Consider the following 107,547-nt stretch of genomic DNA (forward strand, 5'->3'; position numbering starts at 1 on the left):
TTCCAGAGGACAAAAGACCTGGTGGAAACTGGGGTACTTCTAATCATCACAAGCCTGGCAGACCCGGTGACAGACCGTTAGGAGGCGAGCAGCATGAACCGGTGATGTCACCATCTGCCTTCGAACAGTTTATGGGGCTGATGGAAAAACAGAGTTTCGATTCAGACCGTAAGGAAGTGCTCGACCATGCCTTGCTGACCTCTTGGTTCACTACTGACCAGTGTATCCGTCTGATGGATTTTTATCGTTTCGACAGTGAAAAGAAACAGTTGATGAAGAAGATTTATCCTAAAATAGCCGATAAACCGAATTTCTATTATGCGATAGACAAGCTGACCTTCTCGTCGGACAAGAACGAGATAAATGCCTTCATCAAACAATATCATGAGAAGAATAACTAAAAAAAGGAGGGATTATGAAACGGATTATATTTATATTTCTTGCCGCTATGATGAGTACAGCTGTTTGTAGTGCGGCAATGAGCAACAGCAAAGTGCGTAAAGAGACCCGCTTTCTTACGGACAAGATGGCCTATGAATTGAACCTGAGTACAGAACAGTATAATGACGTGTACGAAATAAACTATGATTTCATTTCCGGTATACGTTATCTGATGGATGACGTTCTTCGGGGGGAGGAATGGGCCTTGAATCGCTATTACGATTATCTGGATGTGCGCAATGACGACCTTCGATGGGTGCTGAATAACCGGCAGTACGGCCGTTTCATGCAGGCCGCCTATTTTTACCGTCCGGTTTATGTAAGTGGTGGTCGTTGGTCTTTTAGGGTTTACATCACTTACACCAACCATAATCATTTCTATTTCCCGCGGCCGTATCATTACCGTACATATTGCGGTGGGCATTATCGTACGCACTATCACAACAGCTATTATCGCGGTCGTTACCATCATCCGCACTATACCGGTTCGTGGAGTATTCGGAATGATAAGTCGTACCACACCAGCCGCCGTTCAGATTTCGGTTCGGTGAACATCCGCCCTAATTCGCATAAGCGTCCGGCAGGCAGGGATGATGTATATACCACGCGACGTAGTAACGGTAGTAATAATCGCATTAGCACAGGTACACGTAACAGCAGTACGCGACGTAGTAGTGTGGATAGTGGCAGAAAGTCGAGTAAAGAGAAAATAGAAACCACAAGAATTAAAAATAATGATAAGAGCCCCAGCCGTAGCAGGGTAAAGACGGCAAGCAAGGAAAGAAGAAATGCTTCCGGCGTACGGAGTTCCGAAAGCCGTCGCAGCAGCTCTTCAAGCACTACCCGCAGTTCTACCGGCAGTAGCTCTTCCCGCTCTTCGGAAAGGAGATAGAAGAACAAAAAACTCCCCTCTTGTCAGCCTGGAGGCAGGGAGAGGGGAGAATCAAACACAACAACTAAAATTATACTTCTTTTTTTATTCAATCGGTTCTCCCTTATAGAAATCCAGAATCTTGGTACGGAACAGATAGTCATACTTGGCTTGCAATTCGTCTGATTGGGATTTCATAAGGTTCTGTTTTGCTTCATTGTATTCTACGGCATTTGCTTTTCCGTTCTCATACTTTTCGCTCATCAGCTTGAAAGACTCTTCGCTGGCAACGGTGGCTGTATGGCTACTGGTATATTTGCTTTCGGCAGCAGCGGCGTTGTACCATGCTTGTTGGATTTCTTTATAAAGTGTCTTCTTGGCATTATCCAATTGCAAGGCATAGTTTTCACGTTGCAGGCGTGCCGTGCGTACCCGGTTACGGGTAGAGAGACGGTTGAAAATAGGTACGCTGAGGTTGAATCCTACATATTTGTTGAAGTTATCGTTCATCTGCTGGCTGAAAGTACGGTCGATGGTAGAATAGTAATTCGTACCGAGACTACCGTTCAGGCTCAGTTGCGGGTAGTAGTTGCTCTGGGCAATACGGATATTGTGTTTACTGCCTTCCAAGCGGAACTGTGCAGCTTGTATGGAAGCCTTACTCACCATGGCTGTTTGGAATATCTCATCCGGAGGAGTGAGAGGGACTAAATCCAGATTGACTGCCGGAGATTCCAGATTGAACCCTTCCGGTGTTTCCAGTTCGATAAGCTGGCTAAGGTCGAGCAGGGCTAACTTATAGTTGTTGTTTGTCTGCACTACATTCATCTCGTCTTGTGCCACACGTGCTTTGGCTTCTGCCAGTTCTGCCGGAGAGGCTTTTCCCAAGTCGGCAAGCCGGCTGATGCGGACATATTGCTCTTTGCTCAATTGCACTTGTCCCAACGCCACCTGGTGGAGCTCTTCATTGAACAGCACCTGAAGGTAGGCCGAAGCTATATTGATGGCAATGTCTTCCTTGGCTTTGTCCAGGTCGGCAATGGCAGCTTTGAGGTTTAGTTTGGCCAATGCATACTGGTGGGGAATTTCCAGACCGGTAAAGATAGGTATGCTGGTATTGACAGACATATTAGTGCCGTGGCTGCTGGTGTTGACGTATACAGTGGAATAGTCTCCCGTATCCTCATTTTTGATGGCTGTTTGCGTACGTCCCCAGTTCCAGCTCTGGCCGGCACTGGCATTCAGGTTCGGCAGTCGTGCCCATTTGGCTGTATTTACTTCGACAGCACTCTGTTCGGCAGCGTTGGCTGTCTGGCGGATACTGATGTTATGCTCGATGGCATAGTCTATGCATTGGCGTAAAGACCATCGTTCCTGCGCCTGCACTGAGATACTGCCGAATATTGCGAGGTATAAGAATATCTTTTTATTCATATCGTATATCTTTTTAAGCTATTCCGTTTGTTAATCCTTTTTCTCTGTACCGCGAATCTTATCCTGGGCACTGATACCGCTTTTGATGGCAATCTTTATGCCGTCACTCATGCCGACCTGGATGGGGCGGCGTTCGAACTTCTGTACCGGTACGCTGTCCGTCATTACGTATACAAAGGTGCTGTCACCATTGAATTCAATGGTACTTTCCGGTACGGCAAGCGTTTTCTGGGCACGGTCCAATACGATTTCTGCGTTGGCAGAATAGCCGGAACGTATCTGTACGCTGTCCGGTGCGGCAATGGCAGCTTTGATTTCAAACTGGTTGGCACCGTTTTCTTCCACACCCTTCGGAGATATGTATTCCAGTGTGGCATCGAACGAAAGATTCTGCAGGGCGCCGATTGTCAGTTTCACCGGCATGCCTTCGTGCACACGGCCCACTTCCGTTTCGTCAATGTTGCCGCGGAAAATCAAATCGTTCATGTTGGCAACGGTAGCGATGGTGGTTCCGTCATTGAAAGTGTTACTCATGATAACCGAGTTACCGACTTTGATGGGTACATCCAGAATCAGACCGGTAATGGTGGAACGGATCAGGGTACTACTGAAAGAGGCGCTGTTCTTGGTGATGCCTTCCTTTACAATTTCCAGGTTATCTTTTGCTGTCTGCAGTTCCTCGCGTGCCTGCTTCACGCTTACTTCCCCTTTTTCGTACTCTTCAGCGCTGATAAGCTTGTCGTTGTACAGTTTCTGGGTACGGGCGAAATCCGTTTCGGCTTGGGCAGCGTTGATTTCCGCCAATCGTACGCGGCTTTCGGCAGAGTTCAATTGTCCCAGTTCGGGTATCACTTTTACTTTGGCAAGCACTTCCCCTTGCTTCACACTTTGTCCTGCTTCCTTGTATACTTCGGCAATAATACCGGAAATCTGCGGCTTGATAAGGACTTCATCTCTCGGTTCCACTTTGCCGGTGGCTACGGTAGTCTTTTCAAGGTCTGTCACTTCCGGAACTATCGTTTCGTATACTGTTACTTTAGGTTGGGACTTCTGGTACAGAAAAACGAATGTCCAAATGAATAAGGCAGCAATTACTACCAATAATGCGATTTTCAGAAACTTCTTTGTTTTCATCTTATATTTACGATTTAATTATTTACGATTGATATAGCCATTATTTCATGGCTTACGGTTAGTGGTCTCTCTATAAGTTTATTCATCCCTGATGGCTTCAATTGGCTTGATTGCCATGGCGCGATAGGCAGGTGCCAGTCCGGCAAGCACTCCTAATGCGATGAGGAGGATACAGGTTCCGATAGCCAGTCCGAATGAAACCTGGTAGTGGGTTTTGATAACTCCAGGGTCATTGGCGGCCTTTTCAAGTATTTGCAGTACAAATACGGCAAAAGAAATACCTGCCATACCCGCTATAGTGGTCAGCACCATGCTTTCCGAAAGAATTTGTTGCAGAATGTCTTTAGGACGGGCACCTATGGCACGGCGTATGCCTATTTCCGTTGTGCGCTCCTTGACGGTTACCATCATGATATTCGATACGCCGATAGCTCCGGCAAACAGCGTCCCCAAACCTACCATCCAGATTAGAAAGCGCACTCCAATCATCAGGTTGTCCATCATGGAGAACATAGCTTCCGCATTCAGAAGCATGACGGCTTGTTTGTCATCGGGAGCAATGTAGTGCGCCGCTTTTACAAGACGTTCCACTTCGGGCTGCACGTCTTTCACTTTTACTCCCGGTTTCATGATGAAACATACTACATGCAGTTTCTTTCCGAGGTTGTAGGTCTGTTGCATGGTGGAAAAAGGCAATGTAATGGCTTCAGAGGCCTGCCCTTGTATATTGACATTGCCTTCGGATGAACACATTCCGATAACCCGGTAATAGATACCATTTACCCGGACATATTTGCCGCAGGGGTCTTCACCGGGTTTGAAGAGGCTTTCATAAACACGTTTGCCGATTACACACACTTTACGCGACTCTTTAATGTCGACATCATTGATGAAACGTCCATAGGTCATCTCTTGATGTTCTATCTGTTCATATTCGGGATACAAGCCTTTCACACTACAGTCGTACTTGTTGTCTCCGTAGACAGCCACTTGTCCCCATAAGGCAATGGAAGGCGTGGCAAGCGCCACACCGTCCACATTGCGTACACGGTCCACATCTTCCATCTCCAAATCCCACCATCGTCCTTTGCGAAAACCTTTATAAGCCTCGCTTGTCTTTTGTGCAGCGATAAAGCCCGAGTTGGTTGCAAATCCTTCGAACTGGGATTTTAGTTCTTCCTGCATGCCCTGGCCGCCACCGATAAGCGCCACCAGCATAAAGATACCCCAGAATACGCCGAACGCCGTAAGCAGGCTTCTCGTTTTGTTCCTTGTTATTGTGATGAGGATTTCCTCACACGTATCTATGTCTATTCTCATAATCTTTAATCTGCTCTAAGTGCTTCAATAGGACTGATACTTACCGCTTTCTTAGCCGGGAAGAACCCAGCCAACGTACCCGCTATGATAAGGGTCAAGGTAGCTTGGATAGCAATACTGAGGTCTACGGTGGGATCGGAGAACATGGTCTGCTGGAACATGCCGGCATCCATCGTCTGGCTACCGAAAGCAGAGTTCATCCATTCCGTCACCCCGATGCCTGCCACCATACCGATATAACCGAATAGCGTAGTGATAGTCACGCTTTCCACAATAATCAGCCAAAGGATGGAGAAAGGTTTTGCTCCCAATGCCTTACGGATACCAAATTCCCGGGTACGTTCTTTCACGGTAATCAGCATTATGTTCGACACGCCGACAATCCCACTCAACAGTGTGAAGATACCGATAACCCAGATTGCAGTCCGGAGGATACCCATTGCATTCTGTGTCTGCAGATAGTTGGTGAAACGATTCCATATCCATATGGCGCTCTCATCCGTGGGGTCAAAGCGGTGATTGGTGGCAATAGCCTTGCGGTATTCTTTTTCAAAGGCTTCGTTACTTTCTATGCTGTGCAGGTTCTTGGTTGTAAAGATGATGTTATTCAGCTTGTCTCCTTTATTATAGATGGTTTGCAAGGTGGAGAAGGGGATATACGCTTCGTTTGCCTCGCGGTCTCCCTGGTCATTGTAGAGGCCTACTACTTGATAGGCCACTCCACTGGCATTGACAAATTGTCCGATGGGTTCAGTATGCGTTTTTCCGAAAAGGATATCTGCAGATTTCTTATGGAGGATGATGACTTTACGTCGGTCTTTCAGGTCGTTGTAGTTGATGAAACGTCCGTCCGCTGTTTTCACGGTTTCCACTTCGGTGTAGTTGGGATATACGCCCAGCAGAGAGATATTGATATATTCTTGTCCGAAGCTGACGTTTACATTACTTTGACGCACGGTGGCACCGGCACTGATGACATTTTCAGTGAATTGCTTCTCCGTGTCATCCATGTCCCGGTTGTCCAGTTGGACGCGGCGTCCTTCTTTCAGACCGTCGTATGACTTGGTGGTCCAGCCGGGGAAGATGCGGATAGAGTTCAAGGCACGCTCCGACGCATTTTGCTCGAAGGCATGTATGATACCGTTTCCGGCTCCGAGCAGCACGATGAGCATGAAGATTCCCCATGCCACGGCAAAGCCCGTCAGGAATGTACGCAGTTTGTTGCGTTTGATGGTTCCGTATATTTCTTGCCAAAGGTCTATCATTGATAATTAAAAATTAAGAATTAAAAATTAAAGGGGGAGGGGGCTCTTCCTTTATTATTTCATGAATCCGTTTTTTCCGAACGGGCTTGCATCGTGGTTCAGATTCGTCTCGATGCTACCTATGATACCGTCTTTGATATGGATAATCTTGTCCGTCTGGTTGGCAACACCGCTTTCGTGGGTCACGACTACGATGGTCATACCCGTATCGTGCAGTTCCTTTAGAATCTGCATCACCTCTACGGAAGTCTTGCTGTCGAGCGCGCCGGTAGGTTCATCGGCAAGGATAATCTGCGGTTGGGTAATGAGGGCACGGGCGATGGCTACACGTTGTTTCTGTCCACCGGACATCTCATTTGGCATGTGGTGTGCCCACTCTTTCAGCCCCAGGCGGTCCAGATATTCCAGTGCCAGCGCATTACGTTTGCGGCGGCTCACTCCTTGATAAAAGAGAGGAAGCGCCACATTCTCCACTGCATTCTTGAAGGAAATGAGATTGAAGGACTGGAAGATGAAACCAATCATACGGTTGCGGTACTCGGCTGCCTTCGTTTCGCTGAGGTTCTTGATGAGGGTACCGTTCAGATAATATTCCCCCGTGTCGTAACTATCCAGAATACCCAGTATATTGAGTAAAGTGGACTTTCCCGAACCCGATGAGCCCATGATGGAAACAAATTCGCCTTTCTGAATGTCGAGGTTGATACCTTTGAGCACATGCAGCGGTGCTCCGTTGTTGTAGGTCTTGTTAATGTCTTTTAGTTGTATCACTGTTTTCCCTGTTTATTGCTTTACTCTTATTAATTTTCACTATTAGACGCAGCAATGCTACGAAAAGTTGCAAAAGTTGCAAACTTTTTTAAAAAAAGATTTTGCAGTGTCGTTTTTCTTTGTGATTTTTGTAACCATGAATGTGATTAACTAACCCTTTAAACAAAAGTAATATCATGAATTCAAACATGGAAAAGCCCTATGTAGTGGGCATTGACATAGGCGGAACAAACACCGTCTTTGGTATTGTAGACGCACGCGGAACTATTATTGCAAGCAGTTCCATCAAAACCGGAGCTTATGAGGACGTCAATGATTACGTAGACGAAGTTTGCAAGAATCTGTTGCCGCTCATTATTGCCAACGGTGGCGTAGACAAGATAAAAGGTATCGGTATCGGTGCTCCTAACGGAAACTATTACAGCGGTACTATTGAGTTTGCCCCGAACCTTCCCTGGAAGGGTGTAATTCCTTTGGCTGCCATGTTTGAAGAGCGCTTGGGTATCCCTACCGCTTTGACAAACGACGCCAATGCTGCCGGTATCGGTGAAATGACTTACGGTGCGGCTCGTGGTATGAAAGACTTTATCATGATAACTCTTGGCACCGGTGTAGGTAGCGGTATCGTTATTAACGGTCAGATGGTATATGGCCATGACGGTTTTGCCGGAGAGTTGGGACATACTATTATCCGTCGTGAAAACGGACGTCTCTGCGGATGCGGACGTCACGGCTGTCTGGAAACTTATTGTTCGGCTACGGGTGTGGCGCGTTCTGCACGTGAGTTCTTGACCAAGAGTACCGAACCGAGTTTGTTGCGCGACATTCCGGCAGAAAACATTACTTCCAAGGATGTGTATGATGCAGCGGTGAAGGGTGACAAGATTGCTCAAGACATCTTTGAGTTTACCGGAACTATCTTGGGTGAGGCTTTGGCCGATTTCATCGCTTTCTCCAGCCCGGAAGCTATCGTACTGTTCGGCGGTCTGGCAAAGGCGGGCGACTATATCTTCAAGCCTATCCAGAAAGCCATCGACGACAATGTATTGAATATCTACAAAGGTAAGACCAAGTTGCTGGCTTCCGAGTTGAAGGACTCTGATGCTGCAGTGCTGGGTGCCAGTGCGTTGGGCTGGGAGCTGAGAGATATCAAGTAATCAATATTAGGGAAACTGATAAAGGAGGGGATATGTCAAAACTCCCCTTCTATCGAAGTCACCCTCGCTACACCTATCTGTGGCGAGGGTGATTTTTAGTTTATGAGAGTTTCGACACACCTTTTTTTCTTTGGTGGCACATATTCCTCAGCAATAAAGTTATGTCACAAGTTGCTTCCACACTTCCACCCATTCTCTGTATCCCTTTATTCATCGGGGTTGCGGATGCTGTGGAAGCAACTTGAAAAGGTGGAAGCAACTTTTGCTTCCACCTTAAATTTACGCCAAATAATCTATTAATATCTTGTAGTACAATAAATTAATAGGATATGGAGCAATTTGCCAATATCGTGTAAACAAGCTATTGGTTTCCTGCAAACACGGTATTAACTTCGTAAAAGCCCGTGCGATAATAGGTGGAAGTCAGGCTTTTGGTATGGATAAGATAGGTATTCAGTATAGGCAAGCTATGCATATGAGAGCTGTTTAACGGCCGTGAGGCGTTCGCCTAACGGCCATAAAGCACCTTGTTGACGGTCGTTAGCAGAGCGCCTCACGGCCGTTGGGCGCTGATAAACTAACATATCAGCAAGAAGGAAGGCTTATGTGAAAGGAAAGGAGCGCAGGCTTACAATGTTTTGAATGAGGGAGTAGCAGTAGAGTATTGCATGGTGTGTATGCCTACTGTGTATATCACTAAAAAAGGGAAACCGACATTGTCAGTTTCCCTTTTTTATTTCGAAATAGGAGTCTGGAATTAACCGTTAACTCTTTTTTCTTTGATTCTTGCTTTCTTACCGGTAAGAGCGCGCAGGTAGTACAGTTTAGCGCGACGAACTTTACCCACTTTGTTCACTTCGATACTGTCGATAGCCGGTGATTCAATCGGGAAAATACGTTCTACGCCTATGGTTCCTGACATCTTACGTACTGTAAAACGTTTCTTGTCTCCATGTCCGGCAATCTTGATAACAACACCACGGTACAGCTGTACACGTTCCTTGTTACCCTCGACAATACGATATGCTACTGTTACAGTGTCACCTGCCTTGAAGCTCGGGTGCTGTTTTCCGGTAGCAAATGCTTCTTCTGCAATTTTAATTAAATCCATTGTTTTTATTATTAAATTGTTTCATCGTTACAACGCAACATACCAGGCTTCTCTCTTGGTGTCCTGACAGCGATTGCGCGAAAGCGGTGCAAAGGAACGAATTATTTGCCAGATACACAAGTGCTTCAAGCTTTTTTTCGCCAGTTGGGATGATTTTTGAGCGTTTCATTCTGCTAAACGCAAGTCTAAATAATCGGTTAATTGTGTGGCTCAGTCGCAAAAGAAAAGTATATTTGTAGCAATTTAAAACTAAATGAATATGAAGAAACAAACTTTCAGTCTCCTTGCGGGGGCAGTGTTGGCGGTTGCGCTTCTATTGGTTTCCTGCCATTCTTCCTACGAAGTGACCAAGGTAGAGGGAGGCAGAATTCCCATGAACTCTGTCTGGGACGCCGAGCCGGATGCCGAAGCTGTGGCTCTGCTGGCGCCTTACAAGGCCCGGATGGACAGCGTTATGTATCATGTGGTGGGAACCGCAGAAATGTCGATGGACAGATTCCGGCCCGAAAGCCTTTTATCCAATCTGATTGCAGATGTACTGCGTGAGGCTGCGGTGGAAGTGCTGGGCAAACCGGCCGATATGGGGCTAATCAATATCGGTGGAATCCGGAACTCCCTGACGGAAGGAGACATCACTACCGAAAACATCTATGAGATATTGCCTTTTGAGAATTCGCTCTGTGTGCTGACGATGAAAGGCTCTGCCATGAAGCACTTGTTTGAAAACATTGCGGTGAGACTTGGTGAAGGGGTGAGTGGTATACAGTTGGAAATCAGCAAGGATGGCAAGCTGCTCCAGGCTTCCATTGCCGGCAAGCCGGTGGAGGATGACCGTGACTATACGGTTGCCACGATTGATTATCTGGCTGATGGAAACGATGGAATGACGGCTTTCCTGCAGGCGGATAAAAGGGAGTGCCCGGATGGGGCTACACTGCGCGGTCTGTTCATGAAGTATGTGGAAAAGCAGACGGCAGCCGGCAAGAAGGTGACTTCGCGCATGGAGGGAAGAGTGGTCGTTAAAGAGTAAGCATTAAAAAAACAGAAGTTCTATGAAACATATATATTCCTTGGCAGCCCTGCTGCTTTTCATGCTCCCCGCATCGGCACAACAAGAGGAGCGTGTCATTACTGAAGAACCCCTTTGCCTGGTGTCCACCGATTCTGTATCGTCCGGCCAATCCGGAAAACAACTGTTTATCCTGCACACCAGCGATACGCACAGCCGTATAGAACCCATCAGCGCCGAGGCTGCCGACGAGTATGCCGGGATGGGCGGTGTGGTGCGCCGTGCCGGTTTTGTAAAGCAGTTTCGCGGCAAGCATCCGGATATGTTGCTGCTGGATTGCGGAGACATCTCGCAAGGTACCCCTTATTATAACTTTTTCAAAGGCGAGCTGGAGGTCAAGATGATGAACCTCATGGGCTATGATGCCATGACGATAGGTAATCATGAATTTGATTTCGGACTTGAGAATATGGCGGAATTGTTCCGTATGGCGGATTTTCCCGTGGTCTGTTCCAATTATGACGTGACGGGTACGGTACTCGAAGGACTGGTGAAGCCTTATATCACCTTGGTGCGCGAAGGGGTGAAAATCGGAATCTTCGGCCTGGCCCCCAAGATGGAAGGGCTGGTGCAGGCGGATAAATGCATAGGCATTGTCTACAACGATCCGATAAAGGTGGCCCAAGAAATGACAGACCTTCTCAGGGAGAAGGAGAATTGCGAGGTTGTGATTTGCATGTCTCATTTGGGTATCCGCAGTGCAAATCCCGAAGGCGCTTCCGACGAGAACCTGGTAGGCAAGACGCGTGGCATTGATGTCATTTTGGGAGGACATTCGCATACTTTTATGGAAAAGCCTGCCGTTTATCTGAATGCGGACGGCAAGAGCGTTCCCGTGCTGCACACCGGAAAGAGTGGCATCTACGTAGGAGAAATGGTACTTACTTTAACTGAAAAATAGCATGATGAAAAGACTCACCCTCCTTTTATGGGTTGCAGGATTGTTTATATTGGGATTATCTTCACTTCACGCCCAGACGGGAGGCCCGTTTCTTCCTTCGGCTGCAGACAACCGGTGCCGGCAATGGGTGGACTCCGTGTTGTCAGGCCTGAATGTACACGAAAAAGTGGGGCAGCTCATCGTTGCCACCATTCCGGCCAGAGCAGACAAGGCCACGAAAAAGCAGATGCGCGAGCTGGTAAAGAAATACAAGGTCGGTGGCTTGCTGTTTTCCGAAGGTACTCCGGAAGAGCAGGCTATCTTGACCAATATGGCCCGGAAGGATGCCAAGATTCCCGTTATGGTTACTTTCGATGGAGAGTGGGGACTGTCAATGAGGCTGAAAGGCGCTCCGGACTATCCCCGTAATGCCGCCTTGGGATGTATCGAGGACAATGGCCTGATTGAAGAATATGGACGTGAGGTGGCCCGCCAGTTCCGCGAATTGGGGGTACACGTCAATTTTGCACCCGATGCGGATGTCAATACGAATCCGCTGAACCCGGTGATACACGTACGCTCCTTTGGCGAGAACCCGCAGCGGGTGGCGGAAAAGGTGGTGGCATACAGCCGTGGGCTCGAAAGCGGGGGCATACTTTCCGTTTGCAAGCATTTCCCCGGGCATGGCGATACGGATGTGGATTCTCATAAGGCGCTTCCTGCCTTGCACTACGACCGTGCACGCCTGGACAGTGTGGAACTTTATCCCTTCAAGGAAATGGTACGTGCCGGATTGGGGGGTGTCATGGTAGGCCATCTGCAAGTGCAGGCGCTGGACCCGGACGGGGTGACTCCTTCTTCCTTGTCGCGGAATGTGGTGACCGGGTTGTTGAAGGATGAACTCGGCTTTAAAGGGCTGGTGTTTACCGATGCCTTGGACATGAAGGGTGTGTCTGCCATTCCGCAGGTAACTACCAAAGCGCTGCTGGCGGGAAATGATATGGTGCTGGTACAGTTCAATACGAAGAATGCGGTGCAGGAGCTGGTAGATGCAGTGGAGTCGGGACAACTGAGTAAGGACGAACTTGATGCCAAGTGCCGCAAGGTATTGATGTACAAGTATATGCTTGGTTTGAGAAACCGCCAGCCGCAACTTCGGGTCAGCGGAATGAGCTATCGCATCAATACGGAGGAAGCGCAGGCGTTGGCTGCCAAGTTGCGCCGTTCGGCAGTGACTGTATTGAACAATTATTTCGATGTCCTCCCGCTGGCACCGGTGGAAGGTGATATTGCCGTGCTCAGCATCGGAGAGAAGGAGGCGGATGCTCCCTTTGTGGAAGCTATGAAAAAGAATGCAGGCATCAGCCATTTCCACTTGCCTTGGAATGCCGATGAGGCTCTCTGGCAGGAAGTGCAGGGGCAGTTGGCTGCTTTCCGTCGCGTGGTTATCAGCATCACCGGTTCGGCTTATGTCAGCGACCGTGATGTGGCCTTTCTGGAAGGCTTGAACCTGCGTGCTCCGCTGGTCTATACTTTTTTTACCTCTTACCGTACATTGCAACCTCTGATGCCCGCACTTGCCAAATCTAGCGCTGTGGTGCTGGCACATTCGGCAGAGACGGATTTGCAGCAATACGTGGCTGATGTTCTTTTTGCCAAAAAGCCGGCCAGTGGCAGAATGTCGATGAGTATCGGTAAACTGTTTCCGGCGGGAACGGGCTGTATGATTGAGCCGGGCATGAAACCGGGGAAGACTGTTCCGGAAGATTACGGCATGAAATCGTATGTGCTGCAAAGTATCGATGCCGTTGCCCGGAAGGGACTGGAAGCGGGAGCTTATCCCGGTTGCCGCGTGCTGGTGTGGAAAGACGGACTGCCGGTATATGACAAAGGCTTCGGAACCCACTCTGATAAGGATACCACTACTGTCCGTTCTTCGGACCTTTTTGATTTGGCTTCGCTGACCAAGACTACGGCTACGTTGCTTGCCGTCATGAAACTGTATGATGAGGGCAAGATAAAACTGGATGACAAGGTTTCCGCTTATCTGCCCTTCTTGCGCAATGGCAACAAGCGGAACATTACCATCCGCGAACTTTTGTTCCACGAATCGGGGCTTCCTCCCTATATCCGCTTCTACCTGGACATCATAGACCCGAATTCGGTACACGGTCCGTACTCCCAGAGTTGGGTGGACGAGTGGCATCGTACGCAGGTAAGCGAGCATAGCTATTATTGTTCCGATTTTAAGTTCCGGAAAGGGATGGTGTCCGACAAGAATACACCGGCCTATACTCTGCACATGGCAGATGGCATGTGGCTGAACAAGAGTTTCAAGAATTCTATCCTTCAGCGAATAGCCAAGTGCGAGTTGGATGGCAAACGTTATGTTTACAGCGACCTCGGCTTCGTGCTGTTGCAGCAGGTAGTGGAGAAGGTGACGGAGCTGCCGATGGATTTGTACCTTGCCCGTGAGTTCTATGCCCCGATGGGATTGCAACGTACTATGTTTCTGCCTTTGACGAAGTTCACCAAAGCGGAAATCATGCCCACGGCATCCAATGACTTCCTGCGTCGCCAGGATATATGCGGATATGTGCATGACGAGACTGCTGCCTGCATGGGTGGGGTGTCCGGTAATGCAGGACTTTTCTCTACGGCCGAAGAGGTGGCAAAGGTTTATCAAATGTTGCTGAACGGCGGTGAATTCAATGGCAAGCGTTTCTTGAGTGAGGCAACCTGCCGTTTGTTTACGACGGAGAAATCTGCCATCAGCCGTCGCGGTCTGGGATTCGACAAGCCGGATGTATCCATTGTGAAGCGCAGCCCTTGTGCTCCTTCCGCTCCGGAAGCGGTATATGGACATACCGGATTTACCGGTACTTGTGCTTGGGTGGACCCGGAAAACAAGACAGTGTATGTATTCCTCAGCAACCGCTTGTGCCCCAATGTATGGAACACGAAACTGGGTGACATGAATATAAGAAGAGATATCCAGGAATTGATTTATAAAAGTATTATTCCGCAAATCCCCTAAAAACAATCTATCTATAAGGAATGAAGAGAATATACCTGCTTGCCTATATCACTATATTGTGTTGTCTTTGTCCGCTTCTGAAAGCGCAGCTTGGCCCGATGCCGTTTACTCCGGTGCCGCCGAACGACCCTTCGCTTGTACGTCTCTTGAACAGTGACGTGCGGTGCAGGCAGTGGGTGGATTCCGTCATGCAGCGTCTGACTCTGAAAGAACGCATCGGACAACTGTTCATCTATACGATTGCCCCCCAGCAGGACAAGGCCAACAAGGAACTGCTACGTAAGGTGGTGGAGGACTATAAGGTAGGCGGTCTGTTATTCTCCGGCGGATTGATGCAGAACCAGGTGATGTTGACCAATGAGGCGCAGCGGATGGCGGAAGTTCCGCTGATGATTACCTTTGACGGTGAATGGGGGCTGGCTATGCGCCTCCGCGGTACTCCGAACTTTCCGCGAAACATGGTGCTGGGCTGCATACAGAACGATACACTGATTTATGAATATGGGCGCGAGGTGGCCCGCCAATGCCGTGAACTGGGGGTGCAAGTGAATTTTGCTCCTGTAGCGGATGTGAATATCAATCCCAAGAATCCGGTTATCAATACCCGTTCCTTCGGTGAAAGTCCGTTCAATGTGGCGAACAAGGTTGTTGCCTACTCCAAAGGGTTGGAGGATGGTGGTGTGCTTTCTGTCAGCAAGCACTTTCCGGGGCATGGGGATACGGATGTGGATTCTCATAAGGCGTTGCCCGTGCTGCCTTTTACCCGTGCCCGTCTGGACAGTATAGAGCTTTATCCTTTCAGAAAAGCCATTCGTGCCGGATTGGGAGGAATGATGGTGGGGCACTTGGAGGTGCCTACCATAGAGCCGCAAAAGGGGCTCCCGTCTTCGCTTTCGCGTAAGGTAGTTTCCGGTCTGTTGGTGAATGACCTCGGCTTTCAGGGGCTTGTCTTTACAGATGCCCTTGCCATGAAAGGGGTATCGGGCAATGAAAGCATCTGTTTGCAGGCGCTGAAAGCCGGCAATGATTTGCTGCTTGTCCCCCGGCGTATTAAGGAAGAAGTGGAGGCTGTGCTTGCCGCTGTGAAAAAAGGGGAGCTGACAGAGAAAGAGATAGAGGCGAAATGCCGTAAAGTACTGAAATATAAATATGCCCTTGGGTTGGAAAAGAAACCCCATGTGCAGCTTTCAGGTTTGGGGACCCGCATCAATACTCCGAAAACGCGTGATTTGATGCGCCGGCTGAACTTGGCGGCCATCACTGTGCTGGATAACCGGGACGAGGTACTTCCGCTGGACCCTTCCATCGGTGAAGTTGCCGTGCTCAATGTGGGAGAAGCGCAGGAAATCCAGCCGTTCCTCAAGGAACTGTCGCAGTATACCCGTCCTGTGGAGTTCCGTTTGGGCAAGAATCTGCCGGAGGCTGACGGGAACCGTTTGAGAAATGCGCTGGCCAAGTACAAACGTATTCTGGTCTGTGTCACCGAACACCGTTTGACGCCCTATCAGAATTTCTTTGCAAAGTTCGCTCCTGACGTACCGGTGGTTTATCTGTTCTTTATTCCTGGCAAGCAGGTATTGCAGATAAAACAAGGGGACGCTGCTGCTGAAGCGGTGATTTTGGCACACTCTTCCAACGAGGAGGTACAGCGGCAGGTTGCCCGGATTGTTTATGGCAGCGCTTGTTCAGAGGGACGCTTGTCTGCCAGTATCGGTAGTCGGTTTGCTGCCGGTGCGGGAGTGACGCTGACTCCTCAAAGCGCCCCCCGCTTTGTACCCGAAGAGCATGGTATGAATTCCCGTCTGCTGGCTGAAATAGACAAGATAGCTGAAGAAGGCATTCGTGAAGGGGCTTACCCCGGCTGCCAGGTGGTGGTGCTGAAGGATGGTAGGGAGATGTATAATAAAGCTTTCGGTACCCACGTCTGGAACGAGGCCGGAAGCAAGGCGCTTCCCGTAAAGAAGACGGATGTATACGACATCGCTTCGCTGACAAAGACCACAGCCACGCTGCTTGCTGTGATGAAGTTGTACGATGGCGGACGCCTCAATCTTACAGACCGGGTGTCGGATTATCTGCCTTTCCTACAGGATACGGACAAGAAGAATATTACGGTACGCGAACTGCTGATGCATGAATCCGGTCTACCTTCTACCTTGCTATTCTATCAGGAAGCGATTGATGAAGAGAGCTACACCGGCACTTTGTTCAAGGCACGTCCCGATGCCCGGCATTCCGCACGCATCGGACGGCAGACTTGGGCGAACCCTAAGTTCCGCTTCCGTCAGGGACTGACGTCGAAGGTGCAGACACCGGAATATACGATGCAAGTGTCCGACAGCCTTTGGCTGAACCGTTCTTTCAAGCAGGAGTACTTGCAGAAGATTGTGGATACTCCGCTTAGAGATAAACGTTACCGTTATAGTTGTGTGGGCTTTATCTTGTTGCAGCAGTTGGTCGAGGCGCGCACCGGCATGTCTATGGACGAATATCTGGCCAAGGAATTCTATACTCCGATGGGATTGGAGCGTACGGGGTATCTTCCTCTGCGCTTCTTGAAGAAGGAAGATATTGTACCTTCATCAACAGATCCTTTCTTGCGTAAGACTACCTTGCAAGGATTTGTACATGATGAATCCGCAGCTTTTCAGGGTGGCGTTTCCGGTAATGCCGGGCTGTTCTCCACTGCCGAAGAAGTAGCAAAAGTCTATCAGATGTTGCTGAATGGGGGTGAACTGGACGGTAAGCGCTATTTGAGCAAGGAGACCTGCAGGGTATTTACTACCACCGTCTCAAGGATAAGCCGCCGGGGGCTGGGATTTGATAAGCCCGACCGGCGTAATCCCCAGAAGAGTCCCTGCGCAGAGTCTGCCCCTGCTTCTGTCTACGGTCATACCGGTTTCACGGGTACTTGCGCCTGGACAGACCCGGAGAACGGCTTGGTTTATGTCTTTTTGAGCAACCGCACCTATCCGGATGTGTGGAATAACAAGTTGATGAGGCTGGATATAAGGACGAGGATTCAGGAAGCTGTATATAAGGCGATGCTGGGAGGAAAAAAATAACTGGTAGAATTAAAAAGAGCCTCCCTTGCTCACGCAGGAAAGGCTCTTTTCTTCTTCAATTTTGAAACAATTAAATTCTATCTGTTAAGCTTTAAGTGTGTGTCTTATCAGAACGCAATACCTACGCGCAGACCGAAATTGCTCAAACCGTCTACGCTGTACGTAAAGAGGTCACCTTTGTTCGTGCCGTAGCTGTAATAGGCTGCGAAATGCAAGCCCGGTCCATAAGCCCAAGGATACACATTGAAACCAATTTCAGGAGATACATAGAAACCCCATGTATCTTTGTTGGCTTCGAATACGTTGAAAGTTGACTTCAACTGTGCATATTCAGCACCCAGTTTTACACCGGCATACGGCTGGAATGCACCTCCACGGTTCCATACATAGCGGGAGGCCAGACCGAAAGGCAACTGGAATGCAGTGTGCTGCTGGTCGGTATTCAGACTGCCGCCTTCGCCTACGGGAAGTGTCTGGCGACCGAAATACTCATGGTTGCTATGGTAGTTCAAGAAAGCTCCCAATGCAAAATTGTCTGTCAGGAAGTAACCGCCTTCAAAATTCATACCCCAGCCGCTTGATTTGTCGGCGAAGTTGTTGCTGAGAGGAAAGTTATATTGCCAGTCGATATTGGCATAACCGTTATCGGTCATCTGTGCCTTCGTCGGTAGGGCGAAGACGAGAGCAAGAGCGGCAACCGCAAATACTCTCAAGGAAAGATATTTTATTGTTTTCATACTTTGTTCTTGTTTTTTGGTTCAATGGCAACTTCCCAGTCCGGAAAGGATGCTGCCGTATTATTCTTGTTACCTTAATATTGGGTAACCCGTCATTTGTCACTTATAGCTCGTAGCTTGTCACTACTTGTTAGTCAGGTAAGTTGATTGAGTGAAAGCTTGGTTCACACCTTGCACGGCAAGTTTGGTATTGACAGAAGTAGAACCACTCAGCAAGCCGCTCATATAGCTGGTCCACAGAACAGGAAGTTTCTCGCTCTGGCCTTGCGGTGCCTCCAGATTCAACAATTCGCTGATAAAGGAACCGGTGCTGTAGGAATAGTTCACGGCATAGGGATAATACCATCCGCCCCAGTTGCCCCAGTAAGGAGCATCCCAGTAGCCAGGATAGTTCCACCACCATTCGGGACGTCCGTAGTCGGTGAAGTAATAGGTACTTCTGACATAGCTTACCTGCAAGCCAAGGTCGGCTTCTTCCCGGTCATCCACACGGATGTAGCCGCGGCTGTTCATGTTAGCAACATAAGCGCTGAGAATTTCCTGGGCATTCTCATCTTTCCAGTATTCGGCGTTTTCCTTATCACCGATGACCAGAATGCTGTCCGGCAAGTAATAAGTTTCGAAGGTTTTGAAATCCGCCTTCTTGTCATAGTTGGTATAAACCAGATAATTATTGTCCAGCTTATCCATGTCAGGGTCTTTTTCGCAAGATGCAAGCGTCACTGCAAAGACCGCTAATAATAGGGGAATAAATTTCTTCATACTTTTATAATTGTTTAGGTTTAATATAAATTCCTGCCCTATGGTACCTTAGGCTTTTGTGAGAAAAAACAAGATAGGATATAAAAGGTTCACGTAGAGGTATGTTAAAAGTGATAAAGGAATAGGGTGACAGCACTTTTAACGTAACTGTCACCCTATTGCACTTATCATGTCATTACTTTATCACCCTATCATCTTTTCCATATCCGTGCTGTCCATCCTCCTCCGGGTGCCATGTGTATGTTCAGCTTGTCCCCCGAGGTCACGGTGCGTACTTCTTTCTTGTAGTCGGTTGCTTCCCGGTCGGCATTGATGCCGTCGGAAAAGATTTCGGCTTCGTAACTTCCTTCTCCGAGGAAGGAAAGGTCGATGGTACAGTCGCGTGGTGTCCAGTCGGTCATAGAGGCGATGTACCAGACGTCTCCCTTGCGGCGTGCCAGTGTAAGGTATTCGCCTACTTCACCGTCCAGTGCCACGGTCTCGTCGAAAACGGTAGGCACTTTGGCAATGAAGTCCGTGCATTCCTGCTCCTTCATATATTTGCTGGGGCTGTCGGCAAGCATTTGCAGCGGGGCTTCGAAGAGGGTGTACATCGCCATCTGGTGGACGCGCGTACCCTGGCTCATCGGATGGTCGTTGACGGCACGGAAGGTTTCGCGGGTTGCGTTCATTGTGGCTCCCGGTGTGTAGTCCATCGGGCCTATAAGCATACGCAGGTAGGGAGCAGTCACGTCATAGCGTGGGAAGTTGTGGAGGGGGGCTCCGTTCACTATCGGTTCCCATTTGGCGTTCTCCAATCCCTTTACACCTTCAAAGTTCAGGACGTTGGGATAGGTGCGCTGTATACCGTATGGCTTGAGGCCATGCAGGTCCAATACCAGGCGGTGCTCGGCGGCGCAGGCTACAATACGTTCTACAGACTGTACCAGTGGCTGGTCGTCACGGTCGAAGAAGTCTATCTTGAAGCCTTTGATACCCATCTGTGCATAGTGGCTGAATGCAGCTTCCGTATCTTTGGCAGAGTTTCGCCAGCTTGCCCAGAGAATGATGCCGACGCCCTTCTGGTTTCCGTAGGCTACCAGTTCCTTTAAGTCGATATCCGGATTCAGGTCTTTCAATAAGGATTCGTTTCCGCTCCAGCCGTCATCGATGATGATATATTCCAGGTTGTTGTCGGCGGCAAAGTCGATGAATGCCTTATAAGTCGGGGTGTTCATGCCGGCTTTGAAGTCTACGCCAGTCAAGTTGCAGGTGTTCCACCAGTCCCAAGCCACTTTGCCGGGTTTAATCCAGGAAATGTCTTTGATGCGGCAGGCGGGGGCAAGACGCTGTGCCATGTCATTGTCGGCAAGCTGCGTGTCCTTTTCGGTGACGAGCACCACACGCCAGGGGAGCTCCTGCTTGGCACAACGGGCGATGTAGTCTGCACGCTTGGTCGGTATCAGGTTCAGCCGGTTGTGTCCGCCGATTGTTTCTTCCAGCGGATAGGGGGCAAATGCTGCCTGCACTCCTTGACGTGTCTGGGGATTTGCAGTGAGGAACATGCCGGGATAGTTTTCCAATCCGGCTTCCATGATAACGGCTTTCTTTCCTCCGTCCAGGCAAACCATCAGTGGGGTGATGGAGAGTGAGTCGGTGTGCATTTTGGACAACGGGGCTTCGTCGTAGTAAGACTCGAAAGAGAAGCAATAGCGCTCACCGTTGCGGTTGTCGTTTATGTAAGGTACAAATGCCTGGTAATCCTTGTCGAAATTGAAGTCCGCAGTTTCGTTGAGGACGATAAACGGCTTGTTCTGTTCGGAAATGAAGCGGTAGGCAGCGCCGTCATCGTATGCGCGGAACTGTACGCTGTAGCCTCCGCGGCATTTCAGTGTCAGCTGGTTGTAGACATCCTCCACACTTGCCTTTTTGTAGAGGGGAGTGGGGAAGGAGGACTCCACGGACTTGCGTTCTGCACGGATTACTTTTACATTTTTACCGAAAGTTATTGCTTTCTTGGCTGATTTTTCATCTCTGCCTTGCAGGGCGATGGCAGAGGGTTGCAGCACCGTGGTTCCGTCGTGTGCTATCTGCCAGGTGAGGGCTTCTCCGGCATCTACCGTAACGGATAGTTTTCCGTTGGGTGATGCAAGTTGGTATTGCTGTGCACGGACCGTGCCCAAGCAAAGGAATAATAAACAAAAGGTTTGAATAAGGAGGCTTTTCATGTTGATTTATTTTTGAATGATTTTCTTTATCTTCTCCAGTTCCTCGGCAGAGAAGTCTGTATTTTCAGTCGCTTTCAAGTTATCTGCCAGTTGGGCAACGGAGCTCGCTCCGATGATGACGCTTGTCACCAGGTCGTCCTTCAACAGCCAGGCAAGTGACATCTCGGCAAGGGTTTGCCCGCGTGAGGCAGCAACTTCGTTGAGTGCCTTGATTTTTTGCAGCGTCTCGTCGGTCAGTGCTTCTTTCTTCAGGAAAGCCCCCTTTGCCATGCGCGAATCTTCGGGAATACCATTCAGGTAGCGGTTGGTCAGCAGGCCCTGCGCCAGCGGGGAGAAGGCGATGAAGCCGGTTCCGTTCCCTTTGGCTTGCTGCAGGATACCTTCTTCTTCCGGTTCGCGGTTGAAGAGATTGTATCTGCCTTGATAGAGCAGGCAGTGTACATCCCGTTCTTCCAGGTATTTGTAGGCAAACTCGGCCGCCTCTTTGGGATATTTGGAGATTCCTACATAGAGTGCTTTGCCTTGCCGTACGATATCAACCAGTGCTTGCAGGGTCTCTTCAAGCGGAGTATCCGGGTCGTAGCGGTGGGAGTAGAAGATGTCCACATACTCCAGGTTCATCCGTTTCAGACTTTGGTTGAGGCTGCTCATCAGGTACTTGCGTGAGCCCCACTCCCCGTAGGGGCCGGGCCACATGTCGTGTCCGGCCTTGGTGGAGATGAATAGTTCGTCCCGATAGGGCATGAAGGATTTCTTCATAATCATTCCGAAAGTCTCTTCGGCGGAACCGTAGGAAGGACCGTAATTGTTGGCGAGGTCGAAATGCGTGATTCCACGGTCGAAGGCATAGTGCGCCATGACCTGGGAATTGGCAAATGTGTTCACGTCGCCGAAGTTGTGCCACAATCCGAGTGATATTTCCGGCAGCAAGATGCCGCTTTGCCCGCAACGGCGGAATTTCATGCCGTTGTCATAGCGTTCGGGCGCTGGAGAATAAATAGGGTTTATCATGATATTGTATTTTGTGGGTTACCCCATTATTACTTCTACTGTATGCGTGCCCGGCAGATGGTTCACCACATTGCCTTCTATCGGCTGGCCGTCTACTGTGACGGACTTGATGCCTTTGCACACACCATCGGGATTCTTCACGGTAATATGATATTCTGCCCCGCGGAACCTACGCTTCACGTTGAAGCCTTTCCAGCCTGCCGGGATACAAGGATTGATTTCCAGACCTTCATACGAAGGCTTGATGCCGAGTATGAATTGCGTGATGGCATACCACATCCAGGCAGCCGTTCCCGTCAGCCAGCTGTTCTTGCCTTCACCGGGGCGGGCGGCGTCCTTGCCGGCCACCATCTGGCAGCATACGTAAGGTTCTACTTTATGCAGGGCACTGTGCTCTTCGGTGTACGACGGGCATATCTTGCGGAAATACTCCCAGGAACGGTCACCCCGTCCCAGTACGGTTTCTCCGATGATGACCCACGGGTTGTTGTGGCAGAAGATACCTGCGTTCTCCTTGTAGCCGGCGGGATAGGTGGAGATTTCTCCATACTCCACAACATAGCGGGTGAAGGGTGGATTGTTGAGTACAATACCGTGCTCGCAGTCCAGGCGTTCCTTTACGGAGTCCAGCGCTTTTTTTACCATGCCTTCTTCCAGTCCGATGCCTGCCATGGTGCACCAGCCTTGCGATTCGATGAAGATTTGTCCTTCTTCGTTCTCTTTGGAGCCTACCTTGTGGCCGAAGTAATCGTAGGCGCGCAGATACCAGTCTCCGTCCCAGCCGTGTTTTTTCACGGCTTCCACCATATTGTCTATGTAGGTTTGCGCTCTGTTTGCTTCGTCGTCTTTACCCAGGCGGCGGCACAGCTCCACGTAGTCGCGTCCGCATACCACGAACAAGCCGGCAATCATCAGCGATTCTGCCTGGCTGCCTTCCGTCTGGTTTTCCGTGGTCTGGAAGGATTCATTCGGATCCCAGGAGAAGCAGTTCAGGTTCAGGCAGTCGTTCCAGTCGGCACGGCCGATGAGGGGCAACATGTGGGGGCCGAGGTTCTCGATGACGTGGTTGAAGGAGACGCGCAGGTGCTCGAACAGAGACACTTCCGAACCTTCTTTGTTGTCGAAGGGGACGGGCTCATCCAGGATACTGAAGTCTCCCGATTCCTTGATGTATGCCACCGTACCGAAGATAAGCCACATGGGGTCATCGTTGAAGCCGCCGCCGATGTCGTTGTTGCCGCGTTTGGTCAGCGGTTGGTATTGGTGGTAGCATCCTCCGTCGGGGAATTGGGTAGAAGCTATGTCGATGATTCGTTCGCGGGCTCGTTCCGGTATCTGATGCACGAAGCCCACGAGGTCCTGGTTGGAGTCGCGGAAACCCATTCCACGACCGATGCCGCTCTCGAAGAGAGAGGCGGAACGGGACATGTTGAAGGTAATCATACACTGATACTGGTTCCAGATGTTCACCATGCGGTCCAACTTTTCTTCGTCGGTCTTCACGACGTAGATGTCCAGCAGGCGGTCCCAGTAGGCTTTCAGTTCGGCAAAGGCAGCATCTACTTTGGCGGTAGTGTCGAAGGCCGAAATCATCGCCTTAGCCTTTACCTTATTTATAATAGGTGAAGAGGGTACACTCTGCTTGAACGCTTCATGCAGAGATTCTTCACGTTCCTCGAACTTTGCCTCCTGCTTGTTTTCCACATAGCCCAGCAGGAAGATGAAGTCGCGGCTTTCGCCGGGTTGCAGTTCTACTTCCAGATAGTGCGAGGCGATGGGACTCCAACCGTGGGCAATGCTGTTGCCCGGTCTGCCTTCTACTACCCGTTCCGGGTCGGCAAACTCGTTGTAGAGTCCCACGAATGTTTCGCGGTCGGTATCGAAACCGTCTACGGGTGTATTGACACTGTAGAAGGCGTAGTGATTGCGGCGTTCCTTGTATTCCGTCTTGTGGTAGATGACAGACCCGTCCACTTCCACCTCTCCCGTGGAGAAGTTACGCTGGAAGTTCTCCATGTCCGTAGCGGCATTCCACAAGCACCATTCGGCAAAGGAGAATAGTTTGAGTTTTCTCACTTTGGCAGAAGTATTCCGCAAGGTCAGCTTCTGCACCTCTCCCCAGGTCTTCAGTGGGACGAAGAAGAGCAGGCTGGCTTCGATGCCGTCTTTGGATCCGGTGATGCGGGTGTAGCTCATGCCGTGGCGACACTCGTAACTGTCGAGTGCAGTCTTGCAGGGCTTCCAGGTGGGAGACCATACGTTGCCGCCTTCATTGATGTAGAAGTAGCGTCCCCCGTTGTCCATCGGCACGTTGTTGTAGCGGTAGCGGGTGATGCGGCGGAACTTGGCGTCCTTGTAGAAGGAATAGCCTCCGGCAGTATTGGAGATGAGTGAGAAGAAATCTTCATTGCCCAGGTAGTTAATCCATGGCCAAGGTGTCTTGGGGTCGGTAATGACGTATTCGCGGTTGTCGTCATCGAAATATCCGAATCTTTTGTCTTGCATATTATTTCTTGTATTTAGTTTGATACATTCTTCATTAGTTGTGCCATCCGGCCATTTTCCCGGAAGCACGCTTCAAATTTAAAAACTTTTCTCCTATCACCCTTGTTTGCCCGGCGTGTTTTTTCCCCTCGGAAACATGAAGTACCGGAAAATGATACAAAAGTATCACCGCACGAATCTTTTTCGCTCTATCTTTGTAAACACATTTTATGATTAACCGATATGAAACACTTATTCGCATTTCTGTTCCTTCTTGGAATTACCTTTTCTCTTTCTGCCCAATCCGTCCGCGAACGTATTTTGCTGGACGACGGCTGGCAGTTTGCTTTTGGCAATGCTTCCTCACCGGAGAAAGACTTCGGCTGCGGAACGGAGTACTTCAACTATCTGACCAAGGCAGCCTCTATCCATAACGAGGGTCCTTACTCCCCCAAGTTCAATCCGGAGAAGTGGGGCGTGGACTGGAAGACGGTCAACCTTCCGCATGACTGGGTGGTTGATTTGCCTTATGCCAAAGAGGCGAGCCACAGTCATGGTTATAAAGCCGTCGGCTATAAATTCCCCGAAAACTCTGTGGGATGGTATCGGAAAAGTATCACTGTTCCGCAAGAGGACCTCGGCAAGCATCTTTATCTTCAGTTCGACGGTATCTTCCGTGATGCCCGTATCTGGATAAACGGTTTCTACCTGGGACACGAACCCAGCGGCTATGCCACGCAGGTATACGACATTACGGAATACCTGAATTACGGAGAAGAGAATCTTATCTGCGTCCGTGCGGATGCCACGCTCGAGGAGGGCTGGTTTTACGAGGGTGCGGGCATCTACCGCCATGTATGGCTGAACAAGACGGCGCCGTTGCATGTAGCTCCTTTCGGCGTATTTGTATCTTCCACGCTGGAAGCTCCTTTCGACAAGGCTGTGCTGGTGACCGAAGTGCAGATGAAGAATTCGGGAAAAGACCCCGTTTCCGGCAAAGTATGGTGCCGTCTGCTTGATGCCGACGGACAAGTGCAGATGGAGGACGAGGCGGAAGAGATAACCCTGCTGCCGCAAGAAACGCGTAGCGTAAAGGTGCGTACCAAAGTGCTGAATCCCCAGCTATGGAGTACAGAACATCCTTACCTTTATAAAATGGAAACCAGCGTCTGGCAAAACGGTAGGCAGGTGGACGTGGTGGCCCCCCCGATTGGTATTCGCGACATCCGCTTCGATGCCGACAAGGGCTTCCTCCTGAACGGACAGCCTCTGAAACTGAAAGGTGTGAACATGCACCAAGACCACTCCGGAGTAGGTGCCGGCATTCCCGATGCCCTGCAAGTGTACCGACTGAAGGAACTGAAGAAGTTCGGCTGCAATGCCTGCCGTTCTTCCCATAACCCGATGACTCCCGAAATGCTCGATGCCTGCGACAGCCTCGGCATTCTTGTGATAGAGGAAAACCGTCTGACGGGCGTCAACGAGGAACATACCCGCCTGCTGAAACGTATGATAGACCGCGACCGCAACCATCCGTGCATCATCCTTTGGAGCGTAGGCAACGAGGAGTGGGGCATCGAGTGGAAAGAAAGCGGTACACGCATTGCTGCCACGATGCGCGAATATTGCCACCGTTTCGACCCTACGCGCCTCATGACCGTTGCTTCGAGCAGTGGCCCTGCCATCTTGATTCCCGCAGACGTGGCCGGTTATAACTACATCCTTCAGAACCCTGTGGAGCAGCACCGCAAGGATTATCCCGGCCGCCGTGCGCTCGGTTCGGAAGAGACTACGGGCTGTGGTACGCGCGGCATCTACTTCGATGCCCACGACAAAGGCCACATGGTGGCGCACAACCGCAAGCCGAACGGACCTGACAGCCTGCTGAACTGCATCGAGCGTGGCTGGAAATTCTATGACGAACGCCCCTACCTGGCAGGTCTTTTCTATTGGACGGGTTTCGACTACCGCGGCGAGCCCAACCCCATGAAGTTCCCGGCTACGGGTTCACAATTCGGCATTCTGGACTACTGCGGTTTTCCCAAGGACGAAGCCTGGTATCTGAAGTCCTGGTGGACGGATGAGCCGGTGCTGCACATCCTTCCTCACTGGAATCTGCAAGGTCACGAAGGTGATAGCATCGATATTTGGGTATACAGCAACTGCGATGAAGTGGAACTGACTGTGAACGGCAAGAAACTGGAGCGCAAACCGATGCCCCGAAACGGCCATCTTTCCTGGAAAGCCGTTTTCCAGCCCGGTGCAGTGAAGGCTGTAGGCTATAAGAACGGCAAAAAAATATTGGCCCGTACTGTGGAGACTACCGGTGCTCCTGCCCGTATCTCCCTGACGGCAGACCGTCCCGTCATTCAGGCAGACAATCGGGATGTGGCAGTGTGTAATATTGAGTTGCAGGACAAAAAGAAACGTTTTGTCCCTACTGCCTGCAACGACTTGACAATAACCGTCTCCGGTCCGGTACGCATCCTTGGGGTGGGGAATGGAGACCCCGCTTATCGAGCTACGGAACGTCCGGCCGACGCTGATGCACGCACCTATCAGGTAAAGGCATTCAATGGACTTGCACAGGTGCTGTTGCAAAGTACCGGCGAAGTGGGAGAAGCCACAATGACGGTCGTTTCGGAAAACCTGCCGGAAACTTCCTGCGTCTTGAAGCTGCAGAAGTAAGCGACTTATCATTCATATCATCCGGCGAAGCGGAGACCTTTCTTTTGTTTATGGGGCAGGAGAGGGATCTCCGCTTCTTTCTTCCTCAAACTATAGTGTGTAAGTGTACGAGATGCGCATCTCATACATCCTTACATTAGAGCCTGAGGGGGAGAAGAACGGAAGTTTTGCTTTTCCGGGCGGGACTTTCCCGGGTATCTGCTCATATATAACAATTATTACCTCTAAATGTAACAAATGGTACTGTTGTGGGATTAAAAAGAATGAGTATATTTGTGGCATGATATTTTTTTAACCAATGCCTATGGAAAACCAGAACTATATCATGAGGGAGATAACCCCTCTGTCGGAACGTGACTGTTTCTATATTGCCGATCGTCGCAAAACAGAATTTACCTACCCCATCCATTGTCACGCAGAGTATGAACTGAACTTCACGGAACATGCTTCCGGCGTACGCCGTGTGGTGGGCGATTCTGCCGAGATTATCGGTGATTATGACCTGGTGCTGATAACCGGTAAGGAGTTGGAGCATGTATGGGAGCAACATGAATGTACCTCCGGGGATATTCGGGAGATTACCATCCAGTTCTCTCCCGACTTGTTCTTCGGGAACGTTGTCAACAAGAACCAGTTCGACAGTATCCGCCGGATGCTGGAGCGTGCACAGTGCGGACTTAGTTTCCCCATGCAGGCCATCATGAAGGTGTACAACTGGCTGGATAAGCTGGCTTCCGAGGAGCAGGGCTTTTATGCCGTGATGAACTTTCTCCGTATCCTTTACGAACTTTCCCTCTATGACAATGCTCGGGTGTTGTCCAGTTCTTCGTTTGCCAAGATAGAGACTTTCTCTGACAGCCGCCGGGTACAGAAGGTGCAGAAATACATTTCCACCCATTATCAGGAGGATATCCGGTTGGCTTCATTGGCCGATATGGTGGGCATGACCCCGGTCTCTTTCAGCCGTTTCTTTCGCCTGCGCACCGGCAAGACGCTTTCCGACTACATTATTGATATCCGTCTGGGCTTTGCCACGCGTATGTTGGTAGATTCCACGCGTACCATTGCAGAGGTGTGCTATGACTGCGGCTTCAACAATCTGTCCAATTTCAATCGTATGTTCAAGCGGAAGAAGGGATGCTCGCCGAAGGAATTCCGTGAGAATTATCGGAAAAAGAAGCTGGTGATATGATAAAAAAGTATTGGTATTCTTCATTGGAAGTGCCTATTTTTGCACCAATGATTAATACTAATATCTGATATCATGAAAAGAGTTTTTTCCTTATTTTTATGTCTGCTGTGTGTATGTGCTGTGACGGCGCAGATACGTGGCAATGAAATCCGTGTAGTCGTTTCACCCGACCATAGCGATTGGGTGTATCGTCTGAATGAGAAGTGTACGTTTACCGTCCGGGTGCTGAAGGCACAGAACCTCTTGCCCGATGTCAAGATTGACTATGAACTGGGCCCCGAGATGTATCCTACTGAAGTAAAGAAAGACATGGTGCTGAAAGATGGTACCTTGAAGTTGCAAGGCACGATGAAGACTGCAGGCTTCTTGCGTTGCAAGGTCAAGGCGCATGTGGACGGCCGGACTTATGAAGGGCTGGCTACATCGGCCTATGCTCCTGAGCAGCTGCAACCCGTGACGAAACTTCCTGCCGATTTTCAGGATTATTGGGCCAAGACCTTGGAAGAGGCGCGCAAGACTCCGTTGAATCCCCTTATGACGCTGCTTCCCGAACGCTGTACGGAAACGGATAATGTATATCAGGTCAGCTTCCAGACAAAAGCCTGGGGAGGACGTTTTTACGGTATTCTCAGTATTCCCAAGAAAGAAGGGAAGTATCCGGCTTTGCTGCGTGTGCCCGGTGCGGGTGTCCGCCCTTATGCGGGAGATACGTATACGGCTCCTGGAAAGGTAATTACATTGGAGGTGGGTATCCACGGCATTCCCGTCACGATGCAGCAGTCTGTATATGATGCGCTGGCAGGTGGGGCGCTGAGCAATTACTGGACGTTCGGCCGCGACAGCCGGGATGCTTCTTACTATAACCGTGTGGTGGTAGGCGCTTTGCGTGCTGTGGATTTTATCTGTTCGCTGCCGCAGTACAACGGGAAGGCGCTGGGCGTTACGGGCTCCAGCCAGGGCGGTGCCTTGTCTGTGATTACGGCGGCTCTTGATTCGCGCGTTACTTTCCTGGCGGCTGTTCATCCTGCCTTATGCGACCACGAAGCGTTCTTCAAGAAGCGCGCTTGCGGCTGGCCCCATTATTTCTATTATTACGGTGCTCCCGATGAAAAGCAGCTTGAAACGGTGCGCTATTATGATACGGCAAACTTTGCCCGCCTGCTGAATGTGCCCGGTTGGTTCAGTTGGGGGTATAACGATGAGGTCTGTCCTCCCACTTCCATGTATGCAGCCTACAATGTGATTTCTTCTCCGAAGGAACTGCATCCTTATCTGGAAACCGGGCATTACTGGTATCAGGAACAGTGGGATGAATGGCTGGACTGGATACGGAGACAACTTAATGTGCCAATGTGATTAATCACATTGGCACATTAATCTGATAATATAGTATCATTTTTTATGATATGAGCCGCGTATCTTTGTGTATCGCTTAAAAACTGATAATATGAAGAAACAATTCCTTTTGCTGACAGTACTTTTATTCCTTTTGGGGGCATGTGCCCCTAAGCCTGCGGAGCATTCGTTTATTAAGGTCAATGCCGATGGACAGTTCGTTCGCGACGGAAAACACTATTATTTTGTAGGTGCCAATTTCTGGTACGGTGCCATTCTTGGTTCCGAAGGTGAAGGCGGCAATCGTGAACGGTTGCATAAGGAGCTGGACTTTCTGAAAAGTATTGGCATCAACAACCTGCGCGTATTGGTGGGTGCTGACGGTGAAAATGGCATAAAGACGCGGGTAGAGCCCTCTTTACAAGTGGCACCGGGCGTCTATAATGATACTATTTTAGCCGGATTGGATTATTTTATGAATGAACTGCGTGAACGTGATATGACAGCTGTCCTCTATTTGAACAATTCCTGGGAATGGAGCGGTGGCTATTCCGTTTACCTGCAATGGTCCGGACACGGTGATGCCGTGGTACCTGCCGTAGACGGATGGCCCGCCTATATGGAGTATGTCAAGCAGTTCCCCCAATCGGACAGCGCGAAGGCCTTGTTTGCCAATCATGTCAATTATATTGTTTCACGCACCAATAGGTATAATCAGATAAAATATGTGGATGACCCCACTATTATGTCTTGGCAGATTGGTAACGAGCCTCGCGCTTTCTCTGACGAGAACAAGGAACCGTTTGCCCGCTGGATGGCCGATGTGGCTGCACAAATCAAGTCACTTGACCCGAACCACATGGTGTCTTCCGGCAGTGAGGGCTCGTGGGGATGCGAAATGGATATGAATCTTTTCGAGAAGATTCATGCCGACCCCAACATCAATTATCTGAATATCCACATCTGGCCTTACAACTGGAGTTGGGTGAAGGCGGACAGCCTGAAGGAACTTCTTCCGCGTGCCAAGGAAAATACTAAGAAGTATATAGATGACCACATGGTCATTGCTCGGAAGTACAGCAAGCCGATTGTTTTGGAGGAGTTCGGTTTTCCCCGTGACGGTTTCAGCTTTTCCAAAGAGGCACCGACCACTGCCCGCGATGAATATTACCGTTATGTATTCGACCTCATCCGCCAGGACCGTGAGAGCGGCGGACTCTTTGCCGGATGCAACTTCTGGGCATGGGGTGGTTTTGCCGGACAAAATCCCGACCATGTATTCTGGGAAAAGGGAGATGACTATACCGGTGACCCGGCTCAAGAACAACAAGGACTGAACTCTGTCTTTGCCACAGACAGCACTATTGAAATAATTAAAGCGGAAAACCGGAAGCTGCAAAATTGAACCTATCCGTGCTTTTCCGTGTAATCCCTGCCTGAAAATTAGAATGTAAGCGTGTACAAAGCGTTTGTACCGTTATATAAGAAAGATTATTACTCTAAATACTAAGTATGATATGAAAAGCATATGGAAAGTTATGTTGGCGGTTTGTTGCCTAGGTATGACCATTGGTTGTGGAACAAACCCGTCGAAGAATGAAAATGTAAAGGAAACGCTACCGGCATTGGTGGTCAATGGTACGCAGTTGATGAATACCGAAGGAGACACGGTGGTATTGCACGGTGTCAGCTATGGCTGGCATCAGTTCTGGCCCCGTTTCTACAATGCCTCTTCGGTTGCTTATCTGGTCAATGACTGGGGCGCACAAGTGCTTCGGGCCTCTATGGGAGTGGATTTGGATAGCGCCTGCTATGTGAACAAGCCCGAGTTCGGTATTGAGTGTGTTACGAAAGTGGTGGATGCTGCTATCGAGAACGGCGTTTACGTCATCATCGACTGGCATAGCCACAATCTGCGGCAGGAAGAAGCAAAGGAGTTCTTCACCCAAATGGCTACCCGTTACAAAGGGGTTCCTAATGTCATCTATGAGGTTTTCAACGAACCGGTGGAAGACAGTTGGGAGCAGGTGAAGTCATACTCTGTGGAGGTTATCAAGACGATTCGTGCCATAGAACCGGATGCCGTTATCCTCGTTGGTTGTCCGCATTGGGACCAGGACATCCATTTGGCAGCGGACGATCCTATTACCGGATATAGCAATATAATGTATACACTCCACTTTTATGCCAACACCCACGGACAGTGGCTGCGCGACCGCGCCGACTATGCTCTGGGCAAGGGCTTGCCGATTTTCGTTTCCGAATGCGCCGGTATGGAAGCAAGTGGGGACGGCCCCATCAGTAAAGAAGAGTGGGGGAATTGGCTGGACTGGATGCAGCGGCATTCCATCAGCTGGGTGGCCTGGTCTTTGTCTGACAAGGATGAGACTTGCTCCATGTTCTATCCGTCGGCTTCTTCCGAGGGAAACTGGAAAGATGCAGATATGAAGGAATGGGGAAGAATGGTACGGGACGAACTGAAGAAATGACCCTTTCGGGAAAAAGCAATATGATTTAACCATTAATAATTTAAGAAAAAAAGAATTGTGCCTATGGGAAAAAAGGAAAAACGGAACTATGAAGACATGGACTGTTTGGAAGTAAACCTAAATGTCAAGGCTGTGATAGTATATCAGGGCTTTTTGACTCAGTCTCATTTTTGTTAACTAAAAAAATCTTCTTTTGGGAGGTTTTGTGTTTGTTTTAAATCTAAGAAATACAGTATGAATTTGAATTTTAGAAAGACAGCGCTGCTTGCGGGGATATGCTCGGTGTTCAGTCTGGGTTATGCTCCTCAGCTTTTCGCAGTATCATCGACGGATACCGTTGAGGCAGTGCAGCAAACAAAGAAAATTACGGGTGTCGTCAGTGATGCTATGGGCCCTATTATCGGTGCCAATGTATTGGAAAAAGGTACAACGAATGGTGTAATTACCGACATTGACGGTAACTTTGCCTTGAATGTGAAACCGGGAGCTACCATTGTAGTCTCCTTTATAGGCTATGTCAGCCAGGAAATAAAGATAACGAACCAGACAACAGTGAACATCACGCTGAAGGAAGACTCCGAGATGTTGGACGAAGTGGTGGTTGTGGGGTACGGTACGATGAAGAAAAGCGACCTTTCCGGTGCTTCCGTTTCCATGAGTGAAGACAAGATTAAGGGTTCTATTATCACCAATCTCGACCAGTCCCTTCAAGGGCGTGCTGCCGGTGTGACGGCAGTCAGCACTTCCGGTGCTCCGGGTTCTTCCTCCTCTATCCGCGTACGTGGTCAGGCCACTATCAATGCTAATGCCGAGCCGTTGTATGTAATTGACGGTGTGATTGTACAGAGTCAGGGACAAAGCGGTTCATCTTATGGTTTGGGCGATGCACTGGGTAATGGCTCGGTTTCCACCATTTCTCCGCTTTCCACCATCAACCCTGCTGATATCGTCAGTATGGAAATTCTGAAAGATGCTTCGGCAACCGCCATTTACGGTGCGCAAGGTTCCAATGGTGTGGTTTTGATTACGACCAAACGTGGTAAGGCGGGTGAGGCTAAGTTTACTTATGACGGTATGTTTGCCGTTCAACGCCAGACAAAGCGTCTGGATATGATGAATCTGCGTGAGTATGCCACTTATTATAATGATTTGGCAAACATGGGTGAAATCTCTGACCCTAGTAATTATTATGCCGATCCTTCTCTGCTGGGAGTAGGTACAAACTGGCAGGACGCCATCTTCCAGACTGCTTTGCAGCATCAGCACCAGATTTCGGCACAAGGTGGTACAGAGAAGATACAATACTACGTATCAGCTTCCTATATGGATCAGGACGGTACCATCATCGGTTCAAACTTTAACCGTTACAGCTTCCGTGCCAACTTGGATGCCCAACTGAAGAAGTGGTTGAAACTCGGTTTGACCGCCACCTATACAGCAACGGGTGATGACCTGAAACTGGCAGACAGTGATGAAGGTTTGATTAACTACTCGTTGACCACTCTTCCTGATATACCTATCTATAATCTGGATGGCAGCTATGCCACCGTTGTTCGCGAAGGCTACACGAATCCTAACCCGATTGCCCTTGCCATGATGGATGACATTCTGCTGGACCGTCAGAAACTGACGGGTAATATTTTCTTTGAGGTTACTCCGATTAAAAATCTGGTATGGCATGCCGAATTGGGTTATGACATCAGTTCCAGCAAAGGTGAGCGCTACAAGCCGATGGTTGATTTGGGTGGATGGGTACGTTCCAGTAATGAAAGCAATATCCAGAAGAACAGCAGTACATTCTGGCAATTGAAGAACTATGTGACCTATTCCGGAAACATAGGCGACAAGCATCATTATACAGCCATGGTGGGCCAGGAGTGCTGGGAGTCCAGCTATGACTTCACGAGTGTGTTCAATAGCGGTCTGCCTTCGGATGAAGTGCACAATCCTGCCTTGGGTACGGGAACCCCGACTATCAATGCAGGTTTTGGAAGCTCGTCTATGGCATCTTTCTTTACACGTCTGACTTATAACTATGCCGACCGTTATCTGGGTACTTATACCTATCGTTATGACGGCTCTTCAAACTTCGGTCCCGAGAACCGTTGGGCAGGCTTCCATTCATTGGCTACTTCCTGGCGCTTTTCCAACGAAACGTTCTTTGAACCGTTGAAGAAGGTCATCAGTAACGGTAAGTTGCGTCTGGGATGGGGACAAACTGGTAATGCCAACATCGGTGGTTATGCTTGGGGTACATCTATGAGTCGTATGCCTTCCGGTCTGGGTATGGGGTATCGCCCCTCCAATATACCGAATACTTCCATCAAATGGGAGTCCCAGGAGCAATGGAACGTCGGTGTGGATTTGGGATTCCTGCACGACCGTATCAACCTGACGGTAGAGTGGTACAAGAAAACTTCCAGTGATATGTTGATGCCGTTGCAGTTGCCTTCTTATATGGGTACTTCCGGTAATGCCTCTTCTGCATTGGCTGCTCCGAAAGGTAACTATGGTGACATAGAGAATACCGGTTTTGAAATCTCTCTGAACACACATCCTATTACGGGTAAGTTTGAATGGGATTCTGACTTCCAGATTTCTTTCAACAAGAACAAACTGAAAGGATTGGCTGGTACAGCCAATGCGCAGATTGTGGGTTACGGACAGTGGACCGATGTAGTCAGTGTATCCAGTGTAGGCGAATCACTTTATAACTTCTATGGATTTGTTTGTGATGGTGTTTACAAGGACCTGGAGGACCTTCAGACTTCTCCGAAACCTGCCAAGTACCCGGCAAACGGTGTATTCGACCGTACCAATACCGTATGGGTGGGTGATGTGAAATATAAGGATATCAGTGGTCCTGACGGTGTGCCCGATGGCGTTATTGACGACTATGACAAGACCAATATCGGTTCTCCGATGCCTAAGTTTACTTTTGGCTGGACCAATACTTTCCGTTACAAGAACTTCGACTTGTCTGTTTTCATCAACGGTTCCTATGGCAACAAGGTGTACAACTACCTTTCCATGAAGCTGACACATATGAACTCTCCCTGGACTAACCAGCTGAATGCTGTAAACGGACGTGCACAGCTTGTTCCTATCAATCCGAACAAGGTCTACGAAGATGGAACGATGTGGTATAATGATGTGTCTAACGTCATGGTGGCAAACCCGGGAGCTTCCATTCCACGCGCCACTATCAATGACCCGAATGACAACGACCGTATCAGTGACCGTTATATTGAAGATGGTTCTTATATCCGTCTGAAGAACATCTCTTTGGGATATACTTTCCCGAAAAAGACGATTGATAAACTGGGACTGAGCAACTTGCGTATCTATGCCAATATCCAGAACCTGCTGACCATTACCGGTTATGACGGCTATGACCCTGAAATTGGTGCCAGCACTTCAAGCGTCAATGTCTATGGTTTGGACAACGGACGTTATCCGTCTCCTACAGTTTATTCATTCGGCTTGAACGTTTCATTCTAACACTTTAAATTGAAGAAAACATGAAAATCAGATATATTAAATATTGGGCGTTTGCAGCTGTACTCGGTATGGGAACAGTTTCATGCGAGGATTTCCTGAACCGTCCTACCGAAGACAATTATAACGAATCGAACTTCTATCAGAATGACGAACAATGTGTGCAGGGGGTTAATTATCTTTATAACTCACCTTGGTATGACTTTCAGCGCGGTTTTATTAAAGTCGGTGAAATCTTGTCTGGAAACGTATACGAGGGAAACAGCCCTTACTTGAATTTTACGGTGAATGGTACGGATGAAAACCTTGTGAACATGTCCTATTCTCTATGGGCAGTGATTGGCCATGCCAATACTGTATATACTCGTTTGAAGACGGCAAATGCGTCAGAAGCAGTGAAAAATCAGTGTATGGGCGAGTGTCTGGCATGGAAAGCCATGGCTTACTTCTATTTGGTACGTAGTTTTGGCGCAGTACCCATTATCCATGATAATACGGACGAATTGAATTCCGGTAATTATAACTCCAAATTCAAAGTGGAGGCAGCAGATGTGTACGAATATATCATTATGACTCTGGAGAAAGCTATGGAGTTGCTTCCGGCCAGAGGTGAAACGGGACGTATTGACCGCTATTGTGCCGAAGGTCTTTTGGCTAAGGTGTATCTGACTAAGAGTGGCCTTTCCGGTACCCGCAATGCGGATGATTTGGCGAAAGCGGCAGAATATTCCAAGGATGTAATTAATAATTCCGGCCGTAACTTGCTGGCTAACTATTCCGATGTTTTCCGTTTGGCAAACAACAAGAATGAAGAGTGTCTCTTCTCCTGGCACTGGTCGGCAGGACGTGACCCCTGGACACAGCAGAATACGTTGCAGTCGGACTTGGCAATGGTGGGATTCGATGAATTTGGTGATTGCTGGGGTGGCTATGCAGGTCCGTCGGTTGATTTGCAGGATGCATTTGGAATTTCCGCTTTGGAAAGTCCTGAGACGCGTTCGGATACGGATACCCGTCGTAAGGCTACTATGATGATGGCAGGTGATGTATACGATTATTTCTGGCAGGACAAGGGCGGATTTGATTATCTGCGGTTTATTTATGATGCCGAATATGGTAAGGGAGGACCTAATGGCGATTACCAGTCTCCTACCGGTGCCAATCACGTGAAGCATCTCTATGGTAACAATAATGACCATGTATTGGGCTTGGGCGTATCGGCTGGTAATATGTACAGCGGCCTGGCAACCCATATCCTGCGCCTGTCCGATATCTATCTGGTATATGCCGAGGCGAAAATGGGACTGGCTACCTCTACTACAGACCAGAGTGCACTGGATGCTTTCAATGCAGTACGTGGCCGTGCCATTCCGGGAGTTACTCCGAAAACCTCCATTACTTGGGAGGACGTCTGGAAGGAACGCCGGCTGGAACTGGCTTGCGAAGGCGACCGTTGGTATGATTATGTACGTTTGGCATATTATGATTCCCAGCGTGCTATCAATGAGCTGAAGGCACAGCGCCGTGATGTTTATTATAGTCTGGGTACTACTTATAAGGCTTATTATGAAAACGGCAGTTGGACGGTGAATCCGGACGAGACCCGTTACAATCCGGATGCAAAGGCGCCGAATGTAACAGTCTCCAGCTTTACATTGCCGTTCCCGACAGAAGACGTGGTGTTCAATCCTAATTTGATGAAAGACCCGGTACACGTAGATGTACGTTCTGAATTCAGTTATTAATTTAATGCTTGAAAAGATGAAAAATAATAGATATACGAATTGGTTCTTCGCGGCAGCTGTTGTCGCAGCAGGCTTTTCCATGGCAGCTTGTGAGGATGAACCGGATAAATATGAAGTGGCAGGAGGAAAGCCTACCTTGAAATATGTTCGTGTCCCTGATCCGGCAGCGGCAGACTCTTTGCTGACGGGGGCTTATATGGCGAATACGATTTGTCTGGTCGGTGAGAATTTGCGGAGTGTTTACGAACTCTATTTCAATGACCAGAAGGCGATACTTAATACCAGTTACATCACTGACCATACACTTATGGTAGATGTTCCGAAAGAGATTCCTTCGGTAGTGACCGATAAGATTTATATGGTGACCAGAGCAAAGGATACCATAGATTATGACTTCAAGGTGTTGGTTCCGGCTCCTACCGTGAACTCCATTTCTTGTGAGTTTGCAAAGCCGGGTAGTGAGGTGACACTGATTGGTGACTATTTCATTGATGACCCGAATGTGCCGTTGACCATTACGATGGCCGGTAATGTGGAAGTGACTAATATTACGAACATAACCAAGACTGCGGTCAGCTTTATTCTTCCGGACAATGCTCCTGCAGGCTATATCAACGTGAAGTCTATTTACGGTACCGGACGTTCCAAGTTCCGCTATTATGATACCCGTAACATTCTCTTTGACTGGGACGGTTCTCATGGCGGTATGGCTATTGCCCACGGTTGGCGTGATGGTAGCAAGGTATTGAAAGAAGCTGATGAAAACAGTATTGACGGTGCTTATATCTGTCTCGCCGGAGCACTTGACGGTGCTATCGGAGCTACTTGGGCAGAAGATGAGTTCTCGTTCAACTATTGGCCGGAACCGTCTGCCGGTTATCCCGAACTTTCTGCACGTCCTGAGTTTGCAGAACTGCTCGAGGAGTATGGTGTCAATGGTTTGCAACTGAAATTCGAGGTGAATATTCCTTCTTCCAATCCGTGGCAGTCTTGTGCTCTGCAAGTGATGTTTACGGGAAATGATGTGGTGACTTATGCAACTGGAACGAATGCTTACTTTAGTGATACGAATGTGCCGCGCGGTTTATGGTTGCCCTGGAAGAATACGGGTTCTTATGACACGGGTGGTAAATGGACAACCGTTTCCATGAATCTGTCCGAGTTCAACAAGACGCATGAAGGTAATAAGTGTGACAGGACTTTTGACAAGACTATGCTGACCGGATTGACATTCTTTGTCTGGGCAGGTGGTGTGGAAGGTAAGGATTGCAATCCGGTGATTATGATTGACAACATCCGTGTGGTACCTATTGAATAACCTTTTAAATAGAATACTGATATGAATAAAACATATAAATTTCCGGCACTGTGGATGATGTGCCTGATGCTCTTCAGTTGCTTGACGTTTACGGCCTGCGACAATGGGGATGATGAAGATACCAACCAATATAAAGGGGGAATCAGTCTGAATGTATTCGGACCGAGTCCCGTATCCCGCGGCGGTGTACTCCGTTTCCTGGGAAGTGGCATGGATAAGGTGACTGCGGTCGTTATTCCCGGTTGCGACGATATAACAGACATCGAAGTAGTCAGTGATACGGAAATCCGTGTCACTGTACCCCAGACAGCCCAGCCGGGGTTGGTTGTCTTGAAGACTCCGAAAGGGGATATTACAACAAAAACCGAGTTGACATTTACGGAGCCGATTGCTTTGGAGGCTTTTGCACCGGCAGAAGTAAAGCCTGGTAGTGAATTGACCATTACTGGTGAATATTTGAATTTGATTAAAGAAGTGATATTTGCTGACGAGGTAACAGTGCCTGCTGATGAGTTTGTCAGTCAAAGCCGTCAGGAGATTAAAGTTATTGTTCCTGATTCTGCTCAGACCGGTAAGTTCATCTTGTCTGATGGAGCTGAAATCCCCAATTGGATTTATTCTGAAGGGGAACTGGAGGTTACTTTGCCATCGGTAGAGGCTCCACTCGACCTGGTAGATAAGAAGCCGGGGGATGTCATTCGAGTTTCTGGTAAAAACTTTGATTTGGTGAAGAAAGTACAGATGCCGAATGGGGATGAAGTTGAATTTACGATGACTGCCTCTTCCGAAGGAGATGAACTTACTTTTACATTGCCGGATAATGTCTCGGACGGAGAAGTTACGGTACTTCCTGCTTCGGATGTAAAAGTTGTGGTTGCTACTGTTGTAGTAGCTACGCCTTCGAACGTAGTGGCTGTTCCTGCTGTGAACTTGCGTGGTGGAGATATGATTACCTTGAAAGGTACCAATATGGATTTGGTGACTGATGTAACGTTCCCTGGTGTAGAAGAAGCAGTAGGATTGGAATCACAAAACTCGACTGAAATAAAGGTCTTGATGCCGGCTGCGGCTATTAGTGGTGATTTGCAATTGAATACAAATAGTGGAAAAGCAACTGCCGTATCTATTGCAACGGCAAAGCCGGAAAACATTTCTTATAGTGCGGCGACGGTCCCGGCAGGAGAGGCTTTGACTGTCAAAGGAATAAATATGGATGTAGTTTCGGCTGTTGTATTCAGTGGTAATGTGGAAGTTACCGTATCCGATGCCACTGCTACTGCCATTTCTTTGACTGTACCTACAACTGCCGAAACTGGGGCCTTACTTTTGAAAATGGCCAATGGTGAATCTGTGGAAGCACCGTCTCTGACAATAGAGAAACCGGTATGCGCCTATTTGCCGGCATTGCCTGACAAATTGGTTCGGGGACGAATTGTGGAACTTGAGATTGTTAATGCTGATAAACTGACAAATGTATTGCTGAATGAGGCTTCAGTCCAGTATATCAATGATGCGGCTAAAGGGGTATTGATGTTGAATGTACCGGCTGAACTGGATGGAACTTATAGCCTGAAACTGATTTCTTCAAATGGTGAAATTGCTTATGATGTTCTTGTGGTTGCTAATGAAGAAACAGTTTGGGCTGGTCCGCTCGATATTAGTTGGGGTGATGGAGGACGTGTGTTGGTACCGGCTGTATCTTTTGCCAAGGTAACGGCAGGCACTGTCATGAAAGTCTATTTCGATCAGAAAGACCAGACTTGGGCACAGGCTCAGTTTAACTATGGCGATTGGAGTGGCATAACTTTCTCTTTGTTTGATACGACTATGGTACCGACAGACATTTACGGCTGGAGTTTCGAGAGCCGTGTGATGGAGTTGACGTTGACTCAGGAGATACTTGATAATATTCAAGCTAAACAAGGAGATTGTGAAGACCAGACAAATGTAGGTATCATTATTCAGGGCAGTGATTTGACGTTTACAAAAATAACGATTGTAAATTGATGAATTGTGGCTTGAAGAATGTGACTATGGATGCCTTGATTAAGAATGAAATAAAATCATAATTAAGATGAAGAAACTGAATATAAAATGGATGCTTTCGTTGATAGCAGCTTTTACTTTTGCCTCCTGCGATACTGATGTCGATCATGATATCCCTGCAGTGGATGCACCGGTATTGGTGTCTACTACTCCTGAAAGTGGAGCAGCCAAAGTGAAAACGGGAGAAATCACTATTGAGGTGAAATATGACAAGAATATATTCTTTGCAACAGACAATCTGAGCGAAATCAAGTTTACCGGTGGTGAACTGATAAGTGCCGATGTACTTGGCGCAAGCAATATACTGACTGTAAAAGTGAATGTTCCCGGGAGAGAGACGGCTTGTTCTCTCTCTATCCCCGAGGGAATAGTAACCGGACCAAACCAGATGCCTGCTCCGGCTGTATCGGTTCAGTTCTCTACTGTTGCTTTGGACAAGACGCTGGTTGCTGCCACTTCGGCCAAAGCTGTGAAACTGTACAATTATCTACTGGATAATTTTGAGACGAAGACACTTTCAGCTATGATGGCCAATGTTGCCTGGAATACGGAAATGTCCGAAAAGGTGTATGGATGGACTGGAAAATATCCGGCTATCAACTGTTTCGACTATGTTCATCTGCCGGCATCTGTAGCTGGAGCAGACTGGATTAATTACGGTGACATTACTCCTGTTAAGGATTGGTCTGACAAAGGTGGCATCGTAGCTGCCATGTGGCATTGGAATGTACCCAAGAAAGCTGTAGGCGAAGCTTCTTCTACCCGGATATGGGAAGGAGAGACGGTAATGCCGGGTGATTGGAGTGGAAATGTACAGATGACGGATGATGCTGCAAAAGCTGTCTTTGCTGATGCGCAAGTGGGTCAGGTGATACGCGTGGCTGTGAAGGATGTGGCAGCGGGTGCGCAAGGTTCGTTCAAAAACAGTGGTTGGAGCGAGATTGCTTCAGGAACTGATTATTTTGACATATCCGGGGACTATACATTGGTGATTACCGAAGATGTTTTGAAATCCCTGCAAGAAGGTGGTCTCATCATTGGTGGACATGATTATACAGCAGTTGCTGTTTATCTTGAAAATAACGGTACAGCTCTCGACCCGAATAAGGATTATGCCTTTTATAAGGCAGATACGGAGTTTGATGCTGCCAATGCCACAGTGGAAGGCACTTGGGAAAACAAGGTGTTTACCGAAGATTTGAAAAATGCTGCCGCTTACTTGAAGCTGTTGAGAGATGCGGATATTCCGGTATTGTGGCGCCCATTCCATGAGGCAGCCGGTGGCTGGTTCTGGTGGGGTAAGGATGCTGCCAGCTTTAAATCTCTGTGGATTGCTATGTTCAACTACTTCAAGACTGAAGGATTGGATAATCTTATCTGGGTTTGGACTACCGAGGGCAATGATTCCGATTGGTATCCGGGAGACCAATATGTAGACATCGTGGGACGTGATATTTATAATAAGGAAACTGCAGATTGTGTTTCAGAATATACTTCCATTGCCGGAAATTATGGAAACAAGATTGTTTCGCTGAGTGAATGTGGCACAGTCGGACTTATTTCCGAACAATGGGCATCTGGTGCACGTTGGAGTTGGTTCATGCCGTGGTATGATGGCACAAATGAGGATGGTAGTCCGGCAGTCCATGCTGATGAGGCGTGGTGGAAGGATGCTATGAGCCAGGAATTTGTTGTTTCCCGTGAAGAGCTTCCTTCTATGGAATAGCAATTTTTAATAATAAAATGGAAAGGGTTGTCTCTGGTTAGTATCGGGGCAACCCTTTCTGTCTTTTATAGCTTTTAGTTGTTGGTTATAGAATTCATGCTTTATACTTTTTAGGAAAAATAGTAATGGATGTTAAATGAGTGTCGTTATTTGATAAAATAGTATTATAAGGTTTGCTGCTAAAAGTCTACTTTTGTCAAGCCTAATTAAAATTTGATAATAATCATATAATGTTTAACCGCTAATGAAATGAAAAATGCCTATGAGAAAGGAGTGATATGTATACCAACCACTTTATAGAATAAGGTATATTTAATTTTTCCTCAAAAAGAGAAGTTTAACCTTATATTAAACGGTAGATGCCGCCAGGCAATACCAATTCATTAATCTAAGAAAAATACAAGTATGAATTTAAATTTCAGAAGAACCGCGCTGCTCGTGGGTATCTGTTCGGCTGTCAGCCTGACTTATACTCCGCAACTTTTCGCCGCATCGGTCGATGCAATAGATGCTGTGCAGCAAGCAAAAAAAATCACAGGTACTGTAACAGATGCAATGGGACCGGTCATCGGTGCCAATGTATTGGAGAAAGGAACCACAAATGGTGTCATTACCGACATTGACGGTAATTTCACATTGAATGTTCAGCCGGGAGCAACGATTGTTGTGTCTTTTATCGGTTATCAGCCGCAAGAAATAGTGGTAGGTAACCAGACTAGTTTCAAGATTCAGCTAAAGGAAGATACGGAATTGTTGGATGAAGTAGTCGTAGTGGGTTACGGTGTACAGAAGAAGAAACTGGTGACAGGTGCTACGGTTGAGGTAAAAGGCGAAGACATCGCAAAATTAAATACTACGCAGGCATTGGGCGCTTTACAAAGCCAGTCTCCGGGTGTAAATATTCAGGCCGTTTCCGGTCAGCCGGGTGATGGGTTTAAAATTAATATTCGTGGTGCTGGTACTAACGGAAATACAGCTCCAGTTTACGTTATTGATGGTGTAGCCGGTGGCGATATTAACGCCTTGAATCCTGCCGATATTGAACGTATTGACGTGTTGAAAGATGCTGCATCTTGTGCAATTTACGGTTCGAGCGGTGCCAACGGTGTTATCCTTATTACTACGAAGCAGGGTAAGGTAGGAAAGGTTTCTGTATCTTATGATGGAAACATAGGTTGGGCAAATATATATAAGATGCCTGATATGTTGAATGCCAAAGAATATATGGCGGTAATGGATCAAGTGGCCTATAATAATGGAGGCCAACCGTATGATTGGTCAAAATTCGTAGATGCTGATTTGCTGACTGCTTATCAGAATGGTACCAATCCTGGTACAGATTGGGTAAAAGAATTCCGGAATAAAAATGCTGTGGTTACTAATCATGCGTTGAATGTAACAGGTGGTTCTGAATTCTCCAAATTTTCGACAGGTATAGGCTATCAGTATCAGGATGGTGCATTCGGTGGTCCGGTGAAGACTGACTATCGTCGTTTTACTTTCCGCATTAATTCTGAGCATGTGATATATCGTAAGGGAGATGTGGATGTGATAAAGTTTGGTGAGAATATATATTATCAGCACAAACAGAATCAAGGTGTGCAGTTAGGTAATCAATATTCGAATGACCTTTCTAATGCTTTGCGTGCTATTCCTCTGATTCCTGTATATAATGAAAATGGTGATTTCTTCATGTATGATGATTTGAAGAATTTTGGAACGAGTGCTAATGGTATACTTGATTATACTGCATATGCTTCTAATCCGATGGCTCACATGGTATATAATCAGGCTGGGAATAATAAGAATAAGAATTTTAATCTGAACACAGCGGCATATCTGGAAGTACAACCACTTAAGAATCTTATTTATAAAGGTCAGGTTAGTTACAAACAATGGTCAAGTTCATGGCGTTCATATCTTCCCGTTTACCAAATTAATAATCAGGGAGATAGCCGTGATAAAGACCAAACGATAAATAACGTGTCTTTGGGTTGGAACTGGAGTTTGACTAATACGTTGAGTTATCGGTTTGATATTACAGACTTACATCATTTTGATGTTTTGGCTGGTACAGAGTATTCTAAATCAAGACCAACTTATGGCGAATCAGTAGAGGCAACCGGTTATAATAGTGCTTTTGGTGACTTTACACATGCTTATTTGCATAATACAGAACGTAAAGCTACTGCTACAGTAAATGGTTATCCCTCGGATTATGGTTCTAAGATGTCTTATTTTGGACGTTTGAATTATGACTTTAAGGAAACTTATATGTTTTCTGCTATCATTCGTGCCGATGGCTCGTCTAAGTTTGCGAAAGGCAATCAATGGGGATATTTCCCATCATTCTCTGCTGGTTGGGTTATTTCAAACGAGGCTTTTATGAAGAATACTGCTTCTTGGCTTGGTTTCTTGAAAGTCCGTGCTGGTTGGGGACAGAATGGTAATGACAATATCCCTAATTCAAATTGGCGTGCCGGTTACGAGTTTGGCGATTATGGTCTTTATACATTTGGCTCGGATAAGAATGGAGGTACAACCGGAGCTTACCCGAATCGTTTGGCTAACCCCGATTTGACATGGGAAACTTCAGAACAGACCAATATCGGTATTGATGCCCGTTTCTTGGATAACCGTCTGAGTTTTACCATGGACTGGTATAGCAAGCAGACGAAAGACTTGTTAGTGGAAGTGGGTACCAATGCGGCTTCCGGTTTCGCTACTCAATATCAAAATGCTGGTACGGTAAAGAATACTGGCCTTGAACTTTCAATGGGCTGGAGAGATCAGATTGGTAAGGAGTTCAAGTATGGGGTGAATGTCAATATGGCCTATAATAAGAATGAAGTAACGGAGGTTAATAACGCCAATCATTTTATTGAAGGCGGTAATGATTTGTTGGCTCAAAGTACGGGTCGGTTTGTCCGTATGGAAGAAGGACATCCTATTGGCTATTTTTATGGTTATAAGACGGATGGTGTCATTCAGAACCAGAATGACTTGCAGGCATATCTTGACCAGAATTGTAAAGGAAATGCGGCAAACTCTAAGCAAGGTGCAAGTATTAAACCGGGTGATTTGAAGTTTGTGGATGTTGATGGAAATGGGGTGATTAATGATGACGATAAGACTGATTTGGGTAATCCTCATCCTGACGTGACAATGGGTCTTACGTTAAGTGCGGAATATAAAGGATTTGATTTCTCTGTAACAACCTATGGCGCTTTTGGTGCACAGGTAGCTCGCTCTTGGCGAAAGTTCTCAGATGGACAGTATGAAAACTATACGACAGAAGTTTACGATTACTGGCATGGCGAAGGAACCTCAAACAGATATCCGCTGCTTGCGCCGGGAAATAGTGGACAGAATTTCCAGGCCATTTCAGATATTTATATTGATGATGCCGACTATGTTCGCATTCAAAATCTGACTATAGGATACGATTTCAAGAGAATTTGGAAGAACTGTCCGTTCCAGCAACTTCGTGTGTATGCTGCTGCACAGAATCTATTTACTTTTACCGGTTATAAAGGGATGGATCCGGAGAATGGTAGAGCCCTCAATGACAAAGAACCGTGGGTAACCGGTGTTGATGTAGGTAACTATCCTCAACCTCGTACTTATATGGTAGGTGTTAATGTTAAATTCTAAAATTGATACACGATGAAAAAAATAGCATATTTAATAGGTGCAGCTTTGATGATAGCAGGAATGTTTGCTTCTTGTAGCTTGGACTCGATGAGTCTGACGGAAAAAGATACGACCAATTTTCCTAAAACGGCTGAAGATGCCAATCAGGCTTTAGCTGCCATATATCAGAACCTGAATAATGTCAATGCTTTTCCACAGCAGTCTTTCTTGTATAATTCTCTGCTGGCTTGCGATGATATGTTGGGTGGTGGTGGTCCCAATGATAAGTTGATGCAATCTTTGGACCTTATTTGTAATACGGGTACAAATGCTACGCAGGATTACTGGGTGGCTCGCTATCAAGGAATCAACCGTGCCAATACGTTGTTGGAGGCTCTTGCTGGTATTGAAATGGATCCGGAAGTAAGAGCGCAGGCTGAGGGCGAAGCCAAGTTCCTTCGTGCTTTTTATTACTACGAGTTGGCTTCCATGTATGGGCGCGTACCTTTGGTGATTACTGCTTTGTTGCCCGAAGATACTACCCCTCCGACTGCCGCTGTTATCTGGGGGCAGATTCTGCAGGATCTTCGCGATGCGGCTGCAAATATGCCGGCTGTTCGCAAGTCGGATGGGCATGTTGATAAATATACGGCTGAAGCTATGTTAGGACGTGCCTGGTTGTATTATACTGGTATGTATGGCAATGGTGAAACTCTGAACGATTTGGTTAGTACGAACTATAGTCCGTTGACTTCAGTTGATTTGCCTGATGGGACAACTTTGACCAAGCAGGATGTGGTTGGGTATATTGATGATTGTGTGAATAATTCTGGTTATAGTCTTGTTCCTGAGTTTCGTAATTTGTGGGCATATACCAATAAATGTACGGTAGAAGATTTTCCGTTTACTGCCGGTCAGGGATTGAAGTGGGTAGAAGATGATGCAGCGGTAAATCCCGAATCCATGTTTGCCATTAAATATAATAAACTTGCATCTTGGAGCACTACTATCGGTTATGGTAACGGTTATGCTCTGCATTTTGGTGTACGTGGCAATGATCAGGCCAATTCTTTCCCCTTCGGACAAGGATGGGGTGCCGGTCCTGTAGCTCCCAATCTTTATAATGATTGGAGTGTGGCAGAACAAGATGATGCCCGTCGTCCGGCCTCCGTATTCAAGACGGAGGATATGCCGAGTTATAATAAAGGTGGTGGTGACGGCTTTATCCAAGAAACGGATTATTATCAGATGAAAATAGGTTCTATCATGGCTTATAGTACGGATGCGGCTGGAAATAAAACGATTGAACCGGTATTTGAGAAGATAATGTATGGTGCCGACGGCTGGATTAATGATAATCTGATGCAAACCGGTTCTATTCATGATTTGGTTTTGATTCGTTTTGCGGATGTATTGTTGATGCAGTCTGAATTGAAGGAAGATGTTTCCGGTATAAACAGAGTGCGTAGTCGTGCCGGACTTGAACCTATTGGTACATATTCGTTGGCTGCATTGCAGAATGAACGCCGTTGGGAACTATGTTTTGAAGGTACTCGCTGGAACGATATTCGCCGTTGGCATATTGCTGCCGATGCCCTTGAAAGCCAGACGGGAGCAAAGGTTTATACAAATGGGGCTGAAAGCCGTAATGTGGCGCAGAACGGTGGTTATGCCGCACGTTATAAGGCTACGGCAGGTTTCCAGAAGATTCCCGAAAACCAAGTCCTCTTGAATGAAGGAAAGGTAGAACAAAATGAAGGTTATACGGATGCAAGTGCTGAGTATAATGGTTGGCAAGAATAGAATATGAATTTAAAATGAAAAAAGATATGAAAAAGATATTATTCGCAATACCTTTGTTTGCAATGCTGCTGGTGGCTTGCGATCCGATAGTGGATGAAATCAGTCCGGATCCCAATGTCACACCGGAAAATCTTACTTTTGAACTTGTGGCCAAGAACCAGGGAAACAACAACATTCAGATTGTTCCTACTCCGTCACGTTATGTGAAGGTTTATGATGCTACGTCTGATACCAAGTTGGCAGAAGGTACGGCTCCGTCGGTTCAAGTAGCTCCTCCTAATAAAGAATTGCAAGTATATGTAACAACCATTAATTCGGACGGCTCCATAACAAAATCGGCTTCCAAATCAATAGCAGTAACGGAGTATACAGATCTTCCCGCTATTTATGCAGATATCTTTGGTACAACTCCGGATGGTGGTTATGGCACAACAACTTGGACTTGGAATACAGAAGCCGAAGACGGCTGCTGGGGTAATGGTGGATTTCTGTCAAATACAGGTCCCGGTTGGTGGGTTATCCGTAGTGGAGAAATTGATGGACAGGTTACAGGTGCGGGACTACCTGATGACGGATTGAACGGTTGGTTCTCGCTTAGCCTGTCAGGTGTCCAGACAAGTCGTGGTGAAAGTGGCTCTGTAAAAGTTTCAGAAGATATGGTACAATCCGGATGGGATGTAGGTACAATTGAATTTTCTGGTACTATTCCTTTGTTGGGTATACAACCTAATCAAGGAAATGCACGTCAGTATGTATATCACATTTTGAAAATCACAGAGGATGAACTTCGGCTTTGTGCACCTGAGCCAGGGGTGACTTCTGGAGGTGGTACTGCATGGTTCTGGAATTTCAAGAGAAAATAGTCAATATTGGATGTGCGGGCGGGTAATATCCGCCCGTATTCCTCAATTAATAATCACATAAAAATCAAAAGATGAAACGAACTTTTTGGTGTATTCCCGTATTTTTGCTTTTTTGCATTTTATCAGTAAAGGCAGATGTCTTGGGACCATATATAATGGATAGTAATGTGCCTGATACGCCAGCAGGATATGGACGAATTGTGCTTCCGATTAGTGGTGTATATGTTCCAGTTAACGCGAGTATAACGGTTTGTGACGAAGGTGGTAAACAATATGTTTTGACAGCGCGTGAACCAGGAGTTCCTCCATATTGCTATTTCTTGGCTTGTGGAATTTATCGTGTGATTGCATTAGAGAATTGTACGACACAGTCTAATTGGGGAACGCTTGTCGTAGGAAGTACTTTCGAAGCCTCAGGAGGATATATCAATTTGGTTTATACAGGAGAGGTTCCTTATACTCAAAGCATAGTTCAAGCACCTGGTACTGACGATAATGTTCCTCCTTCCAAAGTAGGTTACAATATAATGAAAGTGTATGGAATAGAGACAAACGGCGGTGGGGTGTTGGTTGATTCTGACAAAAAAGAATATGGTATCTTTAATTATACCGGACATATAGGCGGTGCTCATTACTTTTACATTAAGTCAGGCACATACACTATAAAATCTTTGAGTGCTACCAATGGAAATTATATTTATTTGGAGTATGGAAATGTTAGACAACCGCTTTCTGCAGGTAGGTCTTTCACAGTTCCTGCGTCATTCTTCTCTATTGTATTTTCTAAGGAGGCACTTTAAAAGTAATTTGGATTTATAGATAAGCTATTCAACCCAAAGCAGTTGTCGTTACCCCCGACCTCATTGGTCGCCCGTAACATCGGATAATTGTAATGCATTAACCGAATAGTACAATTGTTTAATGGTTAAATCAGGAAAAGGCGGGTCGTGAGATTCGCCTTTTCGCATTCATTCTCTATTGCCTTTCCGGATGCAATTCACATTCCTTTTTGTATTACCCCTGATGTCAGGGCGCAGAATGTTTCTTTTTATCCCTGCATCTCCTTCACCTCTTCCTTCCATCCTCCTGTTCATCGGCTTTCCCGGTGAAACCGCTTTCCGTCCTCACCGCCCCGCCTTTGCATCGCGCGACACACCGTAGTACCCCGGCATGGCCCGGTAGATGGGTTGCGTGGGCTTCCCCACATTCTTCAGCTTGCCCTCTTGCTGCAACCGTTTCAGGTGGACGTTCGCGGTGGTGCGCGCCATGCCGCACAGCGCCTGGAAGTCGCTGCGAATCAGCACGTCGTGGTCAGCAAAGTATTCTTTCAGCTTCATGTCTATCTCCACTTCCGAAAGCTTCTGGGAGTGGCGGGTGTATTTGCTGCGGATGGCACTGACTCCCGTCATCGCTTGTTTCAGCCTGACGTCGGGACGGAAGCTGATGCTCTTCAGCCGGAGTTTCAGGTGCTTGTTCGGGGTGCTGCGGGTCACTTTCTGTGTGGCTTCCAGGGTGGGGGCGAAGTAGCCCAGCCCTTCGATGTGCACCTCGTGGCCGTTGCGCAGTTCTTCGCCGCAGATTTGCGTCAGGCAGTCTATCGCGTTCATCACGTCGCCCACCGTGAGCGAGCTGCGGGCATGCACGCGGTTGTAGAGCTGCCGCATGGTTACTTTCCCGTTGAGCAACGGGCGGGGATGGAGGCCTCTCTCTTCCGGGGCTTCCTCATTGGTGCCCGGATTCTCGTACCAGTCATATAGTATTGCCATATCAATAGGTTTTAGTGCGTTCAACGTATTTGTTTCTTCCCTCGGAAGTGTCTTCCTGTAAGTGAACGACTCCGGTCGGCCGAACGAACGACCCGGGCCGTTCGATTGAACAACCTCGGTCGGTCGATTGAACGACCCGGGTCGTTCACTTGTAAGGAACCGTGCAAATATACTGAAAATAAAGGGTTCTGCAGCATAAATAGGTATGTTTGTCAGCAGGAATGATTTTTGAAGAATAATCGGAGAATGGCTTGCAAAACGCCCTCGGCAGGCAGTAACTTTGGCGAAGAGGCGAGAGGAAAGAAAGGATGATGCCCTTCCCCGGAACCGCCAAACAATCATTTTAATAAAAATACTTATGAAGAAAAAACTGATGACTTTGCAGCAGCACCGACTCTTGAAGGAGGCGGGCCGGCTGATTGCCTTTTCGGAAAGGCTGAAACACGCACAAAAAGAAACGACCGGCCGAAACCGGGAGGAGCGGGAAGAGAAGTGCCGCCGGAGCGCGAAAGCCGCAAGCGCCGTGGCTGCGCTGAGCGGCGACATCGAGGAGTTCCTCGCTTCGCGCTACGACTTTCGCTACAACCTGCTGACGGACGAAACCGAATTCCGCGCCGCCGGGCAACGCTCTGCCGCCTTCACCCCCGTGGGCAAGCGCGAACTGAACACTTTCTGCATCGAAGCCCATGCCGAAGGCATACCTTGCTGGGACAAGGACCTGAGCCGGTACGTCTATTCCACCTACATCCCTGCCTACCACCCCTTCCAGCTCTATATGGACGAACTGCCCGACTGGGACGGCAAGGACCGGCTGACCGCGCTTGCCTGCCGCGTCTCTTCCCGGCCCCACTGGGTGCGGGGATTCCATACCTGGATGCTGGGACTTGCCTCGCAATGGATGGGCGTGTCCGGGCTGCATGCCAACAGCGTGGCTCCCGTGCTTGTCAGCCGCGAACAGGGACGACGGAAATCCAGCTTCTGCCGTGCCTTGATGCCCGATGTGCTGGCACGCTACTACACCGACAACCTGAAACTGACCTCGCAGGGACAAGCCGAAAGGATGCTGGCGGAAATGGGGCTGCTCAATATGGACGAGTTCGACAAGTATGCCGACAACAAAATGCCCTTACTGAAAAATCTGATGCAGATGTCGGTGCTCAACATCCGCAAGGCCTATCAGCAGAACTTCAGGCAACTGCCCCGTATCGCCTCGTTCATCGGCACCAGCAACCGGTTCGACCTGCTGACCGACCCCACCGGGAGCCGGCGCTTCCTCTGCATCGAGGTGAAGCACAATATTGACTGCATAGGCATAGAGCACGACCAGATTTTTGCCCAACTGAAAGCGGAACTCATTGCCGGGCGGCGCAACTGGTTCACCAAGCCGGAGGAGGAGGAACTGCAATGGCATAACGAGGCTTTCTATCGTGTCAGCCTTGTGGAGGAGGCGGTTCACAGCTTGTTTCGTACCCCGCTTCCGGCAGAGAAGAGCTTCGACCTGACTGCCGCCGACATCTTTGATGAGTTACAAAAAACGCATCCCGCCTTGATGCGTGGCAGCAATCCCATGCAGTTCGGTTCGGTGCTGCTGCGGGTGGGACTGAAACGCCGGCATACGAAGTACGGCAATGTATATGAGGTGGTGAGAAGGAAGAAAGAAGTTTCACCGGAAAGGGTTGAACGATAGGGAAATAATGCGAAAGGTGAAGGGGTGAAGGAAGAGAAAGCCGGTTTATAGTCTCATTACGGATTGACATAGATTCCTATTAATTCAGGTTGTAGATGCCGATGGGATAAATATTTTCGCTCATAATAACTGTATATTTTATAGATTTCTATAAAAGTAACTTTTTTATAAGAACAAAACAAGCGAAAGTTGCGATTTTCACTACTCCTTGTCAGATAAAAAACTTATCTTTGCGATTGAAACAATCTCTTGTTAATGATATGAAATACACATCATACTCTTATCCTTCAGGCAGGGCGGAAGTGGCTGCATTTGTTGTGACCGGCGGAGTGACGGAATACCATGTGATGATACATGCCACTGACCCGAAACAGACCTATCGTGAACAGATGAATGTCGTGTTGGATGCGTATGCCGCTTTACTGAAAAAAGAATTGCCCGGAGCCGTGGCGGTTTTTAAAAGATATTTCTTGAGTGATGCTGCCAACCAGGCAGAACTGTTGCTTGCCGCTACGGCGGAAAGCTCCGATTGCGCGCTGTCTGTGGTGGAACAGCCTCCGCTGGATGGTACCAAGATTGCTTTGTGGGCCTATCTGCAGACCGATGTGCAGACACGAGTGCTGCCAAACGGACTGTATGAAGTGAAACACGGTGTTTACCGCCAGCTCTGGATGGGAGGCAGCTTCAACCGTGCCGCCAATTCGGAATACCAGATGCGTCTTTTGCTCAACGACTATGCCATGCAACTGATGGAGGAAGGGTGTACTCTGGCCGACAATTGCCTGCGTACCTGGATATTTGTGCAGAATGTGGATTGCAATTATGCCGGTGTAGTCAAGGCACGTAATGAGATGTTCGTCACCCAGAACCTGACGGAGAACACGCACTATATTGCCAGTACCGGTATCGGTGGGCGTCATGCCGACCCGAAGGCATTGGTGATGCTTGACGCTTTTGCCGTAGCGGGATTAAAGCCCGGACAAATCAAATATCTCTATGCCCGCACACACCTGAACCCCACTTATGAGTATGGAGTCAGTTTCGAACGGGGAACGGCGGTGGATTACGACGACCGCCGACAAGTGCTCATTTCCGGTACGGCGAGTATCAACAACCGTGGGGAAGTGATGTATGCCGGAGATGTCCGTCGTCAGACAGAACGGATGTGGGAGAATGTGGAAGCTCTGCTGAAGGAGGCTGACTGCGGCTTTGGAGATGTGGGGCATATCATTGTCTATCTGCGTGATATTGCGGACTATGCTGTAGTGAAAGAGATGTTTGACAAGCGTTTTCCCGATATTCCGAGAGTTGTCACGTTGGCTCCCGTCTGTCGTCCGGGGTGGCTGGTGGAAATGGAGTGTATGGCGGTGAAGAAAATCTCTGATTAAAAATATTATCTTTGGTTAATTGAATATTAGGCTGACAGTTGGTAAACGCCTACCTTTGTTGAAATTCTAATGTATAAGGATGAAAACACGTATCTTGCTTTTCTGTATCAGTTGCCTTCTTTGGGCAAGTTGTGGAAATTCCGGACAGAATTATGTGATTGAAGGAACGTTGCCGTCGTTGAAATACGACGGGGAATGGATATACCTCGTGCCGATGGAGAATGCGCCGGGGCGGGTGGATTCTGTAAAGATAACCAATGCCTCTTTTTCTTTTTCCGGACAAGGGGAGGAGATGAGGGTGTTGCGTCTGCGCCATCTGCTGCGTATCTACATCCAGGAACTGCTGGTGGTGACGGAGCCGGGAACCATACATGTGAAGGCCGACTCTGTCGGCTCGGTAACGGGCACTCCGCAAAATGATGCCCTTCAGAAATGGAAAGAGGGGAGGGAAAAGAAGCAAGAGGCTTACCATTTCATCCGGACGGGACTACGGAATGCCACCGGAAAAGATTCACTGCATCTGATACAGATACGTGACAGTCTGAGGATGCAGGAGCAGGAAACGAACTTTCTGTTTTTGAAAGAGCAGGGAAACAATACGTTGGGAATATTCATGCGGAAGATGGTGCGTGGCTCCTTGACGGAAGAACAACAAAAACTGTTGGATGAAAGCTTGCAGAAGGAAATACATTGAATGGGGAGCGACAGGAATCGGCGCTTTGGCGTTGTTCCTTTTTTTCTTCCGGATATTGCCCTATCATCTGTTCCATCGGGAGCAGACACAACTCTTTTTGCTTGCCACCGAACCATTGGCCGGGTATCTGCGGCATCCGGCGGCTCTGGCACGTCTGTCAGGAGATTTCCTCACTCAATTCTTTTATTACGAAGGGGGTGGTCCGGCCATAATGGCTGTCGTGCTGTTGCTTTGGGGAGTGGTGGTGTTCCGTTTGTTGGTCCCGTACATGGGACGTTGGGCGTGGATTCCTACGGTGTTGGCGGTGGCTTGGGAGGCAGGAAGGCAATGCGGATTGAGTTATCCGCTTTCCGGCACAATCGCTTTAACCGGTATCGGAGGTGTTTTGTTGTTGTGTCGTAGCTGCATGCGACGTTCGTGGAAGTCGGGCTTAGCGGTAAGCATATTGGCGGTATTGTCCGGCTATTGGCTGTTTGGCTGTGGCGATTGGTCGTCACGATGGTACAATATGCCCGATTTAGGGCGAGAATATCTTTTGGCGTTGGATTCGGAAATGTATTTCGGCCGTTCGGAAAAAGTACGGAAACTGTTGGCGGAGGGTGAATACCGCTCTCCGTTCACTGCCTATTATTATAATTTGCTGAATGCACAGCAGGACCGACTTCCCGACCGGCTGATGGATGGTTATCAACCGGCTTCGCAAGGGCTGTTTCTGCCCGTGGCTCCCCATTCTACCTACCTCACTATTTATGCAGCCAATGAAGTCTGGTTTGCGTTGGGAGATATGACGATGGCTGAACATGCTGCCATTCTGGGAATGATTTTTTCTCCGCATCATACCGGAGCAAGAGCTGTCAAGCGTTTGGCGGAAATCAACCTGGTGAACGGTGATGAGGCGGCGGCTATGAAATATCTTCGTCTCCTGCAAAAGACAATGTGTTACCGTGATTGGGCAGGACGGCGTATTCCCGGAAAACAGACGGCCGAAGTCTGCCAATGGCTGGAACGGAAGCGGTTGTTGTTGCCTGCAACGGATACTTTGCGCTCTTCTGCCGACATTCCGCTTTCACTTCGTCATCTGTTGCGTAACAATCCTGATAATACGTTGGCATGCGATTACCTTCTCTGCTTTGATTTGCTGAATAAGGATATTGGGGCTTTCGCCGGAGATTATCGGGAGTTTGCTGCAAAGAAGTTTCCTTCCAGATTGTATGCCGAAGGTTTACTTATCTATCTTGCCGGGAAAAAGGCTTCGTTGGATGAAGTGGAAAAATGGAATATACCGCCTCAAGTATTGGATGAATTCAGTGAATATACCCGGCTGTACGAGGCAAACGATGGTAATGGTGCCCCTTTGCAAGCCAAATACGGAAAAACATATTGGTTTTATTTCCACTATGCTACGATGAAGGGAAAGTAATGTTGAAATAAATATGATATATATGAGAAACAGATTGTTGATAGTATCTGCCGTTTTGCTGCTTTGTGTCGGGCCGCTGTATGCGCAGGACTCACATCCGAAAGCGGTAGACAATGGTACCAAGAGAAATATCTGTCATCCGTGGCAGGGAAAGAGAGTTGGTTATCTGGGTGACTCCATAACCGATCCTAATAGTTACGGTGACAAAATTAGGAAATATTGGGATTTCTTGAAAGAGTGGTTGGGCATTATCCCTTATGTTTATGGCGTGAGCGGTCGGCAGTGGGACGACTTACCCAATCAGGCCGAGAAGCTGAAGAAGGAACATGGAGAGGAGGTTGATGCTATTCTGGTTTTCCTGGGTACGAATGACTTTAATCACGGTGTTCCGGTGGGTGAATGGTTTATGGAAACGGAGGAACGGGTAATGGCAGCCCGTGGTGAGACAAAGAAGATGGTGAACCGCAAAAAGCGTACTCCCATAATGACGAAAGATACCTATAAGGGACGTATCAATATAGGGCTGTCTAAATTGAAGCAACTCTTCCCGGACAAGCAGATTGTGCTGCTGACTCCGCTACACCGTTCATTGGCCGAATTTGGTGAGACAAATGTACAACCGGATGAAAGTTATCAGAATGCTTGTGGTGAATATATCGATACGTATATACAAGCTGTCAAAGAAGCCGGTAATGTATGGGGAATGCCGGTGATAGACCTTAACGCAGTTTCGGGTATGAACCCGATGGTTGAAGAACAGCTTGTCTATTTTTATGATTCCGGGTTCGACCGTTTGCATCCCAATACGAAGGGGCATGAACGAATGGCGCGTACTTTGATGTATCAGTTACTGGCATTGCCGGTGGCTATGTAAGGCTAATAACGGGAAATATGAAAGATAGAAAAGTCAGGTATATCCTTTTTGGGGTCGGGTTGTTGTGTTGCCTGTATGCTTGTGCACCCCGTCCTGCAGCTGTACAGTCCGCAGAGCAGCCGTTGGTGCTCTATCCTGAGTATCAGGATGTGACTATTCCCTGCAATGTGGCTCCTTTGAATTTTCTTTTGCGGAATGAGGGGGTGGATGCAGTATGGGTCAGCGTGAAGGGGAAATCGGACAGCTTGCAGATAAACGCGCGCGGGAACAAGGCGGTGTTCCCCTTGAAAGCCTGGCGTGCATTGTTGGAAGCGGAGAAGGGACACGTTTTGGAAGTGACTGTGATGGCCCGTACCAATGACCGTTGGTTGCGTTATCCTTCCTTTACGTGGCAGGTGGTGGCCGACCGGATTGATGCCTACATCAGCTACCGCCTGATAGAACCCGGCTATGAGGTATGGAATGCTTTGCAGATACGTGAACGTTGCATCGAGAATTTCGAGGAGCGCATTTTGGCAGATAACAGTCAGACAGACGGCAAATGCATGAACTGCCATGTGCATGGAGGCTGTAGTGGCGACCTTTCGATGTTCCATCTTCGGGGTGAGGGAGGGGGGACTGTCTTGAACCGTGACGGCAAGCTCCGTAAACTTGCATTGAAGAATGAACAGATGGTATCTGCTGCTGTCTACGGGGATTTTCATCCCGGTGGGCGGTACGGTGTGTTCTCGTCCAATGTGATTATTCCTATGTTACATACGGCAGGCAACCGCCGTCTGGAAGTTTATGACACTGTTTCCGATTTGGCTGTCGCCGATTTTGACGGGAACCGGATGATTGTGTCTCCGCTCACGGCTGATTCCACCGTACTGGAAACTTTTCCCACTTTCTCTGCCGACGGGAAATGGATATATTACTGCTCGGCTCCAACCGTTCCATTGCCGGACAGCATACGGCAATTACGCTATTCGCTTTGCCGCATTGCGTTCGATGCCGATCACGGCACCTGGGGCGACCGCGTGGATACCCTTTGGAATGCCCGGCTGGAGAAAGGCTCCGTGTGCCATCCGAAGGCTTCGCCGGACGGACGTTACTTGCTCTATACCGTTGCTGATTATGGGACATTTCCCATCTGGCACCGGGAGACGGAATTGCAGCTGATGGATTTGCGGACGGGTGCCATCGACTCCCTGCCGATGGTCAACTCCGACCGTTCGGACACTTATCACTGCTGGTCGTCGGGCAGCCGTTGGTTTGCCTTTGCCAGCAAGCGGGGTGACGGGCAGTACGGGCGGGTTTATTTTGCCTATCTGGATGTCGACGGGAAGGCGCACAAGCCTTTTGTGCTGCCCCAGTCGGACCCGGAAAAAGACGATTTGACATTGAAATCCTACAATATCCCCGATTTGTCGGCCACTCCCGTTCCTTTTGATGCTTCTTCCATCAAGCGGATAAACCGGCAACTGAAGGCAGAGGAATTCAAATGACAGAATATTCAACGCAACAAATAGTAAATTGTAAAATATGCGAATCAGTAGTTTAAATCGGTTCATAACACTTCCGGAAAAAGAAACGGATGCTAAAGTTGTGCTATCTAAATTAGATGCTAAAGCTGTGCTATCTTCATTCCCCTCCTCCCAGGAGGAGGGGAATGAAGATAGTCCGTATGTCACATTCAATTCATAACCGGTAAAAAAAATCGGTTTCAACTGCCGATTCACATAAAATAGTAAATAATTCTATGGATATATTTCTGAAAAAGACTTGGAAGATAGGACTCACGATGCTTTTCGGTGTAGCGGTATTCTTCTTTTGGGGAAGTGTATACCCGGCCCATCTTTCCTATCAGGAACAGTTCCAGCTTTTCTTGTTCGATGCTGGTTACTTTGGGGAACGGATGGCTGTTCCGGGCGGACTGGCTGATTATATAGCCGAATATCTGACGCAGTTCTATTATCATACGTGGGCAGGCGCTTGTATTCTGGCTCTCTTGTATGTATTGCTGCAACGTCTGGTTTGGAAGCTGGCAAAGGAGCAGGGAGCGGTTGATACGTATTATCCGTTGAGCTTTCTGCCCGTTATCGTTTTGTGGCACTTCATGGGGGATGAGAATGCGATGCTTTCATTGGTGGTGGCTTTGTTGCTGGCACTGGCCGTGTCTTGCTCGTATACGGATTTGAAAGGAAAGCGGGAACGTGCAGTCTATGTTCTGGCAGCTCTTCCTTTGCTTTATTGGGCGGCAGGCGCGACGCATTTCATCTTTATGGGCTGGGTGATTGTACGCGAGTTCCGGTTGAACCTTGAAGGCAGGAATTTCTGGGGCGGTGCAGGAGTGCTCTGGAGTGTCGGATTATGGGGCGTCGGCTGTCCGTTGCTGGCAAGCATGTGGGTGCAGTATCCCGTCTACCGCCTGATGGCGGGGATTGGATATTACCGCTTCCCGGTGGTGATTCCCTGGATAGAGATAGGGCTTGCCGTATTACTGGTTGTCCTTCCCTTCCTGCTGGCCGTTTTGCCCGCAGTGAAGAAGAAGCCGGTACTTTATGGGATTCTGCAGGTAGTGGCCGTGACATTGTTCGGCTATTACTACGTGGCGGCCGGCTGCGATATGGATAAGGAGGAGGCGATGGAGTATGACCGGCTGGTACGTAATAAGCAGTGGCAGGAGATTATAGGAAAAGCGGAAAAGAAGTCACCGGATTCACCCTTCGGCGTGACTTGCCTGAACCTCGCTTTGGGAAAGACCGGACAGATGGGTGACCGCATGTTCGAGTTTTATCAGAATGGAACGGAAGGACTGTTGCCGGAATTCCGGCGTGATTTTACTTCCCCGTTGCCCACCAGCGAGGCATATTATCATCTGGGAATGATAAATACGGCACAGCGTTTCACTTTCGAAGCGATGGAGTCGATTCCCAACTTCAATAAAAGCGGTCGTTGCTTCAAACGGCTGGCCGAAACCAATTTGATTAACGGGCAGTATGAGGTGGCCGCCAAATACCTGCGGGCACTGAGAAAGACTCTTTTCTATAAGGATTGGGCGGAGGAGGCTATGACTTATCTGTATAATGAAGAAAAAATCAATACCCATAAAGAGTGGGGCTGGCTGAGGCAAATACGGTATACGGAGGATTTCTTGTTCAGCGACCGGGAGATGGATATCATGCTGGGGTTGCTGTATCAACATGACCACCGGAACCGGATGGCATTTGAGTATATGCTGGCCTATGTCCTGCAGCAACGTGATTTGGAACGTTTCATGAAGTACTATCCGCTGGGCAAGCATGCCGGTTACGACCATATTCCCCGTAGCTATCAGGAGGCGTTGGTATATGTATGGACACAGACGCACAAGAACTTTCAGGGTATGCCGTGGAGCATTTCGCCCCAAGTGGTGCGGGAGGTAACGGAATTTGCGCGGATATATACCTCGCAGCAGAATGCCCGGCAGATGTTGGAGGCGCGTTTCGGCAGTACATACTGGAACTATTTGCTACTAAGAAAGTAAAATGAAAAAGATGAAGAATATAGCTGTTTGCATAATGGCTGCATGGTGGTTTGCCGCTTGCAGCAATCCGGTGACTTCCCCGGAAAGGGTGGATGAATGGCCGGATATCTATCCCGACTATATCGGTGTGACTATTCCTGCAACCATTGCTCCCATGAATTTCAATTGTATTGGCGGAGCGTACGAACGTGTGGATGTGACCGTGACCGGAGGAAAGTCCGGAGAGATGCATGTAAATGATAAAATAGTATCATTTCCGCAAGATGCATGGCAAGAACTTTTGGAGGAGAACAAGGGTGATAGTCTTCTGTTTACGGTATGTATTCGGAAAGACGGCGAGTGGAAACAGTACCGCTCTTTTCCCATGTATGTCAGTCCGTATCCTATAGATTATGGGGTGGTATACCGCAAGCTGGCTCCCGGATATGAAGTTTATAGCAAGATGGGCATTTATGAGCGTGACCTTGCTTCGTTCGAGGAGCGTCCCTTGCTGGAGAATACCATGGTGCCGGGCATGTGCCTGAATTGTCATGCTTTCAACAAAACAAATCCGGACCATCTGAGCCTGCATATCCGTGGAAAGAACGGAGGGACCTTGATGCAGATAGACGGGAAGCGCGAAATGCTGGATACGAAAACGGATTCCACTCTCTCTGCGGGGGTGTACCCTTATTGGCATCCAAACGGCAAATATATTGCCTATTCTGTCAACAATACGCGCCAGTCTTTCCATGCGGTGAAGGATGAGCGTGTGGAAGTGCTCGACTTGGAATCGGATGTACTGGTCTATCATCCCGAGACACATGAATTACTGCTCTCTCCCTTGCTTCAGAAGAAGGAAGTCTTCGAAACCTTTCCAGTATTTTCACCGGACGGACGCAAACTGTATTTCTGTACTGCGGAGGCCAAGCCGATACCGGCGGAATATAAGGAAATACGTTATAGCTTGTGTAGTATAGATTTCAATCCGGAAGACGGGACATTTGGCGAAAAGATAGATACGCTGGTCAATGCGGCAGCTATGAAGAAAAGCATCTCCTTCCCGAGGCCCTCGTACGATGGCGAGTATATCATGTTTACTTTGTCGGATTACGGGAATTTCTCAATTTGGCATAAAGAAGCCGATTTATGGCTGTTGGATTTGAAGGATGGCGATATGCGTCCCATAAAGGAGGTGAACAGCGATGATACGGAAAGTTTCCATAACTGGAGCAGTAACTCCCGATGGTTTGTGTTCAGTAGCCGCAGGGGAGATGGGCTTTATACCCGTCTGTATCTGGCAAGTATGGATGAGAATGGGGTGGTGGGCAAGCCTTTCCTGCTTCCTCAGGAAAATCCTTGGGAGTATTACGACCGTCTGGTCTACTCGTACAATGTTCCCGATTTTACAAGCGAACCGGTGAAGCTGGAACGCCGGAAAGTGGAACGGGGAATTGTCTCGCGGAAGCGCGTTCCGGTGAAAGTTAGATGATACGTTTTTTATATTCTGCTTTTTAATATAGTAAAGGGATAAAATTGTATCATTTTCTCTTGGTGCAATCCGCTATCTTTGTGCCAGGAATTAGTGTTACCAATAACAATACCAGATTGAAAAACATGGATATGAGAAAAGTAAAATTTGCTATGATGATTCTGGCGGCAAGTCTGTTGACCGCCTGCGGTTCTTCCAAGAAAGAACAGAGTGTGAATGAAGAGACGGCTGCTGCGCGTACGCAGGAAAAGGAGAACTTACTGGCTAACTTGAAAAAAATCCCTTCCAAAGGTATCATGCTCGGCCATCATGACGATACGGTATATGGTATCGGCTGGGAAGGTGAGGAAGGCCGTTCGGATGTGAAAAGCGTGTGTGGCGACTATCCGGCTGTCATCAGCTTTGATTTGGGAGAGCTGGAACTTGGGAATGCCGCCAATCTGGATAAGGTTCCCTTCGATAAAATCAGGAAAGAGATAATCAATCAGTATCAGCGGGGCGGCATGGTTTCGCTCAGTTGGCATGCGCGCAATCCCAAGACGGGCGGTGATGCCTGGGATGTATCGGATACGACGGTGGTGAAGTCCATCCTGCCCGGTGGCGAGAATCACCAGAAATTTGCCGGCTGGTTGGGAGGAGTGGCCGATTTCCTTCATTCGCTGAAGACGGCAGACGGCGTGAAGATACCCGTACTTTTCCGTCCCTGGCACGAACACAGCGGCAGCTGGTTCTGGTGGGGTGAGAAGCTGTGTACCCCTGAGGAGTATAAGGCATTGTGGCACATGACAGTGGATACTCTGCAGGCCAAAGGAGTGGACAATGCACTTTATGCTTACTCTCCGGGCACGGAACCCAAGGACACGACGGAATATTTGAAGAAGTATCCGGGCGATGAGTTGATAGACGTTATCGGTTTCGATACCTATCAGTTCGATCGGGATGCCTATCTTGCCGGGATGGATAGGGCACTTTCCATTATCGACAGTGTAGGGAAAGCACACAATAAGGTGATTGCTGTGACCGAAACCGGTTACGAAGGAATTCCCGATGCCAAATGGTGGACTGGTACTCTGCTGCCTGCGTTGGAGAAATATCCGCTTGCCTATGTGCTGGTGTGGCGCAATGCCCGTGAAAAGGTGACCCATTACTATGCCCCCTATCCGGGACAGACATCTGCGGAGGATTTTGTGGAGTTTTATAACAATCCCAAGACGCTGTTTGCAGCTGATGTAAATCTGTATCAATAAACAAACAATCAATATAACAGACATGGAAGCTTTTAAAGAAAAGGTAGAGAGGCTCTTTCAGAGACACGAAGAGTTGATTACGAGAAAGAATGTGGCCGTGGAAGACGGCAATGGCATATTCACCCGCTATAAATATCCGGTAGTGACGGCTGCTCATACACCTGTATTCTGGCGGTATGATTTGGATGAGAAGTCCAACCCGTACCTGATGGAACGTATCGGTATGAATGCGACCATGAATTCGGGGGCCATTAAGTGGAATGGCAAGTATCTGATGGTGGTACGTGTAGAGGGCGCTGACCGTAAGTCGTTCTTTGCCGTAGCCGAGAGTCCCAACGGCATTGATAATTTCCGGTTCTGGGATTATCCCATCACCATGCCCGAAGACGCGATTCCGGCAACGAATGTATACGACATGCGCCTCACGGCTCATGAGGACGGCTGGATTTACGGTATCTTCTGCGCCGAACGCCACGACGACAATGCGCCTGCCGGTGATTTGTCCTCGGCTACGGCTACAGCTGCCATTGCCCGCACCAAGGATTTAAAGAACTGGGAACGCCTGCCCGACCTGAAGACCAAGAGCCAGCAACGCAACGTAGTGCTGCACCCGGAGTTTGTAGATGGCAAATATGCCCTCTATACCCGTCCGCAGGATGGCTTTATTGATGCCGGCAGCGGTGGTGGTATCGGCTGGGCGCTGGTGGACGACATAACCCATGCTGAGGTGAAGGAAGAGAAGATTATCGACCAGCGCTACTATCACACCATCAAGGAGGTGAAGAATGGTGAAGGTCCGCATCCCATCAAGACTCCGAAAGGATGGTTGCATCTGGCTCATGGTGTCCGCGGTTGTGCCGCCGGATTGCGTTATGTGCTCTATATGTACATGACTTCCCTGGAAGACCCGACGAAACTGATTGCCACTCCCGGTGGGGCCTTTATGGTACCCGAGGGTGAGGAGCGTATAGGTGACGTAAGCAATGTACTTTTCACCAACGGCTGGATTGCCGACGAAGACGGAACAGTATTCATCTACTACGCTTCTTCCGACACGCGGATGCATGTGGCTACCTCTACCATTGATAAGCTGGTGGACTATTGCATGAATACGCCTGCTGACGGCTTGTCTTCATCAGCTTCGGTAGAAACGTTGAAGAAGCTGATAGACAAGAATTTGCAGATAATGAAATAATAAAAATACAACATACTATGGCAACACTAAAAGAGAAAATCGGTTATGGTTTCGGGGATATGTCTTCCTCTATGTTCTGGAAAATATTCTCCTATTACTTACCGTTCTTCTATTCGAATATTTTTGGCTTGAGCTTGGCTGATGCAGGATTGCTGATGCTGGTGACACGTATTTGGGATGCAGTGTCCGATCCGATGATGGGAGTCATTGCAGACCGTACTCATACGCGTTGGGGTAAATACCGTCCTTATTTGTTGTGGATTGCAGCTCCTTTTGCCATTGCCGGGATTTTACTTTTTACAACGCCCGACATGGGGACAACGGGTAAGCTGGTATGGGCTTATGTCACTTACATCTTGATGATGACGGTATATACGGCAATCAATGTACCATACGGGGCTATGTTGGGAGTAATGACTGATGATTCGAACACAAAAACGGTTTTCTCTTCTTACCGTATGTTTTTTGCATACGGAGGTAGTTTTATCGCTTTGGGAGCATGGGAGCCATTGTGTAATTGGTTTAAATCAATGGACTATAGCAATGCTTCCAGTTGGCAATATGCCATGGTATGCATTGCCACGCTCTGCTTTTTGGGTTTTCTGTTTTGCTTTAGCATGACGCGCGAGCATGTCAAGAGTGTGGCGTCCGAATCCATCGGTAAGGATGTGAAGTCACTGGTGCGCAATTCGCCTTGGTGGATATTGAATGGTGCGGCGTTGTTGTCGAATTTCTTCAATACGGTACGCGGAGCTACTGCCGCCTACTTCTTCAAGGACTATATCAGTGCCAATGCATTCCTCGATTTCGGGGTGTTCAATCTGGTATTGTATGCCGGCTTGTTCCTGATGGTGGGTGAAGTGTGTAATATGATTGGTGTGGCGCTGGCTGTGCCTCTGTCCATGAAGTTTGGAAAGAAGTCCACTTATATCATTTCGCTCGTGTGCCTGGTAGTGCTCAGCGTGCTCTTCTTCTTTGTGCCGAATGACGGGCTGGGATGGTGGCTGATGATGATTTTCCAGGTGCTTATCTCCATCTGCACCGGTATCGTATCTCCGTTGATTTGGAGCATGTATGCGGATGTGGCGGACTATGCCGAGCAAAAGGATGGCACATCCTCTACGGGGCTGATATTCTCTTCCGGTTCTATGGCGCAGAAGTTTGGCGGTGCATTTGCAGGCTGGGCAGTAATGGCACTGTTGGCATTCTTCGGTTACAATACCGCAGAGAATGCCGTGCAGACTCCCGAGGCGCTGGATGGCTTGAAGTATCTGATGAGCTTTATTCCTGCTGCGATAGCCGCACTTTCCATCGTTGTCGTATTCATCTATCCATTGAATAAGACGCGTATGGCAGCCATCAATGCAGACCTGAAAGAGCGCCGTGAGAACCTTTAGCAGAATAACTCATAACTTATAACTCATAACTCAAAAACTTGTGGATATCAAGAAGATGAAACAGGAGATGGAGGAGGAGCTGGTTTCCAATATCCTCCCCTTCTGGATAAATAGAATGACGGATGAAGTGAACGGCGGTTTCTACGGCCGTATCACGGGCCGGGAGGAGGTGAAGCCCGAAGCAGAAAAGGGGGCAATCCTGAACGCCCGCATCTTGTGGACCTTCTCGGCTGCATACCGCTTGCTGAAGAGGCCGGAGTATCTGGAAACGGCTACGCGTGCCAAACGTACTCTTATCGACCGTTTCTATGACAATGAATTTGGTGGAGTTTACTGGTCTCTCGACTATAAAGGCAATCCGCTCGATACCAAGAAGCAGATTTATGCTTTGGGGTTCGCCATCTACGGGCTGAGTGAATATGCTCGTGCCACGGGCGATGATGAAGCGCTGGCATATGCCATCCGCTTGTTCGAGACCATCGAAGAGCATAGCTTCGACCCCGTGAAAAACGGTTATTGCGAAGCCTTGACCCGCGAATGGGGAGAAATAGCCGACATGCGCCTCAGCGCCAAGGATGAGAACGAGCGCAAGACGATGAATACCCATCTGCATATTCTGGAACCTTATACCAATCTTTTCCGCGTGTGGAAGGATACCCGTCTGGAGAGGCAACTGCGCAATTTGATAGGCCTTTTCACGGAACGGATTCTGAATATCAAGACCGGTCATCTGGAATTGTTCTTCAATGATGATTGGGTTAGTAAATACCGCATTGTCTCCTATGGGCACGACATCGAAGCCTCCTGGTTGATACACGAGGCTGCCCTTGTTCTGGGCGATAAGGACCTCCTGGAGAAAGTGGAACCACTTGTAGAATACATCGCTGCCGCTGCCGATGAAGGATTGACGCCCGACGGCAGCATGATATACGAGACTTTTCTGGATAAAGGAAAGACCGATACTGACCGCCACTGGTGGGTGCAGGCCGAGAACGTAGTGGGACATGCCAACCTCTACCAGCACTTTGATGACGAAGTGGCCATGCAGAAGGCTCTCCGATGTTGGGACTTCATCAAGCAGCATCTGGTAGACTACAAGTACGGAGAATGGCATTGGAGCGTGCGTGCCGACGGCACGGTGAACACCGATGATGACAAGGCGGGATTCTGGAAATGTCCGTATCACAACGGACGTATGTGCATGGAAATTATTGAACGTTTTTCATAGGTTTTCTATCATAAGAAGATGAATAGATTGATGGTTTTGGGGATTCTTGTCTGGATGGGGATTGCGCTGCATGCGCAATCTCTTTATCCGGACTTCAGCAAGCTGAACTTCGGGTGCGATGGAAACAGCATTACCGCAGGCGAACAATGGTCTAAGACTGTAGTGGATAAACTCGGATTCGCTACACATCACAACGTGGCGGTCGGTTCTGCCACATGGGCATGCCATCCCGATACTCAGGATTATGGCAGCGAAGCTTTTGCCGGCATCTCCGGCGGTTGGCAGGTTACGGAGGATAAGCATGAGTTACAGATGCGGCACAACAACGTGTCAAAGGTGCATATCCAGAAGTTCATAGCCGAAGTGGAAAGTGGCGCTTACCCTGCGCCCGATGTCTTTGTGTTCTCTATGGGAACGAATGACCGTAACTTGGGTAGTGCCGAAGAGGCCCTTAAAGGGAAGACGCTCGATGAAGTAGATGTCAACACCATGGCGGGCGGTGCCCGTTGGTCCATTCAGACCATTCTGGAGCATTATCCCCAATGCCGCGTATTCGTGTGCACGCCGATTCAGACCGGCAACCCCGAACACAATGCACTGAATCTGCAGAAGATTGCCATCTTGCGTGAGTTGTGCCGGGCGCTTTCCGTGCAGCTGATAGACTGTTACTCCAATTGTGGTATCACCGAAAAGTTTGAGCAGCCTTCCGGTAGCGGGCGCTATCTGCGCGACGGGTTGCATCCCGACAAACCGGGGCAGGAGCTGATGGGCCGTTACATCGCGAAGGAGATACGGAACCATTTCTTTTAGTTCCGTTCTGCATATTCCGGTTGGAATAACTTATCATTTAGGGCTTGTAAAGCCCTTTTTTTGTCTGTATTCTTAATGACGAATGCCACATCATTATTGCTGCTGCCATATGAAATCATCCGTAGGGGGATGTCCTTTAGCGCCTCCATAATCTTTGCCTCAAATCCGGCATATTCCCATTGCATGTTGCCCACCACGGAGACGATGGTCATGCGGTCTTCTACCAATACATGGGCATATTGGCGTAGTTCGGAGATGATGTTCGATAAACGAGTGCAGTCGTCTATAGCCACAGATACGTCCAGATTGGAAGATACCAGCAGGCAGAGGGGGGTACGGTACTTGGCAAAAATGTCGAAAATCTTGCTGATGAACAGATAGGGACACAGATTATGGTTCGATTCGAACTTTATGTATATGATGTGGTCCTTGGCGGCTATGGCCTTGATGATATTGTCGTCCTGCAGGTTGGAAATTAGCGTGCCTTCTGCCGACGGTTCCATAGAGTTAAGCAACCGGACGGGAATATTCCTTAGGCGTGCCGGGGCGATACAGAAGGGATGCAGTATCTTGGCACCATAGAAGGCCAGTTGTTCGGCTTCGTTGAAGCTGAGGCGTTTCACGGGGCGGGTACCTGACACCTCGCGCGGATCATTGTTGTGCATGCCATCTATGTCCGTCCATATTTGTATCTCGTCTGCTTGGAGGGCGGTGCCAATGAGGGAAGCAGTGTAATCACTGCCGCCGCGTTTCAGGTTATCTGTTTCGTTATAGGCATTCTTGCAGATGAAACCCTGAGTGATGAAGAGATTGATGCCGGGATGGCAGGCAAGCTGTTCTCGGAGTTTCTGTTCTATATATTCCAAGTCGGGTTCGTTGTCGGGGCCGATACGCATGAAGTCGAATGCACAAAGCAGTACATTGGGAACTTTCAGCTCGCGCAGGTAGAAGTGCATTAGGGCGGTACTGATAAGTTCGCCTTGTGCCAGCACTTCCTTCTCTTCGACAGAGGTGAAGGAATCTTTGGTAAATTTCCAAAGTTGCTGGAAGCGGTCGAGGATATAATCTATTGCTTCCCGTTTCAGTTTCTCGTCGGTCAGCAACCCATTGGCAAATTCGATGAATTGGAATTCCAGCCGGGTGATACGGTCGTGAGCTTGTTCTATTTCACGGTTGAACAAGTTGGCGGCAATCTCCTCCAGATGGTTGGTGGTGCCTGCAGTGGCAGACAGTACCACAATCTTGGGTGTTGCATCTTTAATGAGTGTTGCTACATGTTTCATTCTCTCTACGGTGCCGACGGAAGTTCCGCCGAATTTACAAACTTTCATTTCTTGTTTCTTTTTTAACAGTTTCATAATTGCATTCATCCGGATGTTCTTCCTTCCGGCTTTTCATTTCAGGTGGCCTCTTTCCAAAATGGAAGGGGGAGGCATGAGGGGCTTTCACTGGGACTAGGCCTGCATAATGCCGCTGTGGCATTGCTGTGGTGGGATATTCATATCCCGGTTGGTGGCAGGCTCTTGCCCCTTCACCTATAAAAGTTCAAAAGATATGCCGTTGGTATTTGGGAAAAGCCTATATTTGCACACCCTGTTTTTTACCGTTATCAGTTTAAAAACTTATCGAATAGATATGAGTAAGATTCTAATCATTGATGATGAGGTACAAATCCGTACCCTTCTGACACGGATGATGGAGTTGGAGGGATATGACGTCTGTCAGGCTGGTGATTGCAGGGCTGCCCTGAAGCAACTGGAACTCCAAAATCCCGATGTAGTTTTGTGTGATGTGTTTCTGCCCGATGGAAATGGGGTAGACCTGGTGTTGGCTATCAAGAAGGCGGCACCCAATGTGGAAGTTATTCTGCTGACAGCGCACGGCAATATTCCCGATGGGGTGCAGGCCATCAAGAACGGTGCTTTCGACTACATCACCAAGGGAGACGATAATAACAAGATTATTCCTCTGATAAGCCGTGCTGTAGAGAAAGCGCGTATGAATGTGCGGTTGGAAAAACTGGAGAAGAAGGTGGGACAGACGTACTCTTTTGATTCTATCCTGGGAGAATCCAAAGTCCTGAAGGATGCTGTTTCATTAGCTCAGAAGGTGTCAGGGACTGATGTTCCTGTACTGTTGACTGGAGAAACGGGCACGGGTAAGGAGGTATTTGCCCAGGCCATCCACTACAGTAGTAAGCGTGCACGGCAGAATTTTGTAGCGGTTAACTGTTCTTCGTTCAGCAAGGAGTTGCTGGAAAGTGAAATGTTCGGTCATAAAGCCGGTTCGTTTACCGGCGCATTGAAGGATAAGAAGGGACTGTTCGAGGAAGCGAATAATGGGACTATTTTTTTGGATGAAATCGGTGAGATGGCGTTTGAACTGCAAGCCAAGTTGCTGCGTATTCTTGAAACCGGTGAGTATATTAAGATAGGTGATACGAAACCTACCCGTGTCAATGTCCGCATCATTGCCGCTACGAACCGCAACTTGTCTCAGGAGATTGTTGCCGGACGTTTCCGCGAGGATTTGTTTTATAGATTAAGCGTATTTCAGATACATCTGCCGCCATTGCGCGAACGTGCAGGTGATATCCGGCTGTTGGCGAAGGCTTTTATAAAGAGTTTTGCGGAACAGCTGGCGCGTCCGGTGGTTGAAATAGCTCCCGCATTTCTTGAAGCATTGGACTCCCAACCGTGGAAGGGAAATATTCGTGAATTACGTAACGTGATAGAACGCAGTATGATTGTTTGCGAGAGCGGATATCTGGACATTGCTGATTTGCCGTTTGATATTCAGAATGCCCATTATGAACACTCCAATGATTCAAGTCCCGGCAGTTTTGAACTTTCAGCTATGGAACGCCGGCACATTGCCCGTGTACTGGAGTATACAAAGGGGAATAAGACAGAAGCAGCCCGGTTATTGAAAATAGGTTTGACGACGTTGTATCGGAAGATTGAGGAATACAAGATCTCAGATCTATAATAGGGGGCTCAGTATACGACTGAGGTACCTTCGATATAGGACCGTGGCAAGATTATTCTTGAAACAGGCTTAGAAGCAGAAAGTGCCTATGGGCTAAAACATATCAAAACAGGTTGCACCTTTTCATTTTGAAAGGGTGCAACCTGTTTCTTTTTATACTTGTTTAGTATGTATTCTGTTGATAATTAATGGTGTATGGTATATGCGCTCTTTTTGGCACATATTTGGCACATTCCTGGCAGACAAAAATATGTAGTAACATTTTAAAAGGTAAAAACATGGGAATAACAGTATCATTTATTTTTTGCCTATTGAGCGGTTTGTTCGCCTTTTGGCTTTTCTGGAAATGCGTAGATTGGTTTGAGAAGATTTAAAAGAGAGAATTATGTACACAGCTTTATTTGTATTAGGTATTGTAATGTTCGGGTATCTGACTTATGTGCTGATAAGACCCGAAAAGTTTTAATGAATGGAGAGTGGAGAAATGAACACTGAAATTTTAGGTGTAGCCTTGCAGATTGTTCTGCTGATTGTGATATCCTATCCTCTGGGAAAGTATATTGCCAAGGTTTACAAAGGCGAAAAGACATGGTCGGATTTCATGAAGCCGGTCGAGAGATTGATTTATAAAGTGGCCGGAGTCAATCCGGAGGAAGAGATGAACTGGAAACAGTTCTTGAAAGCCCTGCTGATTCTGAATGCCTTTTGGTTTGTATGGGGCATGGTGCTACTCTGTACACAGCAGTGGTTGCCGTTAAATCCGGATGGAAACGCTAACCAGACACCGGATCTGGCATTCAATACATGTATCAGTTTTATGGTGAACTGTAATTTGCAGCATTATTCCGGTGAAAGCGGACTGACATATTTTACACAGTTGTTCGTCATTATGTTGTTCCAATTCATTACCGCCGCTACCGGTATGGCAGCTATGGCAGGTATCATGAAGGGTATGGCTGCTAAATCGACGAAGACTATCGGTAACTTCTGGAAGTTCTTGGTTTTGAGCTGTACCCGTGTATTATTACCGCTTTCGTTGATTGTGGGCTTCATCCTCATTCTACAAGGTACTCCGATGGGATTTGATGGTAAGCTGGAAGTTCAGACGATGGAAGGACAAACCCAGTTGGTTTCACAAGGTCCTACGGCAGCGATTGTTCCTATCAAGCAATTGGGTACGAACGGTGGCGGTTACTTTGGATGTAACTCTTCACATCCGTTGGAAAATCCTACTTACTTGACAGATATTGCAGAATGTTGGTCTATCCTAATTATACCAATGTCTATGGTGATTGCACTCGGCTTTTACATCAAACGTAAGAAGATGGCTTACTCTATCTATAGCGTAATGCTTTTTGCTTTTCTTGTCGGTGTTTGCATCAATGTTTCGCAGGAGATGGGAGGTAATCCGCGCATTGATGAGATGGGAATTGCTCAAGACAATGGAGCAATGGAAGGTAAAGAAGTCCGTTTAGGGTCTGCTGCTACTGCTCTTTGGAGTATTGTGACTACAGTTACTTCCAATGGCTCTGTGAATGGTATGCATGATTCAACGATGCCTCTTTCCGGTATGATGGAAATGCTGAACATGCAGATTAATACGTGGTTTGGAGGTGTGGGTGTAGGTTTCATGAACTATTATACATTCATCATTATCGCCGTATTCATCAGTGGACTGATGGTGGGACGTACTCCGGAATTTCTCGGTAAGAAGGTAGAGGCGCGTGAAATGAAGATTGCTACCATTGTGGCACTGCTTCATCCGCTTATCATCTTGGGCGGTGTGGCACTTTCTTGCCTTTTGTTCGCTCATTATCCTGAATTTGTGGCAGGTGAAGGCGGCTGGTTGAATAATCCCAGTTTCCACGGACTGAGTGAGCAGCTTTATGAATATACTTCGGCTGCGGCCAATAATGGTTCTGGCTTCGAAGGATTGGGCGACAATACTTACTTCTGGAACTATACTACCGGCTGGACGCTGATTTTAGGACGTTTCCTGCCTATCGTAGGTCAGGTAGCCATTGCTGGTCTGTTGGCCGGAAAGAAATATGTTCCGGAGAGTGCCGGTACGCTGAAGACAGATACAGTAACTTTCGGTGTGATGACTTTTGCCGTTATCTTTATTGTGGCTGCCTTGTCATTCTTCCCGGCACATGCATTGAGTACGATTGCTGAACATTTCAGTTTGTAATAGTAGTTTGTAAAAAGTAATTTCATAGGTATGAAAGATAATAAATCAGCTTCTCTGTTTCAGAAGGAGCAAGTAATGGAAAGTTTGAAGCAATCATTCGTGAAGCTAAATCCACGGGTGATGATAAAGAATCCAATTATGTTTACGGTGGAAGTCGTAACGGTTGTCATGCTGATTGTCTGTTTCCTTTCATTGGGTACTTCGGAATATGGAGCATTCGGATATAATTTATTGGTATTCATCATCTTGTTTGTGACGTTACTGTTTGCTAATTTTGCTGAAGCCATCGCTGAAGCTCGTGGTAAGGCCCAAGCTGACAGTTTGCGTAAAACCCGTGAAGAGACTCCTGCTAAAGTGTTGGTTGACGGTAAAATCCATACCGTTAGCAGTTCACGTTTGAAGAAAGGTGACTATTTTATTTGTGAAGCAGGAGATACGATTCCTGCCGACGGTGAGATTGTGGAAGGTTTGGCCTCCATTGACGAAAGTGCCATTACCGGTGAATCTGCTCCGGTTATCCGTGAGGCCGGTGGTGACAAGAGTTCCGTAACTGGTGGTACAAAAGTTCTTTCTGATAAAATCAAGGTATTGGTGACGCAGCAACCGGGTGAGAGCTTTCTTGACAAGATGATTGCTTTGGTAGAAGGCGCTACTCGCCAGAAGACTCCGAACGAGATAGCATTGACTATTCTTCTGGCCGGTTTCACCTTGGTATTCGTCATTGTATGTGTGACGTTGATTCCTATGGCCGACTATACGAATATCGACCATCCGGGAACTTATATCTCCATTGCAGCCATCATTTCTTTGTTTGTCTGCTTGATACCGACTACTATCGGCGGACTGCTTTCTGCCATCGGCATTGCTGGGATGGACCGTGCTTTGCGCGCTAATGTAATTACAAAATCCGGTAAGGCGGTAGAAACAGCCGGTGACATTGATACCTTGTTGCTAGACAAGACTGGCACCATTACAATCGGTAACCGTAAAGCTACCAAGTTTCATTCGGCTTCGGGTGTTGACGAGAATTTGTTCGTAGAGGCTTGCTTGTTGTCCTCACTTTCTGACGAGACTCCGGAGGGTAAGTCTATCATTGAACTGGGACGTGAAAACGGTCGTCGTATGCGTGATTTGAATACTACCGGTGCTCATATGATTAAGTTTACAGCCGAAACAAAATGTTCGGGTGTGGATTTGCAGGATGGTACTCAGATACGTAAAGGCGCATTCGACGCTATTCGCAAGATTGTGGAAAATGCCGGAAACAAGTTCCCGAAAGAGATTGAAGAGGTGATTGCTGTAATTACCAGCAACGGTGGAACTCCGCTGGTGGTATGTGTCAATCAGAAAGTTACTGGGGTAATTGAGTTGCAGGATATTATCAAACCGGGCATTCAAGAACGTTTTGAGCGTCTTCGCAGGATGGGTGTGAAAACTGTGATGGTGACCGGTGACAACCCTTTGACAGCCAAATATATTGCAGAGAAAGCTGGAGTAGATGATTTCATTGCTGAAGCCAAGCCGGAAGACAAGATGGAATATATCAAAAAAGAACAGCAGGCCGGTAAGCTGGTGGCTATGATGGGTGACGGTACAAACGACGCTCCCGCCCTTGCACAAGCTAATGTGGGTGTGGCAATGAACAGCGGTACGCAGGCAGCCAAAGAAGCTGGTAACATGGTGGACCTTGACAACGATCCGACGAAGCTGATTGAAATTGTGGAGATTGGCAAACAGTTGTTAATGACACGCGGTACGTTGACTACCTTCTCCATTGCGAACGACGTTGCCAAGTACTTTGCTATTATCCCTGCTTTGTTTATGGTAGCCATCCCTCAGTTGGCTCCTCTGAACATTATGGGACTGCATAGCCCTGAAACGGCCATTCTCTCGGCTGTCATATTCAACGCTATCATCATTCCTATCTTGATTCCGTTGGCTTTGAAAGGTGTTCAGTATAAGCCGATCGGTGCCAGTGCGCTACTTCGTCGCAATCTGTTGATTTATGGTGTGGGTGGCGTCATTGCTCCGTTTGTCGGCATCAAACTGATAGATATGATAGTTAGTCTGTTTTTTTAAAACTTGGATAAAATGAAAACTCTTTGGAAATCATTTAAAATAACAATTGCATTTTGCATATTTTTCTCTCTGTTCTATATCCTTGTCTTGTGGATATTTGCACAGTTCGCCGGTCCCAACAAGGGAAATGCAGAGGTGGCAACCCTCAATGGTAAAGTGGTAGGTGCTGCCAATGTAGGCCAGATGTTTACGCAAGATATTTATTTCTGGGGACGCCCATCTGCGGGTGATTATACAGCCGATGCTTCGGGTGGTAGTAACAAGGGACCTACGAACGATGAATACTTGGCAGAAGTGGAAGCCCGTATTGATACTTTTCTGGTACATCATCCTTATCTGAGCCGCAAGGATGTGCCAGCTGAAATGGTAACCGCCAGTGGTTCCGGTCTAGACCCACATATCACACCTGCTTGTGCTTATGTACAAGTGAAGCGTGTGGCTCAGGCACGTGGCATGAACGAGGCTGAAGTGAAAGCCATTGTAGACAAGAACATCAGCAAACCCTTTTTGGGGGTGTTTGGTACGGAAACTGTCAATGTGCTGGAACTGAACATTGCATTAGAAGAAGCCGATCAGAATAAATAATTTTTTAGTTGTGTTTGTCATGTGTTATGGGCAGGAGCGGAAGTATTTCTGTTCAGGCAGCGAAAGACTGTCATTTTACAGGGGGAGCCGAAACTTCCTTCCTGCCTTTCAACGATTGATTAGTAATGGTAAATAAATAGTTGGATATGAAAAGTTTAAAAATATCAATTCTAGTTTTTGCGAGTATGGTAGCTGCTTGTTTTATGGGAACCGGCAAAGTGCAAGCTCAGGAATTTACAATACAAGGTGATTTAGTCAGTTCTTATGTTTGGCGCGGCTTTTACCAGACGGGAGTCAGTTTTCAGCCCACTTTGGGTTTTGGGGTCGGTGATTTTTCTTTGACGGCATGGGGCTCTACCGATTTTGACGGAGTTTCTTCAGGAGAAGGGGCTGCGGCTAAGGAGATTGATTTGACGGCTGCCTATGCTTTGGGAGAATCAGGTCTAACTTTTTCTGTTGCCAGCTTGTGGTGGGGCGGACAAGGAGCAAGAAAGTATTTTAATTTTAAGAGTCACGAAACAGCTCATCACTTTGAAGCGGGATTAGCCTATACATTGCCGGTTGAAAAGTTTCCTTTGTCAATCGCTTGGTACACTATGTTTGCCGGAGCTGACAAAGATGATAAAGGCAGGCAGAATTATTCTTCGTATGTTGAACTCAACTATCCGTTCAGTGTTAAGTCTGTAGATTTGAACCTGACTTGCGGATTTCTGCCTTATGAAGCTGGGGTAGGAGTATATGGCGTTCCTAACAGCGGGTTTGCCGTAACCAATGTGGCACTGAAAGGTATTACGGAAATCAAGATTACTGACAATTTCTCAATACCTGTATTTGCACAAGCCATTTGGAACCCTCGTATGGAAGATGCACATCTGGTATTCGGCTTTACTTTAAGGCCATGATTTATTTAGATATAACTTTAGAACTCATGAATTAGTGTTGGATGCCCGTGGCGGTCGTGATGATCGTTACGGGTTATATGGCATATATAAGACAAGTAAAAAAACAGAAGAAATGAGTAGGGAAGAAAGCGTACAGCATTTTCTTGATTTGATTAAAAAGTCGCGGCGTGGCAAGTTCAAAGTCTACATCGGCATGATTGCTGGTGTAGGTAAATCTTATCGTATGCTTCAGGAAGCACACGAGTTACTTGACAACGGAGTAGATGTGAAGATAGGCTATATAGAGACACATGGGCGTGCCGGTACGGATGCTATGTTGGAAGGATTGCCCGTTGTTCCTCGTCGTAAGATATTCTATAAAGGGAAAGAACTGGAAGAAATGGATTTGGATGCCATTATCCAGATACACCCTGAGATAGTAGTGGTGGATGAACTGGCACATACCAATGTGGAAGGTAGCCGGAATGAGAAACGCTGGCAGGATGTGATGGATTTGCTTGATGAGGGTATCAATGTGATTTCTGCCGTTAACATCCAGCACATTGAGAGTGTCAATGAAGAAGTACAAGGCATCTCGGGTATTGAGGTGAAGGAACGTATTCCCGATAGCGTTTTGCAAGAGGCAGATGAGGTGGTGAATATTGACTTGACTGCGGAAGAATTGATAGCCCGTCTGAAAGCTGGAAAAATTTACAAGCCGGAAAAGGTCTCTACTGCCTTGAACAATTTCTTTAAAACGGAAAATATTCTCCAATTACGTGAACTGGCTTTAAAAGAGGTGGCTTTACGGGTGGAAAAGAAAGTGGAGAATGAAGTGGTTACCAGTGTGGGAGTCCGTCATGAGAGATTTCTGGCATGTATCAGCAGCAACGAGAAAACACCACGACGCATCATTCGTAAAGCTGCACGTCTGGCAACCCGCTACAATACTTCGTTTGTTGCCCTTTATGTGCAGACTCCCAGAGAAAGTACTGACCGCATCGGTCTGGCAAATCAAAGGTATTTATTGAACCACTTCAAATTGGTGACCGAACTGGGAGGGGAGGTCGTTCAGGTGCAATCGCCGGATGTGCTGGGAAGCATTGTTGATACTTGTAGGGAGAAACAGATAACAACTGTCTGCATGGGAAGTCCGTCACTTTCTTTTCCGAAATCATTGTTCATGATATTGAAATACCGAAAATTTGTGCGTGATTTGGCACAAGTAAACATAGATTTGATTATACTTGCATAATATTAATTCTTAGGAACATTATGAATATTCGTACAAAATTGATACTCAGCGTAGGGGTATTGGCTGGAATGATTATTTTGTTGGTTGCTCTTTCTGTGGTGAATCTACAGATACTGACGGCTACAGAGCCGGATAGTCCTGCTGCTGTACCGGGATTGCAACGTGCATTGCTCTGGATTTCTGTGATAGGTGGGGTATGTATTTTTGCCAGTATCATATTGTTGGTATGGCTTCCCCGTTCCATCAGCAAACCTATTCAAGAACTGACGCGTGGGATTCTTGAAATAGCGAACCATAATTATGAGAAACGTCTGGATATGAGTGGACGCGAGGAATTTCGTGAAGTGGCTGATAGTTTTAATCGGATGGCGGAACGACTGACGGAGTATCGCGCCAGTACGCTGAACGACATACTTTCTGCTAAGAAATTTCTTGAGGCTATTGTGAATAGTATTGATGAACCTATTATTGGTTTGAACCGTAATAGGGAAATTCTCTTTATCAATAATGAGGCTTTAACTGTGCTGAATTTAAAACGGGAAGAGGTAATTCGCCGTTCGGCTGAGGAGCTTTCTTTGAAGAATGATTTGCTCCGCCGTTTAGTTCGTGAATTGGTAAATCCGGGTGAAAAGAAAGAACCGTTGAAGATTTATGCAGACAATAAGGAGAGTTACTTTAAAGCTTCTTACATTACCATTATAAATGCAGAGGCTGATGATGACGAACCTCATAATCTTGGCGATGTGATTTTACTGAAAAATATTACAGAATTCAAAGAATTGGATAGTGCCAAGACTACTTTTATCTCGACTATTTCTCATGAACTGAAAACGCCTATATCCGCTATTCTGATGAGTCTGCAGTTGTTGGAGGACAAACGGGTAGGGGTGTTGAACGACGAGCAGGAGCAATTATCGAACAGCATTAAGGAAAATGCTGATCGCCTTCTTGGGATTACCGGAGAACTACTGAACATGACGCAGGTAGAAGCCGGTAAACTGCAGATGATGCCTAAAATAACAAAGCCCATTGAACTGATAGAGTATGCCATCAAGGCTAATCAGGTACAGGCTGATAAATTCGGCATTCAGATAGAAGTGGAGTATCCGGAAGAAAAAATGCCTAAATTGTTTGTCGATAGCGAAAAGATTGCTTGGGTACTCACCAATTTGTTGAGTAATGCTATCCGCTATTCCAAAGAGAACGGGAGGGTGGTTATCGGCGCCAAGCATGACGAGGATTTTGTGGAAGTGTATGTGCAGGATTTTGGAAAAGGTATCGACCCGCGTTATCACCAGAGCATTTTTGACCGTTATTTCCGAGTGCCGGGCACTAAAGTGCAAGGTAGTGGCTTAGGACTTTCCATTTCGAAAGACTTTGTGGAAGCGCATGGCGGTACACTGACTGTTCAGAGTGAGCTGGGTAAGGGGAGCCGCTTCGTTATCCGGTTGAAAGCGTAACGTTTTCTATTTTTTGCGGTACTGTTGCGGAGACATGCCTGTTTGTTTCTTGAAAAATGTACCAAAATAAGAAGCATTGGGAAAATTGAAGAAATCGGCGATTTCCTGGATATTTTTCTGGGTGTTCTTGAGTAGTGAGATGCTTTTGCGGATGATGGATTTGAATATCAGTTCCTGCACGGTGAATCCGCAGACGGACTTGGATAGTGCAGAGAGGTATTTGGGTGATAAGCAGAGTTTGTCTGCATAAAACTCTACACCGCGTTCTTCCGTGTAGTGCGCATCTATCAACTGAATCAGCCGGATAAAAATTTCATGTTTGTGGCCAACCGTTGTTTTAAGGTTCATCAGTTTACGGTTGTAAATGGAACAGATGCGGTATGTGAGTCCCAGCAGAAGCAGCCTTTGTTCGTTGTCGTTGAAGGTGTTGTTGTCTAAGTGCAGGGTATTGTCCAGTAAGGACATGTATTTCAGGACTTCTTCTTCGTCTCCGGTGTTCCATACGTAGCATGGTTCGGTCCGGAGCTGCATGTATAGGTACATGGTTGCCACTGAATTGCCTATGATGTCCCTTATCGGTTCTATCTGGTAAATGAATATGAATAGTTGCAGGTCTTCCGATTCGCTCAGCACTTGGAAGAGGGAATCTTCCGGAATGAAAACTGTTTCGCCAGCCTGGGCCGAGAATACTTTCATATTGAGCGAAAAGGTGAAGTTACCCTGGCGGCAAACTATCAGTCCTGCTCCATTAATCATAAAAGGTTTCTTCAGGGAGGTGGGAAAGGAGCAGAGCATACCTTCTGAACTACAAATGTTTTCTCCGTTTGACAATGCGTGGTCCAAGTGGGATAAACGTTCTTGTTGGGTATCCATAACAGACAAAATTACAGGTTGTACTGAAAATTGTCCGCTAAGTTAGTAATTTTCGTTTAGGATACCGCACGACAAGCACAAATATCATGCAAATCAGGCAGGCATAGAGTGTCCATCCTGCCATTTCCTTTATAGCAGAGAGAGTGGCTTGTACTTGGATGCGTCCTTTGGTGGATATGGCAGCCATGTTGATTGCTTCTTGTTTGCTCTTTCCCTGATATTGCATACCTTGTACAGTTTGGGTAAACGAGGCGGACGCTTCGGGGTGCAGCATGTCTACATTCTGTGCATAGCGGGTGACGTAGTGCTGCTGGCGTTCTTGCAGTACATTCGTATAGAGTGCGGCTCCGATGCTGGGAGCCAATACCATGCGTACGGTAAGCATGGTGCATATCCAGGAAGAAAGATATTTGTAAGGCATGCGTTGGGTGGCGTAGGTTGGAATCAGCGAATAGAGGAACATCATACCAGTGGAACGGATGATGACCGGATACTTCATCCGTTCGTACAGTCCTGCACCTTGTACCTCGAAATACATGAACATGGTGGAAAGCCCCAATAGAAGGAAACCGGCGGCAAAGAGATATTTGAAGTGTACGCCTTTCACACTGAGCCAGATGGTGGCTATACCGCCGATGAGGTAGCCCAGCATGGACCAGTTGCCTAGGGTAGCGTTCTGAAAGTTGTCCAGTTTCATGCCTATGCCTGTGAATACGTTGACAAACATGGCGCTGGAATTCAGTACCATTAACAGAAAATAGAATAGGAAACCCATACGGATGGTACGCAGTTTGAATACATCGAGCTGATAGTAAGGATTGCGCTGGGTAGACTCGATATAGAGAAATATGCCGCCAGCAATGATGGCGCAGACTGTGGCCCATTGTATGGTTGGGTCATCGTACCAGTCGAGCACTTTGCCATAAGTAAGCACGTAGGTAATGCAGGCTAGTGTGATGCAGAAGATGGAGGCATTGCCGAACTGCTTGAAGTTGATGGGGAAACGGCGGGTGGTATATTTATGATAAGGCATAGTAATGAAGGTGATGAGGATGCAAAGTAATAGTAGCCCCATCATAAAGTAGTGTATGTACTGCCATTCATATTCAAAAGCGAGCCAGGCGGTGAGCGAGGTTCCCAATTGCCCCAGTACCATGAAGAATAGATAGATGGCGGGTTGTGCCGCACTCCGTTCGATGTCCAGCTTGTCCCAGCCTTCGTCAGTTGTGGGCTCGTTGCCGGGTGTAATTTTGTCGTACGCCTCGATATGCCCTGCATACTTTATGAGGGTGAAGAGGTTGACCATCATCAGCACCATTCGTAGGAATCCCATAAAGATGCTGCATAGTGCCAGCAGGAAAACGCTGTCTGTCTTGGCACAGATATAGCTGAAGATGTACATCAGGGAGAATCCTGCCAGGCACATCATTTTCTGCCGGCGTATGACTACCAGCCTATACAGAAAAGGGCAGAATGCTGCCATGCCAATGGAAGTGGCGAAGTTGGCAAACTGGATATGCTCGGAAATGATGCCGAGTTCGCTCATCATTTCGGTGCTTGCCACCGAGTAGGTACCGCCCACAGTCAGTATCGGCAAAAAGAATACGAATAGGATGATGATACCTACCGGTTTGGGTACCCAGTTGTAGAAAGGATAGTTCTTGGGGTATGAGGGCATGGGGATAAGGGTTAAGGGGTTAGGGATTAAGGGTTAAAGATTAAGGATTAGGGGGTAAGGATTAAGGAGTTGGTTGCCTTAATCCCTAACCTCTAATCCTTAATCCCTATTTTTTTGTTTTCGCTTTGACTATTACCATCATACCGGCGGCAAGGCTACTGTTGTCTTCTTTAGACAAATCGGTAAAGTCGATGCGGACTGGGATGCGTTGCTGTATCTTCACGAAGTTGCCGGCAGAATTATCCGTGGGCACTAGGGAATATTTGGAGCCGGTGGCTCCGGAGATGGCAGTGATTTTTCCTTTGAATTCTTTGTCGCTGATGGCATCGACGGTAATGACTACTTCTTGTCCCAAGTGCAGATTCTCAATCTGGGTTTCCTTGTAGTTGGCTATAATCCACTTTTGTGTGTCAGGCAGAATGTAGGTGATGGTTTGTCCGGCAGTGATGAATTGTCCTTCTTCAAGGGTACGCCGCCCCAATTTCCCATCACAAGGAGCTACTACTACGGTGTAGGAGAGATTCAGTCGTGCCATTTCGAGTGCGGCTGTTGCCCGTTGTATGGCAGCTTCGGTATTTTCACGGCGATGTGACACTTCGTTCACACCCGACAAGGCAGCTTTCTGTTGTCGTTTCACGGCTTCCAACTTCTTGTGGGTAGCTGCATATTCGGTTTCTATCTGTTCCAATTGAATGGGGGTGGCAGCGTTTCTCTTCACCAGATTCTGGTATCGTTGGCGGTCTTTCTCCAGCTTGGTAAGGCGGATTTCTATCTCTGCTATGGAGGCGTCGTAGACAGAGGCTGTAGTTTGCGTGGTTTGTAGTGTGGCACCAATGACTGTGGCACCGGCTTGTGCATCCTTGAGTGCAGCTTCAGCTTCCATGACTCTGATTTTATATTCCCGGTCGTCCAATATAAGTAAGGTATCTCCTTTGTGTACTTCTTGGTGTTCTGTGAAACAAATTTTCTTGATATATCCTGATGCGCGCAGATTGACGGGAGATATGTATTGTTCAATCTGTGCATCATTACTGGTTTCCGTCCGTTTGTAGTTCAAAAAGAGGCAGACCACTTGAATAATTCCCCAGATAAGGATAGCTATTCCTAATAGGCTGACAACGATTTGCCAACGGCGAAGCTTCTTCAATTTCCGTGCTTTTTCTTGGTGGGTACTTGCGGTGTTATTGTTCTCTTTTGTTTCCATATTTTCTATATTATATTGTTTACTTATTATATATACATCCGTCCTTGAATACGGGCTCTATTCATCTTCCTCTTTAATGAATTGAGGGGCTCAACGTCTCCAGCTGTCCCGTCAGCTTCAGCAAAGTCAGATTGGTTATCCGGTAATTGTAGTGGGCACTGATATAGTTGTTTTGGGCTTCGCTCATCCGCATTTCGTCCTGCAACACTTCGGTCATTGAGGCGATTCCTTCCCGATAACGGTCCATGGTAACGGTATATACATCTTCAGCAAGCAGATAATTGTCCTTCTGCTTCTTAAAGTTACGCTGGCTGTTCATCAGGTCATTGGTAGCATTCAGATATTGTGTCTGAAGATTTTTTCGGGTATTCTCTTGAGCGAGTTTGATGTTCTCTATGTCAATGGTTGCCTTACGCATCTTGTAGCGTTTGTCCAGTCCGTCGAAAATGGGAATGCGCAAGGAGAGTCCCACTCCATAGGAGCGATACCAATGGTTGGAAGGGCCGGAATGGAACCAATGGTAAGCTTTGTCCGTATAGGCAGAGAACATCCAGCTTCCCGTCAAGCTCAAGGAGGGGATGTAACCGTTGCTGACTATTGTTTTTTGTTGCTCTGCGAGTTGTTTCTGTGATTGCAGCAGCTGTAGTTCATATAGTGTTTCAGATAGCCCGGTGAGTGCTGCGGGCGTAATCATTTCTGTATTCACCGGTACCAGTGCTATATTTTCTTCTGCCGGATAGTCGATGATGTATTTCAGTAGGTTCAGTTGCTGTTCCATCATGGCTTGTGCGTTGTCGTGTTGCACCTTGAGGTTCTCCAGGTTGATGTTGACGCGTTTCACATCTACTTCCATAGCCATACCGTTGTCATAGAAGGCCTGAGTGATATCTCTCAACTCTTCTAGGCGAGTGATGTTGGCTTTTATCAAAATAATCTGTTCAGCTGTAACCTGTCCTAGGTAGTACATTTGACTAATTTGAAGGATGAGGTCTTCTCTTGCCTTTTCATAAGAAAGGCGATTCATCTCATCCATGGTTTTGGCTATGGATAGAGTGGTGTAGAGTGTCTGGTTATAAAGTGGTATCTGCAGCTGTAATCCGAAGTTGGCGTTGTATTGCAAAGTTTGGGTTACATTGTAGGGATTGCCATACGCTGAACCATCGGTAACGGAGACGGGTGGATCGATATTGTCGTTATAGTTGGCAAAACCATTGATTTGGGGCAGCAGTTTGGCTCGATTCTCAGAGATGCTGTATTTCCCTTTTTGTATTTCTTTCCGTTTGCTTTGCAAGGATAAGTTGTTTTCGATACCTATTTCGAGGCAGTTCTCCAAGGTTAGGGTATCTTGTGCTCTTGTACCTAGTGCAAGCAAACACAGAAAGGAAAATGTGAACAGTTGTCTTTTCATAATAGTCACTTGATATTTGCACACAAAGTTAGTGGCTTAAAATGCAAGAGGACTATCCATATATCAACTGTTTGTATTCATATTTTCCTTTTTACTATAATTTGAAAACAAACCATAGTAAAAAACGAGTATTAAAAACAAAAAAGACCGCCAAGAGTGGAAGCCTCCTAACAGTCTAAATCTTCTTTGTAGCGGGACCCGGGATTGAACCGGGGACCTCATGATTATGAATCATGCGCTCTAACCAGCTGAGCTATCCCGCCATCATTTCTCGATTGCGGGTGCAAAGATATAGCTTTTATTTAAATTGCCAAAACTTTTATGGATATTTTCTGCTTTTTCTTTTGCTGATAGGGTGCTGAAGTGGTTTGCAGTACTTTTTATTAAAAGTCTTTGTATAACATTATCAATGAATTAGGGGTGTATGGAAAGGGAGGTATAAATAAATTTGATGATTTATTTTCTGTAATTAGAAAAAAGTATTTATCTTGGCTGGCGCAATAAAAAGCAGAATAGACTATGGAAAGAAAGAAAATACATTTGGAATATCTCTTGAATGCGACTTCTAAAAGTATTCTTTGGGCAGCGATAAGTACCCCTACTGGTTTGGAGGGCTGGTTTGCTGATAGGGTTCAGTCAGACGATAAAACAGTAACCTTTTTTTGGGGAAAAACAGAAAAACGTGATGCCGAGATTATTGCCGTGCGGGCGTATTCATTCATCCGCTTCCGCTGGCTGGACGATGAGAACGAGCGAGAATACTTTGAACTGAAGATGACAAACAATGAGTTGACCAATGATTTCGTATTGGAGATAACAGACTTTGCCGATATAGACGAGGTGGGTGATTCGCGTGAATTATGGGAATCGCAAGTGGATACTTTGCGAAGAACTTGTGGTTTTTAGTTAACTTTAGATTAAAAATTTCCCGTACTCCCTTTTTTTGTACTACTTTTGTGCTCTCATTGCATGAAACGAGTAAAATGCTGCGCATAAAAAAGTTAGATATATTTGTTTTGAAGAGCTTTTGCATGCTCTTTATGGGTACTTTCTTCATCTGCCTCTTCATCTTTATGATGCAGTTTTTATGGAGGTATGTGGACGAAATGGTAGGAAAAGGATTGGAGATGACTGTCCTTGCACAGTTTTTCTTTTATTCTGCGCTTTCGTTGGTACCTGCGTCGTTGCCGCTGGCTATTCTGCTGGCTGCCCTTATCACCTTTGGAAATTTCGGAGAACGTTTTGAATTACTTGCCATGAAGGCAGCCGGTATTTCTTTATTGAAAATCATGCGGCCCCTGATTATCTTTATTTGTTTCATCTGTTGTGTCTCTTTCTATTTCCAAAATGTCATAGGACCAAAAGCCCAAACAAAATTATGGACTTTGCTTATTTCCATGAAGCAGAAATCTCCCGAAGTGGATATTCCTGAAGGTGTGTTCTACGATGAAATAGATGGTTATAATCTGTATGTGAAGCATAAGAACCGCAAAACTGGTATGCTGTATGACGTACTGATATATAATTTTGAGAAAGGTTTTGAGAATGCTCAAATTATCAAGTCTGATTCGGGACGTCTGGAGATGACGGCTGACAAACAGCATTTATATTTGCATTTATACAGTGGTGAGCAGTTTGAGAATTTGAAATCGCAGAACATGAACCAAAGGAATGTGCCTTACCGGCGTGAGACATTCCGAGAAAAGCATGCAATCATTGAGTTCAATTCGGATTTTAATATGGTGGATGCAGGTATCATGAGTAATCAGTCCAACAGTAAGGATATGAGAATGCTGCAGGCGGATATTGATTCCATGAAATTGCAGAATGACAGTGTGGGACGTGGTTATTATAAAGAAGCTATGGCAGGAACTTATAAGGTGACAGCCAGCTTGTCTAAAGAGGATACATTGAAGATTGAAAAGGCCTATTTAGGTGAGTACAATGTAGACAGCCTCTACAATGTGGCTACACTGATGCAGAAACAGAAGGTTATATCCACAGCCGTCAGCCGTGCAGAGAGTGCGGGGAGTGACTGGAGTTTTAAGAGCTTTAATATATCGCAGACTGAAAGCAGCCTTCGACGGCACATGACTTCCTGGCATGAGAAACTGACTCTTTCTCTGGCATGTCTCATCTTCTTCTTTATTGGTGCGCCACTCGGAGGAATTATCCGTAAAGGAGGCTTGGGAATGCCGGTGGTGGTTTCTGTATTGATTTTTATTATCTATTACATCATCAACAATACGGGGTATAAGATGGCCCGTGACGGACAGTGGGTTGTCTGGATGGGTATGTGGACCAGTACTGCTGTCTTGGCCCCATTGGGTGCGTTCTTGACATATAAATCCAACAATGATTCAGTGGTATTGAATGCTGATGCCTATATAAATTGGTTCAAGAAGGTTGTGGGCATTCGCAGTGTACGCCATCTGTTCCGTAAGGAAGTAATCATCCATGATCCTGATTATACACGTATTCCGGAAGAGCTGAAGGCTTTGTCCGTAGACTGTCGTGAATATGCTGATAGAAAGGGGTTGAAACGTGCTCCCAATTACTTTAAATTGTGGATGACTGATAGCCAGGATGAGGCAGTGGAAGATATTAACGAACGTTTGGAGAGTCTGATAGATGAGATGTCGAATACAAGATCCGTTACTTTGTTGACAGCGCTGAACACCTATCCGGTCATCCCCGTCCATGCGCATGTCCGTCCGTTCCGCAATTATTGGTTAAACTTGCTCTGCGGTATTGTTTTCCCGATAGGCTTGTTCTTTTATTTCCGTATCTGGGCATTCCGTATCCGTCTGAATAAGGATATGGAGCGGATTATCAAGACAAATGAAGATGTGATTGGAATTATAGAAAGGGATCAGAATAAATAAAAACAAAATAGATTATGGAAAATGTAAAGTTGAATACGATAGAAGAGGCCATTGAAGACTTCAAAGCCGGTAACTTTGTGATTGTTGTGGATGATGAGGACCGTGAGAATGAGGGTGATTTGATAATTGCAGCTGAAAAGATTACACCGGAGAAAGTAAACTTTATGTTGAAGCATGCCCGTGGTGTGCTTTGTGCTCCAATTACAGTTTCGCGTTGCAAGGAACTGGATTTGCCGCATCAGGTATCGGATAATACTTCTGTATTGGGTACTCCCTTCACTGTTACTATTGATAAATTGGAAGGCTGTAGTACCGGGGTTTCTGCGGCAGACCGCGCTGCTACTATCCAGGCGTTGGCCGATCCGGCTTCTACTCCGGCCACTTTCGGGCGTCCTGGCCACATTAATCCATTGTATGCTCAGGAGAAAGGTGTGTTGCGCCGTGCCGGACATACGGAGGCTACTATTGATATGGCACGTTTGGCTGGACTTTATCCGGCGGGAGCCCTTATGGAAATAATGAATGAGGATGGTACAATGGCCCGTTTGCCCGAATTGCGCAGAATGGCAGATGAATTTGGCTTGAAATTGATTTCTATCCGTGACTTGATTGCCTACCGTTTGAAGCAGGAGTCTATTGTAGAAAAAGGAGTGGAAGTGGATATGCCTACAGACCACGGTCATTTCCGTTTGATTCCTTTCCGCCAGAAGTCGAACGGTTTGGAACATGTAGCTTTGTTCAAGGGTACTTGGGAATTGGATGAACCGATTCTGGTGCGTGTACATTCTTCTTGTGCCACTGGTGATATATTCAATTCCAAACGCTGTGATTGTGGCGAGCAGCTGCATAAGGCAATGGAGATGATAGAGAAAGCCGGTAAGGGGGTAGTTGTATATCTGAATCAGGAAGGTCGCGGCATTGGCCTGATGGAAAAAATGAAAGCATATAAATTGCAGGAAGAAGGCATGGATACTGTGGATGCTAATATTTGCCTGGGACATCTGGCAGACGAGCGTGATTATGGTGTGGGTGCCCAGATTCTTCGTGAGATAGGAGTGCACAAAATGCGGCTGATGACCAATAATCCCGTGAAACGTGTGGGCTTGGAGGCTTACGGTTTGGAAATAACGGAGAACGTAGCTATTGAGACTACTCCGAATCCATACAACGAGCGTTATCTCCGTACCAAGAAAGAACGTATGGGACATACACTTCATTTCAATAAGTAACTGTCTTTTTGTTTTCTTATATCAAAGAAAATCGCTTATTTTGCAACCGGATTTGCGTAACAATCATTAAATAGTAACAAAATGAACCAATTATCAGATCGTTTAAACAGTTTGTCGCCTTCTGCGACACTGGCTATGTCTCAAAAGAGCGCAGAGCTGAAGGCTCAAGGCGTAGACGTAATTAACCTGAGTGTGGGAGAACCGGACTTCAATACTCCCGACCACATTAAAGAGGCTGCGAAAAAGGCGATAGACGATAACTTTTCTCGCTATTCTCCAGTGCCGGGTTATCCTGCCTTACGTAATGCAATTGTAGAGAAGTTGAAGAAGGAAAACGGTCTGGAATATACCGCCGCACAAATTTCTTGCGCCAATGGTGCCAAGCAGTCGGTTTGCAATGCAATCCTGGTATTGGTAAATCCGGGTGACGAAGTAATTGTACCTGCTCCCTATTGGGTCAGTTATCCGGAAATGGTAAAGTTGGCTGAGGGTACGCCGGTTATCGTACCTGCCGGTATCGACCAGGACTTTAAGATAACACCTGCACAGCTGGAGGCTGCCATCACCCCGAAGACAAAGGCGCTGATTCTTTGCTCTCCCTCTAACCCTACGGGTTCGGTGTACAGCAAGGAGGAGTTGGCAGGCCTGGCCGCAGTATTGGCAAAGTATCCGCAGGTTGTTGTGATTGCCGATGAGATTTACGAACATATCAACTATATCGGCAAGCATCAGAGCATAGCACAATTCCCCGAAATGAAAGAGCGTACGGTCATTGTGAATGGTGTTTCCAAAGCATATGCAATGACTGGTTGGCGTATCGGTTTCATTGCAGGTCCGGAATGGCTTGTGAAGGCTTGCAATAAATTGCAGGGACAGTATACCTCCGGTCCTTGTTCTGTATCTCAGAAGGCTGCTGAGGCTGCTTATACGGGTACACAAGTTCCGGTGGAGGAAATGCGCAAGGCTTTCGAGCGTCGTCGTGATTTGATTGTAAAGTTGGCCAAGGAAGTTCCGGGTTTCGAGGTGAATGTACCGGAAGGTGCTTTCTATCTGTTCCCTAAATGCGATTCATTCTTCGGTAAATCTGCCGGAGAACGTAAAATCAATGATTCAGATGATTTGGCCATGTATCTGTTGGAAGTGGCTCATGTGGCTTGCGTAGGTGGTGCTTCTTTCGGAGCTCCCGAATGCATTCGTATGAGTTATGCAACCAGCGATGAAAATATAGTTGAAGCTATCCGTCGTATAAAAGAAGCACTGGCTAATCTGAAGTGATTCTAACTTCTTCTACAAACTTATTTTAGCAAGACATCTGTCATGCTGTCACGAACAGTTCGTTTCATCAAAGCGGACTGTTCGTTTTGTTATGACGAACACTTTGTTTTGTTATGACGAACACTTTGTTTTGTTATGACGAACACTTTGTTTCATTATAGCGAACACTCTGTTCCATACAGTATAAACACTTTGTTTTATATTATACGAACATTTTGTTTTCTACTATATGAACACTTTGTTTTATACTTATGGAACAAAGTGTTCATGTCTGTGAACTAACGTATTATCCGTATATAGAAAATAACAATGAGGGGGGTGAAGGTACTGAATCTCACGTGGGGGATATAAAAAAGCGCAGGCAGTTTATCTACCCACGCTTTTGTTTTTGATACTGGGATTGTATTATTCTCCCGGATGAATTGCTTCAGAAGGACAAACATCTGCACAAGTACCACACTCTGTGCAAGTCTCAGGGTCGATATGATAGATATCACCTTCAGAGATAGCGCCAACCGGACACTCGTCGATACAAGTTCCGCAAGCAATACAATCGTCACTAATTACGTAAGCCATTTTCTTTTAGATTTAAATTATTATTAGTACTAATTCGTTTGGCAAAAATAGTGGTTTTCTTTATTACTTGCTATCAATCTTGATTAAAAACGTATAATTTGTATGTCGTCTAAATAAGGAGTCGAGAAAGCGACACAGCATACCGCAGAGACTGAAAAATGTTCGTTTTTGAATTTCGTAAACGAATTGCTCTGATACTATTGGCTTTAGCTGGAGCTTAAGCCGATTTTCAACTTTTAAGAAAGAGTCGGATAGGTAAAAGTAATCACTGCGATTTCTCCTTCTTCGACATTCTCGGTTTGATAGGTACCTTTGAAATGTTCAAAGAACAACTGGTTGATTTTCTGTTGCACTGATACTTTTTGAGAGGCAAACCTGGAATCGGCTATAGGACTGTTCTCTATCCGGCATGCGATGATGTGTTTGTCCGGATGGTTGACCAAGAACATGCTGACTTTGCGTGTTTCTTTGCAGTCGTTCGGATAAAGCAGCATACTTGTCACTATTTGTGTAAGGCGGTTGACGTCGGTATGGATACGTACATCTCCTACCTCCACTTGTAGTTCCAGGAGGATACGGCCTTCACTGCGCATTTGTATTAGACAATCTAGTTCGTTGCACCATTCTTTTACATTACAATCCTGCAATTGAAATTTCATCATATTCGCTTCCAGGCGTGAGAGGTCCAATACGTCGTTTACCAGTTGGATAAGCTCACCCGAATTGGCTTGGATAATACAGGAATACTCTTTTCGCTCTTCTTCATCCAGCTCGTTGTCGGTGGAAAGCAGTTGGGAGAAACCGACTACATTGTTCAGTGGGATACGGATATTATAACTCATATTGGCAAGGAAACGGCTTTTTATTTCGTTGGCTTCTTCGGCAATAATTGCCAATTTACGCATTTCCTTCTCATCTTGTTGCAGCCGCTTCCTGCTTCTATACATATGTAGGTTGAAAAGTAACAAGGCTATAATGATGATGATGGAGGTAACGAGACAGATACGGTGAAAAGTGGCTTGCCGCTGTTCTTTTTGGAAAAGCAGTTGGTCCATATTATATAGGCTTTGTATCTGTTCTATCTGTGAGGTGGAGAATACTGTATATAACGAATCTTTTGCCTTGGTTATTTGTTTATAGACAGGAAGTGCGTCGTCCGGAAACCCCATCTTTACTAATATATCCGCTTTCTGAAGTCCATAAATCATGGCATCATCCAGTGAAATAGGGGTTACAAGTTCAATGGCGTCTTCTAAATAAACCAAAGCTTTGTCGTATTCTTTTGTCAGTTGGTAATATTCGGCATATGCTGCCAAACGTATCAACCGATAAGGAAGAAATGAAGATGTACTGAGATGCCGCTCTGCTTTCTGCAAATATTCCCATGCTTCCGCAGGACGTTGAAGGCGGGTATAGTAAAGGGCGTATTGTAAATCTATGAGCAGATACAAATTGGTATAGCCGTTTGTCAGTACGGTGGTGCCTTCTTCCTGCAATCTGTTTTTTGCATTGTTGAGTTCCTCCAGATACCGGAACATGTTGTCATTGTCATGCAGATATGAGTAAGCCAGTACCGCTTTTGTCAATAAATCAATCTGAGTGGCAAGGGAGGAATCCGGACTTGTCAGTTCAAAAGCCTTGTTTAGGTAGGTGATTCCTTCTTTGTAACGTAAGGTATTGAAATATCCAGTCATCAGGCATAGGCATGCTTCGCGCATACCGTCATGGTTGCCAAGACTTTGAGCCTTGTCGTACATGTCTTGTGCTTGTTTGAGGGCTAATTCAATCTTCTGGCTGATGACATAGAATTCTATCATCATCTTTTTGCCTCTGAAGTAATGACGGTAGTAGTTGTGCTCTTCAGACAACTGTTCGAGCCTCTTCAGCCATTGTTCTGCATGTTTTTGGTCCAGTAGGTTGTAGTAATAAATAATGTGCGCATATATGGCCGCACTCTGGTAAAGTATATTTTTCTGGGCGATGGCCTCTTCCAGTAATTTGTTCTCGTAATAGATGAATGTCGGTGACAGTTGGTCAAGCAGTGCTATCTGATATAGGGTTTCCAATCTGGTGGTATCGGCTGGGGAGGCAAGATATATACGTAGCAGGCTATCCTTGGCTTCTGTCCGTCGCACATCTGCGTGTGCGGACGGTAACAGCCAGCATAAGGCAATGAGCAATGTAAATATCTGTTTCATTTCTTATTCTCCTTTCTGCCTTTCTGGCTTATGGGATGGGTGAAGCAGAAGCGTGAGCCTTCGGCATACTCTGAATCAATCCATATTTGTCCGCCGATATGCTCTATGATAAGTTGGCATATGGAGAGTCCCAACCCACTGCCTTGAGCATTCTCATTCAGCTTTTCAAAACGTTGGAAAATGTTGGCTTGCTTGTCTTTGGGAATGCCGCAACCGGTATCTGTTACGGTGAATAGTACGGTGTCGTCCGTTTCTTTTTCCAGCTTTAGGACAATGCTGCCTTGTGGGGTAAATTTGGTAGCATTTATCAGTAGGTTAATCAGGACTTGCTGCAGGCGTGAGTCGTCAGTCTCGATGGGCATTTCTTCCAGCTCGGTGGTGAATGTAAGTTCAGCTTGTGTCTGTTTCACTTTGTTCACGGTATCTATCACGTTTCTGCAGATGCTTACGGCATCATGTTGTGCAATACAGAATTGCAGTTTGCCGAATTCAAGACTCGATAGATCTATCACGTCGTTAATAAGCTTCAGCAATAGTTCTGAGTTCTGTTGGATAACTTCATTGCACTGACGGCGTGTCTCATCGTCCAGTCCCTCTTCCGTCAATAGGGATGAAAAGCCCGATAATGCATTGAGTGGGGTACGGATTTCATGGCTCATGTTCGAGAGGAACACGCTTTTTGCACGCATGGCATTTTCGGCATTTATCCGTGATGTTGCCAGTTTTTGGGTGGAGAGTTTCACCTTTTCCCGTTGCCTTTTGAGTAGGATGGCAAGTAGAACAAATAACGTTACTAATGCCATCGTTCCTACCAATATGCTGGTTATGATTTTATTGTATTCGTTATTGCTGGCCGTCTCTGCCTTATCTACCTGGTATTTTGCCTTTATCGTATTGATTTGCCGGATATAGCTTTGTGAAGCGAGTGTATCTATAGGAGGATACAATTCCTGGTAGATTCGGCAGGCTTCCATGGCCATGCCTTGTATTTTACAGAGATAGATTTTTTCCAGCGAAGTCCAGCGGTAATACGTGGAGCGCTTATTACCGGAGTATTCTGCTTGCAATTTGGAGTAGATGTCCAGAGCTTGTTTCCAGTATTGTTTGTCCCAATTTCCCATGGCTCTATAGTAGGCGGCAGTGGTATAATCCAAGTGAAACCGATAGAACTTCTCTGGGTGCAGTTGGTAAATGGAGTCCATTTTGTGGAGCCAGATGTTTGCTTCATCAAGATAGTCTTGTGAGAGGTGTCCATGGGAAATGGCAAAATTCGTCTTTTCGATGCAGAAAAAGAAGTCTGTCGGGTAGTCAGGCTCCTGATATAATATTTTCTCCAGCTCTTCCAGGATTTTTTCCGCTTCTTCCAGACGTCCTTTCCGTTGCAGAACGTTGGACATTTTTAAAAGAAGCTGTGCCCTATATGGATGCTGGTCTGAAATGTTGGATAGTTCAGTCAAAGCATCCTGGTATGATTCCAGGGCTTTATCCCCCATGTTGGCTATTGTATTATAGGCGTCTCCGATGGCTTGGTTGGCCACTACCATACCAAATTGGTAGTCTGTTGCTTTAGCTTCTTCGTACATAAGTTGTGCCCGGTTCGTCGCTAAGCTGATATCGCCGCGCAATGTATAGGCATTGGCCAATTGAAGTTGTAATAGAAAATACGTTGTTCTATCTTCATTTGATTGTTGGGTGGGAAGAAGTTGCTCGCTCCACGCAATGACACTGTCTATGGATATGGAGTCATCATAGAGAACTTGTCTTTTGACCAATGATTGCAGAATACTCTGCTTTTCTTGATTGGCTATTGTATGTGCTGATAAGACAGAAGTATACAGTATCTGCCCCAATAGCATCCATATAATCATTTTTGTTCTCAAATGTTTGTTTGCCTCTTTTGTTTATTATTGGCAAAAATAAATATAAATGAATAAATAAAAAATTAAATAGATGCTTTTTTTATCCTTTATACTCAATTTGTTAGCAACTTTATGCAGGCGATTGGAAGGGATTAATACAGTTCCAAACCAAACTCTTCTTTTAGTTGTAATAGGGCACTGTTCTTTTGTGCCATCATCTGGAATTTTTCAACGCGTCCGTAGGCACGTACCTTTTCAGTAGGAGCACTAATCCGGACAGTCATGGTGACTTTGCGGTTCTTTAGCCGGGTACGTAGGTAATTTTGCAGAGTGGGTATCATGCCGGTAAATTCCTTGGCAACGATTTCATTGTCTACCACAGCCTCAAAAGTTGTGTCATTTATTAAAGTGATGCGCATGTTCTGCATGCGCTTGGCAATGGCTACTTGATCCTTGGGCATACGTCCGGCATACTCCTGCCAGTAATAGTTCAAATCCCTTTCATTGAAGATGTAGTCTTCTTCCGGTTGTGCTGCTTGGTGGGCGGCAGTAGGGTTAGATGAAGGGTTTCTTTGTTCCTCTTCTATATGGGGGCGTTTGATGGAGACCCCTAATCCGGACATTTTCATGACCGGAATTTTTTTCTCTTCTCTCCCTTGCGCCATTAATACGGCAGCAGGTGTGGCATGTGGAGTTGTTGCATTACTATGCTGCGTGGCAGCAGGTTGGGGAGTGCTGTTTGTCTGTACTGCCGGCTGTACGGTTTGTTGGGGCGTGGCAGCAGTGGCCTGTGGCTGCTGAGCGGCGGCAGGCTGCGTGAATATGGGTTTTATAGCTTGTTTAGGGCTGCGCCCATTGGCACCGTCGTCCTCCTCGGCGGTCAGTTGTGCCACTTGTATCAGAGTGAGCTCTACCAGTAGCCGTTTGTTTTTACTGGCACGGTAGTTCAGGTCACAATCGTTGCAGAGCTTCATGGCACGGTAAAGAAAAGGGAGGGGGCATTGCTGTGCTTGTGCTTGGTAACGTTCGCGGATGCTTGCGCCCACTTCAAGCAACGGCAGTGTCGCCGGGTCTTTGCTGACAAGCAAGTCGCGCAGGTGGGATGAAAGTCCGGTGATGAAGTGGCTGCCGTCGAAGCCTTTGTTGAGCACATCATTCAGTAATAGCAACGCGTCACTGATTTTGTTCTCAAGAAAGAATCCGGTTAGTTTGAAGTAGTATTCATAGTCCAGCACATTGAGGTTTTCAATCACGCTCTTATAGGTGATGTGTCCTCCGGTGAAGCTTACCACCTGGTCGAAGATGGATAGTGCGTCGCGCATACCGCCGTCTGCTTTGAGGGCAATGACATTCAACGCTTCCGGTTCAGCAGTGATACCTTCTTTGGAGGCGACATATGCGAGGTGTGCTACGGTATCTTCCACACCAATCCGACTGAAATCATATATTTGGCAGCGTGAAAGGATGGTGGGCAGTATCTTGTGCTTCTCGGTAGTGGCAAGGATGAATATGGCATGGCGTGGAGGCTCTTCCAGTGTTTTCAGGAAAGCATTGAAAGCCGAGGCGGACAGCATATGTACCTCGTCAATGATATATACTTTGTATTTACCTATTTGAGGTGGTATGCGTACCTGCTCCACCAATTGGCGGATGTCATCCACAGAGTTGTTTGAGGCGGCATCCAGCTCATGGATATTGTAGGAGCGCTGCTCATTGAAGGAAGTACAGGATTCACACTGGTTGCATGCTTCACCGTCTGCTGTGGGGCTCATGCAGTTGATTGTTTTAGCAAAGATACGGGCACAAGTTGTTTTTCCCACGCCTCTCGGACCGCAAAAAAGATAGGCATGCGCCAGTTTTCCGGTGGCAATGGCATTCTTCAAGGTAGTGGTCAGTGCACGTTGGCCTACTACGGACTCAAAGGTCGAGGGACGATATTTCCGTGCAGATACGATATAGTTTTCCATATTTGGGATATTCTTTGCTTTTTGTGCAAATGTACACAAAAAAAAGAAATCTTTCGGTTATTCCTCTTATCTTTGTGACGTGAAGTTATATGATGGACAAGCTCCATCATGAATGATAAATTGCTAAATAGTAGATAACGAGATGGATAAACTTGCTTCTCTTTGGTCTTTTGTCCGCAAGCATAAATATCTGATTACGCTTGCGTTGTTTGCTGTAATTATCGGGTTCCTGGATGAGAACAGTGTTGTACGCCGTTTGGGTTACGCCCGGGAAGAAAGCCGTCTGCGCGATGAAATAGAAAAGTACCGCAAGGAATACGAGGAGAATACCGAACGGCTCAATGAGCTTGCCGTCGACTCCGGTGCCATCGAACGGATTGCCCGTGAGAAGTATCTGATGAAAAAGCCCAATGAGGATATTTATGTATTTGAAGAAGATATAGAAGAATGAAACAACTGATACCCGCCCTTTTCGCAGTAGGGGCCGTGATGCTCTTGGCAGGAGCTGCCGTTTATATCACGGGCTGGCCTCTTTCACCTTATATATATACTATCGGCGCTACGATGGTTGCTTTGGCCCAAATTAATTCTCCGTCCAAATGTAAAAGTCCCACTGTCAAACGCCTGCGCCGACAGCAAATATTCGGTGCGCTTTTGCTGGTGCTTACGGGGGCATTCATGCTCTTTACAAGGGGCAATGAATGGATTGTGTCTCTGACGATAGCCGCCATTCTTGAGCTTTACACTTCGATACGTATTCCACAAGAAGAGGCGAAAGAAGGTTTAAGCTAAATCCGGAACATATATTCTGCATAAACAAGAGGGGCTGAACTCTTTTATAGAGCCAGCCCCTTTCTCATTTAGTTAATCTTCTGCGTTATCCGTCTATCTTTCTACCTTTTCTACTGTCAGAACTGCCGAAGAGACACCTGCCGTTACGTCAACTGTGAACCGGTAAGCGACACCGTTTTCCAGGCTTTTGCCTTCTACGAGGCCCAAGTTGCCGGCATCACGTCCGTTGGTACCGTCACCTATAAATACTAAGTCACTGGTGGTAGACAAGGCATCGTTTTTATATTCACCTCCCCAACCTTGCTGGTGGAAGAACTTGAAGTTGATGTCATCAGATTTGATTTGCTCTCCCGCTACTACTGTTACCTGATACTTCTTCGCTTCAATCTGTGACATGCAGAGACCTTTTTCTGTAGTCCAACCTACGGCATTGGTCGCTACGGAAGGTTTACCGATACCGTCACCGATAATCCAAAGGGCGCCGGTTCCGTCATCGTTCAGAGTGGCGGTGCTTGTTCCGTTCATTTTCAATACTTCCAGATAATTCAGGGCCAGGTTGGCAATGACGCGATAAGTTCCATCGATGGGCAGGAACTTCAGCGAACCGTCTTCATTCTTTTCGAAGAAGTCGGGGTCTATCCAATATTGGTCGAAGTTGGGAATGTCTGCAGTGATGTTGTCCCCTTGCTTCAGATTGAGGTCGATGCTGTAATGGTCATCATCCACCATCTCCATTTCAGAACCGTTCAGCAGTAGTTTCACGAAAGGAGCGGCTGCATAAGTCAACGTATTGAAGGAGATGGAATATTCTCCAGCTGACAGACTGGAGAAGGTGATTTCACTGGAGGTGCCTTGCGTAATGGCACCGTTACTCCATCCGAAGTTGATTTCATTGCCGTTGGCACCTACTTTAGGAGCTTTGATGTATCCTTTTACTTTTTGTGCAAATTCACCGGTCACGCTATACTGATTGGCTGCGGTTTTTTCCATGCGGTATTCCTGGTCTCCCGAAACCAGAGTCAGGTAAGGGAAGTCCGGACGGCTCAGCGCCACGTCATAGCTTTTCTCTGTAATTGTGAAATTGATGTTCTGTAGAATGAACTTCAATGTAGCTGTTCCGTTGGGAATATTTGCCAGATAGGGAACATATATTTTCCCGGTATAGTCTTGACCGTTTACTTTTGTACGGATTATAGTCTCTGACACCATTTCGTCGCTGAAGTATAACCGCGCTTTTAACGTGGAAAGGGGTACATCTGCGTCCGATGCCTTGATTGTAAAAGGCAGACTGTCTCCGAACAAGGCTGAAGAAGGTTCTGCCTGAAAGTCCATTGTCGGGTTGCCGGGAACCGGATCGTCATCGCTGCAAGCATTCAGCATGGCTATGCCTGCCAATGCCATTAGATAGTATTTTAAGCTTTTCATTATAATCTTCTGTTTAAATTATTAGTTTTATTTTTTCCAACGGTAAGAAACGACTGCTTTGGCCGGAACTTCGTAGGAAAAGTAGTGTGTGCCGTCGCTTACGGTGATTCGCTTGGCATCTGCATTGTTGTTTGCCAATACGAATGCATAGGTACCGTCCGTATTCTCGAAGGCGGAGTAGGTGATTCCGTTGGCTGTGTAACCGGTCGTTCCGATACGTACAGCTCCCGGTTTCACGACTGAAGACATGTGCCCGATAAGGTAATAATGGGAATTACGGACAATTTTAGAATAGTTTGTATTGTCAATATCCACTGCACCGTAGCAGGTCTTGCAAGAACCGTCTGAAGGGCTTACCGGTCCCAGGTCACTGTCTAACATCAGGTTCCACACAATGGCACCGCGGCACCAGTTGTTGGCTGTCCCCAATGCTATTTCTTCCATATCGTTAAGCAGACGTGCTTCTAAATCGCGGCCGGAGTTCCAGGTGCCGATAGACGTTTCTGTGAAAAGCAATTCCTTGTTGGGGTAAAGCTTATGGATGTTCAGCAGTTCGGAACGGTTGCCGCCATAATTGTGGTAGGCAGCACCTGCAATGTACTGTGAGGCTTCCGCATCATCATAAATCTTGGTGGGGTAACTTTTTTGATCGGCCAGATTGTCGTAGTTATAGTTATGGTCGAAAACATAAATCTTTGTAGTAACTCCGGCTTCTTTGAAGGCAGGGCCCAGGCCGGTCTTGATGAAGTCACGGGCTTCTTCCCATCCCATGAACAAGGATGCTGAGTTACCGTGGTTCAGCGGTTCGTTCTGCGGAGTCACAGCGTGGATTTTGATGCCTTCCTTTTCGAAAGCTTGTATCCATTTTACGAAATAGTCGCCATACGTTCTGTAATATTCGGGGTTCAAGTGTCCGCTGGTCCATGAGTCAAAGGGTACACGTTTCTCCAGGCTTTTCACTTTCATCCACTTCGGACATGTCCAGGGAGCGGCAATTATTTTGACGGCAGGATTGATTGCCAGAATTTCCTTCAATATAGGAATCACATATTTGGTGTCTTCCATCGGAAGGGCAAAGTGCTCAAGTCCCTTTTCGTCACAGCAAGTGAATTCACTGAATGAGAAGTCGGAACAACCGATGGCAATACGTACATAGCTGAAGCCGTAGCCTTCTTTGTCCGAGAATGTTTCAGTCAGAAACTTCGTGCGGTTCTCTTGTGTCATCTGCATCAGGTTGTAACCGGTAGAGCCGGTGATGGCTGCACCGAAACCGTCCATTTCCTGATAGCGGGTGGCAGGGTCAAGTGTCACGGTAGAAGGTGACATGTTGCTTCCGGTGCCGAAGGCCAGCCCGGACTTTGTCAAATCATAAGTACGACTGGTGTTCGTTACATAGAGGGTAACATCCTTTGCCTCTTCCGTGGGTTGGTCTGGCTTGGGTTCCGGTGTAGGGGTGATGTTACTGTCATTGTCATTGCCGCAGGCTGCCAGTATGGTGAAGCAACCTAATGCGGTAGTGAATATATTTCTTAAATTCATATTCAATTGATTTTTATATTACTCATTAGTATTAATAGCCCGGGTTCTGTATCAGATTTTCGTTCTGGTCGATGGCTCCTTGGGGAATAGCCAGCAGATAGGAGTTCTCATTGAACAGATTTTCTTGTGCATGGCGGCCGCTGTCTTTGGCGTAAACGGCGTTCATCACTTCTTCTACCTTATTGAGGCGGCAAAGGTCGTACCAGCGCTGTCCTTCAAAGGCAAGCTCCATGCGGCGTTCGTCCATATAAGCTTGGAGCAATGCTTCTTTACTGCTGCGGGTGCTTTGTGGAAGTTTGCCCAGTCCGGCGCGGTTGCGGATGCGGTCGATGATGTCGGCTGCACCGTTCAGGTCGGGAGCCTCTCCCATAATTTTTGCTTCGGCTTTGAGGAGCAGGATATCGGCATATCGCAGATAGATAATGCTGTTGAACGCAGAGCGGCATTTGTACATGAAGGCATAATGGTCTGCCGGATAATAGTTGCTCCATCCGCAGTCATACCATACAACAGATTCATTGTAACGTTTCGTGTCTCCTTGCTCTTCATAGAGGCGGATAAGGTCACGGGAAGGGGTAATCCATTTGGCCCAGGTGAAACTTTCATCCCAGTTGCTCAAGTTACGGCCGAACATCCAAGTACACCAGTTGCCGGAGCCGGGAGGAAAGTGGGCTTCGAGAATTGCCTCCTTGGTATTGCGTACCCGGCAGTCTTTTTTTTCCGTATCATACGCCCAAAGGTCGCTGAAGTCTTCCACGAGGTCGAAGCCGTCGGCAGCAAGTTCATCGGCATATTTGATAACCTTTGCATAATCGCGCAGAGGTTTTTCTGCATAGACCTTGGCAAGCATGGCACGTGCCACCGATTTGGTAAGTATGCTCTTGTCTGATGTGTCGTTTGTCGGTGTGTTGGGGTTTTCCACTGCTTCAGTCAGGTCTTTCTCTATTTGGGCGTAAGCCTCTTCAGCCGTATTCTGTGGAGGAAAATAGGTCGGGTACATTTCTTCTACGTTGTCTTCGGTAATGTCACCGCCCACGGTAGTGATGACCGGGAAGTTACCCCATAAGCGTACCATATCGAACATGACCATGGCACGGAATATCTTGGCTTGTGACTGATACTTGCCGCGTTCACTTTCACTGAGTGCCTTGAGCTGGTCACAGCCCACGATGATGCGGTTGGCAACGGCAATGTCGCCTAAGAAACGGTCCCAGTCACGTTTTAGTACAGAATTAGAGCCTTCAATGGAGTTGGTTTCGTAAGGCACCACTTCGGCCCCCGTTGTTCCGGCGTAGGCATTATCGGAATGAGCGTCACCGATAAGCAGTTTGTCGACATACCAGTGCTCCTGCTGGTCACGAAATTTTTTGTGAAGGGTTACCATTGAAGTTTCCACGTCTTGCACACTGTTGAAAATAGGCTTTTCATCAGTTTTGTTCACTCCTTCCGTTACATCCGAGTAGGTGTCTACCGGATTATAGTCCAAGTCACATGAGGTTGCGGTCATTGCCAACAATACACCGCAAGCTATACTTTTATATATATGGTTTAGTTTCATAAGTTATTTCTTCCTTTTTTAGAATTCAACATTGATACCGAAAACGAATGATTTGCTCTGCGGGTAAGTTCCATAGTCGATGCCCTGTACAGAACCGCTGTTGCCATATTGGTTCACTTCAGGATCCATACCTGAATAGCTGGTCCAGGTCAGCAAATTGCTGGCGGTAAAATAAGGCTGTACGCGGCTGATACCCCATTTCTTGAACTGGCGGCAACGGATGTTGTAAGAGAGTGAAATGTCTTTGACACGCAGGTAGCTGCCGTCTTCTACAAAGTAAGTGGAGTTCTTGATGTTGAAGTTGGCTTTCGGGACATTCGTAATCTGTCCGGGAATTCTCCAGCGTTTCAATACTTCCGTTGACTGGTTTTTACCGTCATACATACCTTCGGTTTCCATACGGGACACATTGAAGATGTCGTTTCCGTAGCTTCCTTGGATGAAGATGCTCAGGCTGAGGTCTTTCCATGTAAAGGTGTTTGTCAATCCGTAGATGAAGTCGGGATTCGGGTCGCCGATATAGGTACGGTCAGAAGTGGAAATCTTGCCGTCTTCGTTAAGGTCGCGATAAATCAGGTTACCGGTTTCGGGGTCTACACCGTCGCTGATGTAGCCGTAGAAACCACCCAAAGGACGTCCGGGCTCATTGCGTACGATATTTTCTTTCACCACCTCGGCACTGCTTGCTGCTGTATAGATTTTCTGCAATGACAGCTTGGTCAGCTTGTTCTTATTGAAAGAAATGTTGAAGTCTGTATCCCAAGAAAACTCGCCGGTCAGGTTATGGGAGTTGATGGCGAACTCGAATCCCTTGTTGGTCATCTCGCCTTCGTTACGGGTGATGCTGGTGGTTGCTGCCGCACCAGCAGGCAGACTTACATTCATCAACATGTCTGTAGTTTTCTTGTAATAGTAGTCCATGCTGAAGGTTAGTCTGTTGTTCAGTACAGTCAAGTCAAGACCGATGTTCGTCTGGTTGGTAGTTTCCCATTTCAGGTCACTTGTTCTCAGGTTGGCCTGGCTGATACCGGGAACTGCATGGTCGTTACCTTCTTCAAACCAGGGTATGCGGTTGATGTTGTAACGTTGCAGATACGAGTAATCGCCTATACCGCTTTGGTTACCGGTCTGTCCCCAGCCACCGCGGAGCTTCAAGTCATCAATCCAAGCGATGTCTTTCATGAACTTTTCCGACGAAATGCGCCATGCAGCCGAGAAGGAGGGGAAAATACCCCAGCGATGGTCGGGATGCAGCTTGGATGAACCGTCGGCACGCATGTTCATGGTAAGCATGTACTTGCTGTCATAGTTGTAGGACACACGGGCGAAATAGGAAGAGATGGCCCACTGTGAAGCTCCTGTTCCGGTACCGTCCCATGAAATTTTATTGGCAGCGTTCAGGGTCTGTATTTTATCGTCCCGGAAATGTGAGCCGTTTATCCAGCTGTTGGTATAGTCCGATTTGGTATAGGAAGAACCTGCCATTACGTCGATGCCGTGCTTCTTGATATTGGTATTGTAAGTCAATATATTATCGAAAACCAACACGGTATTCATATTCCGGTTGTCAGAGGCTGTACCGAAGCTGTTGCGTCCGTCGGTGGTCGATATTGGATCGAGGAATGTGGTGCTTACACCGTTACGGCGGTCCAGGGCTACAGATGATTTCAACTTTAGGTTGGGTAGGAAGCTGATGGTAGCGGCTCCGGATGCGATGAGGCGGTTTTCCTTGTTCTTGTTGTTTTTCTGGCGGGCCAGGTTTTCCATCGGATTCATGATGTTCACTCCATAGAAGTTCTTATTGTATTGATTCGGTTTTTCAGGATCCCAAATAGGAGCATAGGTCGGAGTGTTGATGACCGAGAGGACTACACCACCACGGTTGGCACCCGTACCGGAGATGATGCCGGTGTTTCCGATGTTGTCGGAGTAGGAGATATTGGCACTTACATTCAGCCAGCTGCGTATTTGGTTGTCGATATTGGCGCGGAAGCTATACCGCTTGAAGTATGTTCCTTCCAAAATACCTTTTTCATCCAGATAACCGGCAGAGAGGAAGTATTTCATCTTTTCATTTCCGTTTGATACGGACACTTGGTAATTCTGGGTTTGTCCGGTCTTGTAAACCTCGTCAAACCAGTCTGTCTGGTCGGTCAGCCCTTCAAGAGCAGTTGGATTTACAGCCCCGATTTCTTCTTGCAATTCGCGGTACTGTTCTGTATTCAGTGCTTCCATGCTCTTGCCTACTTTTGTCATGCCATATTGTACGTTCAATGCTACTTTGGCGTTGCCTGCCGAGCCGCTCTTGGTAGTAATCAATACCACACCGTTGGCTGCGCGCGAACCGTAGATGGCTGCTGATGAGGCATCCTTCAGAATAGAGAGGTTTTCAATGTCGTTGGGAGAGAGAAAGTTGATATTGTCTACAGGTACACCATCCACTACGTAGAGCGGGTCGTTGCTACCATTGAATGAGGTGGTACCACGTACGCGGATACTCATACCACCGCCCGGTTCGCCGCTGGGCTGCATAACCGACACACCGGCTGCTTTACCTTGTAGGGCTTGGGCTGCCGATACAATGGGGCGTTGGTCCAAATCCTTTGTAGAAACCGTAGATACGGCAGTGGTTACGTCTTTACGCTTCACACTTCCATAACCGATAACTACCACTTCGTCCAGCAGTTCGTTGTCTTCCTGCAATGTGATATTCATGTTGGTGGCTGCTTTTACCTCTATCGTTTTGTAGCCGATGAAGGATATTACCAGTGTGGCATTCTGTCCTACACTCAGGGAAAACTCCCCATCCAGATTGGTAACAACACCGTTGGTTGTTCCCTTTTCCAATACAGATGCACCAATGACCTCCAGGCCTGCGGCATCTACTACTTTACCCGTAGCTGTCAATCGTTGGGCAAATGCATTTGTTGACATTAGCAGTACGAGTAATGTCAGAAGGAGCTTGTAACTCCGCGTAAGAAGATTTCTTGTAATCATTCTCATAGTACTTTAATTAAAAGATTTAATTTATTTTAGAAAAGTATGTTCTAATAGAGATTGGATGTTTTCCATAGTACACTTTTCTTTCTCTGTTGCAAAGATAGTGGACAACCTTATTCGTCCGATAGGCGGGTAATGTATAGAAGTAAGTCGGAGTAAAATGTAAATGCCACATATATAGCGAGTTATATTCTTGCTGATTGCTGTATAAAGTAAAGGTCAGCTACTATGGAAGGAGGTCTGTATATGTTGTTTTATCGCTATAAATGGTCGAAATACCTCTTAACTTTCATGTACTTTTTAGGGTAGAAGTAGCTTATGTTTAGATAGATTAATTTATCTTTGTGCTCTCAGCCTTATATAAATAATAGAAATGAAAAGAAAAATCATAGCTTTACTATTTTTACTGATGGGGTGTACCTTTCTGAATGCGGCACCTTACAGTGAAAAGATAAAAGAACTGCTGGTGCGCCTTGACTCTCTGATTGCGCAAAAAAACACGTTTGCTATGCTTAAAGAGGCGAAGATTGCCCAGTTGCACAAGCTGCAAAAGGATGTGCGTACTTTGGAAGAGAGATATTGGCTGAATAAAAATCTTTATGATGAGTATTGCGTCTATAACGCCGATTCTGCAATGAATTATGTGGTAGACAATTTGGATATAGTTTATAAGCAGAATGATAAATACCGGCAGATGGAGTGGAAGATAAAAAAGTCTTTTCTGTTGGCTGCCACCGGTTTGTTGAAAGAAGCTCAGGATGAATTGCGCGGAGTTTCAGGCGGTTCGCTCCCCAAAGAATTATTAGTGGACTATTACGGGCAAATGCTGTATCTGTATTCGCATTTCAATCAGTATACCGGTAGTGAGGGTACTTTGCATGAACATTATGCACAGTTGGAGCGTGTTTACAAGGACTCTTTGAATATGGTTCTTACCCCTGAAGACCCCTTGTTCTTGTGGTATAAAGGGCAGGTAGTACAAGGTACGGACAGTATGTATGTTTTTAAAGAACGTTTGCAGAAGGGAATTCTTAATTCTGCATTCGACACTCGGCGCGATGCCATGAATGCTTACGTGCTGGCCTGCTTTTATCGCGAGTCCGATGAGCAGGAAAATTATCTGACTTACCTGATATATTCTGCTATGGCCGATGTACGTATCTCCAATAAAGATATTGCTTCGTTGGAAGAGCTGGCGGGGGTACTTTTTAGTTTGGGTGATATTGACCATGCCTATGTCTACATGAGTTACTGCTTGCAGAATGCCTTGGCATATCGGAACCGGGTGAGGGTAGTGGGCATCTCTGCAGTGCAGGACACCATTCATCAGATCTATCAAGAACGTAATCAGAGGCAAGAAGCGCGGTTACGTATGTATTTGGTACTGGTCAGTGTCTTGTCCTTGATATCCTTGTTTGCCTTCCTGTATATATATAAGCAGATGAAGCGATTGAAGCAGTCGCGCCAACAGCTGAATGAGGCAAACAACCGCCTGAATAAGCATGTGGAAGAACTTTCGAAAATGCACGGACAAGTGGCAGAAACGAATGTGCAGCTGACTTCTTTGAATGAACAGTTGAGAGATACCAATAATCAGCTTCGTGAATCCAACTATGTGAAGGAGGAATACATAGGTTATGTCTTTTCCATTTGTTCCAATTATATCAGCAAGCTGGATGAGTATCGGAAAAATATCAATCGTAAGCTTAAGGCAAATCAGTTGGAGGATGTGAAAGCATTAACCGATACTCATTCTATGGCACAGAATGAGTTGAAAGAGTTCTATCATAACTTTGATGCTATCTTCTTGCACATTTATCCGGATTTTGTAAGTGACTTCAATGCCTTGCTCCATCCTGACGAGCAGATTGTGCTAAAAGATGGTGAGCTGCTGAATACGGAATTGCGCATTTATGCTTTGGTGCGTTTAGGTATCACTGATAGTGTGAAGATTGCCGAATTCTTGCATTATTCACCTCAGACCGTTTATAATAATCGTTTGAAAACACGTAATAAGGCTATCATTCCTCGGGAAGAGTTTGCTGCCGTTGTGCGTTCTTTGGGTAGGGCACAGAAGTGGATTTGATAAAGGCTTCTACTGATTGTCGCAGTATGGTGCGTAGATGACACCTAAGAGTTAGGAAAAAAACTGCGATGTACTACCTTGTTTTTCTCTAAAAACTAATCTTTCCACAGCAATGTTCTTTTCTTACCACAGCTGTGGAAAGAAAGAAACGCGGGTGTGGTAAGAAAGAAACATATCTGTAGTGAGAAAAGTTGTTCAGTAGTTCTCGTTTAGTATCCGGGCTTTCCGGATGTAGCCTTTCGCAGGTTTATTGTCAGTTCTCTTTGGGCTCCTCAAGCGTGGTGCCGGCCGTTCTGTGGTCTATGTGAAGGTATGAATGGTCTATTTCGACGCGCGCGCGTATATATATAATGTGTCCCCTTCGTTCCGGCCTCCTTTTTCCTTTAAAAAATATGCTTTAAAACATATCTATCAATCAGCGAGTTATGAAAAAGTTCACGTAAACCCTCAAAAAAAGCTTGTATATATTTTGCAGATGTCCGTAAAAGCCCTACTTTTGCATCCGCTTTCGGGAACGAAGGCGGCGATGTTTTGACATTCTGACAGTAAAACGGAGCGGTAAGCTTCCATTTTTCTCTTCTTTGCCATAGGTTTCTTTCGGAACTTCGGCCTTGGAAAAGAAAAGTGAAAAAAAACTTCCGAAACATTTGGAAGTTATGCTTTAAAGTTCTTACCTTTGCACCCGCTTTTGAAAACGAAAGCAGCGCGAGTTGACATTCTTCTTTCAAGAAACGGTGCCTGGTTCTTCTTCCTTTTTCTTTTTGCCTCCCTTTCGACAA

The 107,547-nt window shown here is 47.0% G+C and carries 75 protein-coding genes and 1 tRNA gene (1 of these 76 only partly in view); 49 read left to right on the top strand and 27 right to left on the bottom strand.

Annotated features, from left to right (window positions below):
- Together DW096_RS10970 and DW096_RS10975 are read left to right on the top strand one after the other, a co-directional pair.
- Positions 1–401, top strand: partial view of a DUF4476 domain-containing protein gene (locus DW096_RS10970; RefSeq protein WP_005825088.1) — the 3' portion only. The gene continues 292 nt to the left of window position 1, outside the view; 401 of the gene's 693 nt are visible here — the last part of the coding sequence; its start codon lies beyond the left edge, outside the window; it ends in the stop codon at positions 399–401.
- 14 nt (positions 402–415) lie between these two features.
- On the top strand, positions 416–1,333 hold the full coding sequence (locus DW096_RS10975) for a hypothetical protein (RefSeq protein ID WP_118931014.1): 918 nt from the start codon (positions 416–418) through the stop codon (positions 1,331–1,333).
- An 84-nt stretch (positions 1,334–1,417) separates the two neighbouring features.
- Here the strand turns inward: DW096_RS10975 and DW096_RS10980 are convergent, their stop codons facing one another.
- The 5 genes from DW096_RS10980 to DW096_RS11000 form a co-directional block, all read right to left on the bottom strand.
- Positions 1,418–2,746, bottom strand: coding sequence for a TolC family protein (locus tag DW096_RS10980; protein WP_005825078.1), 1,329 nt, complete (start codon positions 2,744–2,746; stop codon positions 1,418–1,420).
- A gap of 30 nt (positions 2,747–2,776) precedes the next feature.
- A complete protein-coding gene (locus DW096_RS10985; RefSeq protein WP_061411773.1) occupies positions 2,777–3,880 on the bottom strand; it encodes an efflux RND transporter periplasmic adaptor subunit in 1,104 nt (367 codons plus the stop codon).
- Positions 3,881–3,958: 78 nt separating this feature from the next.
- On the bottom strand, positions 3,959–5,200 hold the full coding sequence (locus DW096_RS10990; RefSeq protein WP_005825074.1) for an ABC transporter permease: 1,242 nt from the start codon (positions 5,198–5,200) through the stop codon (positions 3,959–3,961).
- A gap of 5 nt (positions 5,201–5,205) precedes the next feature.
- Positions 5,206–6,465, bottom strand: a complete 1,260-nt coding sequence (locus tag DW096_RS10995) for an ABC transporter permease (protein WP_005825072.1) — start codon at positions 6,463–6,465, stop codon at positions 5,206–5,208.
- A 54-nt stretch (positions 6,466–6,519) separates the two neighbouring features.
- Positions 6,520–7,236 carry an ABC transporter ATP-binding protein gene (locus DW096_RS11000; protein ID WP_016274084.1) on the bottom strand — a complete coding sequence of 239 codons (717 nt, stop codon included), beginning with the start codon at positions 7,234–7,236 and terminating at the stop codon, positions 6,520–6,522.
- A 176-nt stretch (positions 7,237–7,412) separates the two neighbouring features.
- On the opposite strand from DW096_RS11000, the gene DW096_RS11005 reads away from it, so the two are divergent.
- Complete coding sequence (locus DW096_RS11005) at positions 7,413–8,393, top strand: ROK family protein (RefSeq protein WP_005825067.1); 981 nt, start codon at positions 7,413–7,415, stop codon at positions 8,391–8,393.
- Between the two features lie 757 nt (positions 8,394–9,150).
- Here the strand turns inward: DW096_RS11005 and rplS are convergent.
- The gene (gene rplS, locus DW096_RS11010) at positions 9,151–9,504 is read right to left on the bottom strand and encodes a 50S ribosomal protein L19 (protein WP_004292313.1); all 354 of its coding nucleotides are present in this window, start codon (positions 9,502–9,504) and stop codon (positions 9,151–9,153) included.
- Between the two features lie 259 nt (positions 9,505–9,763).
- Between rplS and DW096_RS11015 the strand changes: the two genes are divergently transcribed.
- From DW096_RS11015 to DW096_RS11030, 4 genes are read left to right on the top strand one after another with little or no spacing between them, the layout of a single operon-like run.
- Positions 9,764–10,534, top strand: coding sequence for a 5'-nucleotidase C-terminal domain-containing protein (locus tag DW096_RS11015; protein ID WP_016273980.1), 771 nt, complete (start codon positions 9,764–9,766; stop codon positions 10,532–10,534).
- Positions 10,535–10,556: 22 nt separating this feature from the next.
- A complete protein-coding gene (locus DW096_RS11020) occupies positions 10,557–11,474 on the top strand; it encodes a bifunctional UDP-sugar hydrolase/5'-nucleotidase (protein ID WP_016273979.1) in 918 nt (305 codons plus the stop codon).
- A 1-nt stretch (position 11,475) separates the two neighbouring features.
- On the top strand, positions 11,476–14,490 hold the full coding sequence (locus DW096_RS11025; protein WP_016273978.1) for a glycoside hydrolase family 3 N-terminal domain-containing protein: 3,015 nt from the start codon (positions 11,476–11,478) through the stop codon (positions 14,488–14,490).
- Between the two features lie 20 nt (positions 14,491–14,510).
- The gene (locus tag DW096_RS11030) at positions 14,511–17,555 is read left to right on the top strand and encodes a glycoside hydrolase family 3 N-terminal domain-containing protein (RefSeq protein ID WP_016273977.1); all 3,045 of its coding nucleotides are present in this window, start codon (positions 14,511–14,513) and stop codon (positions 17,553–17,555) included.
- Positions 17,556–17,662: 107 nt separating this feature from the next.
- Here DW096_RS11030 and DW096_RS11035 read toward each other — a convergent pair whose 3' ends face one another.
- The 5 genes from DW096_RS11035 to DW096_RS11055 form a co-directional block, all read right to left on the bottom strand.
- On the bottom strand, positions 17,663–18,292 hold the full coding sequence (locus tag DW096_RS11035) for an outer membrane beta-barrel protein (protein WP_005834794.1): 630 nt from the start codon (positions 18,290–18,292) through the stop codon (positions 17,663–17,665).
- Between the two features lie 123 nt (positions 18,293–18,415).
- A complete protein-coding gene (locus tag DW096_RS11040; RefSeq protein WP_005834796.1) occupies positions 18,416–19,054 on the bottom strand; it encodes a DUF4136 domain-containing protein in 639 nt (212 codons plus the stop codon).
- A gap of 191 nt (positions 19,055–19,245) precedes the next feature.
- Positions 19,246–21,261, bottom strand: coding sequence for a glycoside hydrolase family 97 protein (locus tag DW096_RS11045; protein WP_120028757.1), 2,016 nt, complete (start codon positions 21,259–21,261; stop codon positions 19,246–19,248).
- Between the two features lie 6 nt (positions 21,262–21,267).
- Positions 21,268–22,272 (bottom strand): aldo/keto reductase, encoded by a 1,005-nt coding sequence (locus DW096_RS11050; protein ID WP_120028756.1) that lies wholly within the window; start codon positions 22,270–22,272, stop codon positions 21,268–21,270.
- Positions 22,273–22,290: 18 nt separating this feature from the next.
- Positions 22,291–24,777 (bottom strand): GH36-type glycosyl hydrolase domain-containing protein, encoded by a 2,487-nt coding sequence (locus tag DW096_RS11055; protein WP_120028755.1) that lies wholly within the window; start codon positions 24,775–24,777, stop codon positions 22,291–22,293.
- Between the two features lie 222 nt (positions 24,778–24,999).
- On the opposite strand from DW096_RS11055, the gene galA reads away from it, so the two are divergent.
- The 14 genes from galA (at position 25,000) to DW096_RS11125 (ending at position 49,892) form a co-directional block, all read left to right on the top strand.
- The gene (gene galA / locus DW096_RS11060) at positions 25,000–27,444 is read left to right on the top strand and encodes a beta-galactosidase GalA (protein WP_118931015.1); all 2,445 of its coding nucleotides are present in this window, start codon (positions 25,000–25,002) and stop codon (positions 27,442–27,444) included.
- Between the two features lie 304 nt (positions 27,445–27,748).
- Positions 27,749–28,636: an AraC family transcriptional regulator gene (locus DW096_RS11065; protein ID WP_009037794.1), complete on the top strand. Its 888-nt coding sequence runs from the start codon at positions 27,749–27,751 to the stop codon at positions 28,634–28,636.
- Positions 28,637–28,708: 72 nt separating this feature from the next.
- A complete protein-coding gene (locus DW096_RS11070; RefSeq protein ID WP_057256134.1) occupies positions 28,709–29,992 on the top strand; it encodes an acetylxylan esterase in 1,284 nt (427 codons plus the stop codon).
- A gap of 91 nt (positions 29,993–30,083) precedes the next feature.
- Entirely contained in the window at positions 30,084–31,376 is a 1,293-nt protein-coding gene (locus tag DW096_RS11075) for a beta-galactosidase (protein ID WP_117681652.1), read from the top strand.
- A 112-nt stretch (positions 31,377–31,488) separates the two neighbouring features.
- Positions 31,489–32,460: a glycoside hydrolase family 5 protein gene (locus DW096_RS11080; RefSeq protein ID WP_035449719.1), complete on the top strand. Its 972-nt coding sequence runs from the start codon at positions 31,489–31,491 to the stop codon at positions 32,458–32,460.
- A gap of 234 nt (positions 32,461–32,694) precedes the next feature.
- Positions 32,695–35,961 carry a TonB-dependent receptor gene (locus tag DW096_RS11085; protein WP_005825021.1) on the top strand — a complete coding sequence of 1,089 codons (3,267 nt, stop codon included), beginning with the start codon at positions 32,695–32,697 and terminating at the stop codon, positions 35,959–35,961.
- A gap of 20 nt (positions 35,962–35,981) precedes the next feature.
- Positions 35,982–37,703, top strand: coding sequence for a RagB/SusD family nutrient uptake outer membrane protein (locus DW096_RS11090; protein WP_005825019.1), 1,722 nt, complete (start codon positions 35,982–35,984; stop codon positions 37,701–37,703).
- A 16-nt stretch (positions 37,704–37,719) separates the two neighbouring features.
- Entirely contained in the window at positions 37,720–39,021 is a 1,302-nt protein-coding gene (locus tag DW096_RS11095) for a glycan-binding surface protein (RefSeq protein ID WP_165853721.1), read from the top strand.
- A 21-nt stretch (positions 39,022–39,042) separates the two neighbouring features.
- Positions 39,043–41,028 (top strand): hypothetical protein, encoded by a 1,986-nt coding sequence (locus DW096_RS11100; protein ID WP_118931017.1) that lies wholly within the window; start codon positions 39,043–39,045, stop codon positions 41,026–41,028.
- 67 nt (positions 41,029–41,095) lie between these two features.
- Positions 41,096–42,793: a glycosyl hydrolase gene (locus DW096_RS11105; protein WP_057258811.1), complete on the top strand. Its 1,698-nt coding sequence runs from the start codon at positions 41,096–41,098 to the stop codon at positions 42,791–42,793.
- 405 nt (positions 42,794–43,198) lie between these two features.
- Positions 43,199–46,447: a TonB-dependent receptor gene (locus tag DW096_RS11110; protein WP_005825009.1), complete on the top strand. Its 3,249-nt coding sequence runs from the start codon at positions 43,199–43,201 to the stop codon at positions 46,445–46,447.
- Positions 46,448–46,459: 12 nt separating this feature from the next.
- Entirely contained in the window at positions 46,460–48,229 is a 1,770-nt protein-coding gene (locus DW096_RS11115; RefSeq protein WP_120151110.1) for a RagB/SusD family nutrient uptake outer membrane protein, read from the top strand.
- 26 nt (positions 48,230–48,255) lie between these two features.
- A complete protein-coding gene (locus DW096_RS11120; RefSeq protein WP_057256323.1) occupies positions 48,256–49,092 on the top strand; it encodes a hypothetical protein in 837 nt (278 codons plus the stop codon).
- 71 nt (positions 49,093–49,163) lie between these two features.
- The gene (locus tag DW096_RS11125; protein WP_057256129.1) at positions 49,164–49,892 is read left to right on the top strand and encodes a hypothetical protein; all 729 of its coding nucleotides are present in this window, start codon (positions 49,164–49,166) and stop codon (positions 49,890–49,892) included.
- 324 nt (positions 49,893–50,216) lie between these two features.
- On the opposite strand, the gene DW096_RS11130 is transcribed toward DW096_RS11125, so the two are convergent.
- The gene (locus DW096_RS11130; RefSeq protein WP_057256322.1) at positions 50,217–50,858 is read right to left on the bottom strand and encodes an HU family DNA-binding protein; all 642 of its coding nucleotides are present in this window, start codon (positions 50,856–50,858) and stop codon (positions 50,217–50,219) included.
- A 358-nt stretch (positions 50,859–51,216) separates the two neighbouring features.
- Here DW096_RS11130 and DW096_RS11135 point away from each other — a divergent pair, with 358 nt between their 5' ends.
- The 13 genes from DW096_RS11135 (at position 51,217) to DW096_RS11195 (ending at position 67,777) form a co-directional block, all read left to right on the top strand.
- The gene (locus DW096_RS11135; protein WP_120028754.1) at positions 51,217–52,545 is read left to right on the top strand and encodes a VapE domain-containing protein; all 1,329 of its coding nucleotides are present in this window, start codon (positions 51,217–51,219) and stop codon (positions 52,543–52,545) included.
- A gap of 260 nt (positions 52,546–52,805) precedes the next feature.
- Positions 52,806–53,933 carry a Rid family hydrolase gene (locus DW096_RS11140; RefSeq protein WP_118931018.1) on the top strand — a complete coding sequence of 376 codons (1,128 nt, stop codon included), beginning with the start codon at positions 52,806–52,808 and terminating at the stop codon, positions 53,931–53,933.
- A gap of 79 nt (positions 53,934–54,012) precedes the next feature.
- Positions 54,013–54,627, top strand: a complete 615-nt coding sequence (locus DW096_RS11145; RefSeq protein WP_118931019.1) for a DUF4369 domain-containing protein — start codon at positions 54,013–54,015, stop codon at positions 54,625–54,627.
- Complete coding sequence (locus DW096_RS11150) at positions 54,599–56,047, top strand: DUF6057 family protein (protein ID WP_120028753.1); 1,449 nt, start codon at positions 54,599–54,601, stop codon at positions 56,045–56,047. Before DW096_RS11145 ends, DW096_RS11150 begins: the two co-directional genes overlap by 29 nt.
- Before the next feature lie 22 nt (positions 56,048–56,069).
- A complete protein-coding gene (locus DW096_RS11155) occupies positions 56,070–56,921 on the top strand; it encodes an SGNH/GDSL hydrolase family protein (protein ID WP_120028762.1) in 852 nt (283 codons plus the stop codon).
- A gap of 17 nt (positions 56,922–56,938) precedes the next feature.
- Positions 56,939–58,408: a PD40 domain-containing protein gene (locus tag DW096_RS11160; protein WP_120028752.1), complete on the top strand. Its 1,470-nt coding sequence runs from the start codon at positions 56,939–56,941 to the stop codon at positions 58,406–58,408.
- A gap of 254 nt (positions 58,409–58,662) precedes the next feature.
- Positions 58,663–60,429 carry a DUF6057 family protein gene (locus tag DW096_RS11165; protein ID WP_118931020.1) on the top strand — a complete coding sequence of 589 codons (1,767 nt, stop codon included), beginning with the start codon at positions 58,663–58,665 and terminating at the stop codon, positions 60,427–60,429.
- Between the two features lie 10 nt (positions 60,430–60,439).
- Positions 60,440–61,900 carry a hypothetical protein gene (locus tag DW096_RS11170; protein WP_369904475.1) on the top strand — a complete coding sequence of 487 codons (1,461 nt, stop codon included), beginning with the start codon at positions 60,440–60,442 and terminating at the stop codon, positions 61,898–61,900.
- A 131-nt stretch (positions 61,901–62,031) separates the two neighbouring features.
- Positions 62,032–63,147, top strand: a complete 1,116-nt coding sequence (locus DW096_RS11175) for a glycoside hydrolase family 26 protein (protein ID WP_118931024.1) — start codon at positions 62,032–62,034, stop codon at positions 63,145–63,147.
- Positions 63,148–63,169: 22 nt separating this feature from the next.
- Entirely contained in the window at positions 63,170–64,342 is a 1,173-nt protein-coding gene (locus tag DW096_RS11180; RefSeq protein ID WP_005824991.1) for a glycosidase, read from the top strand.
- A 17-nt stretch (positions 64,343–64,359) separates the two neighbouring features.
- Complete coding sequence (locus DW096_RS11185) at positions 64,360–65,739, top strand: MFS transporter (protein WP_005824990.1); 1,380 nt, start codon at positions 64,360–64,362, stop codon at positions 65,737–65,739.
- A 40-nt stretch (positions 65,740–65,779) separates the two neighbouring features.
- On the top strand, positions 65,780–66,967 hold the full coding sequence (locus DW096_RS11190) for an AGE family epimerase/isomerase (RefSeq protein ID WP_008662925.1): 1,188 nt from the start codon (positions 65,780–65,782) through the stop codon (positions 66,965–66,967).
- An 18-nt stretch (positions 66,968–66,985) separates the two neighbouring features.
- On the top strand, positions 66,986–67,777 hold the full coding sequence (locus DW096_RS11195) for an SGNH/GDSL hydrolase family protein (RefSeq protein ID WP_005824695.1): 792 nt from the start codon (positions 66,986–66,988) through the stop codon (positions 67,775–67,777).
- On the opposite strand, the gene DW096_RS11200 is transcribed toward DW096_RS11195, so the two are convergent.
- Complete coding sequence (locus DW096_RS11200) at positions 67,774–69,108, bottom strand: aspartate kinase (RefSeq protein ID WP_008662927.1); 1,335 nt, start codon at positions 69,106–69,108, stop codon at positions 67,774–67,776. The genes DW096_RS11195 and DW096_RS11200 overlap by 4 nt on opposite strands.
- A 304-nt stretch (positions 69,109–69,412) precedes the next feature.
- On the opposite strand from DW096_RS11200, the gene DW096_RS11205 reads away from it, so the two are divergent.
- The 8 genes from DW096_RS11205 to DW096_RS11240 all read left to right on the top strand — a co-directional run bounded on the left by DW096_RS11205 (position 69,413) and on the right by DW096_RS11240 (position 79,216).
- Positions 69,413–70,765, top strand: a complete 1,353-nt coding sequence (locus tag DW096_RS11205) for a sigma-54 dependent transcriptional regulator (RefSeq protein WP_008662930.1) — start codon at positions 69,413–69,415, stop codon at positions 70,763–70,765.
- 418 nt (positions 70,766–71,183) lie between these two features.
- Positions 71,184–71,231, top strand: coding sequence for a potassium-transporting ATPase subunit F (locus DW096_RS19725; protein WP_353795016.1), 48 nt, complete (start codon positions 71,184–71,186; stop codon positions 71,229–71,231).
- A gap of 18 nt (positions 71,232–71,249) precedes the next feature.
- Positions 71,250–72,956: a potassium-transporting ATPase subunit KdpA gene (kdpA, locus tag DW096_RS11215; protein ID WP_057256319.1), complete on the top strand. Its 1,707-nt coding sequence runs from the start codon at positions 71,250–71,252 to the stop codon at positions 72,954–72,956.
- A 30-nt stretch (positions 72,957–72,986) separates the two neighbouring features.
- Positions 72,987–75,035 (top strand): potassium-transporting ATPase subunit KdpB, encoded by a 2,049-nt coding sequence (gene kdpB / locus DW096_RS11220; protein WP_057256121.1) that lies wholly within the window; start codon positions 72,987–72,989, stop codon positions 75,033–75,035.
- Positions 75,036–75,047: 12 nt separating this feature from the next.
- The gene (locus DW096_RS11225; protein WP_005824709.1) at positions 75,048–75,620 is read left to right on the top strand and encodes a K(+)-transporting ATPase subunit C; all 573 of its coding nucleotides are present in this window, start codon (positions 75,048–75,050) and stop codon (positions 75,618–75,620) included.
- A gap of 146 nt (positions 75,621–75,766) precedes the next feature.
- A complete protein-coding gene (locus DW096_RS11230; RefSeq protein WP_034529308.1) occupies positions 75,767–76,522 on the top strand; it encodes a hypothetical protein in 756 nt (251 codons plus the stop codon).
- A gap of 112 nt (positions 76,523–76,634) precedes the next feature.
- Complete coding sequence (locus DW096_RS11235) at positions 76,635–77,756, top strand: sensor protein KdpD (RefSeq protein WP_005834862.1); 1,122 nt, start codon at positions 76,635–76,637, stop codon at positions 77,754–77,756.
- A gap of 20 nt (positions 77,757–77,776) precedes the next feature.
- On the top strand, positions 77,777–79,216 hold the full coding sequence (locus DW096_RS11240; protein ID WP_009037807.1) for a PAS domain-containing sensor histidine kinase: 1,440 nt from the start codon (positions 77,777–77,779) through the stop codon (positions 79,214–79,216).
- A gap of 6 nt (positions 79,217–79,222) precedes the next feature.
- Here DW096_RS11240 and DW096_RS11245 read toward each other — a convergent pair whose 3' ends face one another.
- The 5 genes from DW096_RS11245 to DW096_RS11265 all read right to left on the bottom strand — a co-directional run bounded on the left by DW096_RS11245 (position 79,223) and on the right by DW096_RS11265 (position 84,642).
- Positions 79,223–80,089 carry an AraC family transcriptional regulator gene (locus tag DW096_RS11245; protein ID WP_005834864.1) on the bottom strand — a complete coding sequence of 289 codons (867 nt, stop codon included), beginning with the start codon at positions 80,087–80,089 and terminating at the stop codon, positions 79,223–79,225.
- Positions 80,090–80,126: 37 nt separating this feature from the next.
- Entirely contained in the window at positions 80,127–81,767 is a 1,641-nt protein-coding gene (locus DW096_RS11250) for an MFS transporter (protein ID WP_120028751.1), read from the bottom strand.
- Between the two features lie 106 nt (positions 81,768–81,873).
- Positions 81,874–82,971, bottom strand: a complete 1,098-nt coding sequence (locus DW096_RS11255) for an HlyD family secretion protein (RefSeq protein WP_009037809.1) — start codon at positions 82,969–82,971, stop codon at positions 81,874–81,876.
- 73 nt (positions 82,972–83,044) lie between these two features.
- On the bottom strand, positions 83,045–84,379 hold the full coding sequence (locus tag DW096_RS11260) for a TolC family protein (protein WP_009037810.1): 1,335 nt from the start codon (positions 84,377–84,379) through the stop codon (positions 83,045–83,047).
- A gap of 189 nt (positions 84,380–84,568) precedes the next feature.
- Positions 84,569–84,642: transfer RNA gene (locus tag DW096_RS11265), tRNA-Met, on the bottom strand.
- 256 nt (positions 84,643–84,898) lie between these two features.
- Between DW096_RS11265 and DW096_RS11270 the strand changes: the two genes are divergently transcribed.
- From DW096_RS11270 to DW096_RS11285, 4 genes are all read left to right on the top strand, one after another.
- Positions 84,899–85,285: an START-like domain-containing protein gene (locus DW096_RS11270; protein ID WP_005824726.1), complete on the top strand. Its 387-nt coding sequence runs from the start codon at positions 84,899–84,901 to the stop codon at positions 85,283–85,285.
- 77 nt (positions 85,286–85,362) lie between these two features.
- On the top strand, positions 85,363–87,264 hold the full coding sequence (locus tag DW096_RS11275) for an LptF/LptG family permease (RefSeq protein ID WP_034529311.1): 1,902 nt from the start codon (positions 85,363–85,365) through the stop codon (positions 87,262–87,264).
- A gap of 14 nt (positions 87,265–87,278) precedes the next feature.
- The gene (locus DW096_RS11280; RefSeq protein WP_005824728.1) at positions 87,279–88,493 is read left to right on the top strand and encodes a bifunctional 3,4-dihydroxy-2-butanone-4-phosphate synthase/GTP cyclohydrolase II; all 1,215 of its coding nucleotides are present in this window, start codon (positions 87,279–87,281) and stop codon (positions 88,491–88,493) included.
- 81 nt (positions 88,494–88,574) lie between these two features.
- Entirely contained in the window at positions 88,575–89,768 is a 1,194-nt protein-coding gene (locus DW096_RS11285; protein WP_005834870.1) for a pyridoxal phosphate-dependent aminotransferase, read from the top strand.
- Between the two features lie 405 nt (positions 89,769–90,173).
- Here the strand turns inward: DW096_RS11285 and DW096_RS11290 are convergent, their stop codons facing one another.
- The 4 genes from DW096_RS11290 to DW096_RS11305 all read right to left on the bottom strand — a co-directional run bounded on the left by DW096_RS11290 (position 90,174) and on the right by DW096_RS11305 (position 96,368).
- Positions 90,174–90,344 carry a DUF362 domain-containing protein gene (locus DW096_RS11290; protein ID WP_005834872.1) on the bottom strand — a complete coding sequence of 57 codons (171 nt, stop codon included), beginning with the start codon at positions 90,342–90,344 and terminating at the stop codon, positions 90,174–90,176.
- 236 nt (positions 90,345–90,580) lie between these two features.
- Positions 90,581–92,542 (bottom strand): HAMP domain-containing sensor histidine kinase, encoded by a 1,962-nt coding sequence (locus DW096_RS11295; protein WP_005834874.1) that lies wholly within the window; start codon positions 92,540–92,542, stop codon positions 90,581–90,583.
- Entirely contained in the window at positions 92,539–94,410 is a 1,872-nt protein-coding gene (locus DW096_RS11300; protein WP_055288241.1) for a sensor histidine kinase, read from the bottom strand. The genes DW096_RS11295 and DW096_RS11300 overlap by 4 nt, the downstream gene beginning before the upstream one ends.
- Before the next feature lie 143 nt (positions 94,411–94,553).
- Complete coding sequence (locus DW096_RS11305; protein ID WP_022400867.1) at positions 94,554–96,368, bottom strand: DNA polymerase III subunit gamma/tau; 1,815 nt, start codon at positions 96,366–96,368, stop codon at positions 94,554–94,556.
- A gap of 142 nt (positions 96,369–96,510) precedes the next feature.
- Between DW096_RS11305 and DW096_RS11310 the strand changes: the two genes are divergently transcribed.
- The gene (locus DW096_RS11310; RefSeq protein ID WP_005824736.1) at positions 96,511–96,819 is read left to right on the top strand and encodes a septum formation initiator family protein; all 309 of its coding nucleotides are present in this window, start codon (positions 96,511–96,513) and stop codon (positions 96,817–96,819) included.
- The gene (locus tag DW096_RS11315) at positions 96,816–97,160 is read left to right on the top strand and encodes a hypothetical protein (protein ID WP_005834878.1); all 345 of its coding nucleotides are present in this window, start codon (positions 96,816–96,818) and stop codon (positions 97,158–97,160) included. The genes DW096_RS11310 and DW096_RS11315 overlap by 4 nt, the downstream gene beginning before the upstream one ends.
- Before the next feature lie 93 nt (positions 97,161–97,253).
- Here DW096_RS11315 and DW096_RS11320 read toward each other — a convergent pair whose 3' ends face one another.
- From DW096_RS11320 to DW096_RS11335, 4 genes are read right to left on the bottom strand one after another with little or no spacing between them, the layout of a single operon-like run.
- The gene (locus DW096_RS11320) at positions 97,254–98,585 is read right to left on the bottom strand and encodes a DUF5125 domain-containing protein (protein WP_117720781.1); all 1,332 of its coding nucleotides are present in this window, start codon (positions 98,583–98,585) and stop codon (positions 97,254–97,256) included.
- A 27-nt stretch (positions 98,586–98,612) separates the two neighbouring features.
- The gene (locus DW096_RS11325) at positions 98,613–100,124 is read right to left on the bottom strand and encodes a glycoside hydrolase family 30 beta sandwich domain-containing protein (RefSeq protein ID WP_118931021.1); all 1,512 of its coding nucleotides are present in this window, start codon (positions 100,122–100,124) and stop codon (positions 98,613–98,615) included.
- 31 nt (positions 100,125–100,155) lie between these two features.
- Positions 100,156–101,682 carry a RagB/SusD family nutrient uptake outer membrane protein gene (locus DW096_RS11330; protein WP_044467472.1) on the bottom strand — a complete coding sequence of 509 codons (1,527 nt, stop codon included), beginning with the start codon at positions 101,680–101,682 and terminating at the stop codon, positions 100,156–100,158.
- An 18-nt stretch (positions 101,683–101,700) separates the two neighbouring features.
- Entirely contained in the window at positions 101,701–104,616 is a 2,916-nt protein-coding gene (locus tag DW096_RS11335; RefSeq protein WP_369872094.1) for a SusC/RagA family TonB-linked outer membrane protein, read from the bottom strand.
- Positions 104,617–105,055: 439 nt separating this feature from the next.
- Between DW096_RS11335 and DW096_RS11340 the strand changes: the two genes are divergently transcribed.
- Positions 105,056–106,768: a DUF6377 domain-containing protein gene (locus DW096_RS11340; RefSeq protein WP_009037815.1), complete on the top strand. Its 1,713-nt coding sequence runs from the start codon at positions 105,056–105,058 to the stop codon at positions 106,766–106,768.
- Between the two features lie 383 nt (positions 106,769–107,151).
- Here the strand turns inward: DW096_RS11340 and DW096_RS19420 are convergent.
- Positions 107,152–107,547 (bottom strand): hypothetical protein (locus DW096_RS19420; protein ID WP_199711486.1); only part of this gene is annotated, 396 nt, incomplete at its 5' end.

Origin of the sequence: Bacteroides sp. AM07-18, assembly GCF_003602695.1 — a bacterium.
Classification (GTDB): domain Bacteria; phylum Bacteroidota; class Bacteroidia; order Bacteroidales; family Bacteroidaceae; genus Bacteroides; species Bacteroides uniformis.

Excerpts from the sequence above, each read along its gene's own strand:
- DW096_RS10975 (WP_118931014.1), top strand. The coding sequence starts at position 416 with ATGAAACGGATTATATTTATATTTCTTGCCGCTATGATGAGTACAGCT.
- DW096_RS10980 (WP_005825078.1), bottom strand. The coding sequence starts at position 2,746 with ATGAATAAAAAGATATTCTTATACCTCGCAATATTCGGCAGTATCTCA.
- DW096_RS10985 (WP_061411773.1), bottom strand. The coding sequence starts at position 3,880 with ATGAAAACAAAGAAGTTTCTGAAAATCGCATTATTGGTAGTAATTGCT.
- DW096_RS10990 (WP_005825074.1), bottom strand. The coding sequence starts at position 5,200 with ATGAGAATAGACATAGATACGTGTGAGGAAATCCTCATCACAATAACA.
- DW096_RS10995 (WP_005825072.1), bottom strand. The coding sequence starts at position 6,465 with ATGATAGACCTTTGGCAAGAAATATACGGAACCATCAAACGCAACAAA.
- DW096_RS11005 (WP_005825067.1), top strand. The coding sequence starts at position 7,413 with ATGAATTCAAACATGGAAAAGCCCTATGTAGTGGGCATTGACATAGGC.
- rplS (WP_004292313.1), bottom strand. The coding sequence starts at position 9,504 with ATGGATTTAATTAAAATTGCAGAAGAAGCATTTGCTACCGGAAAACAG.
- DW096_RS11015 (WP_016273980.1), top strand. The coding sequence starts at position 9,764 with ATGAAGAAACAAACTTTCAGTCTCCTTGCGGGGGCAGTGTTGGCGGTT.
- DW096_RS11020 (WP_016273979.1), top strand. The coding sequence starts at position 10,557 with ATGAAACATATATATTCCTTGGCAGCCCTGCTGCTTTTCATGCTCCCC.
- DW096_RS11025 (WP_016273978.1), top strand. The coding sequence starts at position 11,476 with ATGATGAAAAGACTCACCCTCCTTTTATGGGTTGCAGGATTGTTTATA.
- DW096_RS11030 (WP_016273977.1), top strand. The coding sequence starts at position 14,511 with ATGAAGAGAATATACCTGCTTGCCTATATCACTATATTGTGTTGTCTT.
- DW096_RS11035 (WP_005834794.1), bottom strand. The coding sequence starts at position 18,292 with ATGAAAACAATAAAATATCTTTCCTTGAGAGTATTTGCGGTTGCCGCT.
- DW096_RS11040 (WP_005834796.1), bottom strand. The coding sequence starts at position 19,054 with ATGAAGAAATTTATTCCCCTATTATTAGCGGTCTTTGCAGTGACGCTT.
- DW096_RS11045 (WP_120028757.1), bottom strand. The coding sequence starts at position 21,261 with ATGAAAAGCCTCCTTATTCAAACCTTTTGTTTATTATTCCTTTGCTTG.
- DW096_RS11050 (WP_120028756.1), bottom strand. The coding sequence starts at position 22,272 with ATGATAAACCCTATTTATTCTCCAGCGCCCGAACGCTATGACAACGGC.
- DW096_RS11055 (WP_120028755.1), bottom strand. The coding sequence starts at position 24,777 with ATGCAAGACAAAAGATTCGGATATTTCGATGACGACAACCGCGAATAC.
- galA (WP_118931015.1), top strand. The coding sequence starts at position 25,000 with ATGAAACACTTATTCGCATTTCTGTTCCTTCTTGGAATTACCTTTTCT.
- DW096_RS11065 (WP_009037794.1), top strand. The coding sequence starts at position 27,749 with ATGGAAAACCAGAACTATATCATGAGGGAGATAACCCCTCTGTCGGAA.
- DW096_RS11070 (WP_057256134.1), top strand. The coding sequence starts at position 28,709 with ATGAAAAGAGTTTTTTCCTTATTTTTATGTCTGCTGTGTGTATGTGCT.
- DW096_RS11075 (WP_117681652.1), top strand. The coding sequence starts at position 30,084 with ATGAAGAAACAATTCCTTTTGCTGACAGTACTTTTATTCCTTTTGGGG.
- DW096_RS11080 (WP_035449719.1), top strand. The coding sequence starts at position 31,489 with ATGAAAAGCATATGGAAAGTTATGTTGGCGGTTTGTTGCCTAGGTATG.
- DW096_RS11085 (WP_005825021.1), top strand. The coding sequence starts at position 32,695 with ATGAATTTGAATTTTAGAAAGACAGCGCTGCTTGCGGGGATATGCTCG.
- DW096_RS11090 (WP_005825019.1), top strand. The coding sequence starts at position 35,982 with ATGAAAATCAGATATATTAAATATTGGGCGTTTGCAGCTGTACTCGGT.
- DW096_RS11095 (WP_165853721.1), top strand. The coding sequence starts at position 37,720 with ATGAAAAATAATAGATATACGAATTGGTTCTTCGCGGCAGCTGTTGTC.
- DW096_RS11100 (WP_118931017.1), top strand. The coding sequence starts at position 39,043 with ATGAATAAAACATATAAATTTCCGGCACTGTGGATGATGTGCCTGATG.
- DW096_RS11105 (WP_057258811.1), top strand. The coding sequence starts at position 41,096 with ATGAAGAAACTGAATATAAAATGGATGCTTTCGTTGATAGCAGCTTTT.
- DW096_RS11110 (WP_005825009.1), top strand. The coding sequence starts at position 43,199 with ATGAATTTAAATTTCAGAAGAACCGCGCTGCTCGTGGGTATCTGTTCG.
- DW096_RS11115 (WP_120151110.1), top strand. The coding sequence starts at position 46,460 with ATGAAAAAAATAGCATATTTAATAGGTGCAGCTTTGATGATAGCAGGA.
- DW096_RS11120 (WP_057256323.1), top strand. The coding sequence starts at position 48,256 with ATGAAAAAGATATTATTCGCAATACCTTTGTTTGCAATGCTGCTGGTG.
- DW096_RS11125 (WP_057256129.1), top strand. The coding sequence starts at position 49,164 with ATGAAACGAACTTTTTGGTGTATTCCCGTATTTTTGCTTTTTTGCATT.
- DW096_RS11130 (WP_057256322.1), bottom strand. The coding sequence starts at position 50,858 with ATGGCAATACTATATGACTGGTACGAGAATCCGGGCACCAATGAGGAA.
- DW096_RS11135 (WP_120028754.1), top strand. The coding sequence starts at position 51,217 with ATGAAGAAAAAACTGATGACTTTGCAGCAGCACCGACTCTTGAAGGAG.
- DW096_RS11140 (WP_118931018.1), top strand. The coding sequence starts at position 52,806 with ATGAAATACACATCATACTCTTATCCTTCAGGCAGGGCGGAAGTGGCT.
- DW096_RS11145 (WP_118931019.1), top strand. The coding sequence starts at position 54,013 with ATGAAAACACGTATCTTGCTTTTCTGTATCAGTTGCCTTCTTTGGGCA.
- DW096_RS11150 (WP_120028753.1), top strand. The coding sequence starts at position 54,599 with ATGAAAGCTTGCAGAAGGAAATACATTGAATGGGGAGCGACAGGAATC.
- DW096_RS11155 (WP_120028762.1), top strand. The coding sequence starts at position 56,070 with ATGAGAAACAGATTGTTGATAGTATCTGCCGTTTTGCTGCTTTGTGTC.
- DW096_RS11160 (WP_120028752.1), top strand. The coding sequence starts at position 56,939 with ATGAAAGATAGAAAAGTCAGGTATATCCTTTTTGGGGTCGGGTTGTTG.
- DW096_RS11165 (WP_118931020.1), top strand. The coding sequence starts at position 58,663 with ATGGATATATTTCTGAAAAAGACTTGGAAGATAGGACTCACGATGCTT.
- DW096_RS11170 (WP_369904475.1), top strand. The coding sequence starts at position 60,440 with ATGAAGAATATAGCTGTTTGCATAATGGCTGCATGGTGGTTTGCCGCT.
- DW096_RS11175 (WP_118931024.1), top strand. The coding sequence starts at position 62,032 with ATGAGAAAAGTAAAATTTGCTATGATGATTCTGGCGGCAAGTCTGTTG.
- DW096_RS11180 (WP_005824991.1), top strand. The coding sequence starts at position 63,170 with ATGGAAGCTTTTAAAGAAAAGGTAGAGAGGCTCTTTCAGAGACACGAA.
- DW096_RS11185 (WP_005824990.1), top strand. The coding sequence starts at position 64,360 with ATGGCAACACTAAAAGAGAAAATCGGTTATGGTTTCGGGGATATGTCT.
- DW096_RS11195 (WP_005824695.1), top strand. The coding sequence starts at position 66,986 with ATGAATAGATTGATGGTTTTGGGGATTCTTGTCTGGATGGGGATTGCG.
- DW096_RS11200 (WP_008662927.1), bottom strand. The coding sequence starts at position 69,108 with ATGAAAGTTTGTAAATTCGGCGGAACTTCCGTCGGCACCGTAGAGAGA.
- DW096_RS11205 (WP_008662930.1), top strand. The coding sequence starts at position 69,413 with ATGAGTAAGATTCTAATCATTGATGATGAGGTACAAATCCGTACCCTT.
- kdpA (WP_057256319.1), top strand. The coding sequence starts at position 71,250 with ATGAACACTGAAATTTTAGGTGTAGCCTTGCAGATTGTTCTGCTGATT.
- kdpB (WP_057256121.1), top strand. The coding sequence starts at position 72,987 with ATGAAAGATAATAAATCAGCTTCTCTGTTTCAGAAGGAGCAAGTAATG.
- DW096_RS11225 (WP_005824709.1), top strand. The coding sequence starts at position 75,048 with ATGAAAACTCTTTGGAAATCATTTAAAATAACAATTGCATTTTGCATA.
- DW096_RS11230 (WP_034529308.1), top strand. The coding sequence starts at position 75,767 with ATGAAAAGTTTAAAAATATCAATTCTAGTTTTTGCGAGTATGGTAGCT.
- DW096_RS11235 (WP_005834862.1), top strand. The coding sequence starts at position 76,635 with ATGAGTAGGGAAGAAAGCGTACAGCATTTTCTTGATTTGATTAAAAAG.
- DW096_RS11240 (WP_009037807.1), top strand. The coding sequence starts at position 77,777 with ATGAATATTCGTACAAAATTGATACTCAGCGTAGGGGTATTGGCTGGA.
- DW096_RS11245 (WP_005834864.1), bottom strand. The coding sequence starts at position 80,089 with ATGGATACCCAACAAGAACGTTTATCCCACTTGGACCACGCATTGTCA.
- DW096_RS11250 (WP_120028751.1), bottom strand. The coding sequence starts at position 81,767 with ATGCCCTCATACCCCAAGAACTATCCTTTCTACAACTGGGTACCCAAA.
- DW096_RS11255 (WP_009037809.1), bottom strand. The coding sequence starts at position 82,971 with ATGGAAACAAAAGAGAACAATAACACCGCAAGTACCCACCAAGAAAAA.
- DW096_RS11260 (WP_009037810.1), bottom strand. The coding sequence starts at position 84,379 with ATGAAAAGACAACTGTTCACATTTTCCTTTCTGTGTTTGCTTGCACTA.
- DW096_RS11270 (WP_005824726.1), top strand. The coding sequence starts at position 84,899 with ATGGAAAGAAAGAAAATACATTTGGAATATCTCTTGAATGCGACTTCT.
- DW096_RS11275 (WP_034529311.1), top strand. The coding sequence starts at position 85,363 with ATGCTGCGCATAAAAAAGTTAGATATATTTGTTTTGAAGAGCTTTTGC.
- DW096_RS11280 (WP_005824728.1), top strand. The coding sequence starts at position 87,279 with ATGGAAAATGTAAAGTTGAATACGATAGAAGAGGCCATTGAAGACTTC.
- DW096_RS11285 (WP_005834870.1), top strand. The coding sequence starts at position 88,575 with ATGAACCAATTATCAGATCGTTTAAACAGTTTGTCGCCTTCTGCGACA.
- DW096_RS11290 (WP_005834872.1), bottom strand. The coding sequence starts at position 90,344 with ATGGCTTACGTAATTAGTGACGATTGTATTGCTTGCGGAACTTGTATC.
- DW096_RS11295 (WP_005834874.1), bottom strand. The coding sequence starts at position 92,542 with ATGAAACAGATATTTACATTGCTCATTGCCTTATGCTGGCTGTTACCG.
- DW096_RS11300 (WP_055288241.1), bottom strand. The coding sequence starts at position 94,410 with ATGATTATATGGATGCTATTGGGGCAGATACTGTATACTTCTGTCTTA.
- DW096_RS11305 (WP_022400867.1), bottom strand. The coding sequence starts at position 96,368 with ATGGAAAACTATATCGTATCTGCACGGAAATATCGTCCCTCGACCTTT.
- DW096_RS11310 (WP_005824736.1), top strand. The coding sequence starts at position 96,511 with ATGGATAAACTTGCTTCTCTTTGGTCTTTTGTCCGCAAGCATAAATAT.
- DW096_RS11315 (WP_005834878.1), top strand. The coding sequence starts at position 96,816 with ATGAAACAACTGATACCCGCCCTTTTCGCAGTAGGGGCCGTGATGCTC.
- DW096_RS11320 (WP_117720781.1), bottom strand. The coding sequence starts at position 98,585 with ATGAAAAGCTTAAAATACTATCTAATGGCATTGGCAGGCATAGCCATG.
- DW096_RS11325 (WP_118931021.1), bottom strand. The coding sequence starts at position 100,124 with ATGAATTTAAGAAATATATTCACTACCGCATTAGGTTGCTTCACCATA.
- DW096_RS11330 (WP_044467472.1), bottom strand. The coding sequence starts at position 101,682 with ATGAAACTAAACCATATATATAAAAGTATAGCTTGCGGTGTATTGTTG.
- DW096_RS11335 (WP_369872094.1), bottom strand. The coding sequence starts at position 104,616 with ATGTCAACAAATGCATTTGCCCAACGATTGACAGCTACGGGTAAAGTA.
- DW096_RS11340 (WP_009037815.1), top strand. The coding sequence starts at position 105,056 with ATGAAAAGAAAAATCATAGCTTTACTATTTTTACTGATGGGGTGTACC.